This window comes from Streptomyces sp. NPDC040610 (assembly GCF_055594065.1).
The window spans coordinates 80,777-196,119 of record NZ_JBVIXA010000008.1; the positions used below are offsets into that span (position 1 = coordinate 80,777).

Annotated in this window: 70 protein-coding genes and 3 pseudogenes (1 of these 73 cut by a window edge); 34 read left to right on the forward strand and 39 right to left on the reverse strand. The window is 72.7% G+C overall.

Features of this window, described 5'->3' with window-relative positions; all coding sequences use genetic code 11:
• Nucleotides 1-140 precede the first annotated feature (140 nt).
• Both sph and ACZ6AA_RS26305 read right to left on the reverse strand, forming a co-directional pair.
• Complete coding sequence (gene sph / locus ACZ6AA_RS26300; RefSeq protein ID WP_471460319.1) at nucleotides 141-1,118, reverse strand: sphingomyelin phosphodiesterase; 978 nt, start codon at nucleotides 1,116-1,118, stop codon at nucleotides 141-143.
• Between the two features lie 228 nt (nucleotides 1,119-1,346).
• Entirely contained in the window at nucleotides 1,347-1,967 is a 621-nt protein-coding gene (locus ACZ6AA_RS26305; protein WP_468481858.1) for a sigma-70 family RNA polymerase sigma factor, read from the reverse strand.
• 78 nt (nucleotides 1,968-2,045) lie between these two features.
• Between ACZ6AA_RS26305 and ACZ6AA_RS26310 the strand changes: the two genes are divergently transcribed.
• A complete protein-coding gene (locus ACZ6AA_RS26310) occupies nucleotides 2,046-2,873 on the forward strand; it encodes an alpha/beta fold hydrolase (RefSeq protein WP_468455468.1) in 828 nt (275 codons plus the stop codon).
• 30 nt (nucleotides 2,874-2,903) lie between these two features.
• Here ACZ6AA_RS26310 and ACZ6AA_RS26315 read toward each other — a convergent pair whose 3' ends face one another.
• On the reverse strand, nucleotides 2,904-3,254 hold the full coding sequence (locus ACZ6AA_RS26315; protein ID WP_468455470.1) for a hypothetical protein: 351 nt from the start codon (nucleotides 3,252-3,254) through the stop codon (nucleotides 2,904-2,906).
• 323 nt (nucleotides 3,255-3,577) lie between these two features.
• On the opposite strand from ACZ6AA_RS26315, the gene ACZ6AA_RS26320 reads away from it, so the two are divergent.
• Nucleotides 3,578-4,474, forward strand: coding sequence for an RNA polymerase sigma-70 factor (locus tag ACZ6AA_RS26320; protein WP_468455472.1), 897 nt, complete (start codon nucleotides 3,578-3,580; stop codon nucleotides 4,472-4,474).
• Entirely contained in the window at nucleotides 4,462-4,926 is a 465-nt protein-coding gene (locus ACZ6AA_RS26325; RefSeq protein ID WP_468455474.1) for an SRPBCC family protein, read from the forward strand. Before ACZ6AA_RS26320 ends, ACZ6AA_RS26325 begins: the two co-directional genes overlap by 13 nt.
• Nucleotides 4,927-4,963: 37 nt before the next feature.
• On the opposite strand, the gene ACZ6AA_RS26330 is transcribed toward ACZ6AA_RS26325, so the two are convergent.
• Nucleotides 4,964-5,803, reverse strand: coding sequence for an SDR family oxidoreductase (locus ACZ6AA_RS26330; RefSeq protein ID WP_468455476.1), 840 nt, complete (start codon nucleotides 5,801-5,803; stop codon nucleotides 4,964-4,966).
• A gap of 105 nt (nucleotides 5,804-5,908) precedes the next feature.
• Here ACZ6AA_RS26330 and ACZ6AA_RS26335 point away from each other — a divergent pair, with 105 nt between their 5' ends.
• Entirely contained in the window at nucleotides 5,909-6,280 is a 372-nt protein-coding gene (locus tag ACZ6AA_RS26335) for a winged helix-turn-helix transcriptional regulator (RefSeq protein WP_468455477.1), read from the forward strand.
• Nucleotides 6,281-6,499: 219 nt separating this feature from the next.
• Here ACZ6AA_RS26335 and ACZ6AA_RS26340 read toward each other — a convergent pair whose 3' ends face one another.
• Nucleotides 6,500-7,039: a hypothetical protein gene (locus tag ACZ6AA_RS26340; RefSeq protein ID WP_468455479.1), complete on the reverse strand. Its 540-nt coding sequence runs from the start codon at nucleotides 7,037-7,039 to the stop codon at nucleotides 6,500-6,502.
• 158 nt (nucleotides 7,040-7,197) lie between these two features.
• Between ACZ6AA_RS26340 and ACZ6AA_RS26345 the strand changes: the two genes are divergently transcribed.
• From ACZ6AA_RS26345 to ACZ6AA_RS26355, 3 genes and pseudogenes are all read left to right on the forward strand, one after another.
• Nucleotides 7,198-8,073, forward strand: a complete 876-nt coding sequence (locus tag ACZ6AA_RS26345) for a hypothetical protein (RefSeq protein ID WP_471460322.1) — start codon at nucleotides 7,198-7,200, stop codon at nucleotides 8,071-8,073.
• Nucleotides 8,070-8,642, forward strand: a complete 573-nt coding sequence (locus tag ACZ6AA_RS26350; RefSeq protein WP_471460323.1) for a GNAT family N-acetyltransferase — start codon at nucleotides 8,070-8,072, stop codon at nucleotides 8,640-8,642. Before ACZ6AA_RS26345 ends, ACZ6AA_RS26350 begins: the two co-directional genes overlap by 4 nt.
• 48 nt (nucleotides 8,643-8,690) lie before the next feature.
• A pseudogene (locus ACZ6AA_RS26355) lies at nucleotides 8,691-9,166 on the forward strand (hypothetical protein).
• Here the strand turns inward: ACZ6AA_RS26355 and cydC are convergent.
• The 4 genes from cydC to ACZ6AA_RS26375 all read right to left on the reverse strand — a co-directional run bounded on the left by cydC (nucleotide 9,156) and on the right by ACZ6AA_RS26375 (nucleotide 15,517).
• Nucleotides 9,156-10,898: a thiol reductant ABC exporter subunit CydC gene (gene cydC / locus ACZ6AA_RS26360; RefSeq protein ID WP_468455485.1), complete on the reverse strand. Its 1,743-nt coding sequence runs from the start codon at nucleotides 10,896-10,898 to the stop codon at nucleotides 9,156-9,158. The pseudogene ACZ6AA_RS26355 and the gene cydC sit on opposite strands and share 11 nt — an antisense overlap.
• Nucleotides 10,899-11,277: 379 nt before the next feature.
• Nucleotides 11,278-13,053 carry a thiol reductant ABC exporter subunit CydD gene (gene cydD, locus ACZ6AA_RS26365; protein ID WP_471460324.1) on the reverse strand — a complete coding sequence of 592 codons (1,776 nt, stop codon included), beginning with the start codon at nucleotides 13,051-13,053 and terminating at the stop codon, nucleotides 11,278-11,280.
• Between the two features lie 91 nt (nucleotides 13,054-13,144).
• On the reverse strand, nucleotides 13,145-14,161 hold the full coding sequence (gene cydB / locus ACZ6AA_RS26370; RefSeq protein ID WP_471460326.1) for a cytochrome d ubiquinol oxidase subunit II: 1,017 nt from the start codon (nucleotides 14,159-14,161) through the stop codon (nucleotides 13,145-13,147).
• An 81-nt stretch (nucleotides 14,162-14,242) separates the two neighbouring features.
• Complete coding sequence (locus ACZ6AA_RS26375; protein WP_471460328.1) at nucleotides 14,243-15,517, reverse strand: cytochrome ubiquinol oxidase subunit I; 1,275 nt, start codon at nucleotides 15,515-15,517, stop codon at nucleotides 14,243-14,245.
• A gap of 226 nt (nucleotides 15,518-15,743) precedes the next feature.
• Here ACZ6AA_RS26375 and ACZ6AA_RS26380 point away from each other — a divergent pair, with 226 nt between their 5' ends.
• The 3 genes from ACZ6AA_RS26380 to ACZ6AA_RS26390 all read left to right on the forward strand — a co-directional run bounded on the left by ACZ6AA_RS26380 (nucleotide 15,744) and on the right by ACZ6AA_RS26390 (nucleotide 18,628).
• Nucleotides 15,744-16,673, forward strand: coding sequence for a LysR family transcriptional regulator (locus ACZ6AA_RS26380; protein ID WP_468455493.1), 930 nt, complete (start codon nucleotides 15,744-15,746; stop codon nucleotides 16,671-16,673).
• A gap of 327 nt (nucleotides 16,674-17,000) precedes the next feature.
• Nucleotides 17,001-17,324, forward strand: a complete 324-nt coding sequence (locus ACZ6AA_RS26385; RefSeq protein WP_468455495.1) for a 2Fe-2S iron-sulfur cluster-binding protein — start codon at nucleotides 17,001-17,003, stop codon at nucleotides 17,322-17,324.
• On the forward strand, nucleotides 17,324-18,628 hold the full coding sequence (locus tag ACZ6AA_RS26390; RefSeq protein ID WP_471460330.1) for an NAD(P)/FAD-dependent oxidoreductase: 1,305 nt from the start codon (nucleotides 17,324-17,326) through the stop codon (nucleotides 18,626-18,628). The genes ACZ6AA_RS26385 and ACZ6AA_RS26390 overlap by 1 nt, the downstream gene beginning before the upstream one ends.
• 69 nt (nucleotides 18,629-18,697) lie before the next feature.
• Here the strand turns inward: ACZ6AA_RS26390 and ACZ6AA_RS26395 are convergent, their stop codons facing one another.
• Together ACZ6AA_RS26395 and aceB are read right to left on the reverse strand one after the other, a co-directional pair.
• Nucleotides 18,698-19,567: a 3-hydroxybutyryl-CoA dehydrogenase gene (locus ACZ6AA_RS26395; RefSeq protein WP_471460331.1), complete on the reverse strand. Its 870-nt coding sequence runs from the start codon at nucleotides 19,565-19,567 to the stop codon at nucleotides 18,698-18,700.
• The gene (gene aceB, locus ACZ6AA_RS26400; RefSeq protein WP_471460333.1) at nucleotides 19,564-21,183 is read right to left on the reverse strand and encodes a malate synthase A; all 1,620 of its coding nucleotides are present in this window, start codon (nucleotides 21,181-21,183) and stop codon (nucleotides 19,564-19,566) included. Before aceB ends, ACZ6AA_RS26395 begins: the two co-directional genes overlap by 4 nt.
• Before the next feature lie 573 nt (nucleotides 21,184-21,756).
• On the opposite strand from aceB, the gene ACZ6AA_RS26405 reads away from it, so the two are divergent.
• The 3 genes and pseudogenes from ACZ6AA_RS26405 to ACZ6AA_RS26415 all read left to right on the forward strand — a co-directional run.
• A complete protein-coding gene (locus tag ACZ6AA_RS26405) occupies nucleotides 21,757-22,059 on the forward strand; it encodes a CU044_2847 family protein (RefSeq protein ID WP_468455503.1) in 303 nt (100 codons plus the stop codon).
• Between the two features lie 4 nt (nucleotides 22,060-22,063).
• Nucleotides 22,064-23,842: pseudogene (locus tag ACZ6AA_RS26410) on the forward strand (nSTAND1 domain-containing NTPase); the annotation flags it as partial.
• Between the two features lie 192 nt (nucleotides 23,843-24,034).
• Nucleotides 24,035-25,549 (forward strand): annotated as a pseudogene (locus ACZ6AA_RS26415) (ATP-binding response regulator); the annotation flags it as partial.
• Nucleotides 25,550-25,616: 67 nt separating this feature from the next.
• Here ACZ6AA_RS26415 and ACZ6AA_RS26420 read toward each other — a convergent pair.
• Entirely contained in the window at nucleotides 25,617-26,564 is a 948-nt protein-coding gene (locus tag ACZ6AA_RS26420; protein WP_468455505.1) for a methionyl-tRNA formyltransferase, read from the reverse strand.
• Nucleotides 26,565-26,802: 238 nt separating this feature from the next.
• Here ACZ6AA_RS26420 and ACZ6AA_RS26425 point away from each other — a divergent pair, with 238 nt between their 5' ends.
• The 7 genes from ACZ6AA_RS26425 (at nucleotide 26,803) to ACZ6AA_RS26455 (ending at nucleotide 45,646) form a co-directional block, all read left to right on the forward strand.
• Nucleotides 26,803-27,858: a FecCD family ABC transporter permease gene (locus ACZ6AA_RS26425; RefSeq protein ID WP_468455507.1), complete on the forward strand. Its 1,056-nt coding sequence runs from the start codon at nucleotides 26,803-26,805 to the stop codon at nucleotides 27,856-27,858.
• 34 nt (nucleotides 27,859-27,892) lie between these two features.
• Nucleotides 27,893-28,987, forward strand: coding sequence for a FecCD family ABC transporter permease (locus ACZ6AA_RS26430; protein WP_468455509.1), 1,095 nt, complete (start codon nucleotides 27,893-27,895; stop codon nucleotides 28,985-28,987).
• 43 nt (nucleotides 28,988-29,030) lie between these two features.
• Complete coding sequence (locus tag ACZ6AA_RS26435; protein ID WP_468455510.1) at nucleotides 29,031-29,870, forward strand: ABC transporter ATP-binding protein; 840 nt, start codon at nucleotides 29,031-29,033, stop codon at nucleotides 29,868-29,870.
• 114 nt (nucleotides 29,871-29,984) lie between these two features.
• Entirely contained in the window at nucleotides 29,985-31,043 is a 1,059-nt protein-coding gene (locus ACZ6AA_RS26440; RefSeq protein ID WP_468455512.1) for an iron-siderophore ABC transporter substrate-binding protein, read from the forward strand.
• Nucleotides 31,044-31,045: 2 nt separating this feature from the next.
• Nucleotides 31,046-32,833 carry an ABC transporter ATP-binding protein gene (locus ACZ6AA_RS26445; protein WP_471460336.1) on the forward strand — a complete coding sequence of 596 codons (1,788 nt, stop codon included), beginning with the start codon at nucleotides 31,046-31,048 and terminating at the stop codon, nucleotides 32,831-32,833.
• A 77-nt stretch (nucleotides 32,834-32,910) separates the two neighbouring features.
• On the forward strand, nucleotides 32,911-43,956 hold the full coding sequence (locus ACZ6AA_RS26450; RefSeq protein ID WP_471460338.1) for a non-ribosomal peptide synthetase: 11,046 nt from the start codon (nucleotides 32,911-32,913) through the stop codon (nucleotides 43,954-43,956).
• Nucleotides 43,943-45,646, forward strand: a complete 1,704-nt coding sequence (locus tag ACZ6AA_RS26455; RefSeq protein ID WP_471460340.1) for an ABC transporter ATP-binding protein — start codon at nucleotides 43,943-43,945, stop codon at nucleotides 45,644-45,646. Before ACZ6AA_RS26450 ends, ACZ6AA_RS26455 begins: the two co-directional genes overlap by 14 nt.
• 10 nt (nucleotides 45,647-45,656) lie before the next feature.
• Here the strand turns inward: ACZ6AA_RS26455 and ACZ6AA_RS26460 are convergent, their stop codons facing one another.
• The 3 genes from ACZ6AA_RS26460 to ACZ6AA_RS26470 all read right to left on the reverse strand — a co-directional run bounded on the left by ACZ6AA_RS26460 (nucleotide 45,657) and on the right by ACZ6AA_RS26470 (nucleotide 48,132).
• Nucleotides 45,657-46,067, reverse strand: coding sequence for a hypothetical protein (locus ACZ6AA_RS26460; RefSeq protein ID WP_471460343.1), 411 nt, complete (start codon nucleotides 46,065-46,067; stop codon nucleotides 45,657-45,659).
• A gap of 50 nt (nucleotides 46,068-46,117) precedes the next feature.
• On the reverse strand, nucleotides 46,118-46,552 hold the full coding sequence (locus tag ACZ6AA_RS26465) for a hypothetical protein (protein WP_468455522.1): 435 nt from the start codon (nucleotides 46,550-46,552) through the stop codon (nucleotides 46,118-46,120).
• 488 nt (nucleotides 46,553-47,040) lie between these two features.
• Entirely contained in the window at nucleotides 47,041-48,132 is a 1,092-nt protein-coding gene (locus ACZ6AA_RS26470; RefSeq protein ID WP_471460345.1) for an alpha/beta hydrolase-fold protein, read from the reverse strand.
• Nucleotides 48,133-48,390: 258 nt separating this feature from the next.
• Between ACZ6AA_RS26470 and ACZ6AA_RS26475 the strand changes: the two genes are divergently transcribed.
• The 5 genes from ACZ6AA_RS26475 (at nucleotide 48,391) to ACZ6AA_RS26495 (ending at nucleotide 54,135) form a co-directional block, all read left to right on the forward strand.
• The gene (locus ACZ6AA_RS26475) at nucleotides 48,391-49,251 is read left to right on the forward strand and encodes an ABC transporter ATP-binding protein (protein WP_471460347.1); all 861 of its coding nucleotides are present in this window, start codon (nucleotides 48,391-48,393) and stop codon (nucleotides 49,249-49,251) included.
• Nucleotides 49,248-50,228: an iron-siderophore ABC transporter substrate-binding protein gene (locus tag ACZ6AA_RS26480; protein WP_471460349.1), complete on the forward strand. Its 981-nt coding sequence runs from the start codon at nucleotides 49,248-49,250 to the stop codon at nucleotides 50,226-50,228. Before ACZ6AA_RS26475 ends, ACZ6AA_RS26480 begins: the two co-directional genes overlap by 4 nt.
• Nucleotides 50,229-50,232: 4 nt before the next feature.
• Nucleotides 50,233-52,299 carry an iron ABC transporter permease gene (locus tag ACZ6AA_RS26485; RefSeq protein ID WP_468455530.1) on the forward strand — a complete coding sequence of 689 codons (2,067 nt, stop codon included), beginning with the start codon at nucleotides 50,233-50,235 and terminating at the stop codon, nucleotides 52,297-52,299.
• 142 nt (nucleotides 52,300-52,441) lie between these two features.
• The gene (locus ACZ6AA_RS26490; protein WP_471460351.1) at nucleotides 52,442-53,452 is read left to right on the forward strand and encodes an alpha/beta fold hydrolase; all 1,011 of its coding nucleotides are present in this window, start codon (nucleotides 52,442-52,444) and stop codon (nucleotides 53,450-53,452) included.
• Between the two features lie 65 nt (nucleotides 53,453-53,517).
• On the forward strand, nucleotides 53,518-54,135 hold the full coding sequence (locus ACZ6AA_RS26495; RefSeq protein WP_471460352.1) for a TOPRIM nucleotidyl transferase/hydrolase domain-containing protein: 618 nt from the start codon (nucleotides 53,518-53,520) through the stop codon (nucleotides 54,133-54,135).
• A 32-nt stretch (nucleotides 54,136-54,167) separates the two neighbouring features.
• On the opposite strand, the gene ACZ6AA_RS26500 is transcribed toward ACZ6AA_RS26495, so the two are convergent.
• Nucleotides 54,168-55,217, reverse strand: coding sequence for a helix-turn-helix transcriptional regulator (locus ACZ6AA_RS26500; protein WP_471460354.1), 1,050 nt, complete (start codon nucleotides 55,215-55,217; stop codon nucleotides 54,168-54,170).
• Between the two features lie 167 nt (nucleotides 55,218-55,384).
• On the opposite strand from ACZ6AA_RS26500, the gene ACZ6AA_RS26505 reads away from it, so the two are divergent.
• The 3 genes from ACZ6AA_RS26505 (at nucleotide 55,385) to ACZ6AA_RS26515 (ending at nucleotide 71,548) form a co-directional block, all read left to right on the forward strand.
• Nucleotides 55,385-55,924 (forward strand): cupin domain-containing protein, encoded by a 540-nt coding sequence (locus ACZ6AA_RS26505; RefSeq protein ID WP_471460356.1) that lies wholly within the window; start codon nucleotides 55,385-55,387, stop codon nucleotides 55,922-55,924.
• Nucleotides 55,921-56,301 carry a nuclear transport factor 2 family protein gene (locus ACZ6AA_RS26510; protein ID WP_471460358.1) on the forward strand — a complete coding sequence of 127 codons (381 nt, stop codon included), beginning with the start codon at nucleotides 55,921-55,923 and terminating at the stop codon, nucleotides 56,299-56,301. The genes ACZ6AA_RS26505 and ACZ6AA_RS26510 overlap by 4 nt, the downstream gene beginning before the upstream one ends.
• A gap of 478 nt (nucleotides 56,302-56,779) precedes the next feature.
• Nucleotides 56,780-71,548 carry an amino acid adenylation domain-containing protein gene (locus ACZ6AA_RS26515; RefSeq protein WP_471460360.1) on the forward strand — a complete coding sequence of 4,923 codons (14,769 nt, stop codon included), beginning with the start codon at nucleotides 56,780-56,782 and terminating at the stop codon, nucleotides 71,546-71,548.
• A gap of 180 nt (nucleotides 71,549-71,728) precedes the next feature.
• On the opposite strand, the gene ACZ6AA_RS26520 is transcribed toward ACZ6AA_RS26515, so the two are convergent.
• Nucleotides 71,729-81,553, reverse strand: coding sequence for an amino acid adenylation domain-containing protein (locus ACZ6AA_RS26520; protein ID WP_471460362.1), 9,825 nt, complete (start codon nucleotides 81,551-81,553; stop codon nucleotides 71,729-71,731).
• Between the two features lie 580 nt (nucleotides 81,554-82,133).
• On the opposite strand from ACZ6AA_RS26520, the gene ACZ6AA_RS26525 reads away from it, so the two are divergent.
• Complete coding sequence (locus ACZ6AA_RS26525; RefSeq protein WP_468481840.1) at nucleotides 82,134-82,352, forward strand: hypothetical protein; 219 nt, start codon at nucleotides 82,134-82,136, stop codon at nucleotides 82,350-82,352.
• Nucleotides 82,353-82,403: 51 nt separating this feature from the next.
• On the opposite strand, the gene ACZ6AA_RS26530 is transcribed toward ACZ6AA_RS26525, so the two are convergent.
• Nucleotides 82,404-83,297, reverse strand: a complete 894-nt coding sequence (locus ACZ6AA_RS26530; protein WP_471460364.1) for a LysR family transcriptional regulator — start codon at nucleotides 83,295-83,297, stop codon at nucleotides 82,404-82,406.
• Between the two features lie 172 nt (nucleotides 83,298-83,469).
• Between ACZ6AA_RS26530 and ACZ6AA_RS26535 the strand changes: the two genes are divergently transcribed.
• From ACZ6AA_RS26535 to ACZ6AA_RS26555, 5 genes are all read left to right on the forward strand, one after another.
• Entirely contained in the window at nucleotides 83,470-84,519 is a 1,050-nt protein-coding gene (locus tag ACZ6AA_RS26535; RefSeq protein ID WP_471460366.1) for a YncE family protein, read from the forward strand.
• Between the two features lie 135 nt (nucleotides 84,520-84,654).
• Nucleotides 84,655-85,539 (forward strand): NAD(P)H-binding protein, encoded by an 885-nt coding sequence (locus ACZ6AA_RS26540; RefSeq protein WP_468455550.1) that lies wholly within the window; start codon nucleotides 84,655-84,657, stop codon nucleotides 85,537-85,539.
• A 157-nt stretch (nucleotides 85,540-85,696) separates the two neighbouring features.
• Entirely contained in the window at nucleotides 85,697-86,419 is a 723-nt protein-coding gene (locus ACZ6AA_RS26545) for a maleylpyruvate isomerase family mycothiol-dependent enzyme (RefSeq protein ID WP_468455552.1), read from the forward strand.
• Nucleotides 86,420-86,497: 78 nt separating this feature from the next.
• Nucleotides 86,498-86,932, forward strand: a complete 435-nt coding sequence (locus tag ACZ6AA_RS26550; RefSeq protein ID WP_471460369.1) for a VOC family protein — start codon at nucleotides 86,498-86,500, stop codon at nucleotides 86,930-86,932.
• 245 nt (nucleotides 86,933-87,177) lie between these two features.
• Complete coding sequence (locus tag ACZ6AA_RS26555) at nucleotides 87,178-87,837, forward strand: phosphatase PAP2 family protein (protein WP_468455556.1); 660 nt, start codon at nucleotides 87,178-87,180, stop codon at nucleotides 87,835-87,837.
• A gap of 7 nt (nucleotides 87,838-87,844) precedes the next feature.
• Here the strand turns inward: ACZ6AA_RS26555 and ACZ6AA_RS26560 are convergent, their stop codons facing one another.
• The 21 genes from ACZ6AA_RS26560 to ACZ6AA_RS26660 all read right to left on the reverse strand — a co-directional run.
• Complete coding sequence (locus ACZ6AA_RS26560; protein WP_468455558.1) at nucleotides 87,845-89,170, reverse strand: glutamate-1-semialdehyde 2,1-aminomutase; 1,326 nt, start codon at nucleotides 89,168-89,170, stop codon at nucleotides 87,845-87,847.
• Between the two features lie 7 nt (nucleotides 89,171-89,177).
• Complete coding sequence (gene rfbC, locus ACZ6AA_RS26565) at nucleotides 89,178-89,729, reverse strand: dTDP-4-dehydrorhamnose 3,5-epimerase (protein ID WP_468455559.1); 552 nt, start codon at nucleotides 89,727-89,729, stop codon at nucleotides 89,178-89,180.
• On the reverse strand, nucleotides 89,726-90,970 hold the full coding sequence (locus ACZ6AA_RS26570; protein ID WP_471460372.1) for a polysaccharide pyruvyl transferase family protein: 1,245 nt from the start codon (nucleotides 90,968-90,970) through the stop codon (nucleotides 89,726-89,728). The genes rfbC and ACZ6AA_RS26570 overlap by 4 nt, the downstream gene beginning before the upstream one ends.
• A complete protein-coding gene (locus tag ACZ6AA_RS26575; protein WP_471460374.1) occupies nucleotides 90,967-91,914 on the reverse strand; it encodes a glycosyltransferase family 2 protein in 948 nt (315 codons plus the stop codon). The genes ACZ6AA_RS26570 and ACZ6AA_RS26575 overlap by 4 nt, the downstream gene beginning before the upstream one ends.
• A complete protein-coding gene (locus tag ACZ6AA_RS26580) occupies nucleotides 91,911-93,194 on the reverse strand; it encodes a hypothetical protein (protein ID WP_468455564.1) in 1,284 nt (427 codons plus the stop codon). Before ACZ6AA_RS26580 ends, ACZ6AA_RS26575 begins: the two co-directional genes overlap by 4 nt.
• A complete protein-coding gene (locus tag ACZ6AA_RS26585) occupies nucleotides 93,191-94,465 on the reverse strand; it encodes a DUF4910 domain-containing protein (RefSeq protein WP_468455566.1) in 1,275 nt (424 codons plus the stop codon). Before ACZ6AA_RS26585 ends, ACZ6AA_RS26580 begins: the two co-directional genes overlap by 4 nt.
• Nucleotides 94,462-95,487, reverse strand: a complete 1,026-nt coding sequence (locus ACZ6AA_RS26590; protein ID WP_468455568.1) for an NAD-dependent epimerase/dehydratase family protein — start codon at nucleotides 95,485-95,487, stop codon at nucleotides 94,462-94,464. The genes ACZ6AA_RS26585 and ACZ6AA_RS26590 overlap by 4 nt, the downstream gene beginning before the upstream one ends.
• A gap of 3 nt (nucleotides 95,488-95,490) precedes the next feature.
• Nucleotides 95,491-96,141, reverse strand: a complete 651-nt coding sequence (locus ACZ6AA_RS26595; protein ID WP_468455570.1) for a PIG-L deacetylase family protein — start codon at nucleotides 96,139-96,141, stop codon at nucleotides 95,491-95,493.
• Nucleotides 96,138-96,932: a glycosyltransferase family protein gene (locus tag ACZ6AA_RS26600; protein ID WP_468455572.1), complete on the reverse strand. Its 795-nt coding sequence runs from the start codon at nucleotides 96,930-96,932 to the stop codon at nucleotides 96,138-96,140. Before ACZ6AA_RS26600 ends, ACZ6AA_RS26595 begins: the two co-directional genes overlap by 4 nt.
• A complete protein-coding gene (locus ACZ6AA_RS26605) occupies nucleotides 96,929-98,182 on the reverse strand; it encodes a class I SAM-dependent methyltransferase (protein WP_471460377.1) in 1,254 nt (417 codons plus the stop codon). Before ACZ6AA_RS26605 ends, ACZ6AA_RS26600 begins: the two co-directional genes overlap by 4 nt.
• Nucleotides 98,183-99,457: a glycosyltransferase gene (locus ACZ6AA_RS26610; RefSeq protein WP_471460667.1), complete on the reverse strand. Its 1,275-nt coding sequence runs from the start codon at nucleotides 99,455-99,457 to the stop codon at nucleotides 98,183-98,185.
• Nucleotides 99,458-99,474: 17 nt separating this feature from the next.
• Nucleotides 99,475-100,770 carry an O-antigen ligase domain-containing protein gene (locus tag ACZ6AA_RS26615; protein WP_468455576.1) on the reverse strand — a complete coding sequence of 432 codons (1,296 nt, stop codon included), beginning with the start codon at nucleotides 100,768-100,770 and terminating at the stop codon, nucleotides 99,475-99,477.
• Nucleotide 100,771: 1 nt separating this feature from the next.
• Nucleotides 100,772-102,304: a right-handed parallel beta-helix repeat-containing protein gene (locus ACZ6AA_RS26620; protein ID WP_468455578.1), complete on the reverse strand. Its 1,533-nt coding sequence runs from the start codon at nucleotides 102,302-102,304 to the stop codon at nucleotides 100,772-100,774.
• 13 nt (nucleotides 102,305-102,317) lie between these two features.
• On the reverse strand, nucleotides 102,318-104,303 hold the full coding sequence (locus tag ACZ6AA_RS26625) for an alginate lyase family protein (protein ID WP_471460379.1): 1,986 nt from the start codon (nucleotides 104,301-104,303) through the stop codon (nucleotides 102,318-102,320).
• Nucleotides 104,300-106,495, reverse strand: coding sequence for a bi-domain-containing oxidoreductase (locus ACZ6AA_RS26630; RefSeq protein WP_471460381.1), 2,196 nt, complete (start codon nucleotides 106,493-106,495; stop codon nucleotides 104,300-104,302). The genes ACZ6AA_RS26625 and ACZ6AA_RS26630 overlap by 4 nt, the downstream gene beginning before the upstream one ends.
• Nucleotides 106,496-106,522: 27 nt before the next feature.
• The gene (asnB, locus tag ACZ6AA_RS26635; RefSeq protein WP_468455583.1) at nucleotides 106,523-108,460 is read right to left on the reverse strand and encodes an asparagine synthase (glutamine-hydrolyzing); all 1,938 of its coding nucleotides are present in this window, start codon (nucleotides 108,458-108,460) and stop codon (nucleotides 106,523-106,525) included.
• 3 nt (nucleotides 108,461-108,463) lie between these two features.
• A complete protein-coding gene (locus tag ACZ6AA_RS26640; protein WP_468455585.1) occupies nucleotides 108,464-110,026 on the reverse strand; it encodes a Wzz/FepE/Etk N-terminal domain-containing protein in 1,563 nt (520 codons plus the stop codon).
• A complete protein-coding gene (locus ACZ6AA_RS26645; protein WP_471460384.1) occupies nucleotides 110,023-111,390 on the reverse strand; it encodes a Wzz/FepE/Etk N-terminal domain-containing protein in 1,368 nt (455 codons plus the stop codon). The genes ACZ6AA_RS26640 and ACZ6AA_RS26645 overlap by 4 nt, the downstream gene beginning before the upstream one ends.
• Nucleotides 111,387-112,652, reverse strand: a complete 1,266-nt coding sequence (locus ACZ6AA_RS26650; RefSeq protein ID WP_471460386.1) for a glycosyltransferase family 4 protein — start codon at nucleotides 112,650-112,652, stop codon at nucleotides 111,387-111,389. The genes ACZ6AA_RS26645 and ACZ6AA_RS26650 overlap by 4 nt, the downstream gene beginning before the upstream one ends.
• Nucleotides 112,642-113,958, reverse strand: a complete 1,317-nt coding sequence (locus ACZ6AA_RS26655) for a nucleotide sugar dehydrogenase (RefSeq protein ID WP_468455795.1) — start codon at nucleotides 113,956-113,958, stop codon at nucleotides 112,642-112,644. Before ACZ6AA_RS26655 ends, ACZ6AA_RS26650 begins: the two co-directional genes overlap by 11 nt.
• A 73-nt stretch (nucleotides 113,959-114,031) precedes the next feature.
• On the reverse strand, nucleotides 114,032-115,343 hold the 3' portion of the coding sequence (locus ACZ6AA_RS26660) for a sugar transferase (protein ID WP_468455591.1). Its footprint extends 167 nt past the window's final position; 1,312 of the gene's 1,479 nt are visible here — the last part of the coding sequence; its start codon lies beyond the right edge, outside the window; it ends in the stop codon at nucleotides 114,032-114,034.

The following is a 115,343-nucleotide window of genomic DNA, read 5'->3' on the forward strand; positions in this document are numbered from 1 at the left end:
GAAGACGTCTCGTCCCGGGGGTCGGGGGGGTTGGTGGGAGGGGGGGGGCGGGACCCGGACACGAGGGGGGGGGGGGGGTCCCCCCCCCCCCCCCCTCCCCCCCCCCCCCCCGCCCCGTCGTCGTTCCTGCCCCGCTCCGTCTAGCGGCCGATCACCGGGTAGTGGTCGGACAGGTTGTCGTACGTGTACTCCTTGCCCCAGCTCGACACCGTCCAGGGCGTGGTGGTCTCCTTCACCACGTCGTTCTGCCAGTTCGCGGGACGGGCGTGGCCCGTGCGGTGCAGCACGTGGTCGAGGTCCTCGCGCGGGTCGTCCGGGTAGCGCTCGGAGGCGATCGAGTTGTCCTTCGTGTCGAAGGAGTACGGGTGGCCGGTGCGGGCGTCCGCGGGGGCGAGCCCGGCGTCGCCGAGCATCGAGGCGTACTCGTCGCTGTGCCGGTCCACGTTGAAGTCGCCCGCCACCAGGACCTGTTCGCCCGCCGGGATCTTCTTGGCGTCGAGGAAGGCGTCGAGCTCCTTGAACTGCGCGGCGCGGGTCTTCGCCGCCTGGCCCGCGGCGCACCCGGGGTCGGTGGACTGGGTGTGGGTGCCCACGACGTGGACCTTGGTGCCGTTCACGTCCAGGACGGTGTAGACGAAGCCCTTGTTGGAGAAGTAGTCCCCGCCGCAGGCGTCCTTGTAGACGTACTGCTCCTTGCGCTGAATCGGCCACTTGCTGAGGACGGTCACCCCGCCGTCTTCGGGCGTCGTCGCGGAGTAGGCGCCGCCGGTGGCGTCCCAGCCGCTCTTGGACCGGCCCATGACCGGCGTCTGGTGCGGGTATGCGGCCTTGGCGTTCGCCTGGAGCGCGTCGGAGGAGGAGTTGTCGAAGGCCTCCTGGAGGACGACGACGTCGTTGTCCCGGAAGAACCCGGCGGCAGGGATCGCCTTGGCACGGTGGTCCTGGCCCCAGTTCGGGTACAGCGTCTTGCTGAACAGGAAGGCGTTGTACGTCAGCACCTTCAGCTGCGGGGTTTCCGCCGCCGACGCGGTGGGCGCGGTGGCCACCAGCGTCGCCGTCGCGGCCAGTGCCACGGCGGTGGCGCCGACCGTGTACGTACGCGGCGTGGAGTGGGGCATGAGGGTTCTCCCTGTGGGGGTGGGGGACCGGGCCGCGAGGGCGACACCGGCGCCGTCATCCAAGGCAGCGCCGGTTACGCCCAGGTGGCCTGCGTGTGTTGATCACTTGACGTGTCATCACAACTTGCACACCTGGGGCGTTCGCCGCTCCGTCGGGATCCCGGAATGTCACCTGTCCCGTTGGGATCCCGGAGCGTCCGCCGCCCCGCCGGGATCCCGCCCCGCGCGTCAGGAGTCGTGCCGCAGCCGGTCGCGCTGGACCTGGCAGGCGAGGGCGCGACGCACGGAGGCCGGTGCGGTGGTGGCGGCCTCCGTGCGCACGGGGACGTCGAGGCCGCGGCTGATCCGGTCGTAGGCGTCCCGGAAGCCGCGGGGCAGTTCGGGATCGCGTCGCCGCAGATCCTCCTCGACGAGGCGCCGCAACTCGTCGACGTGCTGCGGCGTGAAGCGCTTCTTGCCCCGGGCGATGGCGTGGACGTAGCGGGCGCAGTGGGCGACCTCCGGGGAGACCTCGACGATCTCCTCCGCGAGACCCCACAGACGCCCTTCGAGCCACGGGACGTCGTGCTGGTCGAGGGAGAGGTCCGGCGGGGGCGGCGCCTCGTCCTGCTTGTACTTGGCCACCTGCTTGGACACCGCGGGCTGACTCATCCCGGTGAGCCGGGCGATGCGGTCCTGGGTCCAGCCGAGGCGGACGAAGACCTTGATCATCTCGGCGCGCAGGGCGCGCATCTCCTCGCCCGCGCGGATGACCTCGTTCATGGAGGCGAGCATCCGCTCGGCCTGCTCCTCGGTCAGTGCCCCGGTCGGCGGCCCGGGATGTCGCCGCGCACTCTCTTCGCCTGCCACAACCCGGTTATACACCCGGCGGGGCAGGTCGTCATAACCGGGTTGTATAACCAGGTTATGGCTGGCAGTATCCGAGCCATGCCCACCTTCTGCGCAACCGACGGAACCCGGCTCGCCTACCGCGAGACCGGCCACGGCGCCCCCCTCGTCTGCGTCCCCGGCGGCCCGGCGGACTCCGCCTACCTCGGCGACCTCGGCGGCCTGTCCGCGCACCGCAAGCTGATCTTCCTGGACCTGCGCGGCACCGGACGCTCCGAGCGGCCCGAGGACACGTCCTCCTATCGCTGCGACCGCCTCGTGGACGACGTCGAGGCGCTGCGCGCCCACCTCGCCCTGCCCGAGATCGACCTCCTCGGCCACTCCGCGGGCGCGAACGTCGTCACGCAGTACGCGGCCCGCCATCCGGCCCGCGTCGCCAAGCTCGCCCTCGTCGCCCCCGGCGCCCGGGCCGTCGGCATCGTGGTCACGGGGGAGGAGCGCCGTGCGCTGGCGCGGGGCCGCGAGGGCGAGCCGTGGTTCCCGGCCGCGTACGCCGCCCTGGAAGCGATCACGCGGGGCGCGGGCAGCGACTGGGACGCGCTCGCGCCCTTCTTCTACGGCCGGTGGGACGAGGCGACCGCCCGGCACCACGCGGACAGCCAGCCGGCCAACGACGAGGCCGCCGCCCTCTTCGGGGCCGATGGCGCCTTCACCCCGGAAGCCACCCGTGCGGCGCTCGCCACGCTCCCGGCGCCCGTCCTGCTGCTCGCCGGGGAGTTCGACCTGAACAGCCCGCCCGCGCCGACGGCGGAGTTCGCCGGGCTGTTCCCCGACGCCACCTACGTCGTGCAGCCCGGGGCGGCGCACTTCCCCTGGCTCGACGACCCCGGCCGGTTCGTGGCGACCGCCGCGGAGTTCCTGGGCTGAGGGAGCCCGGGGCCACGTGCCGCGGGCGGCTCAGGTCGCCGGTGCCGTCCCGGGGCAGTGCGCGGGGTCGTGCTCGCCGCCCCGTGACAGCCACGCCTGCAGACAGCACGCCGCGTTCAGTTCGGTCCAGCCGCGGTTGACCTCCTTGAACAAGGACGGCCCGAACGGGGGCTCCGGGCTGGGGCGCGCGGCGAGTTCGGCGCGCTGGGCGAGGGCGCGGGCGCAGCGCAGGGCGGCGCGCTCGCGCCGGGCGCGCGCGGCAAGGAGTCCGGCCCCGTGCACGAGGCCGGCGGCGGGGAGCCAGGCGTGGGACTGTGCGGCGTACACGGCGCTCACGGTGAACAGCGCGGCGCCCGCAGCCAAGGCGCGGTGGTCGGTCATCTGCGTCTCCTGTGCGGGGTGGGGGCGGATGGGGGATGGGGGGCGCCCGGGGCGCGCCCGGCACCGGTGCCGCGGCCGGGGGCGTCCATGCCGCGCCGCAATCCTTATGCCCCGGTCTGTCGTGTTGACGCAGTGACTCGTTGAAGTCGCACCTTGTCTTGAGGGATGCGTCGCGGATGCGCCGCCGCTGTCGCGTGCTGTGAAACGAATCACATCGAAGACCTGTCACGGTTTCCCGGCGCGAGGTGTCTCGATGGGCGTCCGACGAGAGGAGCAGGGTGTGATGCGCAAGTGCCGACGCGTACGCGTGGCGGGGGTGAGCCGTGACTGAGGACGCCTTCACCGAGCACCGGCCGCTGCTGTTCACCATCGCCTACGAGATGCTGGGCAGCGCCACCGACGCCGAGGACGTGCTGCAGGAGAGCTATCTGCGGTGGCGCGCGGTCGACCAGGACGAGGTCGAGCACCCGCGCGCCTACCTGGTCCGCATCGTGACCCGGCAGTCCCTCAACCACCTGCGCGCGGCCAAGGCGCGACGCGAGGAGTACGTCGGTTCCTGGCTGCCCGAGCCGATCCGGACCGCGCCCGGCGTGAGCGACGACGCGATCCTCGCCGAGTCGGTGTCGATGGCCATGATGCTCGTCCTGGAGACCCTCAACCCCACCGAGCGCGCCGTGTTCGTGCTGCACGACGTGTTCGGCTACACCCACGGCGAGGTCGCCGCCTCGATCGGGAAGACCGAGGTGACCGTCCGGCAGATCGCCCACCGCGCCCGCCGCCACGTGCACGCGCGGCGCCGCCGCTTCGAGCCGGACTCCGACGCGGGCCGGGAGATCGTCCAGCGGTTCCTGTTCGCGGCGTCGACCGGCGAAGTGCAGGCGCTGATGGACCTGTTGGCGCCCGATGTCGTGCAGATCTCCGACGGCGGCGGGAAGGTCGTCGCCGCCCGCCGCCCGATCGTCGGACGCGCCGACGTCGCCCGCTTCGTCCTCGGCGTGATCAGCGGTGTCACCGCGGCGACCCAGGTCGAGTACGCCACGTACAACGGCATGCCCGCGGCGCGGTTCGTCACCGACGGGGAACTCGACTGGCTGGTCGCCTTCGAGATCCACGACGGCCGGATCACCGGCCTCTACGGCATGCGCAACCCGGACAAGCTGCACCGCGCAGAGGCGGTGCTCCCGCTCGACAGAGGAGGCAATCAGCCATGGAAACCATGATCGTTGAACGCGTCGTCGCCGCTCCGATCGAGGACGTCTTCGCCTGGCTCACCACGACCACCAACTACACGCGCTCACCCCTGGTGGTGCGCTGCCGCCTGGCCCGGCCCGGCGAGTCCGCGCCTTACGGCGTCGGCGCGGTGCGCAACCACCTGTGGCTGATCGGCTGGTTCCGGGAGCGCATCACCCACTACGACCCGCCGTACGCCACCGACTACGTCGTCGACCGCAGCTTCCCGCCGGCCCGCCACGAAGTCGGCCGGATGACGTTCGAGGAGGTCGAGGGCGGCACCCTGGTGCGCTGGACCACCCGCGCGGAGATTCCCGTCCCGCTGATCGGCGGCTTCCTCACCCGCCGCGTCGCGCGCCCCATCATCACCCGCACCTTCGGCAACATCCTCGACGCGGCCCACAGCGCGCTGGCCGGCCCCCGGGCCTCGGCTGCCCACTGAGCAGCGGACACGCCGAGGGGGATGGTGCCGACCGGTCTCAGCGGAACGCGGCGATGTGGCGGGCGGCCCAGTCCGCGAACGGGCGCGGGGCGCGGCCGAGTATCCGCTGCACGTCCGGGCTGACCCGCACCTCCGCCGGACTCGGGGAGCCGAGGATGTCCAGGGTGTCGTCGGCGAGTTCCACCGGCATGCTGTGCGCCATGGCCGCCCTGGCCTCGTCGCGGGTGAGGTCGTGGAAGCGCACGGGTGAGCCGAGTGCGGCGGCGAGGGCCTCCGCCTGCTGACGGGGTGTGATCACCTCCGGGCCGGTCAGTTCGTACACACCGCCGGTGTGCCGCTGATCCAGCAGGCAGGCCGCCGCGACCTCGGCGATGTCCGCCGGATCGATGATCGGCACACCGACGTCGCCGTAGGGCGCGGCGACGACCTGCCGCGTGCGGACGGAATCGGCCCACCACAAGGCGTTGGACGCGAAGCCGCCCGGCCGCAGGATGGCCCACTCCAGGCCGGACTCCCGCAGCGTGTCCTCCACCCCGCGCAGCGCGATCCGCGTCGACCCGAAGGGCCTCGTCGCCACGCCCAGCGAGGAGAGCAGGACGACCCGGCGGACCCCGCCGGCCACGGCCTGGCCGATGACGTCGGCCGGGCTTGCCCCGGCCGCGTGCAGATCGCCGGACAGCAGCAGGAACAGCGCCTTCGCCCCGGCGAGGGCGGGCTCCAGACTTGCCGGTTCGGCCAGGTCGGCCGTCACATGGCGGACCCCGTCCGGCACGGCCGCCGCATGCCGCGACACGGCCGTCACCTGCTGTCCCGCCTCGACCAGCGCCTGCGTCAAAGGTCGGCCCACATTCCCGGTAGCCCCGGTCACCACGATCATGAACAACTCCTCGCCAGATGCGTTCTGTAGATGCGTTCTGTGGCCGCGACGCTAGGAGCCTGAACTAACTCTTGGTAAGGACGTACCTCGGAGTAAGCTCCTCCCATGGCGGAAGGCGCGCAGCTCACACAGACTGAGGCGGACCAGCGGTATGAGGTGTTTCACACCGACTGCCCGGCGCGCGACGTGGTCGACCACGTCACCAGCCGCTGGGGCGTCTGGGTGCTGATCTCCTTGCGGAATACCGATCTCCGCTTCTATGAGCTGCGCGAGAGCATCCAGGGCATCAGCGAGAAGATGCTCGCCCAGACCCTGCGCGCACTGGTCCAGGACGGCCTGGTCTGGCGCGAGGTCGAACCGACGACACCGCCCCAAGTCACCTACGGCCTCACCGAGTTCGGCCGGGAGGTCGGCGAGCCACTGACGGAGCTGTTCGACCGGGTCACGCGACGGTTGTCGCCGCGCGAAGCGGGATAGCGGGCGGTACGCGGCTCGACGGCACGGCGGGCCGACGTGGATCGGCACGCCGGGGACCACGCAGTCGCCTGCTGAGGGCGCACCTCCGAGCGCGCACTGCCGTGAGGCTCACGTCCTTGCCGCACTCGACGCCCTTCCTGCACACGGGGCAGACGTCCAGGTGCTGAAGGTGGATCCGGTACAGCTCGTCCGGGCGCGAGGCGGCACTCTCGGTCCCGTTCACCGCTCGATCGCCTTCAGCGTCTCGCCGGTGGAGAGCAGTGCGGCCAGGTGTGCGGGGTCGCACAGGTGCCCGCGGCGCTGTGGCTCCACGGCCCAGTACGTGACAGGGGAGACCTGTTGGCCGATCCGTGGCACGGGGAGGTGGATGCCCTTGCCGAGGCGATGCTCCGGGCCCTCCCACATCGCGTCGGGGTGGATGAGTACGTAGTACAGACCGCTGCCGGTGCGGACGTCGCGGACGAACGGGCCGTGCAGCCGGTCGAGCAGGGCCGCGCCCACGGTGCGCGGGTCGTCGCTGCCGAGGGCGCCGTGGATGCGCCGTGCCGGGACCCGGATCGCGTCGAAGCGTGCGCCGAGCGGGAGGAGCGCGACGGCGTGATGGGCCCACTCGGCCTGGGCCTGGCGCGGGACGGGGTGCGCACCGGCGAGCCAGTCGGCGATGGCTCCCCGGTCCGGGGCCTCTTCCCGTGCGCTGCTTCCTGGGCCTGGCCCAGGGGCCTCAGCCTCGCCCATCTCGACTCCCTCGTAGTCGGCCATGCCCCGGGGCTGTTCGCACGGTCGCCGGGGGCCGTGGTGCTACGAGGAAACCGGAAGTTCCCTGTCTGGCATCAGGACAGATCGAGGGCACTTTCTGACGAAGTACCGGACAGTTTTCCTACGCGGGCGGTGACGGTACAACTACCGTCAAGGGGCACATGCAGCAGGGAGGCACGATTCCCACGCAGCGGAACGCCTCGCTGGAGGCGCTCCTGACGAAGTTCGGGTACACACACCAGGCGTTGGCCGACATGGTCAACCGCATCGCCGCTGACGAGTTCGGCGAACCCGCGAACTGTACGGACCGCCATGTGCGGCGCTGGATCTCCGGGCACGTCCGCTGGTCGTGGCCGCGTCACTTTCGGCCCCTTGAGTGCATCTTCGGCCGCAGCCCCCAGGAGATGGGGTTCATGCCGAGGGCGGCATCACTCGCTCCCGCACGGGCGCGTCCGGCAGCCGTGTCCACTACGACAGACACTGCCGTATTCGACGTCGCCGCCGACTACCTCCTTGCCGCGCAGGCCGAACATGCTGGCCGTCCAGCCGAGGCAGCACGCATCAACAAGGCTGCCCTCGGCGAGCGGCATCTGCGGAATCAGCCGCTCATCACCTCGCTCCTGCACGCCCGGCTCGCCGATTGCCTTGCCCAGATCAACGATCCGCGAGGCATGGGACGACAACTGGTCGCGGCCGAACGCGCCTATGACCGCGCTGGGATGACCACCGCCCCGAGCTGGCTTGTGTTCCTCACCCCGGCGGAACTGTCCGGACTCGGCGCCATCGCCCACCAGAGTGCAGGCGACTTCGCTCGCGCCGAGCAGCATGTCCTGCGAACTCTCGATCTCCTTGAGGACGGGTTCAACCGCAACCGGACCCTCTATGCCGTGTTGCTAGCCGAACTCCAGTTGGCGCAGGGGGAGCATGAGCGTGCCGCTGCGACCGCCGCGACCGTCCGGTCGGGTCACATCGCCAGCAGCCGTATCAGCGCTCGTCTCACCCGGGTTGCCGCACTCGGCCAGGGAGGACGTACGTGAGACCCAGCGCTCGACTTGACCTGCGGCACTACGGGCACGCGCATACGGCCACGATCCGCGAACTCCTCCTGGACGTTCACGACGAGGTGTACGAGGGAGTTGACGATCCCCTCGCCCCGCGGGAGGCGTTCGCCCGGTTTGCCGACAGCTGGAGCGCCAAGGAGGACTTCGCGTGCGTCGTCGGCTATGACCAGGGGCAGCCGGTCGGCTATGCCTACGGCGCTCCGCTCACTTCTGCGACGACGTGGTGGAAGGGGGTCGTACCCGCCCTGCCTGCGGAGTTCACGGCGGAGACGGGTGCGCGGACCTTCGCCTTGTCGGAACTGATGGTCCGTGCGCCATGGCGCGGCACGGGAGCATCGCGGCTGCTCCACGACGAGTTGCTGAGTGAGCGGGGAGAGGACCGGGTGACGCTGCTCGTGCACCGGGACCACGTGAAGGTACGCGCCCTCTACGAGAGTTGGGGCTATGAGTCCATGGGCGAGGTCGTGCCGTTCCCGGGAGCCCCCACCCTGTGTGCCATGGTGCTTGCTCGCCCGGGCTGTCCAGGACACCTCGGGCGCCCGTGACCGCACCAGCCGCAGCGAGGTCGGCTCGAAGATCGACGCTAGGGAGCGATGTTTGTCATGGCAGGTCAGGTCTGGGTGTCGCTCATATCGTTGGGCGGCATCGTCCTCGGCGGTGTGTTGTCCTACCTCGTCCAGCACAGGACTCAGCAATCGGCGGAACGTGCCGAACAGGAACGGCAGCGGCTCTCGTTGTCGGAGACCCGGTGTGCGGAACGGCTCGCGCTGCTGGAGCGGTTCATCGAGGTCTCCGCGGAGGCGGAACGCTGCGCCTATACCCGGCCGTCCGAGTGGGAGGACACCGATACTGGTACCTCACGACCCGGGACGTCATGTACCGGTTGTGGGTCGCGGACCGGCTCCTCCGCATCCAGTTCCCCCTGACCGTCCATGACGCCGCACACGCGCACTTCCTCGACCTCAACAGGACGGTGTGGCACGGCCTGCCCGGCGGTGAGAGCGTTCGGGACCACCTGGAGGGCAACCGGTCGGCGTTTGTCGACGCGGCCCGCGAAGTCATGGGATAGCCCACTCCGGCCGGGATGCTGAGCCCGGCCCTCGGGCGGGCAGGATCCGCCCCCGGGTGAGCGTCACGACCTCGTCGGCGGCCGCGAGGCCCGACCGGTCGTGGGTGACCAGGAGCGTGGTGCGGCCCCGGGTGGCGTCGAGGATGTCGGCGAGCACGGCGGCCGCGGTGTCCGGGTCGAGGCCCTCGGTGGGTTCGTCGAGGACGAGGACGGGCGGGTCGGCGAGCAGCGCGCGGGCCAGGAGCAGGCGGCTGCGCTGGCCGCCCGACATCGTGGCGCCGTCCCCGCCGACGAGGGTGTCCCAGCCGTCGGGCAGCGACTCGACCCAGTCCAGGAGCCGGGCCCTGCGGGCCGCGTCGCGCAGGTCGGCGTCCGTGGCATCCGGGCGGGCCAGGGCCAGATTGGCGCGGAGCGTGGCGTGGAAGACGTGGGCGTCCTGCGTCATGCCGGTGATCACGGCGCGCGCGTCGGCGCCCGCACAGTCCCGCAGTTCGCGCCCGCCGACGCGGATGGACCCCGCCTCGTACGGGACGAACCGCATGAGCGCCGCGATGAGCGTCGACTTCCCCGACCCGCTGGCGCCGAGGAGCACGACCCGGCGGCCGGGTGGCAGCCGCAGGTCCACCCCGTCCAGGGCGAGGGGCCCGCCGGGGCGGTGGCGCACCCGTAGGCCGGTGATGTCCACGCCCAGCGGCTCGGCGGTCGGGAGCGGGGCCGGGGCGGGCGGGTCGACGACGGGCGGGGGCGTGTCGAAGAGGTCGGACAGGCGGTGGGCGCAGACCCGCACCGCGGCGAGGTGGCGGGCGGCCGCGGGCAGCGGCGCCAGGGCGTCGAAGGAGACCAGCGCGAGGACCGCGAGGACGGTGAGGTGCGTGGCGGGCAGCGCGCCGTCCGCGTGCGCGCGCACCGCGAGCCAGGTGACACCGACCGTCGCTCCGCCCTGCAGCAGCAGGACCACGGCCGAGGCGAGCGACGTGGTCAGCGCCTGGCGCCGCTCCAGCGCGGCGATCCGCGCGGAGGCGCTGCGGGCCCGCTCGTCCGCGCGGCCCCGCGCTCCGTACGCGGCCAGGTCCGCCGCGCCCCGCGTCAAGTCCACAGTGAGCGCGGCGAGTTCGGCCCGCGTCTGCTTCTCCGCGCGGCCCGCGCGGCGGGAGAGCGCCAGCACCAGCGTGGGTACGACGACCCCCGCCACGGCGAGGAGCAGTCCGAGCAGGACACCCGCCTGCGGTAGCAACACCGTGGCCAGGCCGGTGGCGGCCGCCGCGACCGCGCCCGCGGCAACCGCAGGGAACAGCGCCCGCAGCAGCAGATCCTGGGCGGCGCCGACGTCGTCGACGAGTCGGGTCAGCAGATCCCCGCCCCGAAAGGCCGGGGTGCCCGCGGGCGCGAGCGGCACCAGCGCCTCGTACACCCGCGTCCGGAAACCCGCGACGGCCCGCAGCGCACCGTCGTGACCGAGCAGCCGGTCGGCGTAGCGCAGCGCCCCGCGCCCCAGGGCCAGGGCCCGCACGGCCACGATCGCGAGGGCGACCGACGCGAGCGGCGGCTGCTCGGCGGCCCGGGTGATCAGCCAGGCCGCGGTGGCCATCAGCGCGGCGGCGGCGAGGTCGCTCCCGGCGGCGGCGAGCGCGCCGGGGAGCAGCCTGCGCCAGTGCGGGAGGAGGTGGCGCAGGAGCCGGAGGGTGGGGTGGGGTGTGCGGGCGCGGGTGGTGGCCTCGGTGGGGGTGGTCATGAGGCCATCGGCCTTTCTGTGGGTGGGAGTTGAGGGAGGGGAAGGGGTACGTGTGTGGGGGCGCCGTCTGCCTTCGGAGCGCCTGCGGCGGGGTTGGTGTTCGGGGTGTGTGGGCGGGGCGGAGCCGGATGCTTCCTGGGCTTGCTTGGTCTGCTTTTGCGCCTGCGGTGAGGTCGGTGTTCGTGTGCGGGGGTGCGGCGGAGCGGGGCGCTTTCTGGGGTCGCGTGTGCTGCGTCCGCGGCGCAGTGGGCGTATGGCCGCGAAGGAGCCCGACGCCGCCTCGGCCCGCGTCTCTGCTTCCGCGTCCGCGGCGAGGCCGACCTTCGGGGGCGTGCCGGGAAGGGGCCGGCCCCTTCCTGAGCCCGGGCTCTCTGCCCCCTCATGAGCCCACCAACCCGTCCATGAGGGCGGGCGCGGGCCTCGGTCGGCTCGGGGCGATGCTGCCCGCTCGTACCGTGACGATCCGGTCCGCGTGGGGCAGCAGGCTCGTGCGGTGGGCGACCACGAGCGCGGTGCGGCCGCGCATCAGGTCGACCGTCGCGCGCGTGACGGCGGCCTCGCTCTCCGGGTCGAGGTGGGCCGTCGGCTCGTCGAGGAGCAGGACGGGAGCGCCCTTGAGGAACGCCCGGGCCAGGGCGACGCGTTGGCGCTGACCGGCCGAGAGCCCGGCGCCGTGCTCGCCGAGGACGGTGTCGTACGCCTCCGCCAGCTCCTCGATGAATACGTCGGCCGATGCGGCGCGGGCCGCGGCGCGCACCTCCGCGTCGCTCGCGTCGGGGCGCCCGAGACGGATGTTGTCCGCGACGGACGCCGCGAACAGGTGCGGGCGCTGCGGCACCCACGCCACCTGCGCGCGCCACGCGTCCCCGTCGAGGTCGCCGAGACCGGCGCCGCCGACCTCGACCCGCCCCGACGCGGGCGTCACGAAGCCGAGGAGCAGCGCGAGGAGCGTGGACTTGCCCGCGCCGCTCGGGCCGACCAGCGCCACGTGCTCGCCGGGGCGGACGGAGAGGTGGACGTGCCGCAGGGCGGGCGCGGCGCGGTCGGGGTAGTGGACGGTGACGTCGTCGAGGCGCAGGTGGGCCGTGCGGGCGTCGGGGGCGGGTCCGGTGTGATCCGCGGGTGCGTCGAGGGCCGGGCCACGGCTGGGGTGGCTCTCGGGCGTGTCGAGGGCCGGGCCGTGCCCGGTGTGGGTCTCGGGCGCGTCGGCCGACTCGTCGAGGACGCCGAACACCCGCTCGGCGACCGCGATGCCTTCGGCGCTGTCGTGGAAGGCCGCGCCCAGGGCGCGCAGCGGCAGATACGCCTCGGGCGCGAGGAACAGCACGACCAACGCCGAACGCAGGTCCAACTCGCCGTGCAGCAGCCGCAGTCCGACCGGTACGGCGACCAGCGCCACGGAGAGGGTGGCGACCGTCTCCAGGACGAACGACGACAGGAACGCCACGCGCAGCGTTCGCATGGTGGCCCGCCGGTGGGCGTCCGCCATCTCGCCCACCACCCGCGCCTGATGCCGCTCCCGGCCGAACGCGCGCAGCGTCGGCAGCCCGGCCACCACGTCGAGGAAGTGCCCGCCGAGCCGCGCCAGCAGCCGCCACTGCCGTGCGGTGCGGCGCGCGGTGTGCAGGCCGACCAGCGCGCCGAACACGGGGATCAGCGGCAGCGTCACGACGACGATCAGCGCCGACGTCCAGTCGGTCCACGCCAGCCAGCCGACCACGGTGAGGGGCGCCACCGCGGCGGCGGCCATCGTGGGCACGTAGCCGACGACGTACGGGTCGAGGGCGTCGAGGCCGCGGGTGACGAGTGTGGCGGTCTCACCGTGGCGGTGGGCCGCGAGCCGCAGGGGGCCGGTGTGCCGCAGCCTGCCCGTGATCCGGTCCCGCAGCGTGCGCTTGACGTCGGCGGCGGCACGCTGGGCGAGCACCCCGCGGGCCCAGGCCAGGAGCGCGCGCAGCGCCATGACGGCGCCCAGCGCGGCCAGCGGCCCGGCGCGGAACGTGCGCCCGGCGAAACCGTCGGCGAGGACCGTCGCCAGGAGGACCGCCTGGGCGACGGTGAGCCCGGCGCCGAGGAGGGACGCCGTCGTCGCGTACATCATGTGGCGGCGCAGCAGCGGGAGTTCGCGCAGCAGACGGCGTTCGACGGGCTTCATTGTGGGGGGTGCCTTTCCTGGTTGTGCGGGGGTGCGGGGGTCGCTGGGGCTACGGGGACCCGCTGGGGTCTGGATCCTCGACGCCGGGCGCTCAGAAGTAGCTGGGGTGGCGCAGGCCCGTCCGCCCCCGGAAGACCCACCAACTCCACGTCTGGTAAGCGAGGATCACCGGGATCACCAGCACCCCGAACGCGCTCAGGATCTTCAAGGTGGCGTCGTCCGTGACGGCGTGACTGATTGTCAGGCCGCGGCCCGCCGAGCTGGTCAGGAGGTACGGGTAGTGCCCGGCCCCCACGAGCAGCACGGGCAGCGCGGTCGCGCAGCAGGTGGCCGCGAACGCCCGGACGTGATGTCCGCCGGAGAGGGACCACCAGGCCCCGCAGAGCGCCGCCGCGAAGAGGGCGGCGATGGCCGCCGAGGTCGCCCTGTTCGTCATCGAGGCACCGGCGCCGAAGAGCGTGAGCAGCAGGGGCAGGGCGCCCATCAGGCCGACCGCCCGCAGCAGCGCGAGCCCCAAGTGCCGTGCTCTCCCGGCGAGTACGGGGTCGGAGCGCAGTGCGACGAAGACCGCCCCGTGCGCCGCGAAGAGCAGCGCGGTCGTCACGCCGCAGGCCAGCACGAACGGCGAGAACACATCACCGAACCCGATGTGGAAACTCCCGTCGGCCCGCCGGGGCACCCCGTGCAGCAGCAGCCCCACGACAAGTCCCCAGCACACGGCGGGAAGCCCGCCGCCGAACACGATCAGGACGTCCCACCGGCGCCGCCCGCGGGCACTGCGGGAACGGCGGCGCAGCTGGATCGCGGCATTGCCGAGGACCAGGCCGACGAGGATCGCCACGATCAGCGGATACAGGCCGGACAGCAGAGTGCCCTCCAGATGCGGGAAGGCGCCGAACAGCACCCCTGTGAAAGCGACCAGCCAGACCTCGTTGCCGAGGAAGAACGGGGCGATGGCATCGAGGGCGGTGTGCCGGTCGGCCTCTCGCTCCTTTCTCCCGCCGAGCCAGGGATGCAGCATCTGTACGCCGTAGTCGTATCCGCCGAGTACGAAGTACCCGGCGAGAAGCAGACCGAGGAGGGCCAGCCAGGCGGTCTCCAGACTCATCTCGCTCAACTCTCTTTACAGGGCAGAAGGGCAGAAAGGGCAGGGGTGGGCAGGGCGGGGAGGTGCTGGACGCGAGCGGAGTCAGATCACGGCGACGGCCACAGGCTCGGCCTCGGCCGCCAGCGGCTCGGTGGCGCCGAGCTGAGTGGCGTCCGGGCCGCGGCGGGCGAACCGGGTGATGAGGGCCCAGTTCGTCACGGCCAGCGCGCCGAAGACGGCGATGAACACGGCACAGGACACGGCCAGCGAGGCCGTACTGACGTGGGAGAGCGCGTCCTCGACCGTCAACTCGCCGTACACCAGCCAGGGTTGGCGGCCGACCTCGCGGACGACCCAGCCGCCCGCGGAGGCGATGAAGGGGAACGGGACCGACGCGACAAGTACCCACAGGCAGGGGCGCCAGCGCAGCAGCCGGTCCTTCCACAGCAGGATGACGGCGATGAAGGTGAGGGTGGAGACGGTGTTGCCGATGACGGTCATCACGTCCATCGAGATGCGGATGGTGTCCTGCCAGGGCACGTAGTCGCCGGGGCCGTACTCCCCGACGAGCCGCGCCTGCACCTCGGCGACGCCGCTGTTCCGCAGGACCGCGTCCTTCATGGGCTGCGTCCGCTCGATCACGGGCCGCTGGAGTTCGCCGACGACGACAACGAAGAAGGAGGCGACCGTGGCCACCCAGAGGCCGAGCCGCAGGGACCCGCGGAACAGTTCGGTCTCCTCGGTGCGCCGCAGGAAGTGGTAGGCGCTGACCCCGGCGACGAAGACACCGCCCGTCGTCAGCGCGGCGAGCGCGATGTGACCGAGCGCGACCAGGGCGCTGGAGTTGGTGAGCAGCGCCCCGAAGTCGGTCAGGTAGGCGGCGCCGTCGCGCACTTCGTAGCCGACCGGGTGCTGCATGAAGCCGTTGGCGATCAGGATCCAGTATCCGGAGGCGTACGCGGTGAGGGCGACCAGCCAGATCAGTGTGACGTGCGTGCCCCGGCGCAGCCGCCCCCAGCCGAAGATCCACATGCCGAGGAAGGTGGACTCGGCGAAGAAGGCGATGAGGGTTTCGAGGGCCAGCGGGGCACCGAAGACATTGCCCGCGAACTTGCTGAGTCCGCTCCAGCTGAGCCCGAACTGGAACTCCATGACGAGGCCGGTGACGATGCCGACCGCGTAGTTGATGACGTAGAGCTGACCCCAGAAGCGCGTCATGCGCTCCCGGACTGCTCTCTTGGCGGGATCACGGGTGAACGCGGCCCGGGTGTGCATGATCGCCACGAGGGGGACGAGCCCCATGGTGAGGATCACGAACAGCCAGTGGATGCCGGTCGTGGCCGCGAACTGGAGTCGCGCCAGCTCCGCAGCGCTCATGATGCGACCTTCCTGGGGGACGGGTGGCCGATGGGACGGGTGGACGGGTGGCCGGGGGGTGGGCTGACATGGGTGGGGCCGCCGCTTCGCGTGTGCGGATGCCGGGCGCCGTTGCCCGTCACCCGTGCGGTGACCCCAGGAGCGACCGTAGGGAAAATCGCTTATGCCTTCCAAGACCGATTTCACCATGTGAAGATGACCGCAGAGGCATAAGTAAAGGTGGACCGTGGATCTTCTGCAGTTGCGCTACTTCCAGACCGTCGCGCGGTACGAGCACATCAGCCGCGCCGCCGAGGAGCTGCGCGTCGCCCAGCCCTCGCTGAGCCGCACCATCGCGCGCCTGGAGGCCGACCTCGGCTGCCCGCTCTTCGACCGGGAGGGCCGCCGCATCCGGCTCAACCCGTACGGCGCGATGTTCCTGCGCCACGTCGACCGCGCCCTCAGGGAGCTCGACGACGGCCGCAGGGCCCTGCGCGACGCCCGGGACACCGGGCTCGGCCGGGTCGGCGTCGCCTCCGAGACCCTGCTGACCATCACGCACGTCCTCGGCAGCTTCCGGGCCGCGCACCCGCGTGCCGACGTCCGGCTCTTCCAGTCGACGGCCCAGGAGATGGAACGCCAACTGCGCGCCGGAGAGATCGACTTCTGCGTGGCCTCACAGCCACTGACCGGCGCGAACCTGGAGTCGGTCGAGCTCGCCCGCGAGGAGGTGCTGCTCGCCGTCCCGCGCGGGCACTGGCTCGACGGGCGGGAGAGCGTGACGATCCCCGAGATCGCCGACGAGCCGTTCGTCACCACACGCGTCGGCCACTGGCAACGCGCCCTCCTCGACCGGCTGTTCGCCTCCGAAGGGCTCGCGCCGACGCTGTCCTGCGAGGGCGACGAACCGGGCGCCAGCCAGGACATGATCAGCGCGGGTCTCGGGATCGGCCTCATCCCGGCGATCTCCCGCCAGGCCGGTACGGACTCGCACGTCCCGGTCGCCTGGGTGCACATGGACGTGGCCGACTGCCATCGAGTGCTCACCCTGGTGCGCAACCGCGACGCCTACCTGTCCGAAGCCGCCCTGAAATTCCAGGAGTTCGTCACCAGCAGGCCGTTCATGACCCACCGCCTGCCCGACCCGCGCCGCGGGCGCAGGTCGGGTCCCTCCTAGCGTCTGCCGGGGGCCTGGCCGGTGTCGGCGCCGTCCCGCTCCCGTCGCGGGAGCGGACAGGATCCGCCCTGGCCCGCCGCGCACTCCTCTGATACTGTCCAGCCGCTGCCACAGCCCTGGCCCAGGACGTCGCGTGTCCCCACGGCCAGCGGGCGATGGCGAGTCGGCAGGGGTGACGCGTCCCCCACCGGCCACCGGCAGCGCCATCCACGCCTACCTCTTCCCGTGCCGCGTACAGCCCTGTGCGCGCACCCCACCCACACGTGACCGGCACCCGTGCCGCCGCGCGCCCTCGCGCGCCGCCGGACGCCACCGAGGAGTTCCGCCATGCCCGAAATCACCTACGTCGCCGTCGACGGCACCGCACGTTCCATCGACGTCCCCTCCGGCACGACCGTCATGCGCGGCGCCGTCTTCAACGACATCGACGGCATCGTCGCCCAGTGCGCGGGCAACGCGCAGTGCGCCACCTGCCACGTCTACGTGGACGACGCCACCCTGGACCGCCTGGAGCCGGCCAGGCCCGACGAGGACGACCTGCTCGACTTCACCGCCTGCCCGCGCCGACCGGGCAGCCGACTGAGCTGCCAGCTCACGGTGACCGCCGCCCTGGACGGCCTGATCGTCCACCTCCCCGAACGGCAGAAGTGATGACGACCGACACACGGCCCGCGTCCGTCGTCATCGTCGGCGCCGGACAGGGCGGATACCAGACAGCCGCGTCCCTGCGCGAGCACGGCTACCAGGGGCGCGTCACCCTCATCAGCGCCGAGGACGCCCTCCCGTACGAGCGCCCGCCCCTTTCCAAGACCTACCTCAAGGCCACCGGGCACGGCGAGGGCGACGAACAGCTGTGGCTGCGGCCCGCGACGTACTACGTACGCCACTCGATCGACCTGGTCGGCGGCACCGTCACGGCCATCGACCCGGCCGCCCGCACGGTCCGCCTCGGCGACGGATCGACGTACGACTACGGCCATCTCGTCCTGGCCACCGGGGCCCGCCCGCGCACCCTCGACGTGCCGGGCGCCGCGCTGCGGGGCGTGCACACCCTGCGTACCGCGAAGGACGCCGCCGCGCTGCGGGCCTCGCTGGCCGCCGCCCAGTACGCGGTGGTGGTCGGAGCCGGGTTCCTCGGGCTCGAATTCGCCGCCGTCGCACGGGAGTCGGGCTGTGAGGTGACGGTCGTCGAAACGCTCGACCGGCCGCTCGCCCGGGCCGTCTCGGCGCGGACCGCGGAGCACTTCACGCGCCTGCACCGCGGGAAGGGCACCCCACTCCTTTTCGGGCAGAGGGTCGTGGCGCTGCGCGGGGACCGGAACGGAAGCGTCGCGGCCGTGGAACTGGCCGACGGCCGCCGTCTGCCCGCCGACCTGGTCCTGATCGGCGTCGGTGTCACCCCGCGCACGGGACTGGCCGCCGCGGCCGGTCTGCCGGTCGGCGACGGCATCACCGTCGACGCCCGCCTGCTGACGAGCGATCCGCACATCTCGGCCATCGGGGACTGCGCGGCGTTCCCGCAGGTGCGCTCCGGGAAGCGGCTGCGGCTCGAATCCGTCCAGAACGCCGTCGGCCACGCCCAGCTCGTCGCCGCGCGGCTGACCGGGGCGCCCCGCGCCCACTACGAGGAACTGCCCTGGTTCTGGAGCGACCAGTTCACCACCACCGTGCAGATCGCGGGACACGACGACGGGCACGACACCGAGACGGTGCTCGGCGACGACCCCGACGCCTTCTCGGTGCTTCTCTTCCGCGGTGAGGACCTGCGGGCGGTCGAGTCCGTCAACCGCCCCGCCGACCACCTCGCGGCCCGCCGACTCCTCGACCACGGCGCCCAGTTGAGCCCGGGGGACGCGGCAGCACCGGGATTCACCCTCAAGGGCCACCTCGCGCGCCTCCGCGGTGAACGGGGCGGACGGGGCGGAATCGCGGCGGCGGGCCGAGCGGCGTCGTAACAGGCGGGCGGCGTCGCAACTGTCGGGCGGCCCGGGCCCCTCAGCCCGGGCCGCCCGATCCCGGGCCCCTCAGCCCTGGTCGTAGGTGTGGAAGCCCCGGCCCGCCTTGCGGCCGAGCAGTCCGGCTTCCACCATGCGCTGGAGCATCGGGGGAGGGGCGTACAAGGGCTCCTTGAACTCGTCGTACAGGGACTCCGCGATCGAGGCGACGGTGTCCAGGCCGATCAGGTCCGCGAGCTTGAGCGGGCCCATGGGGTGCGCGCACCCCAGCTCCATGCCCGCGTCGACGTCGGCCGGGGAGGCGAAGCCGGACTCCGCCATCCGGATCGCCGACAACAGGTAGGGGATCAGAAGGGCGTTGACGACGAAACCGGCCCGGTCCTGGGAGCGGATCACCGTCTTGCCGAGGGTACGGGTCGCGAAGTACTCGACCGCCCGCACCGTCTCCGCCGACGTGTGCAGGGACGTCACGACCTCCACCAGTGCGAGCACCGGGACGGGGTTGAAGAAGTGCAGACCCACGACCCGGTCGGCGCGGCCGGTCGCCATGCCGAGGCGCATCACGGGAAGGGAGGAGGTGTTGGTGGCGAGGATCGCCCCGGGATCCTCGACGACCTTGTCGAGGAGGGCGAACACCTCGGTCTTCGCGTCCGGGTTCTCCACGACGGCCTCGACGACCAACTGCCGGTCGGCCAGGTCCTCCAGGCTGCCGGTGAAGACCATCCGCGCGAGCGCGTCCGCCGCTTCCGCCCCCGTCAGCCTGCCGCGGCGCACCGCGCGGTCGAACGACGACGTCACCCGGTCCCGTGCCGCCCGGGCCGCCACCGCGTCGACCTCGCACACCACCGTGTCGAGCCCGGCCCGCGCGCACACCTCGGCGATGCCCGCCCCCATCTGACCGCCGCCGACCACGCCGACGCGCTGGACGAGCCCCGTCATGACCGCGCTCCGGCGTCCTGGAGCGGCGCCTCGGCGTGCCGGACGAGGTGCCGCGCGTAAGCCTCCGGCGTGAAGAACTGCGGCAACTCCACGGACAGCGTGGTCCGTTCGAAGAGCGCGCGCACCGCGTCGACGTCCGCCCACGGGTAGTCGGCGCCGAGCGCGTCGATCTCGGCGTCGAGCAGCCGTAGCACCGTCTCGCGGTCGAGCACCCGGTGCCGCAGCCACTGCCAGATCTGCACCCGCGCGATCTCGGCGGTCGCCGCGTCCTCCATCAGCCCGTCCAGCGCGACGGCCCCCTGCCCCCGCAGCCAGGCCGCGAAGTACCGCACCGCCACCGCGATGTTCGTGCGCACCCCCTCGGGCGTGGGCGGGCCGCCGACGCGACGCGTGGACAGCAGGTCGGCCGCGGTCACCTCCACGTCGTCCCGCGTCCGGTCGAGCTGGTGCGGCCGGTCGCCGAGCACGGCGTCGAACGCCTCCCCGCACACCGCCACCAGGCCGGGGTGGGCGACCCAGGAGCCGTCGAAGCCGTCCTCCGCCTCCCGCTCCTTGTCCAGGCGGACCGTGGCGAGCGCGGCCTCGGCTGCCGCCGGGTCCCTGCCGGGCACCTGCGCGGACATGCCGCCGATGGCGTGGGCGCCGCGCCGGTGGCAGGTGCGCACGAGCAGGTCGGTGTAGGCGCGCATGAAGGGTGCCGTCATCGTGACCTTCACACGGTCGGGCAGCAGGAAGTCCGTGCGGTGCCCGAAGGTCTTGATCAGGCTGAACAGATAGTCCCAGCGCCCGGCGTTGAGACCGGCGCTGTGCTCGCGCAGCTCGTGGAGGATCTCCTCCATCTCCACGGCCGCGGTGACCGTCTCGATGAGGACGGTGGCGCGCACGGTGCCGCGGGGGATGCCGAGCAGGTCCTGGGCGACGACGAAGATGTCGTTCCACAGCCGCGCCTCGTACCGGTTCTCCAGCTTCGGCAGGTAGAAGTACGGGCCGTGACCTGCCTCGATCTGCCGCCGCGCGCAGTGGAAGAAGTACAGGCCGAAGTCCACGAGGGCGGCAGGCACCGGCTCGCCGTCGAACTCCAGGTGCTCCTCGACCAGATGCCAGCCGCGCGGGCGGACCATGATGGTGGCGAGCCGGTCGTGGTCGCCGAGCCGGTACTCCTTGCCGTCGTCGGCGGTGAAGTCGATGCGGCGCTCGATGGCGTCGAGCAGGGTGAGCTGACCGCCGACGACGTTCTGCCAGGTGGGCGAGGTGGCGTCCTCGAAGTCGGCCATCCAGACCCGGGCCCCGGAGTTGAGCGCGGTGACCGCCATGCGCCGGTCGGGCGGACCGGTGATCTCCACCCGGCGGTCGGCCAGGCCCGGCGCCGACGGGGCCACGCGCCAGGCCGGGTCGGCCCGCACGGGGGAGGTGGCCACGGGGAAGTCGAGCGGGGAGCCCGACGCGAGCCGCAGCGCCTGGCGTCGGCGCTCCTTGAGGAGTTCCTTGCGGCGGCCGCCGAAGGCCGCGGCGAGGTGACCGACGAAGTCCAGGGCGGCGGGCGTGAGGATCTCGTCGTGACGGTGCCCGGGCGGGGCGAGGACGTGGGCGCGGTGCGTCAGGGCGCTGGTGGACATCGGGTCCTCCTGAGGGGAGAGGGGGAGCGGGGCTTGAGGGGGAGCCCCGGGAGGGGCGCGGGGAACCGCGTGACCAGCCCCACCGGCCCGGTGGCCGACGACGCTCCCCCCGGCGGAACTCCCTCCGGCAGAACATGAGTCGTTTGTCTTCTCTGCGAAGGCCCCGTGCCCTCGCGGATCGAGGTGGCATCGCGTGTCTTCGTACTGCGGCCTCTGGTCCTGTCGTACGGGGTGAGTGTTCCCGCTGCCGAGTTCCGGTGTGCCGTAGGGAGACTCTGGCACTGGCACTGAGTGCCATCAATGCTGGACGGCTGCCAATTGCTGCGAATCTTCGGTCGGCCGATTGCCAAGATTGCGAAGGCTGTGGAACGGGCTGGTCCGCCCGCACGGCCACCGGCGCACGGGCGTGACCGCGGGCCGTGCGCGAGGAGGCTGTCCGCCGGGTCCCCGGACCGGATCCCCCGAATACGCCTCCGGGACCGGGCGTGGTCACCCAGGATGGGAGGCGTCGGCGGACGTCAGTCGGGTGTGAGGCCCTGAGTGGGGGGATGTGCTGTGCCACAGCAGTTGACCATGAGGCTCGACGACGGTGGTGAGGGGGCCGCCGTGTTCGAGGTCGACGTCGACGCGGACGCCACGGACCTCGAACTGGCCGCCGGGGGCGGGGTGGTCGCACGCGCGCGGGTGTCGCTCGACGAGGCCTTGGACCAGGTCAAGCCGACGCTCTCACGCGTCGCCGACACCCTGCGCGAGCTGGGTCCGGACGCGGCGGAGCTGGAGTTCGGCCTGAAGATGGGCGGCGAGACCGGCGTGATCATCGCCAAGGGCACCGCCGAAGTGAACTTCACCGTCCGGCTGACGTGGAACCGCCCCTGACTTCATGGGAGCGCAGCGCGAGGGATTCGTCGTCAAGATCCGCGCCGCGGCGACGGGGACGCCCATCGGCGTCGGGTTCGTCGTCGGCGACAAGGAGATCGTGACGTGCGCCCATGTGGTCAATGTGGCGCTGGAGCGGGACAAGGCGTGCGCGGAGCGACCCCCGGGCGATGCCCGGGTGCAGGTCGAGTTCGTGCTGCTCGGAGACGCGGAGGGCGGGCCCCTGCGGCACTGCCGGATCAGCTCCTGGGACCCGCCGCCGGGCGTCGGCCGCGCGGGCCGGGACGTCGCCGGGCTCGCCCTGGTCGGCGGGGACACCCTGCCCGTGAGCGCGGGCGCGGCCCGGCTCATCGACGCCCGCACGGGCCTGCTCGGCGACGCCCAGGTGAAGGCCTTCGGCTACCCGGGCAACCCGCCCCGCAAGGCCAACGGCGCCTGGTCCACCTGCGTGCTGCGGGGCGCGGTCGGCGGCGGGCTCATACAACTCGACACGGCCAGCGAGTCCGCGCTGCGGGCGCAGCCGGGATACAGCGGGTCGCCCGTCATCGTCACCGACCGCTGGGGCGACGCCGTCGTCGGCATGCTGGCCGTGGCGAGCCGCGAAGGCGCCGCCCCCGACGCCTACGCCGTGCCCCTGGCAGAGGTCTCCGCGGCCTGGCCCGACGCCCTCGGCCGGAGCGTGCTGCCCCCGTGCCCCTACCGCGGACTGCAGGCGTTCAGCGCCGAGGACGCGCTGGCGGGCGTGTTCGTCGGCCGGGAACGCGAGGTCGAACGGCTCCGGCTCATGGTGAAGGCCCAGCCCCTGGTGATGGTCACGGGACCGTCGGGCGTGGGCAAGTCGTCCCTGGTGGCGGCGGGCCTCCAGCCCGAACTGGCGTCGGCGGGCTGGGCGATCGCCTCGTTCCGCCCGGGGATGTCCCCCTTCGACGCCGTGGCCCGCGCCCTGCTGGAGCTTGAGCACCCGCAGCGGGCCCACAGCCTCGAAGAGCTGGAGCACAGGACCCGCGCCCTGCGGGAGGAAGGGTTCTGGACGGTCGCCTCACGGCTGCGGGTGCTCACCGGCCGCCGTCTCGCGCTGATCGCCGACCAGTTCGAGGAGGTCCTGAGCGGCAGCGCCGACCGGGCCGAACAACTGGAGTTCCTCCAGCGGCTGCTGCCCCCGCCCGACGTCGCCCAGGACCCCGACGTCCGGCTCGTGGCGACCCTGCGCGCCGACTTCCTGCCCGACCTGCTGGAGCTCCCGGACATCGGACCCCGCCTCCAGGACCGGCAGTTGAATGTGTCCCCGCTGGACGAGGCGGCCCTCATCCGCGTGATCGTCGAACCGGCCGAGGTCGCGGGAGTCACCTTCACCCCCGGCCTCGCCGAAGCCATCGCCGCCGAGGCGAGCAAGGCCGCGGGCAGCCTGCCGCTCCTGGAGTTCACGCTGACCGAACTGTGGTCGCTCCAGCACGACCGGCGGCTCAGCTTCGACAGCTACCAGGGCCTCGGCGGAGTCTCCGGAGCCCTGAACCAGCACGCGGAGAAGGTCTACCGCCTCCTCGCCCAGCAACTGGGCGAACCCCGCATCCGCCGCGTCCTGCTGTCCATGGTCCGCGCCCGCGGCGGCGCCACCAGCGCCGTCCGCGTCACCGCCCACCGCACCCACCTCGCCAAGGACTGGTACATCGCGCAGCTCCTCGCCGACCCCGAGCAGCGCCTCGTGGTCCTCGGCACCGGCGGACCCGACACCGCGGAGATCGCGCACGAGGCCCTGATCCGGGAGTGGGCGCGGCTCGCCACCTGGGTGGAGGAGGACGCCGACTTTCAGCAGTGGCTCGCCGTGGTCGAGGAGCGCGCCACGGAGGCCGATCTGCTGTCCGCGGCACGCCTGTCGGAGGCGGACCGCTGGCTGGGGGAGCGCGCGGCGGACATCCCCGAGGCGGTCGTCGGCCTCATCGAGCGCAGCCGCGAGGAGATCACGGCGCAGCAGCGGACGGAGCAGATGCTCAGTGCCTCGCAGCTGCTGACCGTGCAACTCCAGCAACGCTCGGCCGAGTTGGAGACCTCGCAGCGGGCGCTCCAGGCGTCCAACACCGAACTGGAGCGCAAGGCCGAGCTGCTCGCCCGGCAGAACCGCGACATCGAGGTCAAGAACACCGAGATCGAAGAGGCCCGGCAGGTCCTTGAGGAGCGCGCCGAGCAGCTCGCGGTGTCGATGCGCTACAAGTCCGAGTTCCTGGGGAACATGTCGTACGAACTGCGCTCGCCGCTCAACTCGTTGCTGATCCTCGCCAAGCTGCTCGCCGACAACTCGGAGGGCAATCTCACGCCCCGGCAGGTGGAGTTCGCCGAGACCATTCACGGCGCGGGCGCGGACCTGCTCCAGCTGATCAACGACATCCTCGACCTGTCGAAGGTCGAGGCGGGCAAGATGGGCGTCAGTCCGACCCTGATCCTCCTCGACCGGCTCGTCGACTACGTGGCCGCCGTCTTCGGCCCGCTCGCCTCCGACAAGAACCTCCGCTTCGGCGTGGAGGTGTCGTCGGGGCTGCCGCCGTCGCTGCGCACCGACGAGAGCCGGGTGCTGCAGGTCCTGCGCAACCTCCTGTCCAACGCGGTGAAGTTCACCGACACCGGCGAGGTCAAGCTGGTGATCCGGCCCGGCGCCGCGGACGTGCCCGACGAGATCCGGAAGCAGCTGCTCGAAGCCGGGTCGCTGCGGGACGCCGACGCCGACCTGATCGCCTTCTCCGTGACCGACACCGGCATCGGCATCGCGCCCGGGAACATGCGGGTGATCTTCGAGGCCTTCAAGCAGGCCGACGGCACGACCAGCCGCAAGTACGGCGGCACGGGCCTCGGGCTTTCGATCAGCCGGGAGATCGCGCGGCTGCTCGGCGGCGAGATCCACGCGGTGAGCGAGCCGGGACGCGGCTCCACCTTCACCCTGTACCTGCCGCTGCACACGTTCACGGACGGGGCGTCGGGGAGCGACCCGCGCTACCGCCTTTCGCAGCCCGAGGCTTCGGCGGAGGTCATCAGCCGGCTCCCGGCACCGCGGCAGGGCATGACGGTCGCCCCCGGCGCGGAGGCCGAGTTCCGCGGCGAGAAGGTGCTGATCGTCGACGACATCCGTACCGTCTTCGCGCTGACGGCGAGTCTGGAACGGCACGGCCTCCAGGTGCTGTACGCCGAGAACGGGCAGGAGTGCGTCGACGCCCTCGGTCGGCACCCCGATGTCGCGATCGTCCTCATGGAGATCATGATCCCGGAGATGGACGGGTACGTGACCATGTCGATGATCCGCAAGATGCCGCAGCACGCACAGCTGCCGATCATCGCTCTCACCGCCAAGGCGATGAAGGGCGACCGCGAGAAGGCCATCATGGCGGGCGCCTCGGACTATGTGACCAAGCCGATCGACGTCGAGCACCTGCTGACCCTGGTGGGGCACTGGGCACGGACACCCAAGGGAATCCAGGGGAGCCCGGGAAGCCAAGGGAGTTGACGGAGCAGCCCGTCGTGGCCGGTGCCGGGCGACTGCCGCACCCACCGGCCACGACGGGCGTGGCGCCTCAGGGGCGGGTGGTCAGATAGCCGCCCATCGACGTGAAGTAGTCCGCCGCCGACAGCTCCCGGCCGTCCTCGGTGCGCACGCGCGTGATGGCCAGGCCGTGGTTGCGGCCGGTGCGGGCGTCGGCCCCGGCGACGATCGCCACGCCCTCGCCCTCGCGGTAGAAGATGCGGCCGGGCGTGCCGCCGTACTTGCCCTCGGACACGACCGCCGCGAGGATCTCCAGGCGCTTGCCCTTGTGGAAGGTGTACGCGCTGGGGTACGGCTCGGACTGGGCGCGGACCAGGCGCTCGAGGTCCGCCGCGGGCCAGGTCCAGTCGATCCGGCTGTCCTCTAGTGAGCGCTTGTGGAAGAAGCTCGCCTGGGAGCGGTCCTGCGGGGTGAACTCCGTCTGGCCGGAGGCGATCAGGTCGAGGGCGCCGACCGTGACCGGGGCGATGAGGTCGACCGTCTTGTGGAAGAGGTCGGTGGCGGTGTCCGTCGGGCCGACCGGGACGGCCTCCTGGCGGACGACGTCACCGGCGTCCAGCTCGTCGTTCATCATGTGCGCGGTGACGCCCACTTCGGGCTCGCCGTTGATGAGCGCCCAGATCAGCGGGGAGAACCCGGCGTACTTCGGCAAGAGCGAGTCGTGGATGTTCAGCGTGCCGTGGCGGGGCAGACCGAAGATGCGCGGCGGGATCCAGGTGCGCCAGTTGTTGGCGACGATGATGTCGGGCGCGGCCTCCTCCAGGCGCGCGAACAGCTCCTCGTCGTCGGGGCGGTTGCGCAGGAGGACGGGGATGCCGTGCTCCTCGGCGAGGTCGGCGACCGAGTCGCTCCAGATCTTCTCGTACGCGTGCTCGCTCTTGGGATGCGTCACCACGAGGACCACGTCGTGCTCGGAATCGAGAAGGGCCTGGAGCGTGCGGTGCCCCCAGGTCTGATAGCCGAACATGACGACCCGCATGGGGTTCCTCCTCAGGACAGGGAATGACCTGCGCCAGTAAAGCAAGGCTTACCTTAGTTTTCAATGTGCGCTCGCGCCACCCCCGTTGGTGGGCCGCCGTGCCGAGTATTCCCATTTGCCCTGTCGACACGTGCGCGCATTCAGCTTAGGCTCACCTAAGCTCCATGACGCGCCGTTCGTCAGCATGCCCGCAGGGTGGCCGCGTCCCTGGATGATCAAAGGGATAACGTACTTCGACATGAGCACGACTGCAGTTGAGCGCCCCGTGGCCGGGGTGGTGGACGCCCGTCGACGGCGGGTCGTGGGTCTGGGCATCCTGGTACTGCTCCTCGTGGTCATGGCGGCGGTGTCTCTGGCCGTCGGCGCGCGGGCGTTGACTCCCGCCGAGGTGTGGCACGGACTGTTCGCGGGACCGGAGTCCGATCGGCGGCTCAACGAGATCCGGCTCATCGTGGAGACCGTGCGGGTGCCCCGCACGACCCTCGCGATCGTGGCGGGTATCGCCCTCGGCGTCGGCGGGGCGCTCATCCAGGGATACACGCGCAACCCGATCGCCGACACGGGCCTGTTGGGCGTGAACGCCGGCGCCTCGTTCGCGGTGGTCTCGGTGATCGCCGTGTTCGGGCTCTCCAGCCCGTTCCAGTACGTCTGGTTCGGCTTCCTCGGCGCGGCGGTCGCCGGTGTCGTCGTGTTCGGGCTCGCGAGCATCGGCCGGGGAGCGGGCAACCCGTTGACGCTGGCCCTCGCCGGACAGGGGATCACGGTGTTCCTCGCGGCCATGACCACCGCGGTCGCGCTGTCGGACCGCGAGTCCCTGAACGCCCTGCGGTTCTGGAACGCGGGCTCCGTGGCCGGAGTCGACTTCGACGTCATCTGGCCGATCACCGCGTTCGTCGGCGTCGGCCTGGTCCTCGCGCTGATCACGCTGCCCGCCCTCAACCTGCTCAACCTCGGCGACGACGTGGCACGCGGCCTCGGCGTGAACATCGCCCTGAGCCGCACCATCGGCATCACCGCCATCACCCTGCTCGCGGGCGCGGCGACGGCGGCGTGCGGCCCCATCGCGTTCCTCGGCCTGATGGTGGCCCACCTGGCCCGCTATCTGACCGGGCCCGACTACCGCTGGCTGGTGCCGTACGCGGGCCTGCTCGGCGCCGTCGTCCTGCTGTTCTGCGACATCGTGGGGCGTCTGGTGGTGCGCCCGGGCGAGCTGGAGGCGGGGGTCGTGGTCGCGCTGCTCGGCGCCCCGTTCTTCGCCGTCCTGGTGTGGCGCGGAAAGTTCAAGAGCGCATGAACCGGACAGGGCGACGCGGAGAGTTCACAAGCGGATGAACGGGACAGAGCGCAGCGAAATGGTACGGGGGAGCGGGACAGAGGTGAAGGCAACGGTGGCGCCGGGCGTGCGGCTCGGCAGCGTGTCGTTCGTGTGGCGGCCGTGGATCGCGTGCGTCACGCTGGTCCTCGCGGCGGCGACCTTCCTGCTGTTCTGCCTGTCCATCAGCATCGGGGACTTCCCCATCGGCCTGTCCCAGGTCGTCGCCACCCTCTTCGGCCGGGGCGAGCAGGTCGACGAGTTCGTGATCATGGATCTGCGGATGCCGCGCGCCCTCGCCGGGCTCGTCGTCGGCATCGCGCTCGGGGTGTCGGGCGCGCTCACCCAGTCCATCGCCCGCAACCCGCTGGCCAGCCCCGACATCCTGGGCATCACACAGGGCGCCAGCGCGGTCGCGGTGTTCATGATCACGGTGTCGGGCGGCGCCGCCGCGGCGGCCGTCAGCTCCGTCGGCCTGTCCGCGGCGGCGCTCGCGGGCGGCCTCGGCACCGGACTGCTCGTGTACTTCCTGGCGTGGCGGCGGGGGATCGACGGCTTCCGGCTCATCCTCATCGGCATCTCGGCGAGCGCCATGATGGAGGCCATCACCACCTGGCTGCTCGTCAAGGCCGACATCAAGGACGTGGCCCGCGCCCAGGTGTGGCTGGTCGGCTCGCTGGACAACCGGTCGTGGGACGAGGTCTGGATCGCGCTGTGGGGGACGCTCGGCCTGCTGGTCGTCGTGGCGTGCGTCGCCTTCCAGTTCAAGCCGCTGCACTTCGGCGACGAGGTCGCCGCGGGCCTCGGGGTGCGCTTCGGGGTGGTGCGCGCGGTCCTGCTCCTGTGTGCGGTGCTGCTCGCCGCCGTGGCGGTGAGCGCCGCGGGCCCGGTGCCGTTCGTCGCCCTGGTGGCGCCGCAGGTGGCGATGCGTCTGGCGCGCTGCCCCACACCGCCGTTGGTGGCCTCGGGGATGGTGGGGGCGCTGCTCCTCATCGGCTCGGACCTGGTCGCGCGCACCGCGCTGCCGATCACGGTCCCGGTAGGCGTGGTCACCGCTGTGATCGGCGGTCCTTTCCTCGTCTATCTGCTGGTGCGGGCGAACCTCAAATAACTGGTACAAAGGTGAGGCAAACCTAAATAAATGAGGGGGGCTTGTGGTCGCTCAGTACATCACCGAGATCGAGTCCGGGGTCGATGACGCCTCGCGGCTCGCGGCGAAAGGCGTCAGCGTCGGATACGGCGCGCGGACCGTCATCGACGGTCTCGACGTGGCGATACCGCCAGGAGTGATCACCACCATCATCGGCCCCAACGGCTGCGGAAAGTCGACCCTCCTGCGGACGCTGGCGCGCCTGTTGAAGCCGACCAAGGGGTCGGTCGTGCTCGACGGCGAGGACATCGTCAAGCTCAGGACCAAGGACGTGGCGAAGAAGCTCGGGCTGCTGCCGCAGGCGCCGGTCGCGCCGGAGGGCCTGACCGTGTCCGACCTGGTCGCCCGGGGCCGCCATCCGCACCAGAGCTGGCTGCGCCAGTGGTCCTCGGACGACGCCGCCGTCGTCGAGCGCGCCCTCGCCATGACCGGCGTCTCCGACCTGGCCGACCGGCCCGTCGACTCCCTCTCCGGCGGCCAGCGCCAGCGCGTCTGGATCTCGATGACCCTGGCCCAGGGCACCGATCTGCTGCTCCTCGACGAGCCGACGACGTATCTGGACCTGGCGCACGCCGTCGACGTACTCGACCTCGTCGACGATCTGCACGAGTCGGGCTGCGCCGTGGTCATGGTGCTGCACGACCTGAATCTGGCGACGCGCTACAGCGACAACCTCATCGTGATGCGCGAGGGGTCGATCCTGGCGCAGGGGCATCCGCGTGATGTGATCACCGCGGAACTGCTGGAAGAGGCATTCGGGCTGCGCGCCAAGGTGATTGACGACCCGGTGGGGGATCGGCCGTTGATCGTGCCCATCGGTCGTACGCATGTATCGCTCGACTGAACTCTTGACGCGACAAGTTGAAGGTTAGGCTAGGCTAACCTCACTTTGGCAGGATAAAGTTTGGCTGCCCTAAGGCAGGGGCGCACTGGTCAGCGTGAAAGCAAGGGATCTCGGATGCATCTCCATGGAACGACGCTCAAGAGGCGGTCCTGGCGGCGACTGGCGGCCGTAGTGTCCGCCGCGACCCTCGGTGTCGGACTCCTCGCGGGATGCGGTTCGGACAAGAAGGACGACGGGGACAACGGCGACAAGAACGCCCCGGCCGCCGCCGGCAAGTTCCCCGTCACCGTGGAGCACGCGTTCGGTTCCACCGAGGTGAAGAAGGCCCCCAAGCGGGTCGTCACCGTCGGATACACCGACGACCAGGCCGTCCTGGCGTTCGGCGTGAAGCCGGTCGGCATGACCGACCAGTACCCGAACCCGGCGGGCAAGTCCCCCGACATCAACACCCAGTGGCCGTGGGTGAAGAAGGAGTGGGGCGACACCAAGCCCGAGGTCATCATGAAGAACGGTGACTCCGGCCCCAACTACGAGAAGATCGCCGCGCTCCGTCCGGACCTGATCATCGCGGTGTACTCCGAGGTCGACAAGGCCGCCTACGACAAGCTCTCCAAGATCGCCCCGACGGTGGGCCGCACCAAGGGCGAGAAGGAGCTCTTCAGCGCTCCCTGGCAGGACAACGCCGTGCACATCGGCAAGGCCCTCGGCCAGGAGGCCAAGGGCAAGAAGCTGGTCGCGGGCATCCAGGCCAAGCTCGACAAGGCCAAGAAGGACCACCCGAAGCTCGCGAACCAGACCGCCGTCGCGCTGTCCTGGTACAAGAAGTCCCTCGCGCCGTTCACCTCCACCGACGTGCGCGGCCGCCTCCTGACGGGCATCGGCTACAAGTACCAGACCGAGATCGACAAGGTCGCGGACGGCAACTTCTCCACCCAGCTCTCCCCGGAGCGCACCGACCTGGTCGACGTCGACCACATCTACGTCATCAACGACAAGGCCGACCAGGCCGCGCTGAAGAAGTTCAAGCTCTTCACCAACCTGGACGCGGTCAAGAAGGGCAACGTGTCCTACCTGCTCGACAGCGAGGGCCCGGCGGTCGGCGCGGCCATGTCCCAGGCCACCCTGCTGTCCCTGCCCTACGCGATCGACGAACTCGTCAAGTCGGTCGACTAGGTGTGAGCACCACCGACACGAGGGTCGCCCCGGCGACCCTGCGCACGGCGAGCGGACGCGAGGCCACCCGATGGGTCACGGCGCACTGCCGTGAGGTGCCCTGGCTGACGGCCGCCACCGTGCTCACCACGGTGGCCGGGGCGGCCCTCCAGGTGCTCCCCGTGCTCCTCCTCGGCCGGGTGGTCGACGGGGTGGTCGAGGGCGAGTCGCGCTCGATGCTCCTCAGGGTCGGAGTGCTGATGGTGGCTGCCGCGCTGCTCGGCGCGGTGGCCACCGCGGTCTCGACCTATCTCATCGGGCGCCTCGGCGCGGATCTGCTCGCGCGGCTGCGCGAGAGCGCCGTCCGCGCGGTCCTCGGGATGCCGAGCGCCCGGATCGAACAGGTCGGCCGCGGGGATGTGCTGTCCCGGGTCGGTGACGACGTGGCCGTCCTCTCCAAGGGCATCCGCATGGCCATCCCCACGGTGTTCTCCGCGGGCGTCCTCGTCTTCATCGCCACGGTCGGCATGTTCGGTCTCGACTGGCGGCTCGGCCTCGCGGGCGCCGGCGCGCTGCCCGCGTACGCCCTGGCCCTGCGCTGGTACCTGCCCCGGTCCGCCCCGCTCTACCGCAAGCAGCGGGTGGCCCAGGCCGACCGCGCGCAGGCGCTGATCAGCGGACTCAACGGCATCGACACCGTCCGGGCGTACCGCCTGGAGGACACCTTCCGCGAGAAGGTCACCAGCGAGTCCTGGCGGGTGCGCGAGTACGGCATCGAGGTGTTCCGGTTCTTCGGCCGGTTCGTCGGCCGGGAGAACCGCGCCGAGTTCATCGGTCTCGTGCTCATCATCGTGGTGGGGTACGCCCTGTTGGAGGCCGACGCCGCGACCCTCGGGCAGGTGTCGGCGGCCCCGCTGATGTTCCACCGGCTCTTCACCCCGCTGGGCGCCATCATGTTCACCTTCGACGAGGCGCAGAAGTCCGGCGCGAGCCTGACCCGACTCGTCGGGGTCCTCGGGGAGGAGGCGGAGGAGCGGCTCGTCGGCGACACCGCCGTCGCCCCGGCCGAGGCCCTGTCGTACCCGGTGACGGTGGCAGGACTCACCTTCAGCTACCCCGACACCGAGGAACCGGTCCTCAGGGACGTCGACCTGACGATCCCGGCGGGCGGTTCGCTCGCCCTGGTGGGTGCGACGGGCGCGGGCAAGTCGACGCTCGCCGCGCTGATCGCGGGCATCGGGACCCCGCAGGCCGGTTCGGTGCGGATCGGGTCGACCGACCTGGCCGGTCTGGACGAGGCCGGGGCGCGGGCCCTGGTGAGCATCCTGACGCAGGAGACGCATGTGTTCTCCGGCCCGCTCGCCGACGACCTGCGCCTGGCCGCGCCGGAGGCGACCGACGCCGAGCTGATGGACGCGCTGCGCACGGTCGGGGCCGACGGCTGGGTCGAGGCGCTGCCCGAGGGCCTGAACACCATGGTCGGCGAGGGCGGCGAGCGCCTGGACGTCACCAAGGTCGCCCATATCGCCCTGGCCAGGCTCGTGCTCGGCCGCACCCCCGTGGTGGTGCTCGACGAGTCCACCGCGGAGGCGGGCAGCGAGGGCGCCGCCGAGCTCGAGCGGGCCGTGCTCGCCGCGTGCACGGGCCGGACCACGCTGTTCGTGGCGCACCGGCTGACCCAGGCGATGGCGGCCGACCGCATCGCCGTCCTGGACGCGGGGCGCGTCGTGGAGCAGGGCACGCACGACGAGCTGGTGGCACTGGGCGGCCGCTACGCACGGCTCTGGCGGGCCTGGCGAGAAGGCAGTTAGGTAAACCTTAGTAAGGTCGGGCTCCCTTTCGGCCCCCGGAAAGAAATGCTGAGTCTTCGATGAACGCTGGGGCTTCGATGATGGAATCGCGCGCGCGTCTCGTACGCCTCTCCTCCGCCCGCCTGGCCGACGCGCGCCGGCGCACGGGCGACTATTCCGACAGGACCATCACCGAAGCCTGCGCCCTCGCCCTCTCGTACTGGGTGACGGGCCGGAGCCCCGACGGCATCGACCTCGCTCCCGGCACCCTCTTCGCCGACGTCCTCGGCTGGATCGACAACGGCGGGAGGGGGCCGGACGACTGGCGGGTCGCCGAAGGCGGGACCGACGGCGCGAACGGCGCGGACGGCTGGACCATCGCCGTCCCGGAAGGCGTCGACCTGGCCGACGCACAGCTCGCCCTCGACGACCTGGCCGACTTCCCTGACCGGCCGCTCGGCACCGTCGGACCCTCCGGTGTCGCGGCCCGCCTCGCGACCCTGGCCGAGTGGAACGACACCGACGCCGACCGGGTCCGCCCGACCATCGTGGAGATGTTCCGCGAGCAGGCCAGGACCCGGCCGGCCGCCGTCGCCGTCGTCGACGAGCACCGGTCACTGACGTACCGTCAAGCCGCCGAACTCTCCAGCCAGTTGGCCCACCATCTCCTCGACCGCGGCCTCACCGCCGAACAGGTCGTCGGCATCTCCCTCGGCCGCTCCGCCGAGATGGTCATCGGCCTCCTCGGCGTCCTCCAGGCGGGCTGCGCGTTCGTCCCGCTCGACCCGCAGTGGCCCGCCGCGCGCCGAGCCGTCGTCATCGACGACGCCCGCGTCGTCCTCCAGCTGAACGGCTCCGGCGAGCACGACGAGGACGAGCCGGACGCCGTGGCCGTCGACCTCGACCACTGGGCGTACGGCGCCCACCCCACCGACGGCACCGGCGTCACCGTCCCCGGCGACGCCCTGGCCTATGTGATCTTCACGTCCGGCTCGACCGGACGCCCCAAGGGCGCGATGATCCGCCACGAGGCCATCAGCGAGCGCCTGCTGTGGCAGGTGGGCGAGATCCTCGGCTTCGGCCACGACGACGCGTCGCTGTTCAAGGCGCCGCTGTCCTTCGACATCTCCATCAACGAGATCTTCCTGCCGCTGGTCTGCGGCGGCAGGCTCGTGGTCCTGCGGCCCGGCGGCGAACGCGACCCGCACCACCTCCTGGCCGTCATCGCAGAGCAGCGCGTCACCTTCACCTATCTGGTGTCGTCGATGCTGGACGTGCTGCTCGAGATGGCGGGCGACTCCGGCCGCCTCGACAGCCTGCGCCACGTCTGGTGCGGCGGCGAGGTGCTCACCCCGGAGCTGTACGAACGCTTCCGCACCCGCCTCGACATCCCCATGTACCACGGCTACGGCCCGGCCGAGACGACCATCGGCGTCTCGCACGTCATCTACCGGGGCGAGGCCGAGCGCCTGTCGACGTCGATCGGCAAGGCCAACCCCAACACCCAGCTGTACGTCCTCGACGACGAGCTGCGCCCGGTCCCGGTCGGGGTCGGCGGCGAACTGTACGTCGGCGGCTTCCTGCTGGGGCGCGGCTATGTGAACGCGCCGGGACTGACGGCCTCCCGATTCGTGGCGAATCCTTTCGCCGGCGACGGCTCCCGCCTCTACCGCACCGGTGACCTCGCGCGCTTCGCGCCCGACGGCTCCCTGGACTTCCTCGGCCGCGCCGACAACCAGATCAAGATCCGCGGCATGCGCCTGGAGATCGAGGACGTCGAGGCCGGTCTCGCGGAGCATCCCTCCGTACGGCACACCTGTGTCGTCGCGAAGAAGAACACGGCGGGCGGCACCTACCTCGTCGGGTACGTCATCCCGGCCGCCGGAAGCGAGGACCTGCGGGCGGACGACGTCAAGGCCTGGGCCGCCGAGCACATGGTCGAGTACATGGTGCCCGCCCACCTCGTCATGATGACCGAGTTCCCGCTCACCGCGAACGGCAAGCTCGACCGCAACGCGCTGCCGGAGCCCACGGTCGGCACGGGATCGGTCGTCGCGCCCACGACCGACAACGAACGCGCGGTGTGCACGGCCGTCGCGACCCTCCTCCAGCTCGACGAGGTCGGTGTCGACCAGGACTTCTTCCAGCTCGGCGGCGACAGCATCCTCGCGATCTCGCTCCTGAGCGCCCTGCGCGACGCGGGCCTCTACGTCACGGCGCGGCAGATCTTCACGCACAGCGTCGTCGGCGCCCTCGCGGCGGTGGCGAGCCGCGAGGACGTGACGGCCGTGGACCACGGCGACACGGCGACCGGCGCCGTCGTGGGCTCGCCCATCGTGCAGTGGCTCGGCGAGACCACGGACGCGATCGACGGCTTCGTCCAGTCCGTCGTCCTGAACACCCCGGCGGAGCTGACCGCCGACACACTCGACGAAGCCCTGTCGGCCCTGGTCCGCCACCACGCCATGCTGCGCGCCAAGTTGATACGCGGCGACCGCTGGAGCTTCGACATCCCGGAGGCCGACCAGGCGTCCGCGTCCTGGCAGGAGAGCGACCTGCCGCTGGACGAGTGCGTCGCGCTCGCCACCGACGGGCTCGACCCCGAGAACGGCGTGATGCTGCGCGCCGTGTGGCGCCGCGCGGAGCGGCAACTCGTCGTGGTCGTCCACCACGTGGTGATCGACGGCGTGTCCTGGCGGGTCCTGATGGAGGACCTGGCCACGGCGTGGCGTCGGCTCGGCGAGGGCGCGCCGGTCGAACTGCCCCCGGTGGGCACGTCGTTCCGGCGCTGGACGCAGCTCCTCGCGGGCGCGGACTTCGACGCGGACCGCGCGTACTTCCAGCGGCCCCTGCCCGGGCCGGACCAGCCGGTGGCCAGGCGCGCCCTGTCCGAGGCCGACACCGTCGAGCGGGAGCGGCTCCGCACCGTCTCGGTCGGCCCCGAGGTCACGGCCGCGCTCCTCGGCGAGATACCCGCGAAGTTCCACGCGGGCGTCAACGACGTCCTCCTCACCGGGCTCGCCGTCGCCCTCGCCCGCTGGCGCCGCGACCTCGGGCAGGACCAGACGTACGCCCACATCGAGCTGGAGGGCCACGGCCGCGAGGGCCGCTTCGTGGCGGGCGCGGCGGGCTTCGAGCCGGACCTCTCGCGCACGGTCGGCTGGTTCACCACCCTGTTCCCCGTGACCGTCGACCCCGGCACGGCGCCGGACCTGACCGCGCCGGAGTACCTGGCCGCCGCGCTCAAGGCCGTCAAGGACGACCTCGCCCGGGTCCCCGGCAACGGCGTCCCCTACGGCGCCCTGCGGTACCTCACCGGCACCGCCTTCGACGCGCCCGCCCCGCAGGTCCTCTTCAACTACCTGGGCCGGTTCGACGCGGGTGCTTCCGGGGACTGGCAACTGGCGGGCACCACCGGGCAGTTGGGCGAGAAGCGCGACCCGAGGATGCGTCTGCCGCGGGCCCTGGAGTTCAACGCCATCGCCGAACCCGCCGCGAACGGCGAATACGAGCTGGTCACCACCGTCTCCTGGCCCGACGGGCTGTTCACCGACGACGACATCACGACGATCGGCGACTACTTCCGGGTCGCCCTGGCCGGACTCGCCGCGCTCGACGAGGGCGGCCACTCGCCCAGCGACTTCCCCCTGGTGCCGCTCACGCAGGCCGACGTCGACGCCCTGGACGGACCCGCGCTGCGCGCCGTCCTGCCGCTGACCCCACTCCAGGAAGGCCTGTACTTCCACTCCGTCTTCGACGACGACTCCGCGGGCGCCTACGTCGAGCAGCAACTCCTCACCCTGGAAGGCGAGGTGGACGCCGACCGGCTCGCGGCGGCCGCCACCCGGCTGCTCACGCTCTACCCGAACCTGGCCGCGCGCTTCGTGGCCCTCGCCGACGGCCGCGTGGTCTCCGTCCTCGACGGCGGCGCGAAGGCGCCCTTCACCACGCTGGACCGCCCCGGCATCACCGACGACGAGCTGCGCGACCTCGCCGAGCGGGACCGCCGCGCCGGGTTCGACCTGGCCGCCGGCCCGCTGATGCGCTACACGCTCGTCCGCGCGGGCGCCGGGCGCACCGTCCTCGTGCAGACCGTGCACCACATCATCGCCGACGGCTGGTCCGTGCCGCCGATGCTGCGCTCCCTGCTCGCCGAGTACCACGCGCCCGGCACCGTGTACCCGCGCGGCGGCTTCCCCGACTACGTGAGCTGGCTCGCCGCACGCGACGACGACGAGAGCGACCGGGTGTGGCGCGGCGAGCTGGCCGAGCTGCCCGGCTCGTCGCTGGTCGCCGAGGGGCACACCCCGTCCGACCGGTTCGCCGACACCGCGGTGGAGGCGGGGGACGACATCGACGCCGCCGTCCGCTTTGCCGGAGTGCCGCTGAGCGTCGCCGTGCACAGCGCCTGGGCGCTGACGCTGGGCGGCATCCTGCACACCGAGGACGTCGTCTTCGGCTCCACCGTGTCCGGGCGCGACGCCGATGTGCCCGGCATCGAGGACATGGTGGGTCTGTTCATCAACACGATCCCCGTGCGGGCCCGTTGGGCCCCCGCGACCACGTCCCGCGACCTGCTCGCCTCGGTGCGGGAACACCAGAGCGCGGTCCTGCCCCACCAGCACGTCTCGCTGGCGCGGATCGGCCGCCAGGTGGGCTCCGGCTCCCTGTTCGACACCCTGGTGGTGTTCGACGTCGCGACCGACGTGTCCGCGCTGCGCGGCCCCGACGACACCCTCGTCATCGCCGACATCGTCAACGAGGGCGCCCCGCACTATCCGCTCACGCTGGTGGTGGAGCGCGCCCTCGACGGCCGCCCCCGCTTCAACCTGATCTACGACGGCGAGCTGCTGCGCGAGTCGAGCGCCCAGGACATCCTGCGCACCTTCACCCGCACCCTCACCGGCCTGCTCACCCGGCCGGACGCCCCGGTCGCCGACCTCGCCCCCGAGGCCGACCGGCGGCCCGCGCCCCTCACCCCGACGACCCTCGCCGGACTCTTCGACGCCGCCGCGCACCGCGACCCGGCCGCCACCGCCGTCACCCAGTGCGGCCTCGACGGCGACACCCGGTCCCTGACGTACGGCGAACTGGCCGCCGCGAAGGACGCGTTGGCCGCGACGCTGCGCGCCGCCGGTGTCGGACCGGGCCGACGGGTCGCTGTCGCCGTGTCGCGCTCCGTCGAGCAGGTCGTCGCCCTGGTCGCGGTCGTCAGCGCGGGCGGCGCGTACGTGCCGCTGGACCTGGCCCACCCCGACGACCGCCTCGCGTACATCCTCACCGACGCGGCCCCGCAGGTCGTCCTCGTGGACCGGGAGCAGCGGGACCGCTTCACCGGACTGCTGGCGCGGGCGGGCGTGCCGGCACGCGTACTCGTCCAGGGGGACGAGCCGCCGCAGGAGGACGGGCAGCCGCGGGACGCCGCAGCGCCCGAGGCCGACTGGCGCGACCCCGCGTACGTGATCTACACCTCCGGGTCGACCGGCAGGCCCAAGGGCGTCGTCGTCCCGCACTCCAGCGTGGTCACGCTGCTCGCGAACACGCAGCCCGACATGGGCTTCGGGCCCGACGACGTATGGGTCCAGTTCCACTCCTTCTCCTTCGACTTCGCGGTCTGGGAGCTGTGGGGCGCGCTGGCGCACGGCAGTGAACTGCTGCTGCCCGACTACGCGTTGACCCGCTCCCCGGTCGACTTCCACCACCTGGTCCGCGAGCGCGGCGTGACCGTGCTCAACCAGACACCGTCGGCCTTCTACCAGTTCATCGAGGCCGACCGGCACGCCGGAGAGCCCGTCCCGGCGCTGCGCCGGATCATCTTCGGCGGCGAGGCCCTGGACCTCGGGCGGCTGCGCGGCTGGGTCGAGCGGCACGGCACCGGCGCCCCCGAGCTGGTCAACATGTACGGCATCACCGAGACGACCGTCCACGTCACCCACCGGGTCCTGACCGACGACGACTTCGGCCCCGGCGACGACGTCAGCCCGATCGGCGGCCCGATACCGGGCCTCACCACCTATCTGCTCGACGACCGGCTGAGGCCGGTGCCGCCGGGCCGCGAGGGCGCCATCTACGTCGCCGGTGACCAGGTGTCCCTCGGCTACCTGGGCCGCCCCGGCCTCACCGCGGGCCGCTTCGTGGCCGACCCGTTCGCGGCCGACGGCTCCCGCATGTACCACACGGGCGACCTCGCCCGCCGCACCCTCGACGGCGAGCTCGAATTCACCGGCCGCGCCGACGACCAGGTCCAGCTCAAGGGCTTCCGCATCGAGTTGGGTGAGGTCGAGGCCGCGGTCCGGGAACTCGACGGTGTGGTCGACGTGGCCGTCACGGTGGCGGACAGCGGGGACCACCTGGTGGCGCACGTGGTGGGCCGGGCGCCGGAGGACTTCGCCGCCCTCCTGGCCGTGAAGCTCCCCGTACACATGGTCCCGAGCCGCGTCCTGCCGACCGAAGCCCTCCCCCTGACGGTCAACGGCAAGCTGGACCGCAAGTCACTGATCGAGAGCGCCGCGAGGGACGAGGCACGGTCGGCCGTACCTGGCCCCGTCAGGGGCGCGGGGAACTTCGCGCCCAGTCACGACGGAAGCGCAGCCGACCATGCGGCTGAAGCGCCCCGTGCTGCGGCGGGCGTCAGCCAAGACACGTTGGTCGAGCTGGTCGGGATTTTTGCCCAGGCACTGCCGGGCGCCGAGGTGAACGCCGACACCGACTTCTTCCGCGCCGGAGGCGACAGCATCGTCGCCATCACCGTCATCAACCGTGCCAGGGCCCTCGGCCTGACCATCGCGCCCAAGGACATGTTCCTGCGGAAGACGCCGCGCGGGCTCGCCGAGCACCTGGCCACGCGCACCCCGCACGCCGCGACGGCGCCCGCGCCCGCCCACCACGAGGACGGCCCCCTCGCCCCGACCCCGATCATCCTGCGCCAGCGCGAACTGGGCGGCTCACTCGCCCGGTTCGCCCAGGCAAGGACACTGACGGCACCCGAGGGCACCGGATTCGCCGACGCCGAGCGCGCCGCGCGTGCCGTCGTCGCCGCGCACCCGGCGCTCCGCCTGACGCTGCGCGTGGAGCACGGCGCCTGGGCCCTGCGGACCGAGCCCGCCCGCGAGGTCACCGTCGCACGGACGCAGGCCACGGACCCGACGGCCGTGGCGAACGAAGCCGCCGGACGGCTCGACCCCGAGGCCGGGAACGTCATCGCGTTCTCGTGGCTGGAGGCGAGCCGGACCCTGGTCGTCACCGTGCACCACCTCGCCGTCGACGCCGTGTCCTGGCTGGTCCTCCTCGACGACCTGGCCACCGCCATGGGCGGGGCGGACCTGGCGCCGCCGACCACGTCGTACGCCGAGTACGCGGACGCGCTGACGCTCCAGTCGGCCCGGGCCATCGACGACCTCGGGCACTGGGTGAGCACCCTCGACGCCCCCGCGCTTCTTCCCGCGGCGGAAGGACAGCGCGAGACCACCGTCGTCCTGCCGACCCACCTCACCGACCGCGTCACCCGCACCGCACCCGCCGCACTCGGCATCGGACTCACCGAATTGCTGTGCGGCGCGCTGCGCACCGCGCTGACGCACATCCAGCCGACGCCGACCGACCTCGCGGTCGAGCTGGAGCGGCACGGCAGGGTCCCGGTCGAGGAGCACCACGACTACACGCGCACCGTCGGCTGGTTCACCTCCATCGCGCCCGTGCGGCTCAGCGCGCACACCGACCCCGTCGCGGCGGCCCGCGAGGTCGCCGAACGGCAGCCGGACGAGCGCGCGCACGTCGCGTACGGCCGGCTCAGGTACCTCAACCCACAGACGGCCCCGCTGCTCACCGCCCGCCCGCAGGTGCTCTTCAACTACCTCGGCCGAGGCAGCGAGTCCCAGGCGCTGCACCTGAGCGGCGGCGACCAGGGCAGCCCCTACGCCGTCGAGGTCAACGCGTGGATCGACGCGGACTCGGGCAGGCTGCACGCGGCCTTCACCCTTGCCGACGGCATCCCCGACGCGATCACCGAGCACTGGCACAGCGCGCTGGAGCGCGTCGCGGACGCCGCCGGGACGGCCGAGCGCACCGCGCCGGTCACGCCGCTCCAGCGTGGCCTGTTCTTCCAGGCCCAGATGGCGGGCCAGGCGGGGCACTACGTCGCGCAGAGCTGGTTCACCTTCGACCGGCGTCTGGACGTCGACGCGCTCGCCGGGGCGATGTCGTACGTGATGTGGCGGCACCCCGTCGTCGGCGCGGGCTTCGCCACCGACGACGACGGCAACCCCGTCCAGGTCCTCAAGGCGGCGGGCCGCCGGGTCGACGTGCGCACGGTCGAACTGACCACGGACGCCGAGGTCGAGGCGCTGCGCACCCGCGACCGCGACACCGGCTTCGACCCGGGCGAGCCGCCGCTGATCCGCCTCACCGTGGTGCGGCTGCCCGACGGCCGCGACGGACTGCTGCTCAGCTACCACCTGCTGCTGTGGGACGGCTGGTCCCGCGAGATCGTGCTGCGGGACCTGTTCGCCGCGTACCAGGCCAACCTCGCGGGCGCGCCGCTCGACCCGACCCCGGCCACGCCGAGCTTCGAGTACCACGCCCGGGCGCTCGCCGCCAAGGACCCGGCGGTGTCGGAACGGTTCTGGGCCGACCACCTGGCCGCGCTCCCGGGGCCGACGCTGCTCGCCGGTCCGACGCCGACCGTGTCGGACGAGCTGCCGACCGCGCTCGTCCACACGCTGTCCGACGCGCAGTCGGACCTGCTGCGGGACGCGGCCAAGGCGCACGGCGTCACGCTCAACTCGATCCTGACCGGCGCGTTCGGGCTCCTGCTCGGCGCGCACACGGGCCGCAGCGACGCCGTGTTCGGAGTGACCGTCTCCGGCCGTGACGGCGAGGGGCTGTCCGACATCGTCGGCGTGCTCCTCAACACCGTGCCGATGTGGACGCGGGCGCGGCCGGAGTCCACGGTCCGGGAGTACCTGGAGGCCGTGCAGAGCGCGCGCGTCGAGGCGATGGAGCACGAGCACCTCGGGCTCGGCGAGATCCAGCGGGCCAGCGGCCACGACACCCTGTTCGACAACCTGTTCGTGCTCCAGAACTTCCTGGACATGGACGCGTTCGCCGAGATGAACACCCGGCACGGCATCACATCGGTGCAGGCCGACGACTCCACCCACTACCCGTTCACCTGGGTCGTCACCCCCGGCGACCGGCTCACGGTCAAGCTGGAGCACCGCGACGGCGACACCGAGAACGCCCGCCGTCTCCTCGACGACTACGTCCGCGTACTCGAAGACCTGGCCCGGTCCACCGGCCCGGTCGGCGCGCTGCCGGGCCTCGGGAAGCAGCCCGGGCCCGGCGAGCGCACGGACGTCGGCACGGACACCGTCGTCGACCGCTTCGACCGGGCGGCCGACCGCGATCCGCAGCGGGTGGCGCTCGTCGCCCACGGCGCGACCATGACCTTCGCCGAGCTGCGGGACCGCAGCCGCGCCGTTGCGGGCGTGCTCGCCGGGCGGGGCATCGGCCCGGAGACGAACGTGGGCCTCGCGATCCCGCGCTCCCTCGACTCGATCGTGGCCCTCTTCGCCGTCCTGCGCGTCGGCGCCGCGTACGTACCGCTGGAACTGGACCACCCGGACGAGCGGATCGCCGCGATCGTCGAGGACGCGCGCCCGGACGTGATCCTCACCGTCAGCGCGGTGTCGCCCCGCCTGACCGGGGACGTCATCGCCACCGACGACCTGATCGAGCTGGATCTGCCGCTGCCGGCGGCCGAGCCGTTCGTGACGTTCACGCCCGACGACCCGGACCGGCTGCGGCACCCCGCGTACACGATCTACACCTCCGGGTCGACCGGGAAGCCCAAGGGCGTGGTGACCGAGTACGCCGGGCTCACCAACATGCTGATCAACCACCAGCGCCGGATCTTCGAGCCGGTCCTCGCCGACCACGACCACCGGGTCTTCCGGATCGCGCACACCGTGTCGTTCGCCTTCGACATGTCGTGGGAGGAGCTGCTGTGGCTCGCCGACGGCCACGAGGTGCACATCTGCGACGAGGAACTGCGCCGTGACGCGCCCGGCCTGGTCGCGTACTGCCTGGAGCACGGCATCGACGTCATCAACGTGACGCCGACCTACGCGCAGCAGCTCGCGGCCGAGGGCCTCCTCGACCACCCGGACCGGCGCCCGGCGCTCGTGCTCCTCGGCGGTGAGGCCGTCACGCCGACCCTGTGGCAGCGGCTCGCCGACACCGAGGGCACGGTCGGCTACAACCTGTACGGACCCACCGAGTACACGATCAACACCCTCGGCGTCGGCACCTTCGAGTGCAAGGACCCGGTGGTGGGCGTCGCGATCGACAACACCGACGTGTACGTCCTGGACCCGTGGCTGCGGCCGCTGCCCGACGGCGTTCCCGGTGAGCTGTACGTGGCGGGCATCGGCATCGCGCGCGGCTACCTCGGCCAGTCCGCGCAGACCGCCCACCGGTTCGTGGCGTGCCCGTTCGGGGCACCCGGCGAGCGGATGTACCGCACCGGGGACCTCGTGGTCCGGCGGCCCGACGGGAACCTGATGTACCTGGGCCGCACCGACCAGCAGGTCAAGATCCGGGGCCACCGGGTCGAACTGGGCGAGGTCGAGGCCGCGTTCGCGGCCCACGCGGCGGTGCGGTTCGTCGCCGCGGTCGCCCAGCCGGACCCGCAGGTCGACGGGGCGTACCGGCTCGCCGCCTATCTCGTCCTCGACGGCTCCGACCTGGCCGAGGTCGCCGCCGAGGTGGGCACGGCCCTGCCGGACTTCCTGCGCCCCACGCACTACGCCCAGGTCGACAGCATCCCGCTGACGGTCAACGGGAAGGCTGACACCAAGGCGCTGCCCGAGGCGAAGCCGCTCGGCGCGCTCACCACGGCGGGGGAGCGCGGTCCGCAGACGGAGACCGAGACCGTGGTGTGCGAGTTCTTCGCCGAGGCCCTGGACCTGGATGATGACGAGGTGAGCGCCGTGAGCGACTTCGTGTCCCTCGGAGGGCACTCCATGCTGGCGGTACGCCTGATCGGGCTGCTCCGCCGAGAGTACGGTCCTGTGGTCACCATCCGTGATCTGTTCACCCTGCGAACCCCGGAAGCGATTGCCCGCCACCTCGATGACAACTCCTGACACGCAGCGGCCCCGACCGGGGTCCGACATCCTGCGCACCCCACTGCGGCGCAACCTCGGTGCCATGGCCGGGGGCACCCTCCTCATGGGCCTCTACCAGGCAGGGGAGACCGCCTTTCCCATCGCGCTCGGCCTGATCGTCGAGCACACGCTGCGGGGGGACCGCAGCCTCGGCTCGCTCGCCGTCGCGATCGGCGCCCTCGCCGTGATCATCACGACGGTGTCGCTGTCGTGGCGGTTCGGGATGCGCATCCTGCAGAAGGCCAACACGACCGAGGCGCACCGCTGGCGGGTGCGGGTCGCCGCCTGCGGCCTCCAGCCGGTGGCCAGGGACGTCGACCTCAAGTCCGGCGAGGTCCTGACCATCGCCACCGAGGACGCCGACCAGACCGCCGACATCGTCGAAGTCGTGCCGATGCTGATCAGCTCGCTGGTCGCGATCGTCGTCGCGGCCGTCGCCCTCGGCCTCGCCGACTTCCGGCTCGGCCTGCTCGTGATCGTCGGGACCGTCGCGATCCTGTCGGTCCTGAGCGTGATGTCCAAGCGGATCGGTTCCAGCACGCACGAGCAGCAGGCCCGGGTGGCGCGGGCCGGTGCGAAGGTCGCCGACCTGATCACCGGCCTGCGCCCGCTGCACGGCTTCGGCGGCAACCACGCGGCGTTCGGCTCCTACCGCAAGGTCAGCACGGAGGCCAAGCACCAGGCGATCACCGTCGCCAAGGTCAACGGCGTCTACGCGGGCGCCGCCCTCGCCCTCAACGCGGTCCTCGCCGCCGCCGTGACCCTCACGGCGGGCTGGCTGGCCTTCTCCGGCCAGATCAACATCGGCGAACTCGTCATGGCCGTGGGCCTCGCGCAGTTCATCATGGAGCCCCTGAAGCTGTTCTCGGAGATGCCCAAGTACGTGATGGTCGCGCGGGCGTCGGCCGAGCGGATGGCGCTGGTCCTCAACGCGCCGCCGGTGACGACCCCGGGGCCCGGGCAGCCGGCCGCGGGCGGCGACCTGGAGGTGGACTGCGTCCGGCACGGGCCGCTGCGCAAGCTCAAGTTCCAGGTGCCCGCCGGTGAGTTCGTGGCGATCACCGCCTACCAGCCGCGCGCGGCGGCCGACCTCGCGTCGATCCTCGCCGTGAACGTCCCGCCGCACGCGTACGAAGGGGTGGTCCGGGTCAGCGGACAGGAGCTCGCGGACCTGTCGGTCGAGTCGGTCCGCTCCCACATGCTGGTGAACCCCTACGACGGGGAGATCTTCGCGGGCACCCTGCGCTCGAACATCGACCCCTCGGGCACCAGCCGCACGGTCCCCGAAGCCGTCGAGGCGTCCATGCTGACCGACGTCGTCGCCCTGCACCGCGACGGCCTCGACTACGCCGTCCGCGACCGCGGCGCGAACCTCTCGGGCGGCCAGCGCCAGCGCCTGTCCCTGGCCCGCGCCCTCGCCGCCGACACCGACGTCCTCGTCCTGCACGACCCGACGACAGCCGTCGACGCGGTCACCGAACAGCTCATCGCCCGCAACGTCGCCAAGCTGCGCCGGGGCCGCACCACGCTCGTGATCACCAGCAGCCCGGCCCTCCTGGACGCGGCCGACCGGGTCCTTGTCCTCGACGACGGGGTCATCACCGCCGAGGACACGCACCGGAACCTGCTGGCGAGCGACGAGGCGTACTGCTCGGCCGTGGCGCGGTGAGCCTCCGGGCTCAGTGCCAGTCGCCGACCACCCGTGTGTTGTCGACGCCCGACAGGAAGTAGAAGTAGTACTCCCCGCCGCTCAGGTGGTAGGTGGCGGTCGCCTTGCCGCCGCAGGGGATTCTGACGACGTTCCCGACGGGCCGGTCGCGGCCCCATGTGACGTGGTAGAGCTGCCCGGCCGTGATGTCGCTCCTGCAGTAGGCGGACAACGTGACCTGCTGTCCGTCGGCGTGGGGGCGGTGGTTCTTCGGTGAGTAGCCGTAGGTGTTGAAGCGGACCTCGAAGTCGACGGAGGCGGTGGCGCGGTACGGCGGGGTGGCGGGCGCGGCCGCGTGCTGCCGGGCCTCACCCGCCTGGGCCGGGGCGCCGGTGAGGCCGACGGCGAGGAGCGCCGCGGCGGCGGTGAGGAGAGTGCGCATGGGGAAGTCTCCGTTTTCTCTTGGGTTCTCTCGGTTTCTCGCGGGTTCTCTCAGGCACCGTCGGCGACGACGTGTGTGTTGTTGACGCCGGAGAGGAAGTAGAAGTAGTAGAAACCGCCCCGCAGCTGGTAGTTGACGGTCTTGGGAGCCCGGTTGCAGGGGATGGTGAAGGCGCGGCCGACGGCGGGGTCGACCCCGGTCGCCGAGTGGTAGAGCTGAGCGGCCACGACGTCGCTGTCGCAGTCCGCCTTGAGGGTGTAGCGGTGGGCCCCGAACTGGATGCTCAGGGTCGGTGAGTAGCCCTGTCCGTTGAACCACGTGTCGAAGAGGACGCTCTTGGCGTGGTGGTGCGGGGCCCGGTCCGGCACGGTGGGCGCGGACACCGACGGGGTGGCGGGGGTGGAGGCGGCGGCCGAGGGGGCGGTGGCGGTTCCGGTCAGCAGTGCGGCCAGTGCGGTGACGGCTGCGGCGTATCGATGGCGCATGGGTGCGTCATGCCTTCCTGATGGGGTCGACGGTGATCCTGCGGCTCTCGGGCGGAACGGCGGGGCAGGCGGAGCGGTCGGGTGCGGAAGGCAGGCGCAGGATCACTCGAACGGCGCTTCGTCGGCTCCCCCGCGTCGACGAAGGGACCTGCGCCTGCCTCCGGTTCGCTCCGTCCGGCCGTGCTGCCGACGGGCTGTGGTGAGAGTCTGCGGCGGCCGCCCGACGCTCACAACAACATCCCGGCTGCTTCCGGGAAGTCGGGATCCCAAGGCCTCTGACCTGCTGGGACGCAGGCTTCCCGGGACGGGCGGGCCCGGTGGGATGGCGGCAGCACCGGCAGGGCCGACCCCCTGAAAAGGTCGACAGGACCGACCCCCTGAAAAGACAGAGCGGTTCCGGGGAGCGTGTGGGCTCCCCGGAACCGCTTCATGGTCAAACTCGTGGGTCGAACTCGTGGGCGCGTGCCAGGGCTGCCCCCCTCGCAGGCCTAGGCGAGCGCCCAGGCCACATCCCTGAGCAGGGCCTGCCGCCACCCCGCCCGGTCGTGGTCCGACGCCGAGCGCGAGACCCGCACGGTCGCGCCGGACTGTTCGGTCAGGGTCTCGACCAGTTCGCAGTGGGGCAGCATCCGCGCCTCGTGTTCGCCCACGTCGAAGGCGACCCGCAGCCCGGACAGATCGGGGCGTTCCGCGAGCCGCGCGGCGATGGCGCCCCCGACGGGTCCGCCCAGCGGGTCCGGTTGGCCCATCGCCTCGGGCGTCCACCAGAACGACGACGACTGGACGGCGATCCGGGACACCAGGTCGGGGAACTCCAGCGCCGCGTACATCGCGCTCAGGCCGCCGAGGCTCTGCCCGGCGACGACGAGCCGGTCCGGGTCGGCCAGTACGTCGGACTCCGCGACCAGGGGGAGGAGTTCGTGCCGGACGGCCTCCCACAGCTCGGGGCGGCACACGAACTCGGCCTCCCGGTCCTTGGCGGGGAGGAAGACGAGGGTGGCCGGAGGCATGTCGCCGTCGGCGGCGGCCGCGTCGAACGCGGTCATCGCCGGGTGCAGGTACAGCCAGTCGTCCCCGTCGAGCAGCAGGACCACGGGACCGCCGCCGCCGACCGGGTGGACCCGCACGGTGCGCCGCCCGCCGAGCCGTTCGCTCGCCCAGCGGATCCGGGTGCGCGGGACGGGCAGGACGTCATCGGCACCGATGGCGGGCCAGTGCGGCTGGGCCGGGGCGTCCGGGGTCGCGGCGACGGACCGGTCGCCGCCCGCGCCGACCGGGTTCAAGGGGTCGGCGTACGCGACGTCGCCCGCGAGGAACTGGTAGGTCACCCGCAGCCGCGCGGGCATCCGCACCTGGGCGTACCAGCAGTCCGTGGTGCCCCAGCGGCGCAGGGGCACGGGCTTCGACCAGCTCTCGAAGTCGATGGTCGCCGCGGATCCGCGCCACAGGAACAGGGTGTCCCAGCCGCCGTCGTCGGCGGGTATCGACGCGGGTCCTCCCGCCGTCGCCCAGAACGCGTCGGTGCCGGGTTCGCCGGACAGCCCGAACTCGGCGAAGGCCGGGGCCACTTCGGCACGCATGCAGGTCTCCTTGTGAGAGGGGAGAGAGCTGGACTCGCTCTGATTAGGTGAGCCTAACTTCATGGCGGCCGTCCGCTCCAGCCCCGGTCCGGCTGCCGAAACGGGCCCTCAGTGGTGGCCGTTGGCTTTTGGGTCCAGGGTTCGGCGCTTGGAGGAGGCGGGGATCAGGCCCCTCGCGGGAGTCTGGCCGGAATTCGCCTTGTGGCCGTCAAGGGACCCCCGTTTCGCCCCTCGATAAGGTTAGGCTAACCTTCGGGCGTGCATGTTGGTGAAGAGACCGCCGAGGCCACGCGCCCCCAGGGTCATGAACTGCTCGCCACGGGCGTCACCGTGGCGTACGAGGGCGTCGATGTCGTACACGACGCCTCGATGACGCTGCGCCCGGGCGAAGTGACCGTCCTGGTGGGCCCGAACGGCAGCGGGAAGTCGACGCTGCTGCGCACGCTCGCCCGGCTGCAGCGCCCCAGGACCGCCCGCATCGTCATCGACGGCGACACCGACGGCCTCGCCCTCGGCCCCCGTGAGTTCTCGCGCCACGTCGCCCTGCTCACGCAGGGGCGCCCCACGCCCAGCGGGCTCACCGTCCGGGACGTCGTCGAGTTCGGCCGCTACCCGTACCGGGGACGCTGGGGCAAGGCCGACCCGGGCGGCCGGGCCGCGGTGGACCGCGCGCTCGCCCTGACCGGCGTCGCGGACCTCGCCGAACGCGGCGCCGAGCACCTCTCCGGAGGGCAGCTCCAGCGCGTCTGGCTGGCCGGCTGCCTCGCCCAGGAGACCGGCGTCCTCCTGCTCGACGAGCCCACCAACCACCTCGACCTCCGCTACCAGGTCGAACTCCTCGACCTCATGCGGGACCTGGCGGACGACCACGGCATCGCCGTCGGCGCCGTCCTGCACGACCTCGACCAGGCCGCCGCCGTCGCCGACCGCGTCGTCCTGCTCGACGCGGGGCGGGTCATCGCCGACGGCGACCCCGAAGACGTACTGACGCCGCAGCGGCTGACCGACACCTACGGCATCCGCATCGACGTCGAGACCGACCCGCTCACCGGTCGCCTGCGCACCCGCGCCATCGGCCGCCACCACTCGCGAAGCGAAAGGCTCAGCACCACCTCATGAAGCGCCTCCTGATCACCGCGGCGGCCGCCACCGCCGCGGCCCTCACCCTGTCCGCCTGCGGCACCACCGAGTCCGCGGACGACGAAGCGAAGAAGGGCGCCGAGACCCTCACGCTCACCGACGACACCGGCGCGAAGGTGAAGCTGAACGGCCCCGCCAAGAAGGTCGTCGGCACCGAGTGGAACGTCGTCGAGAGCCTGATATCCCTCGGTGTCGCCCCGACCGGCGTGTCCGACGTCAAGGGCTACAAGACCTGGGACAGCGCCGCTCCGCTGAAGAACGACCCCAAGGACGTCGGCACCCGCGGCGAGCCGAGCATGGACACCATCGCGTCCCTGAAGCCCGACCTCATCCTCGCCACCACCGACCTGCCCGCCGCCGCCGTGAAGCAGCTGCGCGACGTCGCCCCGGTCCTGACGGTCAAGGCCAGCGACGCGGCCGACCCGATCGGCCGGATGACGAAGAACCTCGACCTCATCGCCAAGGCCACCGGCACCACCGAGCAGGCCGAGAAGCTCAAGAAGGACTTCGAGGCGAAGCTCGCCGCGGGCAAGAAGAAGATCGCCGCCGCCGGTCACGGCGGCGCGAAGTACGCCTTCGCCGACGGCTACGTCACCGGCAACCAGACCTCGATCCGGCCGTACACCAGCGGCTCGCTCATCGGCGCCGTCAACGAGAAGCTCGGCCTGAAGAACGACTGGAAGGTCAAGGGCGACAAGGTCTACGGCCTCGGCGCCACCGACGTCGAGGGCCTCACCAAGCTCGACGAGGACGTGGAGTTCGCCTACATCGGCAACGACGGCGACAAGGGCAGCAACCCGTTCGCCGGTGTCCTGAAGAAGGACAAGGTCTGGACGTCGCTGCCGTTCGTGAAGAAGGGCAGCGTGCACCGGCTGCCCGACGGCATCTGGATGTTCGGCGGCCCCGCGTCGATGAACCAGTACGTCGACTCCGTCGTCGACTCCCTGAAGAAGTAACGCCATGGCCGTCACCGCGACCACCCCCGCCACCCGTCCGTCGACAGTCGCGTCACGTACGGGCGCGGCCGCGGTGACGGCCGCACTGGTCCTCCTCGTCGCCGCCCTCGCGGTCGTGGACATCACCCAGGGCACGGCCTCGGCCGGCGCCCCCGAGGTCTGGAAGGCGCTCACCGGCCGGGCCGAGGCGGGCGACTCGTCCGTCTTCATCGCCTCCCGGCTGCCCCGCATGACCGCGGGCCTGCTCGTCGGAGCCGTCCTCGGCATGGCGGGCGCCGCCCTCCAGGCGGTCAGCCGCAACGTCCTCGCCTCGCCCGACACGCTCGCCGTGAACGCGGGCTCCTATCTCGCCCTCGGTATCGCCGCCACCACCGGCGTCTCGCTGCCGCTGCTCGCCTCCTCCGGCGTCGCGTTCGTCGGCGGCCTCGCCGCGGCCACCGTCGTCCTCGGCCTCTCCGGCCTCGGCGCCGGCACGGTCCGCCTCGTCCTCGCCGGCAGCGCCCTCACCCTCGGCCTGACCGCCGTCACCGAGGGCCTCCTCCTGCTGCGCCCCCAGCAGACGGAAGGCCTCTACAAGTGGAACCAGGGGAGCATCGCGCAGAACGGCTTCGACGGCGTGCTCCAGATGGCGCCGATCGCCCTCGTCGGCCTCGTCGGACTGGTGCTGCTCGCCCGCCGCGTCGACGCCCTGGCGCTCGGTGACGACGCCGCGCGCGGTGTCGGCGTCCCCGTCCGCTCCACGCGCGTCACCGCCGTCGTGCTCGCCGCGCTCCTCTCCACGGCCGCCGTCACCCTCGCCGGACCCGTCGGCTTCGTCGGCCTCTGCGCCCCCGCCCTCGTACGCCCCCTGGCCCGCAGGTTCCGCGCCTTCACCAAGGCGCGGGCGCGCCTTCCCTTCGCGGGCCTCACCGGCGCGGCCCTCGTCCTCGGCTCCGACGTGCTGCTGCGAGCCGTCGTACCGTCGAACACCGCGGTCGCCGTACCGACCGGTGTCGTCACCAGTCTGGTCGGCGCGGTCTTCCTGATCGTCATGGCCGCGCGGACCCGGGACACCGCCGGAGCCATGCCGACCGAGCGGCTGCGCATCCGCGGTCGGGCCGCCTTCCTCATCACCACGGCCGTCCTCGTCGTCGCCCTCGTCGGCGTGACGATCGCCGCCGTGCTCATCGGCGACGCCAAGCTGCTCCTGGGCGACGTGGTCAACTGGACGCAGGGCCGGTCCGGGCAGGCCATCACCTTCGTGCTCGACACCCGGGTGCCCCGTGTCCTCGCCGCCCTCCTCGCGGGCGCGGCGCTCGCCCTCGCCGGGACCCTCATCCAGGCCGTCACCCGCAACCCCCTCGCCGAACCAGGCGTCCTCGGCGTGACGAACGGCGCCGCCGTCGGCGCCGTCCTGCTCGTCACGACGGTGCCCGTGGCCGGGTCGTGGAGCATCGCCGCCGGTGCGTTCGCGGGCGCCGCGGTCAGCGCGGTCCTCGTCTTCGGCCTCGCGGCGCGCGGCGGATTCCAGCAGAACCGGCTCGTCCTCGTCGGCTTCGGCGTCGCCACCGGGTCGGCGGCCACCATCAGCCTCCTCATCATCCTCACCGACCCGTTCAACGCCACGAAGGCCCTCACCTGGCTCTCCGGCTCCACCTACGGCCGGACCTTCCCCGACGTCGTGCCGCTCGCGCTCGTCCTCGCCGTGGGCCTGACCGTCGCGGTCATGCGGCGCACCGAACTCGACCTCGTCGCCCTCGACGAGGACACCCCCCGCCTCCTCGGCCTCAACCTGAGCCGCGGCCGCCTCGGCTTCCTCGTCCTCAGCGTCCTCCTGAGCGCCACCGCCGTGGCCGCCGCGGGCACGATCGGCTTCGTCGGCCTCGTCGCCCCGCACGCCGCCCGCGCCCTCGTCGGCCGCCAGCACGTCCGCGTCGTCCCGGTCTCCGTACTCCTCGGCGCCGTCCTCGTCTGCACGGCCGACCTGATGGGCCGCACGGTGATCGCACCGGCGCAGCTCGGGGCCGGGCTGATGACCGCGGTGATCGGTACGCCGTACTTCCTCTATCTGCTGGTACGAAGTCGGCGGTAGGGCCCGTACGTTCCGCGCGGGGCATGGACGCTGTCGGTGCGGAGCACGCTCCGGCTGCACACGCTGAGCGCGCGGGCGGGCGCGGTTGTGCCCCCGGGTCTGCACCTACGGGCACGTTCCGCGAGCGATTTCCGTGTTGGATGTGTGCGACATCCCCCTGGGAATCGTCTCGTTGGAGGACATGGTGACCCGCCGGAAATCCGGGGCAGTCGTCGCGCTGGGGCTCTGCTGTGCCGTGGCCGGTGCGGGGATGGTCGGCTGTGGCGGTTCGAAGGCGGACGCGAAGGCGACGGCGTCCGCGTCGGGGCCCACGATGAATTCCGAGTCGCATTCCGGAAAGGACCGGCTCACCGGAATCAAGAAGATCACCGCCGACGGCCCTTTGGTGAACGTCTCCTGCTCCGGCAGCCCGGTCGAGAACCGGCCCGTGATCGTTCTGCTGCACGGCGGGGGCGACGACTTGACGAAAATGTCCGACCTCCAGCGACGGCTCGCCGAAAAGGGCCGGGTCTGCGCCTACGACCGGCTCGGCGCGGGCGACAGCGACCGGCCCGAAGGGCGCCAGGACATCGACGCCCTCGGCAGGACCCTGACCGCCGTGCTCGACGAGGTCGCCGGGGACGAACCGGTCGTCCTGGCCGGGCATTCCCTGGGCGGGATGCTCGCCGCCCGGTACGCCCCCGACCATCCGGACCGGATCCGCGGCCTGGTCCTGCTCGACGCCATCTCGCCCACCGCCGTCGCCGACCTCAAGGAGCGGATCCCCGAGTCCGCCACCGGCCCGGCCGCCGACGTGCGCTCCCAGACCCTCGCGAGCTACCAGGGGAAGAACCCGGAACAGCTCGTCCTCACCGACCAGGACGTCCGCTCCGCGGGTGACATCCCCGTACGGCTGCTCCAGCACGGGAAGCGCTACCTCACGCGTGTGCCCACGTACGGGCCGGGTCTTGAGGAGGACTGGACGAAGGGGCAGAAGGAGTGGCAGGCGGTGTCCAGGAACAGCGAGCGGAGCACTGCCCGCAACAGCGGGCACTCCATCCACGTCGATGAGCCGCATGCCGCCGTCGAGGCGATCGAGCGCGTCGCCGCGCGGGCCGCGGAGCAGGACAGAGGCCGGGACACGGAGAAGGCCACCGAACGGGCCGCGGGCTGAAGCGCCGATGCCCGGCGTGCGGAAAATCCTTACCGTCAGGGACGGAAACAGCGCAGACTCCTTCCATGGCTGACATGGGGTCCTTCCGGGAAGCGGTCACCGCGTGGGCGGCCGGTGGCCCCGGCGACCCCGCGCGCGAGCTGGCCGAGGACCTCGCCGTCCGTTCGGTCGTACTGCTCGAAGGGCCGAGCGACGCCGAAGCGGTCAACGCGCTGGCCGCCCGCCGGGGCCGGAACCTGGCGGCCGAGGGGGTCTGCGTCCTGTCGATGGGCGGCGCGATGAGCGTCGGGCGCTTCGCCCGGCTCCTCGGGCCACCGGGCCTCGGCCTGCGCCTGACCGGGCTGTGCGACGAGGCGGAGCGGCGCTACTACGTCCGCGGCCTGGAGCGGGCCGACGCGGCGCAGGAAGAGATCTTCGTCTGCGCGGCGGACCTGGAGGACGAGCTGATCCGCGCGCTGGGCGTGCCACGGGTCGAGGAGCTGATCCGCGAGGAGGGCGACCTGCGCGCCCTGCAGACCCTCCAGCGCCAGCCCGCCCAGCAGGGCCGCACCGCACACCAGCAGGTGCGGCGCTTCTTCGGCTCGAAGGGGGGACGCAAGATCCGCTACGGCCGCGTCCTCGTCGAGGCGCTCGATCCCGACCGCGTACCCGCCCCGCTCGACGGCCTCCTCGCCGGCCTCTGACCGCTGTACACCGGCCGTCCGGCACGCGGTCGTCAGGCGCCGCGATCCGGCGTGAACACGCGTGTGACCAGCTCCCGGCGGCTGCGCACCCCGGTCTTGGCGAAGATCGACTTGAGGTGGCCCTGGACGGTGTGCGGCGAGATGAACAGGCGCGTCGCGATCTCGCCCGTCCCGCAGCCCCGCAGGACCAGGTCGACCAGCTCGCGCTCCCGGGGCGTGAAGCCGTACGCGGCGGACAGCAGCGACGCGACGGACGGGGCCGTGGCGGACTGCAGGATGACGGCGATCCGGCCCGGCGCGCCGCCGGACGCCGGTGACGCGTGCAGCTCGACCCAGGCGCCGGACTCCCCGCGGACCCGCACGCTCGCGTCGGCGGAGGCCCCGCGGGCGTGCTCGGCGACCATGAGGAGGGCGTACGGGAGGGGGTCCGCGCCCGTCGAGCCGCGAAAGCCCAGTTCGCCGAGCCAGTGGTGGGCCGGGCCGGTCGCCGACTCCACGCGCCGGTTCTCGTCGAACAGGAGCAGCCCGGGCCGGAGCCCCGCTGTACCGCTGCCGCTCCTGCCGCGCACCACCGCGCCCCGGAAGCCGCCGCCGAGCACCGCGGCGAGGTCGTGGGCGAAGTCCTGCTCGTCCTCGGTGAAGTCGGCAGGGGCCTCGCGGAAGAACGCGAAGTTGCCCCAGCAGGTGCCGTCCACGACGCAGGACGTGCGGAGTTCGCCGGTGACGTTGTTCGGGCGCAGGAGCTCGCGGTAGCGCAGACTCCGCTCCGGCCGGCCGCCGGTGGCCGTGCTGAGGACACCGCTGTGGCGACCGGCGCGGGCGAGCGCGACGAAGGAGTTGAAGTCGTCGGGCAGATACGCGAGGGCCGCGACCTCGGCGTCCGGGGCCTTCGGCATGTTCTCCAGGTGGAAACCTGTCTCGATGAGCGTCGCCGGATCCATGGTGTGCCAGCAGGCCGCGTCGTGCGGCAGAGCCGTCGCGAGCAGCTCGGACGCCTCGTCCAGGAACGTCGGCAGATCGAGGTGCGCGCCGGTGAGCCGTGCCACCCGCTCGTAGGCACGCTCCCGGGTGCTGTGGTTCACATCACTCATCGTGACACAGGCCGGTCCCCGGCAGAACACCAGAAAAGTGGTATAGGCGGCGGAATCCTGCGCCCTTAGCGTCGTGAGCAGGCAGTTCACGGGGGACGCACGCAGTTCACGGGGACGGGGGAACGGCAATGCACGGGGGAGCGCACGAAGGAGACGCGATGACCACGATCGATCAAGCGCCCACGGGGTCGACGGTGCCGACGGAGGTCCGCCACGTCCGATCCGGAGAAGGCCAGGCCCTGTGGGTGGTCGGGGACACCTACACGATCAAGGCGAGCGGCGACTCGACGAACGGCGCGTTCGCGCTGATCGAGGCGTCGGTGCCGCCCGGCGGCGGGCCGCCGCCGCATGTGCACGGCCGTGAGGACGAGGCCTTCTACCTGCTCGACGGCGAGCTGGAGGTGCTCGCCGGGCGGACGACGGCCCGGGCCCGCGTGGGCGACTTCCTCTATCTGCCGCGGGGCATCGTGCACGGGTTCACCAACCCGGGCGTGACGCCCGCCCGCATGCTGATACTCACCGCGCCCGCCGGGTTCGAGCGCTTCTTCGCCGCAGCGGGCGTACCGGCCAGGACCGGCGAGCAGGCGCCCCCGCTCGACCCCGCCGACTTCGCCCGCCTCGCCGAGCTCACCCGGTCCTACGGCGCGGACCTCGCGGGCCCTGCCGAGGGCCCGCCCCCAGGACAGGAGACGTCATGACCACCGCACCCAGGCCCGCCGCCCCCACGCCCGAAGCGCTCTTCGCGAAGATCGACCGCCGGGACCTGCGCGGCGTCGCCGACCTCCTCGCCGAGAACGCCACCATGGTCTTCGGCAACGGCGAACCGCTCCTCGGCCGTGAGGCCGTCCTCGCCGCCAACACCGCGTTCATGGAGACCATCGCGGGACTGAGCCACCGCATCGTCGACTCCTGGGTCGTCGAGGACACGACCATCGCCGTCACCGACGTGACGTACACGCGGCTCGACGCGAAGGAGGTGACCCTGCCCGCGGTGACGATCTGGCGGGTCGGCGCCGACGGACTGATCGTGGACTTCCGCGTCGTGCTCGACCTGACCCCGGTGTACGCGCCCTGAGCGCTTGCGGCCTGGGGGACTTGGGGGCTCTTGGGGATCCTGAGGGACTTGGCGTCGGCTCCCGACAGCCGCATGGCTTGAAATCACTCCTAAGTGGAACCGGTCCATGGGTCAGTGGAGAGGCTCAAGTGGCGTGTGGTGCACAAGTGAAGAGTGTGAAGTGGAAGCGTGGGGCGGCTTTCGAAGATGATCGAGGATGGCTGATACGCGCTGCATCCCGGCCAGTTCGTTCCGCATCCCTCTCATGGGAAGCCGCACCCGCCCCTCGGCGGAGTTGGGCGCCCCGGCCTCCCGACGCCGCCCTCGCCGCGGCGCGGACGGGGCCGAGTGACCCAACAGGCCTGGTGGCGGGGCAAGTCGGCGGGCCGGAGCGGAGTGCATCGGCGTCGACGGTCGAACCTTCCGTCCGGCCTGGCCGGAACGTTATGGTCCGTGGTGTTGCCAACTACCACAGTGGCCACAGAAGGAGCGTGCCTGCATGGCTGTCCCGGAGAACCCGTCCGCCTCTCTGGCCACATCAGACATGGCTGTCGCTCAGGCCGCAGTTGCCCCTCGGGCCACAGCCCTCTCCGGGGCCACGGCGGACACGACCGTCGCGGCCCGGTTCGAGCAGTGGGCGGACGCCACTCCGGATGCGACCGCCGTGGTCGGCGGGACCGGCACACCCCTGTCGTACGGTGAGTTGGACACGGCGGCCAACCGGCTCGCCCAGGTCCTGCGCGCGCACGGAGTCGGCCAGGAGTCCGTCGTCGCCGTGGCGCTGCCGCGCTCGGCCGCGTACGTCGTCACCGTCCTCGCCGTCCTCAAGGCCGGAGGGCTCTACCTCCCCCTGGACACCGAACACCCCGGCGAGCGCCTCCGGTTCCTCCTCGACGACGCGGCGCCCGCCCTCCTCGTCACCGACGCCCGCACCACGGCCGACCTGCCCGAACACGGCACGCCCCGCCTCGTCCTGGACGCGCCCGGCACGGCGGCGGACCTCGCCGCGGCCTCCGTGGCACGGCCCGCGTGCCGCACGCGGCCGGACCAGCTCGCGCACGTGATGTACACCTCCGGCTCCACGGGCCTGCCCAAGGGCGTCGCCCTCACCCACCGAGGCGTCGTGGGCCTCGCCGCCGACCCCGCCTTCGCGGCCGGGCACCACGAGCGGCTCCTGATGCACAACACCGTGGCCTTCGACGCCTCCACGTACGACCTGTGGATACCGCTCCTCGGCGGTGGCACCGTCGTGCTCGCCCCGCCCGGACGCATCGACGCGCGCGTGCTCGCGGCGGCGGTCGCCGACCACGGCGTGACCATGGTGGTCCTGACGGCGGCCCTGTTCGCGCTGATCGCCGACGACGACCCGACGGCCTTCGCCGGGCTGCGTGAGGTGTGCGCCGCCGGGGAGGCCCTGTCCCCGGCCGCGGTGACGCGTGTCCTGCGCGCCTGCCCGGGCCTGACCGTGGTGAACGGGTACGGGCCCACCGAGGCGACCGTCGCCACCACCTTCCACCCCATGACCGCGGCCGACCACCTCGGCGACGTGGTGCCGATCGGCCGGCCGCTGGTCGCCCTGCGCGCGCACGTCCTGGACGCGGCGCTCGCCCCGGTGCCGGACGGCGAGCCCGGCGAGCTGTACCTGGAGGGCGAGGGCCTGGCCCGCGGCTACGCGGGACGCCACGCCCTGACCGCCGAACGCTTCGTGGCCTGCCCCTTCGGCGACCGCCCCGGCAGCCGCATGTACCGCACGGGTGACCTGGTCTCCCGCGCGCCCGACGGCTGTTACACCTTCCACGGCCGCACCGACGACCAGGTCAAGATCCGCGGCTTCCGGATCGAGCCCGGCGAGGTCGAGGCCGCCCTCGGCCGGCACCCCGGCGTGGCCCGCGCCGCGGTGGTCCTGCGGCAGGACCGTGCGGGCGAACGGCACCTGGTGGCGTACGTCGTGCCGGAGCCCGACCGGGCGGACGAGGAGGAGGGCCCGGGCCCTCGCGCGGAGTCCGGGCCGGGAGTCGTCGAGGAGTGGGAGCGGGTCTACGACGAGGTCTACGCCGCCCCCGACACGGCCTGGGGCGAGGACTTCACCGGCTGGAACTCCCGCGCCACGGGCGAGCCCATCGACGTGGCCGAGATGCGGGAGTGGCGGGCCGCGGCGGTGCGGCGCATCACGTCCTGGGAGCCGCGCCGGATCCTCGAAATCGGCGCCGGATCCGGCCTGTTGGCGTCCCGTCTGCTGCCCCGCGTCGAGGAGTACTGGGCCACGGACCTCTCCGCCCGTGCCGTCGACCGCCTGGCCCGCGAGGCCGAGCGGGCCGGGTTCGGGGACCGGACCACGCTGCGCCACCAGAGCGCCGACGACGTGCGCGGCCTGCCGGAGGGCCACTTCGACACGGTGGTCCTCAACTCCGTCGCCCAGTACTTCCCGGGCGCCGCCTATCTGGACCGGGTCCTCGCCGGGGCCTTCACGCTGCTCGCGCCGGGCGGGCGGATCGTGGTCGGGGACGTACGCAACGCGGACACGCTGCCGCTGTTCCACGCCGGGGCGCGGCAGGCCCAGGAACCGGACGGTCCGGGCGACGAGCCGTCGGCGGTGCGGGTGGCCGTGGCCCGCGCGATCCTCACCGATCCCGAACTCGCCCTGCACCCCGACTGGTTCGCCCGCTGGGCCGAGCGCCACGGCGCCGCGGGAGTGGACGTCCGCCTCAAGGACGGCGCCGCCCACAACGAGCTGACCCGCCACCGCTACGAAGTCGTTCTGCACAAGCCCGGCGTGACCGCCGAGGACGTCAGCGGTGCCCCCGTGGTGGAGTGGGGCCGACACGTCACCGATCTGCGCGCGGTCGAGCAGCGGGTGCGCGAAGGCGACGGGCGCGTCCTGCGCGTGACCGGTGTCCCCAACGCGCGCCTGCGCGACGAGGCCGCCCTGGCTGTCGGTGCCCGCCTCCTTCCGTGGCGGTCCGCGGCTGACGCGGTGGCGGGCCCGCAGCGGGCTGTGTCGGCTCCGCAGGGGCCGACGTCGGACCCGCAGCAGACGGCACGGGGCACGCAGCAGGAGGCGCTGGACCCGCAACACACGGCGTTGGACCCGCAGCAGCTCGCCGACTGGGCCGCGGCGCGGGGCTGGAGCGCCGCGGTGACCTGGTCGCGTACCGGCGACTGCTTCGACGCGCTGGTCTTCACCGACGGCACGGCCGAAGGGCGTGCCCTCACCGGCACCTACCTCCCGTCCGGCCGTCCCGACGCGGCGGCGACCAACGCCCCGGCCGCCGCCGCCCGGATCAACGCCCTGGCCGGATCGCTCCGCGACCACCTCAAGGAGCGGCTGCCCGCCCACCTCGTCCCCGCTGCCGTCCTCGCCGTCGCCGAGCTGCCCCTGAACGCCAACGGCAAGCTGGACCGGCGCGCCCTGCCCGCACCGGACTTCGCCGCCCAGTCCACCGGCCGCGCCCCGCGCACGCCCCGCGAGGCGCTGCTGTGCGGCCTGTTCGCCGAGGTCCTCGGCCTGGAGCGGGTCGGCGTCGACGACGACTTCTTCGCCCTGGGCGGCCACTCGCTGCTCGCGACGAAGCTCATCAGCCGCCTGCGCGCGAGACTCGGGACCGAGGTCGAGCTGCGCACCGTCTTCGCCCACCCCACCGCCGCCGGACTGGCCCCGCGCCTGGACGGCTCCGCCCGCGCCCGCACCCCGCTCACCCCGGGCGCCGAGCGGCCCGAGCGGCTGCCGTTGTCGCCCGCCCAGCGGCGCCTGTGGTTCCTCCAGCAGTACGAGGCCTCGCCCACGTACAACATGCCGTTCGTCCTCCACCTGACCGGCGCGCTCGACGTCGGGGCGCTGGAGTCGGCCCTGCACGACGTCATCGCCCGGCACGAGACGCTGCGCACGGTGTTCCCCCAGGCCGACGGCGAGCCGTACCAGCACGTCCTGGACGCCGACGAGGTCGCCCGGAGCCACCGGGTCACGCTCACGGCGCGGCAGGTGGACGGCGAGGCCGCGCTGGCGGACTGCCTCACCGCGGCCGCCCGCGGCGCGTTCGACCTGGCGGCGGACATCCCCGTGCAGGCGCGGCTGTTCCGCACCGGCGCCGACGCGCACGTCCTGGCCCTGGTGATCCACCACATCGCCGGGGACGGCTGGTCCCTGGCCCCGCTGGCCCGCGACCTGACCGCCGCCTACCGCGCCCGGGCGGCGCACACCGCGCCCGACTGGGCGCCGCTGCCCGTGAGTTACGCGGACTACACGCTGTGGCAGCGCGAGCTGCTCGGCGACGAGACGGACCCGCAGAGCCTGTTCGGCGAGCAGTACGCCTACTGGGCCGAGGAGCTCGCCGGGCTGCCGGAGACGACGACCCTCCCCGGCGACCGCCCGCGCCCGGCCGATCTCGACTACAGCGGCGACGTGCTCCGCCGCGCCTTCCCGCCCGAACTGCACCGGGGCGTAGTCGAGTTGGCGCGCTCCGCCGACGCCACCCCGTTCATGGTGCTGCAGGCCACCATGGCCGCCCTGCTGACCCGGCTCGGCGCGGGGGAGGACATCGCGGTCGGCAGCGGCATCGCGGGCCGCACCGACGAGAACCTCAAGGACCTCGTCGGCCTGTTCGTGAACACCCTGGTGCTGCGCACCGACACCTCCGGCGACCCCACCTTCGCCGACCTCCTCGCCCAGGTCCGCGAGACCAGCCTCGCCGCCTACACTCACCAGGACATCCCCTTCGACGCCCTGGTGGAGAAGCTCAACCCGCAGCGCTCCACCTCCCACCACCCGCTGTTCCAGATCGCGTTGGTCCTCCAGAACAACGAGGAAGCCGCCTACGAGCTGCCCGGCCTGCGCGCCGACGTCGACGACCGGGGCACCGGCACGGCCCGCTACGACGTGATGCTCAGCCTGACGGAGACGTTCACGGAGACCTCCGGGGGCGGCACCGGCCCCGGAGGCATCGCCCTGACGGCCGAGTACTCCACCGAGCTGTACGACGCCGCGACGATCGAGACCCTGATCACCCGCTGGGAGCGCCTGCTCACCGCGGCCGTAGCCGACCCCGACCGGCACATCGGCGAGGCCGACCTGCTCACCGCCGCCGAGCACCGCGACCTGACCGCGCCGACTCCCGGGCCCGCCGTCGAGCAGGCCACGTTCCCCGAGCTGTTCGCGGCCCGGGTGCGGCAGGCCCCGGACGCCCTCGCCGTGGAGTCCGACGAAGCCATGTGGTCGTACGCGGAGCTGGACGCGCGGGCCAACCGGATCGCGCACTGGCTGCTCGGCCGGGGCGTCGGGCCCGAGAGCCTGGTGGCCCTGGCCATGCCGCGCCGTGCCGACCAGGTCGCGCTCGCGCTCGGCGTGCTGAAGGCGGGCGCGGCCCACCTTCCCCTCGACCTGGAATATCCGGCCGACCGGATCACGTACATGGTCAAGGACGCGGCTCCGGCGGTGCTCCTGACGACGCGGGACGCCCTCGGCGAGCTGCCGCCGGGCCTGCCCGTGGACGTGCTCGCCGTCGACACCGAGGAGGCCGAGGCCGCCTGGCGGCAGGCCCCGGACCGCGCGCCGCACGTCGCCCTCACCCCGGCCCGCCCGGCGTACGTGATCTACACATCCGGCTCGACGGGCCGCCCCAAGGGCGTGACCGTCACCCACGCCGGTCTGGCCGCGCTCAGTGCCACCATCCGTGAGCGCCTGGCCGTCGAACCCGCCTCCCGCGTCCTGCAGGTGGCCTCGCCGAGCTTCGACGCGGCGTTCTGGGAGCTGGTGCAGTCCCTGACCAGCGGGGCGGCGCTCGTGGTGCCCCGGCAGCGGCGCCTGGTCGGCGACGACCTGCACCAGGTCCTCGCGGAGCGGGCGATCACCCATGTGACGCTGCCGCCGAGCGTCGTCGCCACCCTGCCCGACGAGGCCCCGCGGACGCTCGGCGCGCTGCGGGTGCTGACCGTCGCGGGCGAGTCCTGTCCGCCGGGGCTCGCCGCGCGGTGGAGCGCGGGGCGGCAGTTCGTCAATGCCTACGGCCCGACCGAGACCACCGTCTGCGCCACCATGAGCGCGCCCCTCACGGGCCCCGCGGCCCCCATCGGCACCGCCGTGGCCGACGCCCGGGTCCGCGTGCTCGACGACCGCCTCGCCCCGGTGCCGCCCGGCGCCCCCGGCGAGGCCTATGTCACGGGCCCCTCCCTGGCCCGCGGCTATCACGACCGCACCGGCCTGACCGCCGCACGCTTCGTCGCCGACCCCTACGGCCCGCCCGGAGCCCGCATGTACCGCACCGGCGACCTCGTACGGCAGCTCCCCGACGGCCAGTTGACGTACCTCGGCCGCGCCGACGACCAGGTCAAGATCCACGGCATGCGCATCGAACCCGGCGAGATCGAGGCGGTCCTCGCCGACCACCCGTCCGTGGCGCGGGCGGTCGTCACGGTGCACGCGGCGGACGACGACAAGCGCCTGGTGGCGTACGTCGTGCCGGACCTGGACGGCGCCCAGCAGGTGGCGGAGGCCGAGCGGCAGGTCGGCGAATGGGAGCAGATCTACGACGACGTCTACTCGGCGCCCACCACGCAGTGGGGCGAGGACTTCACCGGCTGGAACTCCAGCTACACCGGTGAGCCGATCGACCTGGACGAGATACGCGACTGGCGGGACGCCGCGGTGCGGCAGATCACCTGCTGGCGGCCGGACCGGGTGCTCGAACTGGGCGTGGGCGCGGGGCTGCTGATGGCGCATGTCCTGCCGCACGTCGAGGAGTACTGGGCGACCGACCTGTCCTCGCAGGTGATCGGGCGGCTGACGCGGGAGGTGGCCGACGCCGGGTTCGCGGACAAGGTCACGCTGCGCCACCAGCATGCGGACGACGTGAGCGGGCTGCCGGTGGGCCGCTTCGACCTGGTGGTCCTGAACTCGGTGATCCAGTACTTCCCGCACACCGCGTACCTGGACCAGGTCCTCGCCCAGGCCTTCACGCTGCTGAGGCCGGGCGGGCGCATCCTGGTGGGCGACGTGCGCAACGCCGGGTCGCTGCACCTGTTCGCCTCCGGGGTGCACCACACCCAGAACGCCAAGCACCAGGCCGTCGCGCCGTCGGCTGCGCGGGCCGCCATCGCGCGGGCCATGCTCACCGAGCCCGAACTGGTCCTCGACCCGGAGTGGTTCCACCAGTGGGCCGCCCGCCACGGCGCGGCGGGCGTCGACATCCGCCTGAAGACCGGCGCGGCGCACAACGAACTCACCCGCCACCGCTACGAGGTCGTCCTGCACAGGCCCGGCACCCGCGTCGAGGACGTCAGCGGCGCCCCGACCGTCACCTGGGGCCACCAGGTCACCGACCTGAGGGGCCTCGAAGCCCTCGTCCGCGCCCAGGACGGGCACGCGCTGCGCGTGACCGGGATCCCCAACGCCCGCGTCGGCGGCGAGGTCGCCCTGGCTGTCGACGCCGAGCTGATGGAGGCCCCGGCCGGGCACCCGGCGCTGGATCCGGAGCAGGTGCGGGGCTGGGCCGAGGCGCTCGGCTGGAGCGCCTTGTCGACCTGGGCGGACGCGGGCGACCGGTTCGAGGCGCTGATCCTCACCGACGCCCCCGTGGCCGGCCGCGCCCTGACCGGCGTCTACCTGCCCTCCGGGCGGGGGGACAAGCGGCTGGCCAGCGACCCGGCCGCGGCGACCCGGATCGGCGTGCTGGTCGGCTCGCTGCGCGGCTACCTGCAAGAGCGCCTGCCCGCGCACCTGGTGCCCGCCTCCGTGGTGGCGATCGCCGCCGTGCCGCTGAGCGCCAACGGCAAGCTGGACCGGCGGGCCCTGCCCGCGCCGGACTTCGCCCCGCAGGCGGGCAGCCGCGAGCCCCGCACGCTCCAGGAGGAGCTGCTGTGCGACCTCTTCGCCGACATCCTCGACGTGGAACGCGTCGGCATCGACGACGACTTCTTCGCCCTCGGCGGCCACTCGCTCCTCGCCACGAAGCTGATCAGCCGCATCCGTGCCGCCCTCGGCGCGGAGGTCGAGCTGCGGGTGTTCTTCGCGCACCCCAGCGTGGCCGCGCTCGTCCCGCACCTGGCGGACGGCGCGCGCACCCGGGCCCCGCTCACCCGCCTCGACGAGCGCCCCGAACGCCCGCCGCTCTCCTTCGCCCAGCAACGCCTCTGGTTCCTGCACCAGTTCGAGGGTCCCTCGCCCACGTACAACATGGCGTTCGTCCTCCGCCTGGACGGTGAACTGGACGTCCAGGCGCTGGAGTCGGCGCTGCACGACGTGATCGCCCGGCACGAGACCCTGCGCACCGTGTTCCCCGAGGGTGAGGACGGCAGGCCGTACCAGCACGTGCTCGCGCCGGAGAAGGCGCGGCCGCCGCTGACGGTGCGGGCGGTGTCCGGCACCGACGAACTCGACCGTGCCGTCGCCGTCGGTGCTCGCCACGTCTTCGATCTGGCGGCCGACGTCCCCGTGCACCCGAGCCTGTTCCGCACGGGTGACGACGCCCACGTCCTGGCCCTGGTGATCCACCACATCGCCGGGGACGGCTGGTCCGTGGCGCCGCTGGCCCGTGACCTCGCCACGGCCTACACGGCCCGCAGCGGGGGCGGCGCGCCCGACTGGGCGCCACTGCCGGTGAGTTACGCGGACTACGCGCTGTGGCAGCGCGAGCTGCTCGGCGAACCAGCCGACCCCGAGAGCCTGTTCAGCGAGCAGAACGCCTACTGGGCGGAGCGGCTCGCCGGGCTGCCGGAGACGACGACCCTCCCCGGCGACCGCCCGCGCCCGGCCGCCCTCACCTACACCGGCGCACTGCTCACCTCCTCCTTCGGGCCCGAACTCCACCGGGGCATCGTCGAGTTGGCGCGCTCGGCCGACGCCACCCCGTTCATGGTGCTGCAGGCCACCATGGCCGCCCTGCTGACCCGGCTCGGCGCGGGCGACGACATCGCGATCGGCAGCGGCATCGCGGGGCGCACCGACGAGAACCTGCAGGACCTCGTCGGCCTGTTCGTGAACACCCTCGTGCTGCGCACCGACACCTCCGGCGACCCCACCTTCGCCGAACTGCTCACCCAGGTCCGCACGTCGAGCCTCGCCGCCTACACCCACCAGGACGTCCCCTTCGAGGCCCTGGTGGAGAAGCTCAACCCGGAACGGTCCACGTCCCACCACCCGCTGTTCCAGATCGCGTTGGTCCTCCAGAACAACGAGGAGGGCCGCTTCGCGCTGCCAGGCCTCCGCGTCGGCGTCGCGTACGCGAGCACCGGCACGGCCCGCTACGACCTGCTGTTCAGCCTCAACGAGACCTTCGAGGACCGGCGGCCCACGGGCATCCAGGTCGGCGTGGAGTACTCCACCGAACTGTTCGACGCGGCCACCGTCGAGACCCTGATCGCCCGCTGGGAACGGCTCCTCACCGCTGCCGTCACCCACCCCTCGCACCGCATCAGCTACGCCGACCTGCTCACCGGTCAGGAGCGCGGCGAACTCCTCGCCGCCGAACGGGTGCAGGCCCCGCTCCAGGTCGAACAGGCCACGTTCCCCGAGCTGTTCGCGGCCCGGGTGCGGCAGGACCCGGACGCCCTCGCCGTGGAGTCCGACGAAGCCGTGTGGTCGTACGCGGAGCTGGACGCGCGGGCCAACCGGATCGCGCACTGGCTGCTCGGCCGGGGCGTCGGCGCCGAGAGCCTGGTGGGTGTGGCCATGCCGCGCTGCGCGGACCAGGTCGCCGTGGCCCTCGGCGTGCTGAAGGCGGGGGCCGCCTACCTTCCCCTCGACCTGGAGTATCCGGCCGACCGGATCGCGTACATGGTCGAGGACGCGGCCCCGGCGGCGATCCTGACCACCGCGGACTGCCTCGCGGAGCTGCCGCGGGGGCTCCCCGTGGACGTGCTCGCCGTCGACGGCGAGGAGACCCGGACGGCCTGGGGACAGGCCCCGGACACCGAGCCGAAGGTCCCGGTCGCGCTGGCCCACCCGGCGTACGTGATCTACACGTCCGGCTCGACGGGCCGCCCCAAGGGCGTGACCGTCACCCACGCCGGTCTGGCCGCGCTGAGCGCCACGAAGCGCGAGCGGCTCGGGATCGAGCCCGGCTCGCGCATCCTGCAGGTGGCGTCGCCGAGCTTCGACGCCGCGTTCGTCGAGCTGGTGCAGGCCTTCACCACCGGGGCCGCCCTGATCGTGCCGCGCCAGCGGCGCCTCGTGGGCGACGAGCTGTTCCAGACCCTCGCGGAGCGCAACGTCTCGCACGTGACGCTGCCGCCGAGCGTCGTCGCCACCCTCCCGGAGACGGCCCCGACGACCCTGACCTCGCTGAAGGCGCTGACCGTCGCGGGCGAGGCCTGCCCGCCGGGCCTCGTCACCGCGTGGGCGCCGGGCCGGTGCTTCGTCAACGCCTACGGCCCGACCGAGACCACCGTCTGCGCCACGCTCAGCGCCCCGCTGACGACCGGCCCCGCCCCCATCGGCACGGCGGCCCTCGACGTCCGGGTCCGCGTCCTCGACGAGCGCCTCGCCCCCGCCCCCCAGGGCACCCCGGGGGAGCTGTACGTGGCCGGGCCCAGCCTGGCGCGCGGCTACCGCAACCGCCCCGCCCTCACCGCCGAGCGGTTCGTCGCCGACCCGTACGGCCCGCCCGGCGCCCGGATGTACCGCACCGGCGACCTCGTACGCCGCCTGCCCGACGGCCAGTTGGAGTACCTGGGCCGAGGCGACGACCAGATCAAGGTCCGCGGCCTGCGCATCGAGCCCGCCGAGATCGAGGCCGTCCTCACCCGGCACCCCGGCGTCGCCCGCGCCGTCGTCGTGGTGCGCGCGCACCGGGGGACGGCGCAGCTCGTCGGCTACGTGGTGCCCACCGCCGACGGGATGCGGGTCAAGGAGCTGCGCCGGTACGCCGCCGCGCGGCTGCCCGAGTTCATGGTGCCCACTGCGTTCGTCCTCCTCGACGCGCTGCCCCTGACCCCCAACGGCAAGCTCGACAAGGCCGCCCTGCCCCGGCCGGACAGCGCCGAAGGCACCGCCCACCGCGAGCCCGGCACCGCGACCGAACGGCTCCTGGCCGCCGCCTTCGCGGCCGTCCTCGGCCTCGAACGCGTCGGTGTGGACGACGACTTCTTCGCCATCGGCGGCGACAGCATCCGCTCCGTCCAGGTCGTCTCCCGCGCCCGCACGCACGGCATCGCCCTGACGACCCGGCAGGTCTTCGAACACCGCACCGTCGCCCACCTCGCGGCGATCGCGACCGAACCGGCGGAGACCGCGGAGGCCGGGACCCTCGCCCCCGAACCCGAGCGTGCCGACGGGCCACTGGTCGCGGTGGAGCCGGGCGACCGCGAGGCATGGCAGCGGGCCCACCCCGGCCTCGCCGACGTCTGGCCCGTGACGGCGGCACAGTCCGGGCTGCTCTTCGAGAGCAGCCTCGCCGACGTCTCGTACGACGCCTACCACGTGCACTTCGTGCTGCGCCTCGGCGGCGCCGTCGACGCCGAGCGGATGCGGACCGCGGCCCAGGCGCTGCTCGACCGGCACGCCGCCCTGCGCACCGCCTTCACGACCGGCGCGGCGGGCGAACAGGTCCAGCTCGTCGTCGACGGCGTACCGCTGCCCTGGCACGTCGTGGACCTGCGCGGCCTCGACACCGCCGACGTCGAGACGGCCGTCGAAGGGCTCATCGCCGCGGACCGCGCCGTCCCCTTCGACCCCGCACAGCCGCCGCTGCTGCGGATGACGCTGGCCCACACCGGCCCGGAGCGCGCCGAGTTGCTGCTCTCCGCCCACCACGTCCTGTTCGACGGCTGGTCCATGCCGCTGCTCGTGTCGGACCTGCTGCACCTGTACGCGACCGACGGCGACGCCTCGGGGCTGCCGGCCGTCCGCCCGTACCGGGACTTCCTCGGCTGGCTGGCGGGGCAGGACCAGGAGGCGGCCGCACGCGCCTGGGCGCGCGAACTCGACGGGATCAGCGAGCCGACGCTCCTGGCCGGGCCCGCCCCGGCCACCGCCGTCGAGCGGAGCGACCCCGGCCACGTGGAACTGCGCGTGCCGCCCCGCACGCTGCGCGCACTCCAGGACCGGGCGGCCGACCTCGGCCTCACCCTCAACACGCTCCTGCAGGGCGCCTGGGGACTGCTCCTCGGCCGGCTCACCGGACGCCAGGACGTGCTGTTCGGCACCACCGTCTCCGGGCGGCCGCCGCAGGTTCCGGGCGTCGGCGAGATGGTCGGCCTGTTCGTCAACGGCCTTCCCGTACGGGTGCGGTACGCGCCCCAGGACACGCTCGCGCAGGTCCTCACCGCGCTCCAGGAGCGCCAGGCCGTCCTCCTGGACCACCATCACCACGGCCTCAGCGACATCCAGAAGGGGACCGGGCTCGGCACCCTCTTCGACACGATGCTCGTCTTCGAGTCCATACCGGTCGACCGGCCCCGACTCGCCTCCGCGCTCGCGGCGGCCGGGGTCAACGTCACCGGCACCCGGGCGATCTCCGGCACCCACTACCCGCTGACCGTGATCGCGGAGCCGGACCTGCGGATGGACTTCCAGTACCGCGACGGCACCTTCGACCGGGCCGCCGTCGAAGCGATCGCCGCCCGCCTCGCCCGCATCCTCGACCAGATCGCCGCCGACCCGGACACCCCGCTCGCCCGCCTCGACCTCCTGCTCGACGCCGAACGCGAGCTGCTGCTCGACCGGGCGAACGGCACCGCCGTCGACGTACCGGACTGGACCGTCCCCCGACTCGTGGCCGAGCGCGCCGCCCAGTGCCCGCACGCCACCGCCGTGACCGGGGGCGAGGTCTGCCTGACGTACGCCGAACTGGGCGCGCGGACCCGGCGGCTCGCCCGCGAACTCGTCGCCCGGGGCGCGGGCCCCGAGACCGTGGTGGGCCTGGCACTGCCCCGCACCACGGACCTCGTCGTCGGCATGCTCGCCGTCCTGGAGGCGGGCGCGGCCTATCTGCCCATCGACCCCGCCTACCCCAGCGCCCGCCTCGCCCACATCCTGGCCGACGGCCGCTGCGCCCTCGTCCTGACCAGCACTGCCACCGCCCACGTACTCCCCCCTGACGACGATGTCCCCCACCTGTGCGTCGAGGACGTCGACTTCGCCGCACCCGGGCCGGACGTGGCGCCTGAGGTGACGCGGCCCGACAACGCCGCGTACGTGATGTACACGTCCGGCTCCACCGGCACCCCCAAGGGCGTCACGCTCACGCACCGCGCCCTCGTCAACGGCGCGCTGCGCCTGGCCGACGCCACCGGGGTCACCGCCGACACCCGCACCCTGGCCGCGACGTCCGTCAACTTCGACGTGTCCGTCTTCGAGATCCTCACCACCCTCGCCGCGGGCGGCACCGTCGAGGTCGTGCGCGACGTCCTCACGGTCGGCGAGCGCGGCGGCTGGAGCGGCGGCCTGCTCAGCGCCGTGCCGTCGGTCCTGGCGGAACTCCTCGACCAGCTCGACGACGGGGCGCTGCGCGCCGACTCCGTCGTCCTGGCCGGAGAGGCGCTGCCCGCCGCGCTCGTCCAGCGGGTGCGCCGGGCGGTGCCGGGTGCGCGCGTCGTCAACGCGTACGGGCAGACCGAGTCGTTCTACGCGACGACGTTCACGGCGGAGGGGCGTGATGCCGAGGAACGCCGCACCGGCCTGGGAGAGGAACGCCCCACCGGCGCGGCCCTTGCCGACGAGGCGGCCCTTGCCGACGAGCGCCCGGCGGACACGGGTGCCACACCCATCGGCACCCCGCTCGGCAACATGCGCGCCCACGTCCTCAGCCCCGCCCTCACACCGCTGCCGCCCGGCGCGGTCGGCGAGCTGTACGTGGCGGGCCACGTCGCCCGCGGCTACCACGGCCGGGCCGCCCTGACCGCGGAGCGGTTCGTCGCCGACCCCTATGGGCCGCCCGGTGCCCGGATGTACCGCACCGGCGACCTCGCCCGCTGGACCCCCGACGGGCAACTCGTGTACGCGGGCCGCGCCGACGACCAGACCAAGATCCGCGGCATCCGCGTCGAGCCCGCCGAGATCGAGGCGGCCCTGACCCAGCACCCGAGCGTCGCCCAGGCCGCCGTCGTGGTCAGCGTGGAGCACGGCGCTCCGCAGCTGCTCGCCTGTGTGGTCCCCGTCGACCCGGCCGTGGGCGGGCCGTCCGGCGGGCAGTTGCGCGCGTTCCTCGGCGAGCGCCTGCCGACGTACCTCGTGCCCTCGCTCTTCCTGACCCTGGACCGGCTCCCGCTCGCCCCGAACGGCAAGCTCGACCGGGCCGCCCTCGTCGAGCGGGCGCACGCCGAAGGGCCCGTCCAGGTCAACCGCGCCAACCCGCGCGACCACGCCGAATGGGCCCTCTACCAACTGTGGCGGCGGCTCCTGCTCACCGCCGACATCGGAATCCGGGACAGCTTCTTCGACGTCGGCGGCACCTCCATCTCGGCCATCAAGCTCTCCCACGCCATCCGTGAGGAACTGGGCGAGGAGGTCTCGGTCCGCGACGTCCTGCTCCACCCGACCATCGAGGAGCAGGCCGAACGGCTGCGCGGCGGTGCCTCCGGCGCCCCGCCCAGCGACCTCATCTCCTTCCGCGCGGGCGACGGCCACGCGCGCGTGCTCTGCGTCCACCCGGCGGGCGGCACCGCGTTCTGCTACCTCTCGCTGGCCAAGGAACTCCCCGACACCGTCGGCGTGTACGGCATCCAGTCGCCCGGCCTGCACCCCGGCGAGGCGTTCCTGCCGACGGTCGAGGAGATGGCCGAGGCGTACGAGAAGCTGGCCGAGCCGCTCCTCGACGGCGCCCCGCTGGTCGTGGTGGGGCTGTCGTTCGGCGGCCTGGTCGCCCACGAGCTGGGCCGCCGCCTCGCCGCCGCGGGCCACACCCGCCTGAGCGTCGTGCTCCTCGACGCGCCCGGCACGGAGGACACCGCAGCGCGCGCCGCCGTCGGCCCGGTCGGCATGGCGGACTTCCGCGACAAGCTCGTCAAGTTCAACGGCATGTACCCCGGCATCGAGGACGACCAGATCGAGCGGTACTTCGACGTCTACAACAACAACCGGGTCGCCATCGCCGCCTACGCCCCGCCGCCGACCCCGGCCAGGACCGTCTTCGTGCAGGCCGTCGAGGAGGAGGCGCCCGAGGCCTACCGCGAGGAGGTACGGGAGTTCTGGGGACGGCGCGCGGGCGGCGGCTACCTCGTCGAGCCACTGCCCTGCGACCACTGGGAGATGCTGGAGAGCGACGAGGTGCGGCAGGTGGCGGCACTCGTACGGTCCGAGCTGGGCCTTGCTCGCGGGGGCGAGGCCGTGGACGGGGAGTAGCGGCGGGGAGCAGGGGGGCGGACGGCGTTCCGTACCGCCCCCCTCGGGCCGGGTTTCTCGGGCGGGGGAGCGGTGCGGTGACGGCCGGATGGGTGGTGCGGGGGGTGCGAGTGGCCCGGGTGGTGCGGGTGGTGCGGGTGGCGGCGATGCTCCCGGCGGACGCGCGCGCCGGGAGCCCGCTCAGCGTGGCGTCGCGTCCGGCCGGGAGTCGGCGTTGATCGTGGTGGCCACCACCCGCACCTGTGGGGTCCGGACGATGCCGTAGTGCGTGGCGTCCAGCACGTCGCAGGAAGCGAGCCGGGGCAACTCCGCCTGCCAGGAACGCCGTTGCGCGTCCGGCGCGCCCATGGGCGGCAGCCCGGCCACCGCGCGGCCCGCGAGCCACACGCGCGTGGGCGTGCGGGTCAGCCGGGGCAGTTCGTGCCGCGCCAGGCCCGCCACGTTGGCGCGGCAGCAGCGGGCGAGTCGCTCCGCGTACGCCGCCGCCCGCGGGCTCGCCGCACCCCCGGCGTCACCCTGGCCCAGCTCGTGCGCGAACACCGCATCGAACTGCGTCTCGTCGTACGCCTGGAAGTGCCGCGCGGCACCCGGAGGCGGCGGGTCGAGCAGATACAGCCGCGTGGCCGGACGCCCGGCCGCCTCCGCCTGCGCGGCCATGGCGTGCGCCACCCAGGCGCCGAACGACCAGCCCGCGAGCCGCCACTGCCACGCGTCGTGCGGGAAGCGGGCCTGGAGCGCCGCGTGATAGCGGCGGGCCCGGTCGGCGATCGACCAGCCGGGCAGGTCCGCCCGCCGCAGCGCGGGGTCGGCGATCAGGCAGACCGTGAGGTGCGGGGCGAGTTCGGAGACCAGGGCGCGGTACGCCTGGATGTCGCCGCCGACGGGGTGGACGAGGCAGACCAGGTCGCGGCCGGTGCCCTGCTGCCAGACCTCCACGGAGACGAGCTGATCGTCGTCGGCGGCTTGCGCTGCGGCTGCCTGATCCGCTGTCCGTGTCGTCTGACCTGGTGTCTGAGCCACCTGGCCCGCCGTCGGCGCTGCCTGCTCCGGTGCTGGTGCTGGTGCTGGTGCTGGTGCTGGTGCTGGTGCTGGTGTCGGTGTCGCCTGCCGGGGGGTGCCGGTGACACGGGAGCCCACCTCGTTGAGGCTGACCCGGTGGCTCAGCTCGGACAGCTCCACGTCGACTCCGTAGTGCTCCGCCACCTTGGCGATCAGGTCGAGCATCATGAGGGAATCGGCGCCGTGGTCGTACAGCGAGGCGGCCGGGTCGATGTCGTCCAGGCCGAGCAGGGACCGGGCCCAGTCGCCGAGCCGGGCGGTGACCTGATCGGGCTCCTGCCCCGCACGGTGACCAGCGCGCTGACCGGTGTTCGGGCCAGGGCTCTGACCGGCGGTCGGGCCTGCCGGAACGGTGTCTTCGTGCCGTGCCCCCGGCTGGGTGCCCGCGGGCGCGACGTAGAAGTCACGTGCCCGCCCGATGTCGGTGGTGGACACCAGGAGCTGCGGCAGGCCCAGCGTCAACGCCCTGGCGAACAGCCGCTGTCCCTCCTTCACCGCCAGGCCGACCGCGAGATGCGCCTGGTGCCGGGGGTCGGACCGCAGGGCGTCGCGGGCCATGCCGACCTCGCTCCAGATGTCCCAGCCGATCCCGAGGCGCACCGTGGTCTCGGCTTCTGCGGAGCGGTGGCGGGCGAAGCCGTCGAGGAGACCGGCCGCGGCGGCGTAGTCGAACTGGCCGATGCCTCCGAAGTGCGCGGCCATCGACGAGCAGTACACGGCGAAGTCCGGCCGGTGGCGCTCGATCAGACGCTCCGTCAGGAGTGCGCCCCGCAGCTTGGCCGCCGTGACCCGCCGCATCGCGGCGCCGTCGCGGCGTGCGATCAGCCCGCCGCCCGCCTCGCCCGCGGCGTGCACCACGCCGCCGATCCGCCCGGCGCGCGCCTCGATCCGCTCCAGGACCACCTGGGTCGGTTCCGTCGCCAGGTCGGCCTCGACCAGCTCGACGCGGTCCGCCCACGGCGTCAGGTCGGCGGGGAGCCGGGGGCGCCGGGACGTGAGGACGACCCGGCAGTCGGACCGCGTGAGCAGCCAGGCCGCGAGGGCGACGCCGATCCCCCCGGTGCCGCCGAGGATCACATGGGTGTCGGCCCCGGCCGACGGTGTGCCGGGTTCCATGGCGTCGGGCGCTTCGGCCGCGGGCACGGGAAGCAGCGCCTGCCGCCACCAGTAGCCGTGGCGCAGTGCGAGCCGCCGGGGCAGGCCCGTCGAGGCGTCGGCCTCGGCGAGGAGCGCGGCCAGCGCGGCGGCCCAGTCGCCCGGGTCCCCGGAGGGCAGGTCCAGCCAGCGGCCGTCGACGCCACATTCCTGCGGTGCCACCTCGCCGGCGCCCGCGAGCAGCCCCAACTCCGGGCGCAGCACGTCACCTTCGACCGGCTGGGCGCGGTACGACAGCCACCAGGGGCGCAGGCGCAGCGAGTCCGGCAGGTCCGCCGCCGCCCGGAGCAGGGCCGCCGGGGTGTCCAGGCAGGCCCCCTGGGCGCGGTCGAGGGTGTCGTCGCCGACGGGCCCGGTGACGGCGAGCGGCAGTGCGTGCAGCCAGTCGATGTCCAGGGGACCTGCTGGTCCGCAGGGTGCTGACGGCCCTGCCGGTCCCGCCTCGGTCAGCGCGGTGAGCAACTGCCGCAGTGAGCCGGGGTCGGCGGGATCCACCTCGTACACGTCGTCCGCGAGGCGGGCGAAGGCGCGGCCCGCACTGACCCGCACCACCCGCTCGTACACGTCCGCGAAGGGGCGCAGTGCCTCGGACGGCATCGGCTCGGCGGTCAGCGCCACCAGCGTCGCGGAGGCGCGCGGACCGGCGGGCGTGCGGGCGCGGCTGAGGCGTATCCAGTGCGGCTGGTGCAGCCAGTCGGCTTCGGGCAGCCGCTGCGGCCAGTCGGCCTCCGGCCGGCGCGGGCCGGCGCTCGGGGGAGCGGTCCTTGTGGGGGCGGCGCGTGGGAAGTCGTACTCGGCGAGGTGGAAGGCGGGTGGGGGGAAGTCCCAGGGGGCCTGGGCGGGTCCCGCGGGCCAGGGGACGGCCCGGCCCGCCAGCCAGGCGTCGACGAGTTCCGTGGCCGTGCGGTCCCCGGCGGTGCGGGGGCCTTCCTGGGCCGTCGTGTCGATGCCGGGTGCCTCGACGGCGGACAGCGTACGCAGCCACGCCACGGCGGCCCCGGCGTCGGCGCAGACCGCCGCGGCCCGTCGGTGCCGTGCCGGTCGCCCGCCTTGCAGATGGCGCAGGACGTGGTCGTACGCCTCGGGCCGGGCCTCCAGATAGTCGGCGATGCGGGCGGCGTCGGCGCGCAGCCCGGCCGCGCTGCTGCTCGACAGCACCAGACAGGGCACGACGGGACGGCGCGACGCGGGGCCGACCGACGCCGGTGGCTCGTGCGACCTCGCAGCCCCGCCCGGCGCCGGTTCCCCGTCCGCTTCGAGGACGAGGTGCGCGTTGGTGCCGCCGATGCCGAAGCTGCTCACGGCCGCCACCCGGGGGCGCCCGGCGGGCCAGGGGCGCGCCTCGGTCGGAATGTGGAAGGGGGCCGCGTCGGCGCCGAGTCGGGGGTTGAGCCGGTGGAAGTCGACGTTGGGCGGGATCACTTCGTGGTGCAGGGCGAGGGCGGCCCGTACGAGACCGACCACGCCCGCCGCGGCGCCGAGATGACCGATCTGGCTCTTCACCGAGGTCAGCGCGCAGCCGCCCGAGCCGACCGCGCCGCCCGAGCCGCCATCCACGACGCCTGTGCCGTCTGCGCCGCCCGAGCCGCCCGATCCGTGCGAACCCTCCTCGTCGCCCGAGGCGCCCACGCCCGCCTCCGACGACACCCCGAACGCCTGCCGCAGAGCCCCGAGTTCCACCGGATCACCCAGTTGCGTACCCGTGCCGTGCGCCTCGACATAGCCCACCTCACCGCCGTCACGCCCACTGCGGCGCAGTGCACCACGAATCACCTCGCGCTGCCCGGCGAGCGACGGCGCGCTGTAACTGAGCTTCCCCGAGCCGTCGTTGTTGAGGGCCGAGCCGGTGATCACCGCGTACACGGTGTCGCCGTCGCGGCGTGCGGAGCGCAGCGGCTTGAGGACGACCACGCCGACGCCGCTCGCCCCGACGGTCCCGCTGGAGTCGTCGCTGAACGGCCGGCAGTGTCCGTCCTTGGAGAAGATGTGCTGCGGACGGTAGGCGTAGCCGTCGGTGAGGAGCGTGTCGACGAGCACCCCGCCCGCGAGCATCACGTCGGCGTCGCCCTGGCGCAGCAGCCCGGCCGCGACGTGCACCGCCACGAGCGAACTGGCGCACGCCGCCTGCACGGTGAAGGCAGGTCCCGACAGGTCCAGGTGGTAGGCCACCTTGGTGGTGAGGAAGTCCTTGTCGTGGTGGAGCGCCATCTGGAAGCTGTCGGGCACCTGCTCGGGATCGCCCTCGCGGAGCAGCGCCTGGAAGTAGGTGTTCTCGCCGCACCCGGCGACGAGCCCGACGCGCCGTGCGCCCGGGTCGGTGATCCCGGCGTGCGCGAGCGCCTGGACGGAACTCATCAGCAGATGCCGCTGCTGCGGATCCATCAGCCGGGCCTCCTGTCGGCTGATGCCGAAGTGCTCCGGATCGAAGGACAGCAGGCCCGACATCTGGCTGCGCGCGCCGACCAGTCCTTCGGCGGCGTCGAAGTGCTCGATGCCGCGGGCCCCGGTACGCACCAGGTCCCAGAAGGCCGCGAGGTCGTCGGCGCCGGGCAGACGCACCGCCATGCCGATGACGGCGATGGGCTCGTCGACGGCGGAGGCGGCATCGGGGACAGGTGCAGGGACAGGCGCAGGTGCGGAGGCGGGCAGGGTCCCGGTGGGTTCCGGAGCGGGAAGCGCGGACTCCAGGAACGCGGCCAGCCGCCGCACCGTCACGTGCTCGAACAGATCGGGGATGGTGAACCGCAGCTCCGGCTCCGCGGTGCACCGCAGATGGAACCGCATCAGGTCCAGGCTGGACGCCCCGGCGTCGAAGAAGCGCTGCTCGGGCCCGACGGGCCGCCCGACCACCTCCTGGAACAGCTCGCTGAGCCGGGCCTCGTACGCCGAGAGAACCGGCCCGGCGCCGCTGCCGGAGTGCCGCAGTTCCTCGCCGGGAGCGGTGAGCGCCGCCCGCCGGTCCAGCTTGCCGCTCGGCGTGAGCGGCAGCGCCCGCACGCGCCGGAAGCGGTCGACGCGTATGTACGAGGGCAGCAGCGGCGCCAGATGCCGGGACAGCGCATCCGCGGTGAGCCCCCGTGGCGCCGCCGCACTGCCCGAGCCGTCCGAGCCGTCCAAGCCGTCCGTGCGCGCGCCCTCGGCCGATCCCGTGCCCGAGGCCCCGTCCCGCACCTGCACGCACGCGACAAGCGCGTCCGCGTCCCGTACGACCACGGCGTTCACGACGTCCGGATGCCGCAGCAGCGCCGCCTCGACCTGCCCGAGTTCCAGGCGGTGGCCGCTCACCTTGATCTGCTGGTCGTCGCGGCCCAGGTAGTGCAGCAGCCCGTCCGCGTCGAAGCGGGCGATGTCACCGCTGCGGTAGAACGTGCCGAGGCCGGGCACGTCGACGAAGCGCTCCGCGTTCAGCGCGGGGTCGCCCAGGTAGCAGGGCGCCGCCATGGGGCCGCCGATGAGGAGGCGGCCGGGGCGTCCCGGCGGCAGGGCCTCGTCGGCGTCGTCGACGACCCGCAGCCAGGCGCCCGCGATCGGCCGCCCGATGGCCGGACGCTCCGGCCAGCCCGCCGGGTCCCCGTCCAGACACAGCGCGCTGACCACGTGCGTCTCGGTCGGCCCGTAGTGGTTGAAGAGGCGTGCGCCGGGCAGTCCGGCGAACCAGCGGCGAATGGCGTCCGTGCACAGCAACTGCTCACCGGCGGTGATGACGTCACGCAGCCGCGAGGGGTAGCGGCCGAGGCGGACAGCGTGCTCGGCGAGGACCTGGAGTGCCACGTACGGCAGGTGGAGGCGCTCGATCCCGTCCGCTTCGAGCCGGTCGAGGAGCGCGGGCGCGTCCTGGCGCAGACCGGGGCGCATGAGATGGAGCAGGCCGCCCCCGCACAGCGTGCCGAAGATCTCCTGGAAGGAGACGTCGAAGGACAGCATGGAGAACTGCTGCGTGACCGCGGGCGCCGCGAGACCACCGGACTCCCGCTGCCACTGGAGCAGATTGCACAGCGTCCGGTCGGGCACCCGCACGCCCTTGGGGACGCCCGTGGAGCCGGACGTGAACAGGGTGTACAGCGGCTGCCGTCCGTCATGCGGTGTGAACGCGCCGTCGGTGGTCGGCGCCCGGTCCGGGAGCGCGACCGGTCGGCGCGGCAGCCCGGCCGGGGCGAACGCGTCGAGCGCGGGCGCCCCGTCCGGCGGCACCAGGACGCACAGCGGCTCCACCTGGTCCAGGATCTGCCGCAGCAGCGCGGGCGGGTACGAGGGGTCGAGGGGCACGACGGTCAGGTTCAGCCGGGCCAGCGCGAGGAGCGCCACCACGTGTTCGGGCGAGGCGTCGAGGTACAGGGCGACGTGACGGGGGCCGTCGCCGTCCGGCGGTGACGGGTGCTCGTGCCGCAGCTCGGCGGCCAACGCGGCGGCATGCGCGTCGAGTTCGGTGTAGGTGAAGGTGCGGTCCGCCGACGCCAGCGCCGGTGCGTCGGGGGTCCGGCGGACCTGATCGGCGAAGCCCTCGGCGACGGTGGTGAAGTCCGGTCGCGTCGGGGCGGCGCGGCCGGGTTCGGGCAGGCCGCGGCGGTGGGGCGCCACCAGCTCGGCGAGGGTGGGGTCGGCTCCGGCGGCCAGCAGGTCGAGGGCGCGGCGGAACAGCACGTCGAGGGCGGCCACTTCGTCGGCGCCGAAGTACCGGGCGTCGTACTCCCACAGGCAGTCGACGCTCGCGCCGTGCTCCACCACCGACAGGGTCAGCGGACACTTCGCCTCGCTCGGCGTCGGCCACTCGGGCCGTGCCGTGCAGCCGGGCAGCGCGAGCGCGCCGAAGTCGGTGTTCTCCAGGACGAAGAGGAAGTCGAACGGCGTCTGCCCGGCGCCCGCCTCCCGGTCGGCCAGGACGTCGGCGAGAGCGACGTCCTGCCGGTCGAGCACCGCCTGCGCGGTGTCGGCGTGCCGCCGCAACTGGGCGCGCAGCCGCTCGCGCGGCGCCAGTTCCAGCGGCAGCAGCAACGTGTTCGCGAACATGCCGACGCTCGCCTCGAACTCCTGCACGGGCCGTCCGGCGACCGGCCCGGCGATCCGGGGAGCGGTGCGCCCGGTCACCCCGTACAGGCTCCAGGCGTACACGCCCAGGAGGAGCGCGAAGCGGGTGAGGCCGAGGTCGGCGCAGAGCCGGTCGAGGGCGGCGCGGCGACCCGCGTCCAGCGTGGTGCGCAGCAGGCGGCCGTCGGGGGTGGGCCCGGCGGTACGGACCGGCTCCAGGGGGGTCGGCTCGCTCGCCGACGCGGCGTAGTGCCGGCCCAGTTCGGCGCGCTGGGCTCGGTAGGCGTCGTGCGTGAACCAGGCGGCCTGCCAGGCGGCGTGGTCGAGGGGGGTCGGGACCGGCGGGGCGTCCGGGGGCGCGGTGGGCAGTGCGGTCGGGGCGGGCAGGTGCCCCGCCGCGGCCTGCGGCTCACCGCTCGCCGCTCGCGCGTACTCGGCGTAGACCGCCGACAACTCACCGAACAGCACGTTCAGCGACCAGCCGTCGACGGCTATGTGGTGCGCGAGCAGCAGGAGTTCGCCGCCGCCCGGGGACGGAAGCCAGCACGCGCGCAGGAGCCGGGGCACCGCCAGGTCGAACGGGGCGGCGAAGAAGTCGTCGGTGAAGGCGCGGCGGCCGCCTTCGGAGCGGAGCGCTTCGTCCGTGGGCTCGGCCCAGGGGTCGTAGGCGTCGCGCACCACCTGCCGCAGCCCTGCGGGCGTGGACTCGAAGGCGGTGCGCAGCGCCGGGTGCCGTGCCACGAGGGCGCGCAGGGCGTGGCGGAGCGCCGAGGTGTCGACGGCGCCGTCGAGGCGGAAGGCCAGCGGCACGTGGTAGGCGCGGGAGTCCGGTCGCCGCTGCTGGAGCAGCCACAGGCGCTGCTGCTCGGAGGTGGCCGGTGCGAAGGCGGCTGCCGCGGGGGCGGCAACCGGCGGGTAGGGCACGCCGTCCCCGGCCCGGCCCGCCTCGATCGCGGCGGCGAGCCCGGCGAAGTCGGCGCGCAGGACGAGGGCTTGGGGCAGGTCACGGCCCCAGCGCCGCCGCACCTCGAAGCGCAGCCGCAGCGCCTTCAACGAGTCGCCGCCGCTCGCCACCCACCGGTCACCGGGCCGGAGATCGCCGACGCCCAGGATCCGGCCCGCCAGCGCCAGCACTTCGCGCTGCTGTTCGGTGACGGGCCCCGCGTCCTCGGGACGTCCGTCACCGGCGGCGGTCCAGGGTGCGTCGGTCCGTCGCAGCAGAGCGGACTTGTCGACCTTGCCGTTGGCGTTGAGCGGCAACTCGTCCACCCGGTAGGCGCGGTGGGGGCGCATGTACGCGGGCAGGCTCGCGGCCAGATGGCGGTCGAAGTCGTCGTACGACAGGTCCCCGCCGAGCACCAGATAGGCCAGGAGCTCATTGACGCCGTCCGGGTCGCGGCGGGTGCAGACGTACGCCTGACGCACCGCCGGGTGGGCCACGATCTGCCGTTCCAGCTCGCCCGGCTCGACGCGGAAGCCACGCACTTTGACCTGGCGGTCGACGCGCTCGACGTACTCGACGCGGCCGTCGGCGTCGACGCGCACCAAGTCGCCGGTGCGGTAATGGCGGTCGGTTCCGGAGCCGGCTCCGGCATCGTGCGAGGGGAGGCTCACGAAGCGGCGCTCGGTCTCCTCCGGCAGGTTGCGGTACCCGGCCGCGAGCGCCTCGCCGGACAGATACAGCTCGCCCACCTCGCCCGGTTCGGCGGCGCGGGTGCCGTCGACGACCGCGAGTGCCCCGGTGCCCGGCAGCGGGAGCCCGATCGGGATCACCTCGCTGTCCAGGTCGCGGGGGATCGGGTGGCAGAGGGCGAACGTGGTGGCTTCGGTGGGGCCGTAGACGTTGTGGAGCCGGGTGGGGCTCTCGGGGTTGTCGCGGAACCAGCGGCGGATCAGCCGCGCGTTGAGCTGCTCGCCGCCCACCAGTACCTGGCCGATGCCGGAGAAGCAGTGCGGCACCTTGTCGACGATCGCGTTGAAGAGCGCCACGGTGATGAACAGGACGTCGACGCGCAGCCGTTCCAGCTCGGCCGCGAGGACGTCGGGGGTCTGCACCGTCTCGTCGCGCAGGATCACACACCGGCCGCCCGTCAGGAGCGGTACCCACACCTCGAAACTGATCGCGTCGAAGGCCGGGTTGGACAGGCAGGCGAAGCGCGCGCCCTCGTCAAGGCGCAGATAGCCGGGGCGCGCCAGGCGGAGGATTCCGGCGTCCCGCACCTCGACGCCCTTGGGGTGGCCGGTGCTGCCGGAGGTGTAGAAGACGAAGGAGACGCCGGTGCTGTCCTTGACAGCGTTGTCGGGCGTGACGCTGTCGCCGACGGTTTCGCCGGGCACACGAGCCGCGCCGAGCACTCCGGCCGCGCCGGGCGCGCCCTGGAGCAGCGAGGACACGTCGAACGGCCGGATTCCCTCGGGCAGTTCGTCGAGAGCGGCGGTGCCGCGCACCACCGCCGCGCAGGCCGAGTCCGTCAGGATGTGGCGCCGGCGCTCGGGCGGGCTCTGGGCGTCGAGCGGAACGACGGTCGCGCCGAGCCGCAGGACGCCGAGCATGGCGCAGACCAGCTCCCACGAGCGCGGCAGGCAGACGGCGACGGCCTGCCCCGGCCGCAGTCCGTGGTGGCGCAGCGCGTCGGCGACCGCTGCGCTCGCCGCGTCGAGCTCCGCGTACGTGAGGGTCTGCTCGCCGTCGACGAGCGCGACGGCATCGGGGCGGCGACGGGCCTGCGCGAGGACGGTCGTGGCCAGACCTTGGTTCGTGGACAAGCTGAACTCTTCCGCTCTCGGGGCTTATTCACAGAGGTGACTTGAATAGGCGCGGGATTTCGCTCAGCAGGGTTGGTCGGGCCCCGGAGAAGTTACACATTGCAATCCAAGAGCGAATGGCCGGCCGCTTCGTCACACTGGGTGTATTCACCGTGCACAGATGTGACATGACGTGTCGTAAGGAGGCTCGGCATGCCGTGTGACCTGCTGTAGGGCGTGCTTACCTCCGAGTAGAGCGTGAATACGTCCAGACAGTCGAAGGAGCCGCCACCGCCATACGAAACAAAGCGATGGGTAAATCGTCTGTCGATGAGGCCGTCCGCTGTGATGATTGATCAGGGCGTATGCGTCTGTCAATGGGAGAGTTGTCCGCGCTGTCCGGGCCGCCGTTGTCCGCGCAGGAGACGCATGCGCCGGCGGTGGCGCTCCCGCTCGTGTCCCGTAAAGGATTCTCGACGAGCTGGTCAACTCGCCCGTGAACGGGCCTGATCCGGGCAACCTCTTGCGGTGCGACTACGTGGGGGTGGGCGGCATGCGACAGCACGACGCGGAGCAGGGGAGGCGGTGCAGGGTGGCCGACGTGAAGGATTTGACTCCGTGCGAAGGGCCGCTCATGGCGGTCACGGTCCTGACCGCCGACGGCAAGGAGATGACCGGCTGCGTGGCGCACAGCGCGCGACAGCTCGCCAGTCTGCCGCAGGCGAGGCTGCACCCGCTGTGCTGCCTGTCGCCGTGGGCCGTGGGGGTCTACGCGCGGGCGGCGACACTCCCGCCGTTCGCGTGGGAGGTCGGCTGCTGAGGGGGCGCGGGCGGGCGGGAGTTGAGGCGGGGGTGGCGGCACGGTACGGCGTCACCCGGACGCCCCCTCGACGGCCGCCGCCACATGCTCGCGGAACCAACGGTGCCCAGGATCCGCCGAGTTGCGGGGGTGCCAGGCCATTCCGAGGTCGACGGGGGCCAGGTCGAGAGGGACGGGGAACGTACGCAGCCCGAGGGCCGCGGTCGGCTCGGGGAGCCAGTCGGCCAGGGTGAGGGCGACGAGGTCGGTGTCCCGGGCGAGGAGCATGGCGCTCGTGTGACTGGGGACGACGACGGCGACACGGCGGCGCAGCCCGTGTTCCGCGAGGGCGTGGTCGATGGGGCCGAGGCGCTTGCCGTGCCGGGAGACGCCGATGTGGTCGGCGGCGGCGAAACGGCGGGCGTCGATCCGCCTCTGGAACAGGGGGTGGCCGCTGCGGGCGACCCCCACCAGCGGCCGCCGGACGAGGCTTTGGGTACGGATCTCCGGGTCCAGGTGCCCGAGAACGCCCAGCTCGACGTCCACCGCGCCCTTCCGCAGCGCGGGGCCGCCCTCCAGCGCCTCGGGCAGGAAGACCACGTCCACGTCCGGCGCCTCCGCGCGGACCCGCTCGGACAGCGGACCGGCGAGCCCCGCCAGGAGCAGGTCGGTGGCCTGGACGGTGAAGGTGCGCTGCAGATGGACGGCCTCGAACCCGGCCCCCGGCCGCAGCACGTCGTCGCAGCCCCGCAGCAACGCGCTCACCTCGTCGCGGAGTTCGACGGCCCTGGGCGTGGGGACCAGACCCTGCCCCGCCCGGACCAGGAGGGGATCGCCGACGGCGCGACGGAGCCGGGCCAGGGTGCGGCTGGTGGCCGCGGGGGAGGTGCCGAGGCGCTCGGCGGCGCGGGTCACGCTGTTCTCCTGGAGCAGGGCATCCAGGACGCGGAGCAGGTTGAGATCCATGGATGGCTCCTGAGCTGCATCTTTACGCCTGAGTCAATAATTGGATGCTGATTCTTGCATTGCCGGGCAGCCCCGCGTGCTCGGAGGGTGGACGCAGGCCCACGAGAACGCGGGCCGCCCCCCCCCCGAGAACGCGGGTCGCCCCACGAGCGCCTTGCGCAAGGAGTCAGTCATGCAGGAGTCCCCACGGGCCGGTCGCGCAGGCGATGTGCTGGCCGTGGTCTGCCAGAGCGGGCCGTCGGTGTCGTTCTTCGACGCCGCGTCCGACCAGTACCTCGGCTCGGTCGAAACCCTCGCCCAGCCCCACGAGTTGTGCTTCGACCCGAAGCGGCGACTGCTGTGGTGCACGATGACGTACCACTCGGGCTTCTACCACGCGAACTCCGGCCGCCGGACCGAGCTGACCGTCATCGACCCCGATGCCCGCAGCGTCGTCGAGGTCGTCGACCTCGCCCCCGAACACGCCCCGCACGGCCTCGCGTTGGACGCGGAGCGCGGCCGTCTGTACGTCACCGTGGAGGGCGCGAAGGACCGCCCCGGCGGCGTCGTCGTCATCGACACACGGACCCGCCGCCCCCTCGGCAGGATCGACACAGACGCCCCCGGCTCGCACTGGCTGGCCATCGACGCGGCCGGAACGACGGCGTACGTCGCCAACAAGGAGGCGCCGTACGTCTCGGTCCTCGACCTCGAACGGGAAACCCTCACCGCGCGCGTCGAGGTGCCGGGCAGCGAAGGGGTCGCCGTCGCGGCCGACGGCACGCACGCCTTCGTCGCCGCGCCCCACGGCGGCTCCTTCACCGCGGAGGGCGTGACACCCCCGGGGATCAGGGTGATCGACACCCGGACGGCGGCCGCCGTCGACACCCTCCCCCTGGAGAACGCCGCCATGCCCCTCCACCTCACCTCGACGGGGAAGCTGCTCGCGGGCGAGGTGGGCACGGAGCGCGACCGGGCGGCCGGAACGAGCCGCAGGGCGCCCGGCCGCCTCACGGTCTTCGCTGCCGACACCCACAAGCGGCTCGGCGAGGTCGAGGTGGGACTCGTCCCGCTGACCATCACGTCGTCGCCCGACGGCCGGATCGCGTACGTGGCCTGCTACGCCTCGTCCACCGTCGACATCGTCGACCTGGAGACGCTGCGGCCCCTGACACGCCTGCGGCACCCGGCTTTCGGGGATTCGGGTGCGCATGGCTTGGCTTACATCCCGCGGCGGGCGTGAGGGACGTCCTGCCCGAGCCACGCCCCGGGCCCGCCCCGCCCGCATCCGGCGTGCCCAGTTCCGCCCCCCCCGATCCCGCACCGGCCGGGCCCCGCACCGGTCCACCCCCACCCACACATCCAGAAAGGCCCACTCATGATCGTCATCACCGCCCCCACCAGCACCATCGGCCGTCAGCTCGTCGACGACCTGCTCGACCGCGGGGCGCCGTTGCGCCTCGTCGCCCGTGACCCCGCGCGGCTCGCACCCGAAGTGCGGGAGCGCGCCGAGGTGATCGAGGGCTCGCACGGCGACGCCGACGTCATCGACCGGGCGTGCGAGGGCGCCGAGGCGGTCTTCTGGCTCGCCCCGGACGACGGGGACGCGCCGAGCGCCGAGACCGTCTACGTCGACTTCACCCGCCCCGCCTGCGAGGCCTTCGCCCGCCACGGGATACGCCGGGTGGTGGCCATCACCGCGCTCGGCCGCGGCACGCCGCAGGTGGACCACGCGGGCCTGGTCACGTCCTCACTGGCGATGTGCGATCTGATCGCCGCCTCGGGCGTCGCCCTCCGGGCCGTGGCCTGCCCGTCGTTCATGCACAACCTGCTGCACCACGTCGGCTCGATCAACGAGCAGGACGCGTTCTTCATGATGATCGACCCGGATCTGAAGGCCCCCACCGTCGCCACCCGCGACATCGCCGCGACCACGGCGGAACTGCTGCTCGACGACACCTGGCAGGGCACGGGCCAGGTCGCCTGTCTCGGCCCCGAGGACCTGTCGCCCACCGACATGGCGCGCATCGTCTCCGAAGTGATCGGCAGGGAGATCCACTACCGGCAGGTCCCTGGCTCGGCCCTCAAGGCGCGCATGACCGGCTTCGGCATGACCGACGCGATGGCGCAAGGGATGGTGGACATGTTCGAGGCCAAGAACCGCGGCCTCGACAACGCCGAGCCGCGCACCCCGGAATCGACCACGCCGACCACGTTCCGGCAGTGGTGCGAGGAGGTGCTCAAGCCCGCCCTGACGAACTGAGCGACCGCGCCCGGGCGCTGGCGCACCAGGAGGCCGGGACCCGGGACGTCGTGGACCTGGACACCGGGCGCAGGACATCGGGTCCAGGGCCACCGGGTCCAGGGCATCGGCTCCAGGACGAACGCCGGAAGCGGGCCGCCATGGTTAGGCTTCGACAGTGGTCAACTACTCCATAGCCCCTGACAAACTGGTGCCTCGCGTCGCGCGGTCGCATGCCCGGGTGCTCGAACTGGCCGGTCGACTCGACGACCAGCGCAAGAGCGGGGCCTCCGCCCTGCCCGGCTGGACCCGCGGGCACGTCCTCCAACACCTCGCCGACAACGCCCGCGCCTTCGAGGCGCAGGCGTTGGCCGCGCTGCGGGGTGAGCTCGTCGACATGTACGACGGCGGGCAGGAAGGACGTGACCGGTCCATCGACGAAGGGGCCGCCAGGCCCGTGGCCGAGCTGCGCGAGGAACTGAAGCTCACGCAGGGGTCGTTGGAGGACGCATGGGGCCGACTGGCGGAGTCGGACTGGCAGCGCACCGTTCGGTTCCGCCACGCCACCGTGCTGGACACCGCCCTCGCACGGTGGCGCGAGGCGGAGATCCACGCGGTCGATCTCGCGGTCGGCTACGGCCCCCGGGACTGGCCGCGTGACTTCGCCGTGCACGCCCTGGACTTCCTGTCCGCTCGTGCCCCGGTCGGCACGCGACTGCTTCTGCGGGCCACCGACGACGAGTTCACCGGGGCCCTGGGCACGGGCACGACAGTCGAGGTCTCCGGAGCGGTGCGTGACCTCGCGGCCTGGATGTCCGGCCGCGAGACCGACGGCCACCTGGACACGACGGGCCCCGACTTGCCGGAACTGGGTCCATGGCCGCCCGACCCCGCGGACTGAGAGCATCCGCATCCCTGCCGGGAGGCCACCGGCAGAACAGGGAGGCCACCGGCACAGGCCCCTTGCTATGGTGCGCCGATGTCAACGATCAAGCAGGTCCAAGTGACGTTCGACTGTGCCGAACCCGAGCGCGTCGGTCGATTCTGGTGCGAAGTGCTGGGGTACGTCGCCCCGTCGCCACCGGAGGGGTTCGCCACGTGGGACGAGTACAAGCAGTCCCTGCCTCCCGAGAAGCGCGACTCCTGGTTCGCGGCAAGCGACCCCTCGGGCGCGGGCCCGCGCCTGTACTTCCAGCGCGTGCCCGAAGGCAAGGTCGCCAAGAACCGGGTGCATCTCGACGTGCGGGCGGGCACCGGCCTCGTGGGGGAGGAGCGCCTGGCCGTCCTCGAGGCGGAATGCGCGCGCCTGGTCGCGCTCGGAGCGGTACGAGGGCGCGTGCTGCTCGCCGACGAGGAGAACGAGTCCTGCATCAACATGCAGGACATCGAGGGCAACGAGTTCTGTCTCGACTGACCACCCTGACCGTATGGTGGGGCGGACGGGCCGGGCAGTCTGCACGAGCGCCTGGAGCAGCGGGAAGAGGAAGGCGCTGATTGATGACTGCCCACCGGTCGGATGAGGGGTCGCCCCCGCGGGCCGCCTCACGAAGGCGCGCCGCCTTACGAAGCCAAGATCCGGAGCACCACTTACCGGTCGCGGCGAGCGACCGGAGGCCGACCGGAGGCGGCGGGCGCCCGGCCGAGCGGTCGACACCCGCGGTGCTGCCCCCGTCGCTGCGCCCGTGGCTCGGGCTGATCGCGGCCCTGGCCGTGCTGGTGGTGGTCACGGTCGGGTTCCTGTACGCCGGTCAGAGCGAACCCGGCGCCGTGGACAGGTGGATCATCGATCCGACGGCGGACAGTGTGCGGCGGCCGTGGCGGAACGTCGCTCTCGCCACGGACTTCTGGGGCGAACCCGCCGGAGCGGCGCTCCTGGTCGTGGCGGCTGTGACGGGCTGCCTGCTCCGGCGCCGACCGCGCGCTGCGGTGCTCGTCGTGGTCGGCCCCGGCCTGGCCGTGGTGACCACGACGCTGCTCAAGCACGTGGTGGGACGCACCATCCACGGCGCCGACAACCTGTCCTACCCGAGCGGGCACACCGCCTTCCTCACCGCCCTCGCCCTCGCCCTTGCGCTGCTCGCGGCCGGCCTGCGCGGCCTCGGCAGGGCGGCCGGCACGCTCCTCGTGCTGGCCGCCGCGCTGGTCGCCGGTGCCGCCATGGGCTGGGCGCAGGTCGCCCTGGTGGCGCACTACCCGACCGACGTCCTCGGCGGCTGGTGCACCGCGCTGGTGGTGGTACCGGCGGCAGCGTGGCTGGTCGACCGGACGGCCGACCGACTGGAGGGTCGGACGGCCGCCGATCAGCGGACGCGCGGCTGACGTCCCGTCACGCCAAGCGCCGGAACACCGGCTTCACCGGCCGCCCGGCCAGCCACGGGGTGGGATCGCCCGCGTCCAGCGCCTTGCGGTACACCGCACACGCCTGGGCCACCACATCGACCGTGTGGTCGATGTCGGCGTCGTCGAGCGCGCTGCTCACCACGAACGACGGGGCGAGCACCCCGCCCGCGAGGAGGTGGCGCAGGAACAGGGTGCGGTATTCCTGCGACGGCTGCCGGTTCCCGTCGAGGGTCCCGAAGACCAGGTTGCTGGCCCGGCCCCGGACCACGACGTGGTCGCCGACCCCCATGCTGGCCGCGGCGTCGCGGACACCGGCGGCCAGCCGCTCGCCGAGTGCGTGCAGACGCGCGGTGACGCCCTCCTCGACGTACACGGTCTGCACGGCCATCGCCGCCGCCAGGGAGTGCGTCTCCGCGCCGTGCGTGGTGGACAGCAGGAACACCCGCTCGCCGGAGTGCCGAAGGCCGCCCCGCTCCATCAGCTCGCGGCGCCCGGCGAGCGCGGAGACGGCGAACCCGTTGCCCAGCGCCTTGCCGAACGTGGACAGGTCGGGCACGACGCCGTACAGGCCCTGGGCGCCCGCCTCGGACCAGCGGAAGCCGGTGATCATCTCGTCGAAGACCAGGACGCAGCCGTGCCGGTCGGCCAACTCGCGCAGACCGGCGAGATATCCGGGCGGGGGCTCCGTGTGGGCGGCGGGTTCGAGGATGAGGCAGGCCACCTCGTCCCGGTACCGGGACAGCAGCTCCTCCGTGGCGGCCAGGTCCCCGTACGGGAACGCCACGGTCAGCTCGTTGGTCGCCGCCGGGATGCCCGCGGACATCGGCGTCGTACCGATGAACCAGTCGTCGACGGAGAAGAACGGGTGGTCGCCGCAGAGGGCCACCCGCGGGCGGCCGGTGACGGCACGTGCCAGGCGCACCGCGGCGGTGGTGGCGTCGGAGCCGTTCTTCGCGAACTTCACCATCTCGGCGGTCGGGACGGTCGCCAGGAAGCGCTCCGCGGCCTCGACCTCCACGAGGGACGGCCGCACGAAGTTGCTGCCGCGGTCGAGCTCCCGCCGCACCGCCTCGAGCACACGGGGGTGGGCGTGACCGAGGCTGACCGACCTCAGCCCCGAGCCGTACTCGATGTAGCGGTTGCCGTCGATGTCCCACACATGGGCGCCGTGGCCGTGACTGATGACCGGCGCCAGGTCCTCGGGGTACTGGTCGTCGCCCTTGGCGTACGTGTGCGCGCCCCCGGGGACCATGGCGTGCAGCCGCTCGTTCGCCTGCCGCGACCGGGGCAGTCGGAACTCTTCGGTGTCCAAGCGGACTTCACCCTTCCGTGAGCTTGAGGACCTCGGCGAGGCTCGGTGCCTCGCGGTCCCGCTGAGAGATCGATGTGACCGGCAGCGGCCAGGGGACGGCCAGCTCCGGGTCGTCGAACGCGATCGTCACGTCCTCGGCGGGATCGTGCGGCCGGTCGATCCGGTACGAGGTGTCGGCGGTCTCGGTCAGCGCCTGGAAGCCGTGCGCGCACCCCGCCGGGATGTACAGGGTCACCTGCGTGTCGCCGGACAGCTCGAAGGAGGCCACGTTGCGGTACGTCGGCGAGTCCGGCCGCAGGTCGACGACGACGTCGAAGATCTTCCCGTACGAGCACCGCACGAGCTTGGCCTCGCCCGCCCCGGAGCGCAGGTGCAGGCCGCGCAGCACGCCACGGACCGAGCGGGACACGCTGTCCTGGATGAAGGCGTCCGGGTCGAGGCCCACCGAGCGGATCACGTCGGCGTCGAAGGTGCGGCAGAAGAAGCCGCGCTCGTCGGCGTACGGCGTCGGCTCGAAGAGGTACGCGCCGACGATCGCCGGGACTTCGGTCGCTTTCATGGTGTCTCCCGCAGGGCAGTGGCTTTGGCGTGGGCGCGGTCGGCCGCCGGGAACAGGGCCGTGGTGAGGGCGCTGAACTGGTGCTTGAGGCGCCCGGAGGCGTCGTGGTTGCGCTCGGTGAGGGTCCGGCGCAGCTCCGCCGATCGCTGCTCGAGGGCCCGGAACTGTTCGAGCAGCCGGTCGGCGTCGACCTCGCGTGCCGGATGGCAGTACGTGCCGAGACCCATCTGGGCCATGAGCACGTCGCTCTTGGCCGCGTAGCTGAGCGCGAGCGTCGGAGTGCCGACCTTCAGCGCGCAGATCAGGTTGTGGTACCGGGTCGCCACCACGGCGTCGGCACCCGCCATCTCCCGCATGAGGTCGGCGAGCGAGGCCGTCTTGGCCGCGGTGACCAGCGGCGAGTCCACCGCTTCGAGGATCGCGGCGACCACCGTCGCGTCGCACGCGTCGCCGGTGACGAGGCGGACCTGCCTGCCGTCCGCGACGAGCGCACGGACGAAGCGCGTCGTCCCGTCCAGGTAGCGCCGGTGGATCTCCTCGGCCCGGGCGCGGTCGTCGTTGCCGCCGTGGAAGTCCATGACGCCGAGGCACACCGGACCGGGCGGGCCCGAGGGCGTGCTCCCCGACGGCGTCGGCAGGGCGAAGGCGAGGTCCGGGTAGACCTCGTCGCGCGAGGTGTCCACGCCCATGTCCCGCAGCGCGTCGCGCGACGGGGCGTCCCGGTAGGACCGGTACGCGGCAAGGCGCGCCGACCAGCGCACCAGGGCCCGGGTCGGCCGGTCGCGGATCGCGGCGGCGCCGACGCCGACCAGCGCGACCCGGGTGCGAAGCAGCCGCCCGGACGCGCAGAGCAGGAACAGCGAGTACGGGAAGCCCCAGGGCCGCAGCGGCAGCGTGGCCTCAAGGACGCCCATGCCCGGCACGATCACCACGTCGTGGCGGCGCACCCAGGCGGCGGTGCGGAAGACGTCGACGAGTTTGCCGAGGCCCTTGCCCGCGATCGCCCCCGCACGCGACGCGGTCCGGTACTCCCCGCGGTACCAGTGCAGCCGCGTCGCGGGGATCCCGTACCGGGCCGCGACGACCTCGGGCCCGCCGCACAGGGCGTCCACGACCGCATCCGGACGGTCGGCGCGGAGGTACCCGAGGACGGCTTCGAGCGACCCGTCGTTGCCGAGGTTGCCGGAGCCGAGCAGGCCGAACACCCCGACGCGCACCGGGGTTCCGTGCGCGGACCTCACGCCTTCCTCCCCTCGCGTCCCGCCACGAGGGCGTCGACGGAGACGGTGAGCCGGGCCGGGTCGACCGGGGCGCGGTCCTCGACCCGCTCACCGGTGCCCGGCCGGGCGCGGCTGGTCGCCCACGCCGCCAGGTGGCGGTAGCACGCGCGCCGGTCGGCCGAGGACAGCGGCGCCCGCCGGATCGCCGAGACGAAGCCCCAGACGTACTCGGCGAGCAGCCGGGGCGTCGGGTGCAGCGGGCCCGCCCGGCGCGGGTCCAGGTTGACGCACCGGGACCGCTTGGAGGGGTTCGCCCGCTCGGCCCGTGTGGGGTGGTCGCGGCGGAAGTACATCAGCTCCGGCACCTGGTGGAAGGGCCCGTGCAGGCCGATCTCGGCGACGAACGTGCGGTCCGCGTGGTGATAGCTGTCGTGCGGCTTCACGCGGCGCAGCACGTCGGCCCGCATCACGCCGTAGAAGTCGTCGCCGCCGGGCTCGAACAGCATGCTGCGGAAGCGTTCCGGCGCACGCGGCGAGTCGGTGGCGAGCGTGTACTCGTACGGGACCTTCACCTGGCCGTTCTCGTCGATGACCGCCTGGTCGGCGTGCGCGAGGATCACGTCGGGACGCTCGTCGAGCGCCTCCACGCAGCGCCGCAGCAGGTCCCGGGCGTACAGGTCGTCGTGCGAGGCCCACTTGAACAGTTCGCCGCGGCACTGGGTGAACACGTAGTTGTGGTTCGGCGCGGCGCCGATGTTCCGGGTCAGGCGGATGTACCGGATGCGCGGGTCCTTCTCGGCGTACCGGCGGCAGATGTCCTGGGTCCCGTCGGTCGAGGCGTTGTCGGAGATGACCAGCTCGAAGTCCTCGTAGGTCTGGCCGAGCAGGGCGTCGAGCGCCTCGGAGAGGTACTCCTCGCCGTTGTACACGGGCAGGCCGATGCTCAGCCGGGGTTGGGCCGTCATTGCGTCCTCACTTCGGGGATGGGATTGCGGTGGTGCTCGCGCAGGGCCGACCGCAGTTGCAGCCACCACACGGCCGAGGCGCAGAGGGTCGCGGCGGCGACGCCCCAGGCCGAGCCGAGCGCGCCGCCCGCGGCCGCCCCGCCGAGCCCGCCGCCGACGTAGCAGGCGGAGGCGAACAGCTGGGCGCGCAGGCTGCGCCGGGCGGCGGCGAGCGCGCGCAGGCCGGCCGCCGCGCCGATGCCGAGGCCGGAGCCCGCGACACCGAGCACGGCGGGCACGATGAGCTCTGATGCGGAGTGCCAGACGTCGCCGAGCACGTGCTCGCCGGCCCCGTCCGGCACCAGGAGCAGCGCCCCGCCCCAGAGCAGCGCGGCGGCGGCGAGGCCGCCGGACAGCATGAGGCAGAACGCGGCCAGGCGGTGCGGGGCCTGCCGCAGCACCCGCGCCGCCTCCGGGACCGTGACGAGCGAAAGCCCCATCAGCAGGGCGAGGAACGGTCCGAGCAGAAGCTCCGCGCCCCGGACCACGCCCACCGCGCTGACCCCGACGATCGCGCCGAGCCCGTACGCCCGCAGCTGGGACGCGCCGCTGACACCGACGTTCTCGACCAGGTACCGGTAGCCGAGGTCACGTTGCTCGCGCAGCCACACGCGCGCCCGGTCGGGGCGGGGCCGGATGCCGGACTGGAGGCAGCCGTACCCGGCGGCCACCGCGGCTGCCGCGCCCCAGGCGAGCACGAAGGCCTCCACGGTGCCCACGCGGGCCGCCACCAGCAGGGCCGGGACGAGCGCGACGGCTCCGAAGAGGTCGTTGACGCACGCTTTGCGTCCGGTGCCCGCGGCGAAGAACGAGTACCGCCAGGCGTCCTGCAGGAGCAGCCCGGGCAGCACCACGCCGAGGGCCGCGAACGCGGGCCCCACGCGTCCGCCGACGCTCAGCCCGACCACCAGGCACACCGCGCCGATGGCACCGCCGACGCCGAGCGCGGTACCGGACGACCGGGCCGCCGCCGTGCGCCAGGCCGCGTCCGGCACGCCGCTGAAGCGCACCACCAACGGGTCGGTGGCGAGCCCGCGCGAGACGCTCAGGACCACGCCGTAGGTCACCCAGGCCAGGCTGAACACACCGAACGCGGAAAGCCCGAGGGAGCGGGCCACATAGATCCCCACCGCGAAGTTGGTCATGCTGCAGACCGCCTGGTCGGCCAGTCCCCAGGACAGCCGTCCTGCCATGGCCCGCTTGGCGGTGCGCTTCTCCCCGTCGGTGGTCATCGGTGTCATGCCTTGATCAGTCCGGCACCGTGCAGGGCGTCGGCCGCGCCCGCGACCGCGTCGAACGGCAGCCCGGCCCGCTCGGCGACGTCGAGCAGACTGTGCTCGCCGTCGGAGAGGCTGAGCACCCACAGCATGGCCATCTGGGCCTGCTGCGCGTCGCTGCGCCCGCCGAGCGACTCGTACAACCCCCGCCTGCCCAGCTGCGGTTCGCCGTAGGGGCTGAGGTTGACGTAGCTCCGGTTGCGGTCCAGGACGGCGAACGCCTCGCGGCAGACGGCGAGGGTGTCCGCCATCGCCTCCGGGGAGACGAAGTCCGGGTTGTCCGCCGAGGTGTGGTACTCGGGGTAGCCCGCGTACGGGGTCCGGCTGAGCGAGCCCACGCCGAGGTTGAACCCGGGCGAGCAGTACTGCCGCTCGTCGTAGCCGTACGGAGTGAACTCGGTGACGCGGTGCGGGCGTTCGGAGGCGGTGAGGACGTGCCGCAGGACCCGGTCGATCTCCGCGTCGCCGCGCCTGCTCCGCTTGTACGTCAGCTGCCCCGAGTCGCCCGCGCAGGCGAGCACGAGCCCGTGCTTGACCTGGTCGATCCGCTCCGCGTTGCGGGCGAGCCACGTGATCGCCCCGATGGTGCCGGGCGCGTAGACGAACCGGTAGGTGTAGTACGGCGTCTCCTCCGCGAGCGCCCTGGCCAGGAACGTCGCCACCGCGATGCCCGCCAGGTTGTCGTTGGCCAGCGACGGGTGGCAGACGTGGCAGGAGACGATCACCTCGTCGGGGACCTGCCCGGGGACCACGTGCTCGGCGTAGGTGAGGTGGCCGTCCGCGAGCGTGGAGTCGACACGCACCTCGTAGTCGCCGTCGGGCAGCGCGTCCAAGGTCTCCTGGGCCAGACAGAAGCCCCACTCCGGCTTGTAGTAGCTGGTGCGGTACGGCACCCAGCTCGGGTGGTCCGGCAGGGTGTGCAGGTGTGCGCGCAGCTCGGACAGCGGCATCGTCCGGTGCACCGGCACGCTGTAGCCGAGCACGTGCAGGCTGGACGCGGCGAAGTCGACGACCCGGTTGCCGTCGCTGTCGGCGATGTACGCGTCGCGGATGTTCCACTCCTGCGGCACGGTCCAGTCGAGCACCTGGGTCCCGGTCGGCACCTCGTGCACCTGGAGCGGTACGTACTCGCCGACGATGTCCAGGGTGGCGCGCACACCGTCGCCGGTGATGCTCCGGCACAGCGGGTAGAGCCGCTCCACCAGGGCGTGCATCCGCGCGCCCGCCGACGTCATCGGCTCCACCGCAGGGTGTCGTCGACGGCACCGGCGTCGGACGCCGCGCGCAGCACGGCGAGGCGGGTGAAGCGCCGCTCGAAGTCCTCCCGGGTCAGCCCGAACTTACGGTAGGCCTCCGCGAGTTCGAGCGCTCCCCGCTTCACCGTCCACTCGCAGTCGAAGCCGGGGATCGCGTCCCGGAACCGGGAGAAGTCCACGCGGTAGGACCGCGGGTCGGCGCCGGTCTCCCCGGTGATCACCACCTTCGAGCCGGACACCGCCTCGGCGACCTGCTCGGCGATCTCGGCGACCGTGACGTTGTTGACCTCGCTGCCGATGTTGAACGCCCGGTCGTGCACCGCCTCGCGCGGCGCGGTCAGCGCGGCCGTGAACGCCCGGGCGATGTCGGCGGCGTGCACGAGCGGGCGCCACGGGGTGCCGTCGGACATCACCAGGACCTCGCCGGACAGGAGCGCGTGGCCCACCAGGTTGTTCAGCACGATGTCGGCGCGCAGGCGGGGCGAGTAGCCGAAGGCCGTGGCGTTGCGCATGTACACCGGGCTGAAGTCGCCGTCGGCCAGCGCGTGCAGGTCGTCCTCGACGCGCACCTTGGACTCCGCGTACGGCGTCACCGGGCGCAGCGGGGCCTCCTCGGCCACCAGGTCGTCACCGCCCGCGGCGCCGTAGACCGAGCAGGTGGACGCGTACAGGAAGCGTCGCACTCCGGCGTCGCGGGCCAGGCGGGCGAGGCGCACGGACGCGTGGTGGTTGATGTCGTAGGTCAGCTCCGGGGCGAGGGAACCCAGCGGGTCGTTGGACAGCGCGGCCAGGTGGATCACGGCGTCCACCCCGGCCACGTGGTCGGCCGTGACGTCGCGCAGGTCCACCCGGGGACCGGGCGGGTCCGCGGGGGCCGGGCCGAGGACGCAGTCGGCGAACAGGCCGGAGTCGAGGCCGACGACCTCGTGCCCGGCGGCCGTCAGTACCGGGGCCATGACGGTGCCCAGGTAGCCCTGGTGTCCGGTGAGCAGTACGCGCAAGTTTCAGTCCCCCAGATCGAGCGTGATTTTGGTCGCGGCGAACGCCTCGGCGTAGCGCGCGTGGCATTCGATGCCGCGGATCCGCGCGAGGCCGAGGAAGGCCTCGCGGTCGTACCAGGGCCGGTGCCGCTGCGAGGGATAGTGCTCCTGCAGCAGCCGGACCTTCTCTTCGGCGATCTCCGGCGACAGCGGCTGGTACGCCGACGGACGGCCGAGGTCGCCGTCCCACTTGACGATCTCGTAGCCGAGCACCAGGTGGTCGCGGAACGCGGTGGTCATCAGCTTCGCCAGGCCGCGGTGGTCCTGGTGCGCGTCCTCGGTGCGCGGCGCGAGCACCAGGTCCGGCTCGGTCCGCGCCCGCAGCTCCTCGACCGCCGCCTTGGCCTCCTCCCAGTGCGCGGGCATCCGGCCGTCGGGCAGCTTCAGCACCGTCAGGTCGAGCTCGGCACCCGGGCAGAAGGAGGCGAGCGCGGCCCGCTCCTCCTGCTCCCGCTCGCTGCCGCCGCCGGAGAGCACCAGCGCGTCGACGCGGAGACCCGGCCGCGCGCGGCACATCGCGAGCAGGGTGCCGCCCGCGCCGATGGCGATGTCGTCGCAGTGCGCGCCCACCGCGACGACCCGGTCCAGGCGGCGCCCCGCCCCGAGCCGGATCACACGCTCACCCCCACGCCGTCGCGCTCCCACACGGCCCACGGGCGGTCGCCCCGGGCGTAGGCGCCGTCGAGCGCGGCGCGCTCCTTCACGGTGTCGGTCGGCTTCCAGAAGCCACGGTGCTGGTGCGCCACCAGGCGGCCCTGCTTGGCCAGCCGGGCGCAGCCGTCGGCGACCAGGTCCCCGTTCTCCGGTATGTGGTCGAAGACCTCCTGGCGGAGCACGAAGTAGCCGCCGTTCTCCCACAGCGGCATGTCGCTCACCGCCGTGATGCCCCCCACCAGACCGTCCTCGCCCAGCTCCACACAGTGGAACGACGACTGCGGCGGCACCACCATCATCGACGCCCCCGCGTCACGCCGGGAGAACCGCTCGATCATCTCCGGCAGCGGGGCGTCGGTCAGCACGTCGGCGTAGTTGGCGAGGAACATCTCGTCGCCGTCCAGGTGGTGGCGCACCCGGCGGAGGCGTTCCCCGATCGGCGACTCGATGCCGGTCTGCGCGAACGTGATCGTCCAGTCGGATATGTCGGTGGAGAGCAGCTCGGTGCGGCCGCCCCGCAGCACGAAGTCGTTGGACGTCGTCTCCTCGTAGTTGAGGAAGAAGTCCTTGATGTGATGGGCCCCGTACCCGAGGCACAGGATGAACTCCTTGTGGCCGAAGTGCGCGTAGTAGCGCATGACGTGCCAGATCAGCGGTCTGGGGCCGACCATCGCCATCGGTTTGGGCACGTCGTCCGCGGCGCCGCTGCGCATCCGCATTCCGTAACCGCCGCAGAACAGGACGACCTTCATGCTGTGACCTCCTTCACGACGCCTGCCTCGACAACGCTCAGTTCCGGGATGGGGAAGACGAGGCGGCCGCCCCACTCGTGGACGAAGGACAGCTGCTCGGTCAGTTCGGCCCGCAGGTTCCACGGCAGGACGAGCACGTAGTCGGGCCTGTCGGCGGCGATCTGCTCGGGCGGCAGGATCGGGACGCGCGTGCCCGGGGTGAACCTGCCGTGCTTGTAGGGGTTGCGGTCGACCGTGTACGCGAGCAGGTCGGGCCGGATGCCGCAGTGGTTGAGCAGGGTGTTGCCCTTGCCGGGGGCGCCGTAGCCGACGACCGTCTCGCCGCGCTCGGCCGCCTCGATGAGGAACTTCAGGAGATCCCGGCGCACCTTGGCGACACGGGCGGAGAACTCGGTGTACCCGGACAGCTCCTGAAGGCCCGCGGCCTTCTCCCGGACGAGCACGTCGGCCACCTGCTGCGAGGGCTCACCGGCCACCTCGGCCGGCCGGGCCCACAGCCGGATGGAGCCGCCGTGCGTGGGCAGCAACTCGACGTCCACGAGGGCGAGTCCACCGCTCGCGAGGGCCCGGATCGCGGACGCGACCGTGTAGTACTGGAAGTGCTCGTGGTAGATCGTGTCGTACTGGTTCTCCTCGATCAGCGTCAGCAGGTGCTGCACCTCGATGGAGACCCAGCCGTCGTCGGCGACCAGGGCGCGCAGCCCCTTCGTGAACCCGACCACGTCGGGGATGTGCGCGTACACGTTGTTGGCCACGACCAGGTCCGCGGGACCGTGCTCGGCGCGGACGGCCGCGCCGGTGTCCGGGCTCAGGAACTCCGTGAGTGTGGGTACGCCCGCCTCCCGTGCCGCGGCACCGACGTTCACCGACGGCTCGATGCCGAGGCAGCGGATGTCCCGGGCCACCACGTGCTTCAGGAGATACCCGTCGTTGCTCGCCACCTCGACCACGAAGGCGTCGGGGCCGAGCCCCACCCGCGCCGCGGCGTCCGCGACGAACCCGCGCGCGTGCTCCACCCAGGAGGTGGAGAAGGAGGAGAAGTACGCGTACTCCTCGAACGTCTCCTCCGGCGTGATCAGCGGCGGGATCTGCGCGAGCCAGCACTCGGTGCAGACCCGCAGGTGCAGCGGGTACGCCGGTTCCGGCTTGTCCAGCTGGTCCGCGGCGAGAAAGCTCTCGCACGGCGGCGTCGCCCCCAGATCGACGACGCTGGCCAGCGTCGTCGAGCCGCAGAGTCGGCATCCTGTCATCTAGTTCCCCCCATCTCCGCCCGCGCGGGTGCCCCGCAGCGAGCCCGTGTTTCCGTTGCCTGCCGGCGGCGTGCTGTGCCCGCCGCCGGACCGCCCCGCGATCGCGGTGCGGTACCCCTCCTCCAGGCGCTCCAGACCGACGGTCGGGCTGAAGTTCCCCTCGTATCGGCGCCGGGCCGCCTGTCCCATCTCCCGGTTGCGGTCCTGCTCGGTCGCGATCCTGCGGATGTGGGACGCGAGCGAGGAGGCGTCGCCCGGCTGGTGGAGCAGCCCGGTCACCCCGTCCTCGATGAGCTCGACGAAGGCACCGTGAGCGGCGGCGACGGCCGGGACCCCCGCCGCCATCGCCTCCGCCACCACCAGGCCGAACGTCTCCATCGCCATCGACGGCGCCAGCACCGCGACCGACCGCGCGACGACCTCCCGGCACTCCTCGGGGGCGCACAGGCCGACATACCGCACGTCGTCCCGCCCCGCCGCCCAGTCGGCCACCTCCCGCTCCAGCGGCCCCGCCCCGGCGAGCACGAGCGGCACGCCCACCCCGCCGCCCGCGGCGATCTCGTCCCACGCGGTCATGAGCAGCCGCACGCCCTTGGCCTCCGCGAGGCGGCCGAGGAAGAGCAGATGCTCGCCGGGGCCCGTCCTGCGGATGCCCGGGTCGGGGACGAAGTTGTGCTTCACCGCGAGCCGTTCGGCGGGCATCCCGGACCGCACCAGGACGTCGCGCTGCGCCGCGGAGATGCAGAAGAACCGCTCCACGCCGTTCCACCACCGCCGCCGGTTGACCGTCAGGCTGACCGCGAGCGGCACCGTCGCGAGCCGGGAGTTCCGGTAGCAGCCGTGCCGGACGGCGGGCAGCGACACCTTCGACCCGACGCACTCGGTGCACGCCTTGCCGTCCCGGTGCAGCGTGCCCGGCGGGCAGACCTGCGTGTAGTTGTGCAGCGTGGCGACGACCGGCACGCCGACGTCGGCGCAGGCGGCGAGGACCGCGGGGGACAGGAGCGGGAAGACGTTGTGGACGTGCACCACGTCCGGCCGGTCGGCGCGCAGCCGGTCGGCGAGCCGCGAGCGGACCGCCGGGTTCCACGGCACGAGGAGCGGCACCGCGACCTTGCCGAGCAGCGAGCGGGCGGCGATGTCGTCGCTGCGCCGCTCGAACACGTCGACCCGGTGACCGGCCGCGCGCAGCAGTCGCGCCTCCTCGTCGACGACCCTGTTCTCGCCGCTCGGCTGCGCCGAGGAGTATCGGTTGTGCACCACTAGGACGTGCAGCTGATGCATGCTCGAGGTCACCTCCTGGCCCATCGCGGGACACGTCGTCGGGGGACTGCGGTCGTGGAGAGGGGCGTGGCCGCGGCGGTGGGCACCGCGAGCAGCGAGGCGGCCAGGCCCAGATGCAGCAGATACGGCGAGGCGTCGCCGAGTCCGGCCTCGGTGTACGAGGAGATCGCGCAGTAGCTGATCAGGAAGATCGCGCAGGCCCGCGGCAGCGACGGCGGCCGCAGCAGCGCGACACCGCCGAGGACGGCGATGAGCGCCGCCACGATGGTGACGCCGATCAGGCCCTGCTCGTGGTAGACGGCCAGCCAGCTGTTGTCGATCGGCAGTCCGCCGAAGGACTTGTCGCTCAGGCCGACGCCGAACACCTTCTCCCCGGTCGTCCGGGGCGCCGCGAGCAGGGCGTCCCAGACCTTGGCCCGACCGGTGAGGTTGGACAGGTTCTCCTGGCTCTGTCCGCGCAGGTACCAGGACTGCAGCGCGGAGCTGAACGCCACCGCGGCCACCGTGGCGATCAGCACCGTCCAGGCGAAGAAGCGGCGGGCGGCGGCGCTGGTCAGGACGAGCGAGCTGATCGCGAGGACGAGGCCGATGAGCATGCCGAGGGTGGCCGTGCGGGTGTGGGTCAGCGCGAGCAGGACGAGGGACGGGACGATGATCACCACCGCACTGGTCCTGTCCGCCATGCGGCCGAGCAGGAGCAGCACGGTGAGCCCGATGATCACCGCGGCGTACTGTCCGATCTGCGGCGGCGTGAGCGGCCACAACGCGCCGACCAGACGCCCGCCGTAGTACTCGGGCATGGCCGTGCCCGGCGCGACGACCAGGCCCGCGGCCACCGACACGAGCACCGCGAAGTACATCCGGATGTGGTAGCGCACAAACGTCACGTCGCCGTTCCACCAGCGGCTGAGCAGCCACAGCGTGCCGACGAAGAGCGCGAGCCGGGCGCAGCGGAACAGCGCGCCGTACCCGACCTCCAGGTTCGCGCTGGAGATCACACTCGGTACGAGCAGCAGGGTGAGCAGGAGCACGAAGGCGCTGGGCCGGATCCGCAGCCGGAGATTGAGCGCGAGCGCCAGCGTGAACGCGCCGACCAGCGCCCCCATGGTGGCCATCTGGATCAGGGAGCGGGGCAGCGTCACGACGGTCTTCGCCCCGGCGGAGCCGAGCGTGTTCAGGGCAAGGAGTGCCCAGACGATCCCGACGGCCTTCGGCGTGCCCTCGGGGCGCACTTCGGCACCGGGCTGTGTGCCCGTCGGATCCGGTGCGCCCGGCAGCCCCCTGCGCAGCAGGTCCCCGCCCATCTCAACCACCGGCCCGCGGGTCGAAGGTGCTGCCCGTGTCCTGCCGGTACGGAGTGGCCTGCCACTGCCCGGAGTCGAGCGTCCCGTCCGTGTTGGCCGCGACGAAGCTCCACGGCCCGCGATAGACGTTGTCGTGCCAGCGGTTGCGCTGCTTGTGGGTGATCGCGTCCGACACCCGCTTGCCCTTGTACGGCGACCACTTGGGGTAGGTGCCGTAGTTGGCGAGGACCGCCATGCGGCCGCACTCCACCCCGCACTTGACGACGGACTTCTTCAGGACGAAGCGGTTGTCGTGGATGTCCACCCGCTGCGTCTTCCACCGGCAGTCGGAGTACAGCGGCGCCTTGGCGATCGCGGGCCGCTCGCAGCGGTCGAGGTCCTTCACCAGCAGCGTGCAGTAGCCCGTCGAGGTGTTGGCCGGGCTGTTGCAGAACCGGTCGGAGTTCTCCCACAGGGTGATCCCGGACCAGTTGTTCTCCAAGAGGTTCCGGGAGATCTCGATCTTGTCGGTGCGGGCCCGGATCCGTGGCTCGCCGCCGGACTCGGACACATAGACGGTCGCGTACGGGAAGTTGTCGCCCCGGTCGGCGCTCCTGCGGCCCTCGACCCAGTTGTTGCGCCGGATCGTGTTGTTCCGGATGACCGCGTTGTAGCTGGTCTCGTACATCAGCGCGGCGCCGTCGTTGGCTTCGAGGACGTTGTTCTCGATGCGGAAGTCATTGTTGTTGTTGTCCGCCCACAACCCGGCTCCGCGGTTGTCGTGCACCCAGTTGCCGCGGATGTCGGCGCCGTTGACGGCCCAGAACTTGATGCCTCCGGTGCAGCCGCAGCCCGGCTTCCGCTTCTCCCAGTTGTCGGTGTTGTTGCCCACGACCTCGTTGCCCTCGACCACCAGGCCCTTGATGGAGTCGCCGGTCTTGTACGCGTTCATTCCGTACTGCCCGTTGGCGCGCAGGCAGCTGGCGCGGACCTGCTGGCGGGCACCGGCCATGAGCCCGGCGCCGGAGTTGTACTGGATCTTCGAGTGCTCGATCACCCAGCCGTCGGCCATGTCGTGGTTGACCACGCCCTCGTTGTTCGGCGCGACGAAACGCTGCACGGTCAGATGGCGGATGGTGACGTCACGGGCGCTGCCGCTGAACGCGTACTGGTTGATCTTCCGGCCGTCGAGCACCGCGCCCGGAGCGCCGAGATAGCGGTTCCCCTTCTTGGCGATGACCTGGGAGAAGCGGTCGGGGTCGAGCCGGTGCTTGCCCGGACGCAGCCAGAACGTGGTGTTCGGCGGGTTGCTCTTGGTCTTAGCGGCCAGGTCACCGACCACCTTGGGGTCGACCGTCACCGCGCCCGCGGGAGCCTTCTCGGGCCCGGCCGAGGGCTTGGCGCACACCCGGGCCACGGACGTCGAGTGCGCCCCGGACGTGGAGGGCTTGCCGGTCGGCTTCTCCGGGGCGTCCGACTCGCCCGTGCAGCCGGTCGCCGCGAGCAGGACCAGCGCCAGCGGTGCCGCGGGCAACGCCCAGTGCCGCCACTTCATCACCACGCGCCCCCTAGCCGCAGAACCTGAGCACGGTGGTGAACTCCGCCGACTGCGCGGAGCCGTCGGCGACACCGGTGCCGACCAGCGTGGTCGCGGGCTCCTTGCGGCCGAAACCGGGGGAGTACCAGCCCAGCGGCGGATCGCTCTCGCCGCGATGCGCCCGCCAGCTCAGCTGCCCCGGCAGGTCGAGCACCGCGGAGCGGACCTCGCCGTCCCGGGACCAGGTGAGCACCGCCCAGTTCCCCACCAGATCCACGGCGACCGCCGGTCCGAGGTGGAAGGCGAGGCGCACGTCCCGGCGCGGACCCTGGCGGCCGATGACCTCGTCGACCACCCGTAACTCCTTGGTCTCGGCGGTCAGTTCCACCCGGCGGCGGTGCACGGAGCGCCCGTAGCCGTCGTGTTCGGCGGACCAGAGGGCCACACCCCCCTCGGCGGCGCCGGTCGTGTCCGCGACCAGGACGCGGCTGCGGGCATGCCGGATCCACAGGAACGGGCCCCCGGAGACGGACTGGTCGGTGCCGTCCAGCTCCAGGGTGTTGTGGCCGAGGGTCGACCGGAAGTACCGCCGCCACGCGGGCTGCCCGTGGTAGCAGTACGTCCCCGGGTCGGCGAGCACATCGACCCCGTCGTGCCGGACCTCCAGGGACAGCGCGTCCGCGTGGCCGTGCGCGGCGATGGAGAGGAACCCGTGCGGACCACCGTCGCAGCGGCACCAGATCTCCTCGGGGCCGCGCAGGATCGTGAGCCCCGCGTCGGCGAAGTGACCCGGTCGGCGCACCGGGCGGGTCACGGCCGGCGTGGTCCCCTTCTTCCCGTACGGCCGGATGAGCGCGGAGAGCAGCGGGGTGCGCACATCGGTGCCGGTCACCGCCGGCCACCAGTCGAGCCGACCGAACACGGCGTCCCCGGTGGCGAGGAGCGAGCCCCAGCGTTCGGTGCCCGCGCCGTCCACCACCAGACCGTGCCCGTCGTCCGCGTCGCCCTGGCGCGGCGGCCGCAACCGGCCGTCCACGACGGCCGCGAGCGCGTCGGTCATCCGCAGCAGCACGAGCCGGACGGTCGCGGGAACCGGCACCCCGGCCGCGTCCGCCTCGGCCAGCGCGGCCAGGCCGAGTTCTAGGACCAGCCCGTGATACTCGGTGGCCAGCTCGCGGTTGAGGCCGGAGGGGAAGGTGTTGCCGCGCAAGTGCCGGTCCAGGGACCGCAGCGCGCCGTCCCGCCAGCGCGCCGAGGAGGGGAACCACCCGAACGCGCAGGCCGCGGCGAACTGCCCGGCTGCCTCGGCGATGACGTGGTTGTTCGCCGACGACCCCCGGCTGGGGAACGCGGCCAGCCAGCGCTGGTGGTGCCAGATCTGGTGGTGTGCCACCGGGTTGCCCTCGAACAGGTCGGCCGCGCCCGGCCAGCCGTCGAGCAGGCGGCGGACCCACACCCAGGAGAGCAGGCGGATGCCCAGCTCGATGCCGCTGATCCAGTGCACGCCACGCAGCGGCGGGTTCGCCGCCCACCACGACCGCAGGTGCTCGGCCACACGCTCGGCGTACCGCTCGTCCCCGGTGACCGCGTAGGCCGCGGCGAGCACGGTCAGGTACTGATGCCGGGACAGCTCCCAGATCTGCTTGATGTCGCCGACCGCGTCCTCGTTGCGGTACGGCACGTCGAAGGCGTAGCCCCACGGCGCCCTGCGCCCGGTCTTCGGGTCGCACCACCAGTCCGGGTCGACCAGGTCGTCGCGGACCACCCCGAAGTACTCGACGTGCCCGGCGAGCAGCCGGTCCGCCTCGGCGACGAGACGCTTCGCGGCGTCCGGGGGCACCGCGGCGATCGTCCCGGCGGGCAGCACCGCCGTGAACCGGGCGCCGGTCACGCTCGGGCAGTCGGGCCGCGCCGAACGCCACCGCCGCCTGCGCACGGTGTCGCTCACCCGGCCGCCGATCTCCCGCGGCCCCATCCGGGACAAGCGCCGCAGGTACCAGCCCGCGCTCATGCTCATCGCGGCCTCGCCAACGTCACCGGCGCGCCCCCGACCAGGCTCTGCTGCACGGCGAGGGTGGCCGCCGTGGTGGCGACGAGGGACTGCAGCGGCACCGGCATCGGCCCGCCGGTCCGCACGGCCTTGACGAACGCGGCCAGTTCGGCGTTCTGGCCCTTGTCCCGGGCCTTGGGCAGCCGCGAACTGACCCACTTGTCGGGTCCGTGCACGGAGGCACGGACGAAGTCGTCCAGCTTCAGGACCTTGCCGTCCGCGACGAGGTCCAGCGTCTCCTTGGGGAAGCCGGGCGCGCCGGTGGTGACGTAGCTGAGGGTGGCGGTGGACCCGTCCGGGTACCGCAGCACGATCTGCAGGTCCTCGTTGCCGGCCGGGGCGACGGCGTACACCGAGACCGGGTCGGCCCCGAGCAGCCAGCTCGCCGTGTCGACGAAGTGCCCGCCCTCGCCCGCGAACCGCGAGCCCTCGCTGCCCTGCTGGAGGTACCAGCTGCCGTGCTGCAGACGGCCCGCGTTGACCAGGTAGCGCAGGCTCGCCGGACCGGTCCGGGCGCCGAACCGGTTCTTCGCCTCCCGCAGCAGCGGCGCGAACCGGCGGTTGAAGCCCACCTGCAGCCGGTCGTTGCCGGACTCCTCCACCGTCGCGAGCACACCGGCCAGCTCGTCCTCGGTGAGCGCAAGGGGCTTCTCCACGAACACGGCCTTGCCCGCCAGGAGCGCCTTGCGGGTCAGGTCGGCGTGCGAGCTGTGCCGGGTGACCACGAACACCGCGTCGATGGACTTGTCGCCGAGCACGGCGTCGAGATCGGTGGTCGCCTCCGCGAAGCCGAACTTCCGCTTGGCGTTGGCCGCGGACAGCGCCGTCGTGGTGACGACGGTCGACAGCGTGACACCGTCGCGCTCCGCGAGGTGCGGCAGCAGCATGGACGTCGCGTAGTTCCCGGCGCCGACGAACGCGAGGCGCACCGGCCCCGCGGCGGACCGGGACGGGACGGAAACCCCGCCGCCGCTCCGCACGTTCACCGTGGGCACGGCCACCTCCGGTGCCGGTGCCTTCGCGGCTTGGCCGCTCGGGTCCGGGTACCGGAACAGCACGGCCACGGCCTTCAGCTCGCCGTCCTTCAGGCGCTGATACGTCTCCACGGCGTCGTCGAAGTCGGCGATGTGCGAGACCAGGGGCTCCACGTCGACGCGGCCGCGGGCCACGAGATCGAGGAAGCACGCCAGGTTGCGGCGCTCGGTCCAGCGCACGTAGCCGATCGGGTAGTCGCGGCCCTCCAGTTCGTACTCCGGGTCGTAGCGCCCGGGGCCGTAGCTGCGGGAGAACCGGACGTCGAGTTCCTTCTCGTAGTACGCGTTCCAGGGCAGGTCCAGACGGCACTTGCCGATGTCGACGACCCGGCCGCGGTCCCGGCACAGCCTGGCGGCCAGCTCGACGGGCTCGTTGCTGCCGCCGCCCGCGGCCAGATACACCTGGTCCACACCGTGACCGTCGGTGAGTTCGGCGACGGCGGCCTCCACGGCCGCGGACGCGGGATCGCCGCAGGCCGCCGCGCCCAGGCGCTCGGCGAGTTCGCAGCGCGCCGGGTCGGGGTCGACGCCGACGACACGGGCTCCCGAGGCGACGAGGAGCTGCACCACCAGCTGCCCGATGAGGCCGAGGCCGATGACAAGGGCCACGTCGCCCAGTTGGGGCTCGCCGCGGCGGACGCCCTGCATCGCGATCGACCCGACGGTGCCGAAAGCCGCGTGCCGCGGGGCGAGGCCGTCGGGCACCGGGGCGTAGAGGTTCTTCGGCACCCAGTTCAGCTCGGCGTGCAGCGCGTGCTCATTGCCCGCGCAGGCCACCAGGTCACCGACCGCCACATCGTCGATCCCGGCGCCGACCTGCTCGACCACCCCGCACAGCGAGTAGCCGAGCGGTGTGTAGGAGTCCAGCTTGCCCATCACCTTGCGGTACGTGGAGGGCAGCCCGTTGGTGGCCACGCTCTGCATGACCTTGGCCACCTGGTCAGGACGGGAGCGGGCCTTGCCGAGCATCGACATGCCGGCCTCGGACACCTTCATGAGCTCGGTCCCGGTGGATATCAGCGAGTAGGCGCTGCGGACCAGCACACCGCCCGGCTTGCACCCCGGTACCGGCACGTCGAGCACCGCGAGCTCGCCGCTCTTGTAGTTCTGTACAACCTGTTTCACCGGAGCTCCTATTTTTCTTCCACGCCGTCAGGCCGCTTGGCTCTGGCCGGAGCCAGAGGTCGCGCCGCGGTACCAGTACTCGAGGGTCAGCACATGCCACAGATGCTTGGAGAAGTCCCGCTGCCCGGCTGCGTCCTCGGCGACCATGCGCGCGAGGGCGTCCCGGCGCAGCAGCCCGGAGTTGACGAGCACGCCGTCGTTGACCACCTCGCGCACAAGCGGCGCCAGGTCCCGGCTCATCCAGGCCCGCAGCGGGGCGCTGAACAGGCCCTTGGGCCGGTACACGATCTCCCGGGGCAGGATCGAGGTGGCCGCCTCCTTGAGGACGGCCTTGCCCTGCCTTCCGACGATCTTCCGGTCGCCGGGCACCGCGAACGCCGCCTTGACCACCTCGACGTCCACGTACGGCACCCGCACCTCGGTCGACGCGGCCATGCTGGAGCGGTCCGTGTACGCGAGGTTCAGGCCCGGCAGGAACATCCGGGCGTCGCCCAGGCACATGCGGTTGACGAAGTCGGCAGGGTCGTCGAGGGCATTGTCCTCGTAGACGTCCGCGTGCTCGGCCAGCACGTCCTCGACCGTCCCGGCCAGGTCCGGATCGACCAGGGCGAGCAGCTCCTCCTGGTCGTACATGGTGTAGCTGCGCCGGAACGCGGTCTCCTCCGGCAGCTCCGCGAAGGACAGGAACCGCTTCGCGAACCGCACCGACCGGTACCCCCGGCGGGCCGAGGCCACCGGCAGCCGGTCCACGACCCCGGCCACCCCGCGCCGCAGGGGCCGCGGGACCCGCTGGTAGCGCAGCGCGAGCACATTGGCCAGGTGCTTGCGGTACCCGGCGAACAGCTCGTCGGCGCCCATCCCCGAGAGCATCACCTTGACCCCGGCCTCCCGGGCGGCCGAGCAGATCAGGAACGTGTTGATCGCGGCCGGGTCGCCGATCGGCTCGTCCAGGTGGTACGTCATCTGCGGCAGCAGATCGAGCACGTTCGGAGCGATCTCGATCTCGTGCAGATCGACGCCGAACTGCTCGGCCACCTTCCGGGCGTAGCGCAGATCGTCCGGCATCGCCTCGAACTTGGCGTCCTCGGCGCGGAATCCGATGGTGTACGCGGAGATCCCGGGCTGGTGGCGGGCCGCGAGGGCGGTCAGATAGCTGGAGTCGAGACCGCCGGAGAGGAACGTCGCCACGGGCACGTCGGACAGCAGGTGCTGCCGGGTCGACTGCTCGACGATGGCCGCCAGGTCCGGCTGCTCACCGCTCAGATACCGCTCCCGGCCCTCGGCGGCGACGTCCTTCAGATGCCAGTACCGGCCGCGCTCCACCCGGCCGTCGGCCCGGCACCTCAGCCAGCTCCCCGGCGGCAGCTTCTCCGCCTCGCGGAACGCGCACCGCGAGTCCGGCACCCAGTAGTAGAGGAGCGAGGCCACCAACGCCCCGTGGTCCACCTCCAACGACCCGCCGGTCACGGCGGCGAGCGCCTTCAGCTCGGAGGCGAACACCAGGCCCGGGCCGCGCCGGAGCAGGAACAGCGGCTTGATGCCGAGCTGGTCGCGGGCGAGCACCAGGTCCCCCGTGCGCTCGTCGAAGATCCCGAACGCGAACATCCCGCGCAGCCGGGCCAGGCAGTCCGTGCCCCAGCGCCGCCACGCCTCGAGCACCACCTCGGTGTCGGAGGTCCCGCGAAAGCGCACCCCGAAGGACGCCAACTCGGCGCGCAGCTCGGGCGCGTTGTACAGCTCGCCGTTGTACGTCAGGGCGAGGCCGCCCGAGACCATCGGCTGGGCGCCGGTCTCGGACAGGTCGATGATGGCGAGACGACGGTGCCCCAGCTCCACCGCGCCGTCACCGACGGGGTGGCTGTACCGGCCCGCCCCGTCCGGACCGCGGTGCGCGAGGGTCTCGGTGAGGCGGTCGGTCACGGCCTTGCCGTCCGGCCATCGGTAAGTGCCTGCGATACCACACATGTTCTACCGCGCCTCCTGGTCGCTGTTCGGGACCCGCGCGGCAGGCACCGGCGGCCGCTCGGTGCGCAGGTGACCCTCCCCCACTGCCTGAACGGCGTGGGAGGTACCCCCACCGTTCGGCCGGGTCATCCGCTTAAAAGGGCCGCGCAGCGCGGTGTGCGACCCGTCCCACAGGGTGCCGTCGGTCCGGTCCCGCGGATCGGGGTCGATCAGCACCACACCGGTCACCGGAATGTCCAGGTCCGCGAGCTGCCGTGCCACGGTGTGCAGCCATGCGGCGCTGCCGTGCCCGGCCCGCACGACGAGCACGGTCCGGCCGCCGAGGAACCGGAGATCGGTCCACGCCGTTCCGGGCGCGACCGAGCCGACGCCGAGCCGCCGCGTCTGCTGCGGCACGCCCGCGGTGTCCTCGCCGCTGACCACGTCCGGGTCTCCCGGCTCCTGGCGGCGGCCCGCGAGCTGCCCGCCGGGCAGGCCGTCGACGATGACCACAGGGCCCTCGGCCGCCAGCGCCCGCGCGACGTCCAGGGCGATGACGCTCGCGGTGCGCGCACAGCCCAGTTCCAGGAGCGACACCGGTTCCGTGGAGCCGCGCACGGTGCGGGCGAGGCTCGTGGTGAGCCGTGACCGCGCCGCCCGGGTCCGGCGGAGCTGCCACAGCCGGGCCGACCGGCGCGGCAGCCGGGGCAGCTCCGCGATGACGGAGGCGCCCAGGTTCGCCGCGATCTGACGGCGCAGCACGGGACGGTCCGCCACCACCGTGCCGACCGCTGCCACCGCGAGCCCGAGGACGAGCCCGAGGACGAACCCGATCCCGGCGCTGGTGGCGGCGGCCTTGGGCACGGAGTGCGGCACCGCGCGCGGCGCGTCCACGATCTGCGTACCGGCGATGAGCCGGGGCGTGCCGACGCGGGCCTCCTCGGCGCGCTGCGCGAAGTCGGCGATCCGTGAGTTCAGCTCGGCCCGGCGGGCGAAGAGCGACTCGATGCTCGCCGACTCCTTGGAGTCGCTCTCCGGAGACCGCCCTCCGATTGCCTCGTTGACCTTGGCGAGCTCGTCCTGCATGCGCTCACGCTGGTCGAGCAGGGCCTTGGCCTCGGCCTTCGCGGTCTCCCGCATCCGCCGCACATGGTCGGCGACGAACGCCTCGGCCAGCGCCTCGGCGCGGGCCACCGCCTTCTCCTCGGTGTCGGCCGTCACATCGATCTGCATCAGGTTGTTGGTCAGGCCCGTGCCCCGGTAGTCCTGCATGAAGTCCTCCGGCTTCTCGGGGGACTTGAGGGACTGCAGGGCCCTGCTCGCGATCCGTGTGGTCTTGAGCAGCTCGACGTCGGTGCGGATCAGCGTGCCGGTGTCGTTCGGCTGGTCCTCCTGGTGGGCGACAAGGACCTTGGTCGCCGCGCTCGGCGGCGGCGGCCGCAGGACGGCGAACGCCGCGCCGAGGAACAGCCCGAGCACCGCGAGGGAGCACCAGAGGCGACGGCGCCTGCGCACCGCCACGACCAGCGCCTGCAGGTCGAGCAGGGGAGTGGAGGCCGACGACTCCGAAGTCGTACTCGTGGTCATCCGGAACCTCCCGTCGCGTGACCGCGCGCCGCGAGGGCCGGGGAGGCGTTCTCCGCGGGAGGGCCGGCGGAGCGCGCCGGACGGTCCTGGACCGTACCGGCGACGACGATGCCGACGACCTCGTGCCTGCCGTCCGCACACGCCTCGGCGATGCCGCCCAGATCTCCCGCGGTCCAACTGCCCGCGCTGAGCACGACCAGGACACCGGACTCGGTGTCGCGGTCCGGCACCGTCGGCCGGTCCACGGAGACGTCCACCACCCGCAGCATCGGATCGCCCTTGGCCTCGGCGACGAGCTGATCGGCGGCCCGCCGGGCGATCCGGTCGCCGTCCGGTACGACGACGAGCAGCCGCCGGGGCGCGAAGAGCTTCTCCCGGAGGCGGGCGCACACCCGCCGGTATCTGATCTGTCTGCTGGCCTCGTCGCCGGAGCGGCGCGGGGCCGGCAGGTCCCACCGGGTGTCGAGGCCGAGCAGCCGGCGGAGCCGGGCCCGGGGGCCACCGCCCTCGGGCCGGGGCGCGGACCGTTCGCCCGGCACGTCGACGGCACCGAGGACCGCGGAGCTCAGCGCCGCGGCGATCTCCTGCTCGGTGCGCAGCCGGCGGTTCCCCCGTGCGGCGGCGAGATGGCCGATGATCGCGACCACGAAGAACAGCAGCGCCCCCGCGACGACGAACTGCGTTCTCGTCGGTGGTGCCTCACTGGTCGGCCGGGCCGCCGGGCCCATGACGACCATGCCGGCCTTGTTGGTCGCCCGGTCGGACTCGTCCAGTTTCTTCATGGCTTCCTGCAGCGCGGTGCGCAGCTTCTCCAGTTCGGTGCGGGCCTGCACGCTCTCCACGGTCTGTCCGGGATCGGCCGCGTTGGCCAGCTCGGTGATGCGGCGGTTGGTCTCGGTCACCTTCTGCCGCAGGGACTCGGGTCCCGTGGGCGTGTCGGAGTCGGGGTCGTCGCCCGCGATCCGCGCGGCGAAGCCGACGAACTGCTGCGCCATCCGGTCGGAGAGCTGTTGCGCGCGCCGGGGGCTGTCGGCCGTACCCGAGATCTTGATGATGTTCCCGTCGGAGGCCTTGGCGCTCACTTGGTCCCGCAGCTCGCCTCCGCTGACGCCTTTCCAGCGCAGCGCGGCGGCCGCGCGGTCGACCACTGCCGAACTCGACGCGATCTCCGCCTGAGTCAGCAGCTCGCGCTCCTCCCACTGCCCCGGCAGGAGTACCGATGCCGAAGCCGTGTACCGCGGCGGGAACAGCATCGAGACGCCGTAGCCGAAGAGCGCGCCCAGCACCGCGACGATGACGAGCAGCCGCCAACGCCGACGGAAGATCCGCCCGATCGTGACCAGGCGTATTGCTTCTTCACTCAACTGCGCTGCCTCTTCCCTGTGCTGATCGGGGTGGCCGCCGACACCGGAGTGCGGCCACGGCAGGCAGCGGCATAGGCAGCGAGCAGCGACGTCTGCGAGTTCCGCCAGGACAGCTGTCCGCTGATCCGCTCCTGGCCGATCTTGCCCATGCGGGCCCGCTGCTCCGGATCGTCGAGGAGCAGCGCGACGAGCCTGGCGAACTCGGCCTCGTCGTTGGCGGGCGCGTAGACGGCGGCTTCGCCGGCGGAGACACGAGCCTCCCGGAGATCGAACGAGACGATCGGCCGGCCCATCGCCATGTACTCGAGGACCTTGTTCATGGTCGACACGTCGTTGAGCGGGTTGCGCGGGTCGGGGGAGAGGCACACGTCCGCGGTGGACAGGTAGCGCACCAGGTCGGCGTCGGGGACGCGCCCGGTGAACTGCACCTGGTCGGAGAGCCCGAGCTGCCGGGACAGCTCCACCATCGCGTCGAACGCGTCGCCCGAGCCGACGAACACCGCGTGCCAGTCGGTCCGCCCCAGCTCGTCGCGCAGCTTCGCCAGGGCCCGCAAGGCGTAGTCGACGCCGTCCTGTGGTCCCATCACGCCCAGGTAGCACAGCAGATGGGGCTTGCCGCGCTTCAACTCCGGCTCGGGCGGCACCGGTTGGAACCGCTCGACCGCGGGTGCGCTGCGCACCACGAAGACGTCCTCCGGTCTCTTGCCGCCACGGCTCACGGCGACGTCCCGGTAGCTCTCGTTCGTGGCGATCACGATGTCCGCGGCCCGGTAGGTCAGCCGTTCCAGGGCGCACACGGCGCGGTAGAGCAGGTCCTTGCCGCGGTCGAAGCGGGACAGATACAGCTCGGGCACCAGGTCGTGCTGGTCGAAGACGAACCGCGCGCCGCGCCGCGTCAGCCACCGCGCCGGCAGGAACAGCAGGTCCGGCGGGTTGCAGGCGTGCACCACGTGGACCGGGCCGACCTTGCGGGCGAGCCGGTAGGTGTGCCACAGCGCGGAGCCGTACTCCCGCAGGTACCCGGCCGGGCCTCCGGTGGCCGCGCGCAACGGGTAGCGGTGGATCCGCACCCCGTCGATCACCGCCTCCGGCTCCGTGTCCCGCTTCTCGCCGCGCGGGCAGATGACGTCGACCGTCCAGCCCGCGTCGCGCAGGGTCGTGCACTCCTGCCACACCCGCCGGTCGAAAGGCACCGACAGGTTCTCCACCAAGATCAGCGCGCGCCGGTTCGGCCGGTCGCCGCGTGTCGCGTCACCAAGCAAGGCCCACGTACCCGGATTCGGCCCGGCGCGCGTCGGCGTCGGGAAGGTGGATGAGGTCGACGATCACCGGTGCATCGCCATGGGGCAGCGCCGCGAGGACGGCCGGGTCCTTGGTCCCGACCAGGCACACCTCGGCGTGCTCGAGCACCTCGTCGACGGAGTCCGCGAGCAGCTGCCCGAGGTGCGGAAGACGGGTCTCGATGTACTCGCGGTTCGCGCCGAGGAGCCGCGAGAGGCTCACGTTGGCGTCGTAGATCCGCAGGTCGTACCCCTTGCCGAAGAGCCGCTCCGCCAGCTCGACGAGCGGGCTCTCGCGGAGGTCGTCGGTGCCGGGCTTGAAGGAAAGACCGAACAGGCCGACCCGGCGCTTGCCGGTGCGCTCGACCAGGTCCACCGCACGCTGGAGATGGTCGGCGTTGGAGGGCAGCACATGGGCGAGGATGGGCACCGAGACGTCGGCCCGCTGCGCCGCGTGCACCAGGCTGCGCAGGTCCTTGGGCAGGCAGGAGCCACCGAAGGCGAAGCCGGGCCGCAGATAGGCGGGGCTGATGTTCAGCTTGCGGTCGGCCAGGAAGACGTCCATCACCTGGTGCGAGTCCACGCCCAGCGCCTGGCACACGGCGCCCAGCTCGTTCGCGAAGCCGATCTTGAGGCCGTGGAACGCGTTGTCCGCGTACTTGATCGCCTCCGCCGCCGGGACCGGCACCCGGAACACCTCGCCGGGCAGGCCGCCGTACAGCGCCGCCACCACGTCGCCGCTCGCCGCGTCGAGTTCGCCGATGACGGTCTTCGGCGGGTCGAAGAAGTCCCGCACGCTCGTGCCCTCGCGCAGGAACTCCGGGTTGACCGCGACGCCGATGTCCACCCCGGCCGTGCCGCCGAGGAACTTCTCCAGGATCGGCACCAGCAGGTTCAGACAGGTGCCCGGGAGCATGGTGCTGCGGAACACGACGGTGTGCCGCCCGCCCCGCTCCGCCACCGCGGCACCGATCTGCTCGGTGACCCGCTCCAAGTACGTGGTGCACAGGCTGCCGTTGGGCTCCGACGGCGTGCCCACGCAGACGAGGGACACCTCGCTGCCCATGATCGCCTCGCGGACGTCGGCGGTGGCGCGCAGCTTGCCCGCCCCCACGACCTCGGCGACGAGCTCGCCGATCCGCTCCTCGACCACCGGTGCCTTGCCGTCGTTCACCATGTCGACCTTGACCTGGTTCACATCGACGCCGATGACGTCATGTCCCAGGCTGGCCAGGCACGCGGCCGACACACAGCCCACGTAGCCGAGCCCTAATACACTGACTCTCATCACCCGTTCCTCCCCCCAGGCACGCCCTTCCGGCCTGCCTTCCGTTCGCCGGTCGGACGACGCCCCCCGGGTATCAATAGGCCCCCTGCCCCTGGAGCACGGCACGCAGCGTCTTCCACAAGATCACCGTGTCCAGGGCGAGCGACCAGTCCTCCACGTACCGCAGGTCGAGCCGGACGGCCTCCTCCCACGGCAGATCGCTGCGTCCGCTGATCTGCCACAGGCCGGTGAGGCCGGGCTTGACCAGGAGCCGCCGCCGGATGTCCGGGCCGTACGCGGCGGACTCCTCCGGCAGCGGGGGCCGCGGACCGACGAGTGACATCGATCCGGTGAGTACGTTGAAAAGCTGCGGGAGTTCGTCGATCGAGTACCGCCGAAGGACCGCCCCCACCCGGGTCACCCGCGGGTCCCTGCGGAGCTTGAACAGCAGCCCCGCGCCCTCGTTGAGCTCGGCGAGGGCGGCACGGGCCCCGTCGGCCCCGGCGACCATCGTGCGGAACTTGTAGATGGTGAACTCGCGTCCGTCCTTGCCGACCCTGCGCTGGCGGTAGAACACCCCGCCCCGGCTGTCCGTGAGGACGAGCAGCCCCACCAGCACCATCAGCGGCGCGAACAGGACCAGCAGGATCACCGCGCTCATCCGGTCGACGACCGCCTTGACCGCCCGGCGGCCCCCGGTGAAGGTCGGCATGCTGACCCGGAGCAGCGGGATCCCGAGCACCGCGTCGACGTGCAGCCGGGGTCCGGCCACCTCCATCAGCACGGGCGCCACGACCATGTCGGCATCGCTGCCCTCGAGGTTCCAGGCGAGGCGCTGCAGCCGGTCCGGCGACCAGTGCGGGTCCGGCGTGACGGCGACGACGCGGTAGCCGTCGCGGCGGACGTGGCCCGCGACGTCCGACAGCTCGCCGACGACCGGCACTCCGTCCAAATGGTCACCGTCGAGCCCGTGACCGTCCGTCGTGCACACCGCCTCCACCCGCCAGCCCAGGTGCGGGAACTTGCGGGCGCGGTTGATCAGATCGCGCACGGTGGCCGGGCTTCCGGCAGCCAGTACCGGTCTCAAGCACCGGCCTTCCTTGCGCTGTTTGTGCAGCCAGAGGCGCAGCAGATAGCGCGCGGTCATGGTGACGAGCGCGATCGCGGGGATCGCGACGAAGATCCAGAGTTTGATGTTGCGCGAGGTGAGGGCGATTCCACCGAGCGCGAGGACGACGGCCGCCGCGAACAGCGAGCGTCCGAGTCGGCGGAACTCCTCGGCTCCCTGGCCGAGTACGGCCGGAGCCCACGATCGGCTCACCCCGAGCGATCCCAGGATCAGCAGCTCGGTGCCGAAGGCCAGAAAGGCCCAGTTCTCATGCCAGTTGGCTGCGTCCCTGACTCCG

Excerpts from the sequence above, each read along its gene's own strand:
- ACZ6AA_RS26465 (WP_468455522.1), bottom strand. The coding sequence starts at position 46,552 with ATGCGCCATCGATACGCCGCAGCCGTCACCGCACTGGCCGCACTGCTG.
- aceB (WP_471460333.1), bottom strand. The coding sequence starts at position 21,183 with ATGTCCACCAGCGCCCTGACGCACCGCGCCCACGTCCTCGCCCCGCCC.
- cydC (WP_468455485.1), bottom strand. The coding sequence starts at position 10,898 with ATGACCACCCCCACCGAGGCCACCACCCGCGCCCGCACACCCCACCCC.
- ACZ6AA_RS26575 (WP_471460374.1), bottom strand. The coding sequence starts at position 91,914 with ATGACGGCCCAACCCCGGCTGAGCATCGGCCTGCCCGTGTACAACGGC.
- ACZ6AA_RS26530 (WP_471460364.1), bottom strand. The coding sequence starts at position 83,297 with ATGGATCTCAACCTGCTCCGCGTCCTGGATGCCCTGCTCCAGGAGAAC.
- ACZ6AA_RS26495 (WP_471460352.1), top strand. The coding sequence starts at position 53,518 with ATGGCTGACATGGGGTCCTTCCGGGAAGCGGTCACCGCGTGGGCGGCC.
- ACZ6AA_RS26405 (WP_468455503.1), top strand. The coding sequence starts at position 21,757 with ATGAGGCTCGACGACGGTGGTGAGGGGGCCGCCGTGTTCGAGGTCGAC.
- ACZ6AA_RS26460 (WP_471460343.1), bottom strand. The coding sequence starts at position 46,067 with ATGCGCACTCTCCTCACCGCCGCCGCGGCGCTCCTCGCCGTCGGCCTC.
- ACZ6AA_RS26315 (WP_468455470.1), bottom strand. The coding sequence starts at position 3,254 with ATGACCGACCACCGCGCCTTGGCTGCGGGCGCCGCGCTGTTCACCGTG.
- ACZ6AA_RS26345 (WP_471460322.1), top strand. The coding sequence starts at position 7,198 with ATGCAGCAGGGAGGCACGATTCCCACGCAGCGGAACGCCTCGCTGGAG.
- ACZ6AA_RS26340 (WP_468455479.1), bottom strand. The coding sequence starts at position 7,039 with ATGGCCGACTACGAGGGAGTCGAGATGGGCGAGGCTGAGGCCCCTGGG.
- ACZ6AA_RS26515 (WP_471460360.1), top strand. The coding sequence starts at position 56,780 with ATGGCTGTCCCGGAGAACCCGTCCGCCTCTCTGGCCACATCAGACATG.
- ACZ6AA_RS26585 (WP_468455566.1), bottom strand. The coding sequence starts at position 94,465 with ATGACGTCGGCGGGCGCGCGGATGCACGCCCTGGTGGAGCGGCTCTAC.
- ACZ6AA_RS26655 (WP_468455795.1), bottom strand. The coding sequence starts at position 113,958 with ATGAGAGTCAGTGTATTAGGGCTCGGCTACGTGGGCTGTGTGTCGGCC.
- ACZ6AA_RS26535 (WP_471460366.1), top strand. The coding sequence starts at position 83,470 with ATGCAGGAGTCCCCACGGGCCGGTCGCGCAGGCGATGTGCTGGCCGTG.
- ACZ6AA_RS26325 (WP_468455474.1), top strand. The coding sequence starts at position 4,462 with ATGGAAACCATGATCGTTGAACGCGTCGTCGCCGCTCCGATCGAGGAC.
- ACZ6AA_RS26470 (WP_471460345.1), bottom strand. The coding sequence starts at position 48,132 with ATGCGTGCCGAAGTGGCCCCGGCCTTCGCCGAGTTCGGGCTGTCCGGC.
- ACZ6AA_RS26430 (WP_468455509.1), top strand. The coding sequence starts at position 27,893 with ATGAACGGGACAGAGCGCAGCGAAATGGTACGGGGGAGCGGGACAGAG.
- ACZ6AA_RS26335 (WP_468455477.1), top strand. The coding sequence starts at position 5,909 with ATGGCGGAAGGCGCGCAGCTCACACAGACTGAGGCGGACCAGCGGTAT.
- ACZ6AA_RS26425 (WP_468455507.1), top strand. The coding sequence starts at position 26,803 with ATGAGCACGACTGCAGTTGAGCGCCCCGTGGCCGGGGTGGTGGACGCC.
- ACZ6AA_RS26455 (WP_471460340.1), top strand. The coding sequence starts at position 43,943 with ATGACAACTCCTGACACGCAGCGGCCCCGACCGGGGTCCGACATCCTG.
- cydD (WP_471460324.1), bottom strand. The coding sequence starts at position 13,053 with ATGAAGCCCGTCGAACGCCGTCTGCTGCGCGAACTCCCGCTGCTGCGC.
- ACZ6AA_RS26550 (WP_471460369.1), top strand. The coding sequence starts at position 86,498 with ATGTCAACGATCAAGCAGGTCCAAGTGACGTTCGACTGTGCCGAACCC.
- ACZ6AA_RS26330 (WP_468455476.1), bottom strand. The coding sequence starts at position 5,803 with ATGATCGTGGTGACCGGGGCTACCGGGAATGTGGGCCGACCTTTGACG.
- ACZ6AA_RS26505 (WP_471460356.1), top strand. The coding sequence starts at position 55,385 with ATGACCACGATCGATCAAGCGCCCACGGGGTCGACGGTGCCGACGGAG.
- ACZ6AA_RS26540 (WP_468455550.1), top strand. The coding sequence starts at position 84,655 with ATGATCGTCATCACCGCCCCCACCAGCACCATCGGCCGTCAGCTCGTC.
- ACZ6AA_RS26440 (WP_468455512.1), top strand. The coding sequence starts at position 29,985 with ATGCATCTCCATGGAACGACGCTCAAGAGGCGGTCCTGGCGGCGACTG.
- asnB (WP_468455583.1), bottom strand. The coding sequence starts at position 108,460 with ATGTGTGGTATCGCAGGCACTTACCGATGGCCGGACGGCAAGGCCGTG.
- ACZ6AA_RS26640 (WP_468455585.1), bottom strand. The coding sequence starts at position 110,026 with ATGACCACGAGTACGACTTCGGAGTCGTCGGCCTCCACTCCCCTGCTC.
- ACZ6AA_RS26600 (WP_468455572.1), bottom strand. The coding sequence starts at position 96,932 with ATGAAGGTCGTCCTGTTCTGCGGCGGTTACGGAATGCGGATGCGCAGC.
- rfbC (WP_468455559.1), bottom strand. The coding sequence starts at position 89,729 with ATGAAAGCGACCGAAGTCCCGGCGATCGTCGGCGCGTACCTCTTCGAG.
- ACZ6AA_RS26385 (WP_468455495.1), top strand. The coding sequence starts at position 17,001 with ATGCCCGAAATCACCTACGTCGCCGTCGACGGCACCGCACGTTCCATC.
- ACZ6AA_RS26450 (WP_471460338.1), top strand. The coding sequence starts at position 32,911 with ATGATGGAATCGCGCGCGCGTCTCGTACGCCTCTCCTCCGCCCGCCTG.
- sph (WP_471460319.1), bottom strand. The coding sequence starts at position 1,118 with ATGCCCCACTCCACGCCGCGTACGTACACGGTCGGCGCCACCGCCGTG.
- ACZ6AA_RS26485 (WP_468455530.1), top strand. The coding sequence starts at position 50,233 with ATGGCCGTCACCGCGACCACCCCCGCCACCCGTCCGTCGACAGTCGCG.
- ACZ6AA_RS26625 (WP_471460379.1), bottom strand. The coding sequence starts at position 104,303 with ATGAGCATGAGCGCGGGCTGGTACCTGCGGCGCTTGTCCCGGATGGGG.
- ACZ6AA_RS26620 (WP_468455578.1), bottom strand. The coding sequence starts at position 102,304 with ATGAAGTGGCGGCACTGGGCGTTGCCCGCGGCACCGCTGGCGCTGGTC.
- ACZ6AA_RS26615 (WP_468455576.1), bottom strand. The coding sequence starts at position 100,770 with ATGGGCGGGGACCTGCTGCGCAGGGGGCTGCCGGGCGCACCGGATCCG.
- ACZ6AA_RS26605 (WP_471460377.1), bottom strand. The coding sequence starts at position 98,182 with ATGACAGGATGCCGACTCTGCGGCTCGACGACGCTGGCCAGCGTCGTC.
- ACZ6AA_RS26480 (WP_471460349.1), top strand. The coding sequence starts at position 49,248 with ATGAAGCGCCTCCTGATCACCGCGGCGGCCGCCACCGCCGCGGCCCTC.
- ACZ6AA_RS26580 (WP_468455564.1), bottom strand. The coding sequence starts at position 93,194 with ATGACACCGATGACCACCGACGGGGAGAAGCGCACCGCCAAGCGGGCC.
- ACZ6AA_RS26390 (WP_471460330.1), top strand. The coding sequence starts at position 17,324 with ATGACGACCGACACACGGCCCGCGTCCGTCGTCATCGTCGGCGCCGGA.
- ACZ6AA_RS26310 (WP_468455468.1), top strand. The coding sequence starts at position 2,046 with ATGCCCACCTTCTGCGCAACCGACGGAACCCGGCTCGCCTACCGCGAG.
- ACZ6AA_RS26510 (WP_471460358.1), top strand. The coding sequence starts at position 55,921 with ATGACCACCGCACCCAGGCCCGCCGCCCCCACGCCCGAAGCGCTCTTC.
- cydB (WP_471460326.1), bottom strand. The coding sequence starts at position 14,161 with ATGAGTCTGGAGACCGCCTGGCTGGCCCTCCTCGGTCTGCTTCTCGCC.
- ACZ6AA_RS26375 (WP_471460328.1), bottom strand. The coding sequence starts at position 15,517 with ATGAGCGCTGCGGAGCTGGCGCGACTCCAGTTCGCGGCCACGACCGGC.
- ACZ6AA_RS26395 (WP_471460331.1), bottom strand. The coding sequence starts at position 19,567 with ATGACGGGGCTCGTCCAGCGCGTCGGCGTGGTCGGCGGCGGTCAGATG.
- ACZ6AA_RS26420 (WP_468455505.1), bottom strand. The coding sequence starts at position 26,564 with ATGCGGGTCGTCATGTTCGGCTATCAGACCTGGGGGCACCGCACGCTC.